This window comes from Acinetobacter sp. RW6 (genome assembly GCF_041956835.1).
Lineage (GTDB): Bacteria > Pseudomonadota > Gammaproteobacteria > Pseudomonadales > Moraxellaceae > Acinetobacter > Acinetobacter calcoaceticus.
In genome coordinates, this window is sequence record NZ_CP167121.1 from 1 (window position 1) to 115,343 (window position 115,343).

Consider the following 115,343-nt stretch of genomic DNA (forward strand, 5'->3'; position numbering starts at 1 on the left):
CTATAATGCACATCCATCGGCGGTGATGCAGATAGAAACTTGTTGAAAAACAGTTACTTGGAATTGAGTGAGTTGCTTTAGGTAATGAATTTGATGAGAAGTTAGTTTTGAGAATAAGTTTTAAAAATATCGAAATTACCTGTTGACTTTTAAGAGATTAAGAGTAATATAGCCGACCTAGCTTGCTGGTGACGAACCAGTAAGAAGATCATTAAGAGATTATGAAGAACAACTTGTGTGGATTTTTACTGATTGATCGATCGAAATATTATCATTGATTGATTGGTTTAAATTACTCGAAGTTTATTTGAGCGAAATTTAAGTCAGAAAATTGATGAGCCAGAATTGGCACCTTGTCTTTAATAAGGTGCAAAATGATTTTTAACTGAAGAGTTTGATCATGGCTCAGATTGAACGCTGGCGGCAGGCTTAACACATGCAAGTCGAGCGGAGTGATGGTGCTTGCACTATCACTTAGCGGCGGACGGGTGAGTAATGCTTAGGAATCTGCCTATTAGTGGGGGACAACATTTCGAAAGGAATGCTAATACCGCATACGTCCTACGGGAGAAAGCAGGGGATCTTCGGACCTTGCGCTAATAGATGAGCCTAAGTCGGATTAGCTAGTTGGTGGGGTAAAGGCCTACCAAGGCGACGATCTGTAGCGGGTCTGAGAGGATGATCCGCCACACTGGGACTGAGACACGGCCCAGACTCCTACGGGAGGCAGCAGTGGGGAATATTGGACAATGGGCGCAAGCCTGATCCAGCCATGCCGCGTGTGTGAAGAAGGCCTTATGGTTGTAAAGCACTTTAAGCGAGGAGGAGGCTACTGAAGTTAATACCTTCAGATAGTGGACGTTACTCGCAGAATAAGCACCGGCTAACTCTGTGCCAGCAGCCGCGGTAATACAGAGGGTGCAAGCGTTAATCGGATTTACTGGGCGTAAAGCGCGCGTAGGCGGCTAATTAAGTCAAATGTGAAATCCCCGAGCTTAACTTGGGAATTGCATTCGATACTGGTTAGCTAGAGTGTGGGAGAGGATGGTAGAATTCCAGGTGTAGCGGTGAAATGCGTAGAGATCTGGAGGAATACCGATGGCGAAGGCAGCCATCTGGCCTAACACTGACGCTGAGGTGCGAAAGCATGGGGAGCAAACAGGATTAGATACCCTGGTAGTCCATGCCGTAAACGATGTCTACTAGCCGTTGGGGCCTTTGAGGCTTTAGTGGCGCAGCTAACGCGATAAGTAGACCGCCTGGGGAGTACGGTCGCAAGACTAAAACTCAAATGAATTGACGGGGGCCCGCACAAGCGGTGGAGCATGTGGTTTAATTCGATGCAACGCGAAGAACCTTACCTGGCCTTGACATAGTAAGAACTTTCCAGAGATGGATTGGTGCCTTCGGGAACTTACATACAGGTGCTGCATGGCTGTCGTCAGCTCGTGTCGTGAGATGTTGGGTTAAGTCCCGCAACGAGCGCAACCCTTTTCCTTATTTGCCAGCGAGTAATGTCGGGAACTTTAAGGATACTGCCAGTGACAAACTGGAGGAAGGCGGGGACGACGTCAAGTCATCATGGCCCTTACGGCCAGGGCTACACACGTGCTACAATGGTCGGTACAAAGGGTTGCTACCTAGCGATAGGATGCTAATCTCAAAAAGCCGATCGTAGTCCGGATTGGAGTCTGCAACTCGACTCCATGAAGTCGGAATCGCTAGTAATCGCGGATCAGAATGCCGCGGTGAATACGTTCCCGGGCCTTGTACACACCGCCCGTCACACCATGGGAGTTTGTTGCACCAGAAGTAGGTAGTCTAACCGCAAGGAGGACGCTTACCACGGTGTGGCCGATGACTGGGGTGAAGTCGTAACAAGGTAGCCGTAGGGGAACCTGCGGCTGGATCACCTCCTTAACGAAAGATTGACGATTGGTAAGAATCCACAACAAGTTGTTCTTCATAGATGTATCTGAGGGTCTGTAGCTCAGTTGGTTAGAGCACACGCTTGATAAGCGTGGGGTCACAAGTTCAAGTCTTGTCAGACCCACCATGACTTTGACTGGTTGAAGTTATAGAAAAGAAGATACATAACTGATGATGTAAGCTGGGGACTTAGCTTAGTTGGTAGAGCGCCTGCTTTGCACGCAGGAGGTCAGGAGTTCGACTCTCCTAGTCTCCACCAGAACTTAAGAGAAGTTCGGATTACAGAAATTAGTAAATAGAGGTTGTAAGATCTTAGTTTATTAACTTCTGTGATTTAAGTATCACGGTATTAAGCATGACCTGACGAAGGCATGTTTATTCATTAACAGATTGGCAAAATTGAGTCTGAAATAAATTGTTCACTCAATAATGAAAAGAGAAGAAGTAATTCTGATCTTGGAATTAATTGAGAACTAGCAAATTAACTGAATCAAGCGTTTTGGTATATGAATTAGATTGAAGCTGTACAGTGTTTAAATACACAGTACTTCAAACTGTAAGAGATTGATGAGAAATCATTGATCATGTCTTATTACTCCTTGTAGGTAATAACGACTGTTTGGGGTTGTATAGTCAAGTAATTAAGTGCATGTGGTGGATGCCTTGGCAGTCAGAGGCGATGAAAGACGTAATAGCCTGCGATAAGCTCCGGGGAGGCGGCAAATATCCTTTGATCCGGAGATTTCTGAATGGGGGAACCCACCTACTTTAAGGTAGGTATTGCAACATGAATACATAGTGTTGCAAGGCGAACGAGGGGAAGTGAAACATCTCAGTACCCTTAGGAAAAGAAATCAATTGAGATTCCCTTAGTAGCGGCGAGCGAACGGGGATCAGCCCATTAAGTTATGTGTGTTTTAGTGGAACGCTCTGGGAAGTGCGAACGTAGAGGGTGATATTCCCGTACACGAAAGGGCACACATAATGATGACGAGTAGGGCGAGGCACGTGAAACCTTGTCTGAATATGGGGGGACCATCCTCCAAGGCTAAATACTCCTGACTGACCGATAGTGAACCAGTACCGTGAGGGAAAGGCGAAAAGAACCCCTGTGAGGGGAGTGAAATAGATCCTGAAACCGCATGCATACAAGCAGTGGGAGCCGACTTGTTCGGTGACTGCGTACCTTTTGTATAATGGGTCAGCGACTTATATTCAGTAGCGAGGTTAACCGTATAGGGGAGCCGTAGAGAAATCGAGTCTTAATAGGGCGTTTAGTTGCTGGGTATAGACCCGAAACCAGGCGATCTATCCATGAGCAGGTTGAAGGTTGGGTAACACTAACTGGAGGACCGAACCCACTGTCGTTGAAAAGCCAGGGGATGACTTGTGGATAGGGGTGAAAGGCTAATCAAGCCTGGTGATAGCTGGTTCTCCCCGAAAGCTATTTAGGTAGCGCCTCGGACGAATACCATAGGGGGTAGAGCACTGTTTCGGCTAGGGGGTCATCCCGACTTACCAAACCGATGCAAACTCCGAATACCTATGAGTACTATCCGGGAGACAGACTGCGGGTGCTAACGTCCGTAGTCAAGAGGAAAACAATCCAGACCGCCAGCTAAGGCCCCAAAATCATAGTTAAGTGGGAAACGATGTGGGAAGGCATAGACAGCTAGGAGGTTGGCTTAGAAGCAGCCACCCTTTAAAGAAAGCGTAATAGCTCACTAGTCGAGTCGGCCTGCGCGGAAGATGTAACGGGGCTAAAACTATGTGCCGAAGCTGCGGATTTGACTTTTAAGTCAAGTGGTAGGGGAGCGTTCTGTAAGCCGATGAAGGTGTATTGAGAAGTATGCTGGAGGTATCAGAAGTGCGAATGCTGACGTGAGTAACGACAAAACGGGTGAAAAACCCGTTCGCCGAAAGACCAAGGGTTCCAGTCCAACGTTAATCGGGGCTGGGTGAGTCGACCCCTAAGGCGAGGCCGAAAGGCGTAGTCGATGGGAAATTGGTTAATATTCCAATACTTCTGTGTAATGCGATGAGAGGACGGAGAAGGTTAAGTCAGCCTGGCGTTGGTTGTCCAGGTGAAAGGAAGTAGGCATGCATCTTAGGCAAATCCGGGGTGCTCTATGCTGAGATCTGATAGCAAGCTGTACTTGTACAGCGAAGTGGCTGATACCATGCTTCCAGGAAAAGTCTCTAAGCTTCAGTTACACAGGAATCGTACCCTAAACCGACACAGGTGGTCAGGTCGAGTAGACCAAGGCGCTTGAGAGAACTCTGCTGAAGGAACTAGGCAAAATGGTACCGTAACTTCGGGAGAAGGTACGCTGTTGTTGGTGATGGAACTTGCTTCCTGAGCTGATGACAGCCACAGAAACCAGGCCGCTGCAACTGTTTATTAAAAACATAGCACTCTGCAAACACGAAAGTGGACGTATAGGGTGTGATGCCTGCCCGGTGCTGGAAGGTTAATTGATGGGGTTAGCGTAAGCGAAGCTCTTGATCGAAGCCCCAGTAAACGGCGGCCGTAACTATAACGGTCCTAAGGTAGCGAAATTCCTTGTCGGGTAAGTTCCGACCTGCACGAATGGCATAATGATGGCGGCGCTGTCTCCAGCAGAGGCTCAGTGAAATCGAAATCGCTGTGAAGATGCAGTGTACCCGCGGCTAGACGGAAAGACCCCGTGAACCTTTACTGCAGCTTGACATTGAACTTTGACCTTACTTGTGTAGGATAGGTGGGAGGCTTTGAAGTTGGAACGCTAGTTCCAATGGAGCCGTCCTTGAAATACCACCCTGGTAATGTTGAGGTTCTAACTCTGCCCCGTAATCCGGGGCGAGGACCATGTCTGGTGGGTAGTTTGACTGGGGCGGTCTCCTCCTAAAGAGTAACGGAGGAGTACGAAGGTGCGCTCAGCGTGGTCGGAAATCACGCGTAGAGTATAAAGGCAAAAGCGCGCTTAACTGCGAGACCCACAAGTCGAGCAGGTACGAAAGTAGGTCTTAGTGATCCGGTGGTTCTGTATGGAAGGGCCATCGCTCAACGGATAAAAGGTACTCTGGGGATAACAGGCTGATACCGCCCAAGAGTTCATATCGACGGCGGTGTTTGGCACCTCGATGTCGGCTCATCTCATCCTGGGGCTGAAGCAGGTCCCAAGGGTATGGCTGTTCGCCATTTAAAGAGGTACGCGAGCTGGGTTTAGAACGTCGTGAGACAGTTCGGTCCCTATCTACCGTGGGCGCTGGAAATTTGAGAGGATCTGCTCCTAGTACGAGAGGACCAGAGTGGACGAACCTCTGGTGTACCGGTTGTGACGCCAGTCGCATCGCCGGGTAGCTATGTTCGGAAGGGATAACCGCTGAAAGCATCTAAGCGGGAAGCCTACCTCAAGATAAGATTTCCCTAGGACTTTATGTCCTCTAAAGAGCCGTTCGAGACTAGGACGTTGATAGGTTGGATGTGGAAGCATAGTGATATGTGAAGCTGACCAATACTAATTGCTCGTGAGGCTTGACTATACAACACCCAAGCAGTTGTATATAAAGCATCAATCGATTCATTAATATGCAAAGCAACTTGATTTAGTTATACGCTTAGCTAAAATGAACAAAATAAAGTAAGACTCAATCAGCCCATCTGTAAAGATTTGGAAAACGCATCGGCAACTAATAAGACCAATGCAAGTATCCATACCAGTTGTGCTGGCGACCATAGCAAGAGTGAACCACCTGATCCCTTCCCGAACTCAGAAGTGAAACCTCTTAGCGCTGATGGTAGTGTGGGGTTTCCCATGTGAGAGTAAGTCATCGCCAGCTCATTATTCAAACACCCTCAACTTAACAGTTGGGGGTGTTTTTTTATGTCTGAAATAAATGACGAAAATAAAGAATTTAATGAAATTAAAGGCAATAAAAAGAACTCTTATAGAGTTCTTTTTTATATATGAAGGAAATTTTGAGCTCATTCTGATTTAGAAATGGGCTTCTAAACCAAAATATAGGCTTTTAAATTCAAACTTAAGTAGAATTAGATTACATTTTTATATGGAAAGTTATTTTTTAAACTGGAAAAGTAAGTAGCATGAGAATTATAAAGAGTAAGAAAAATGAAATATCAAGGAAGTTGTCATTGTGGTTCGATTAAATTTGTAGCGGAAGGAGAGTTATCAGAGGTTTTATCTTGCAATTGTTCAATATGCCAGAAGAAAGGTTCTTTGCTTTTGTTCTTACCGAGTAAGCAAGTTAAGATTTCTTTAGAAACCCCTGAAAATTTGGCGAATTACACTTTTAACAAACATGTGATTAACCATCCTTTATGTAAAATTTGTGGTATTCATCCTTATGCTTAAGGTACAAATGAAAAGGGTAATGCTATTTTTGCTATTAATGTTCGATGCATAGATGACATGGATTTAGAAAAAATAAAAATAAATTATTTTGATGGACGTTCAGCTTAATAAATACAAGGATTTACCCAATGGTAATTAAAAAGCAATTAGCTCCAAAGCAAATAGAAACGCTGATTGAGCTACTAAAAGATAGATTTGAAAAGAATTCACATCGGCATAAAGGAATAGAGTGGTTGAGTGTACAGACTAAACTAATTAAATCTCCTGACAAACTGTGGTCATTGCAAGAAATGGAAAATACTGGAGGAGAGCCGGATGTGGTGGCTTATAACAAACATAGTGATGAATATTTGTTTATGGATTGCTCTCCTGAGACACCAAAAGGCCGTAGAAGTCTTTGTTATGATCGTGAAGCTTTAGAGTCTAGAAAAGATCACCCACCTAAAAATAGTGCAATCGATATTGCTATAGAAATGGGAGTCGAACTTCTAACAGAAGAGCAATATCATCAATTACAAAAGTTAGGTGAGTTTGATCTTAAAACATCAAGTTGGCTTGCAACTCCAGATGAGATTCGAAAATTAGGAGGAGCGCTTTTCGCTGACCGTCGTTATGGTCGTGTTTTTGTTTATCATAATGGTGCGCAATCATATTACGCGGTTCGTGGATTTCGTTGCTGTTTAAGAGTATAGACTTTGCATTTTAATAAGAATAATTGGGTTTGATGTTTTATGCCAAGAAATTGGAGATTCTTGCAACTTTTGATTGATGCCAAACATGCCAAGATATACCTTGGAATTAAATAAAAACATCAGGATATCTCTAAAAATGCAATCCAACCCAATTTACTATAATGAACAACACATTGCTTTTGCAGATAATGTTCGTCGATTTGTACAAAAAGAAATGGCACCCTTTGTCAATGAATGGGATGAGGCAGAGACATTTCCAAGAGAACTTTATAAGAAGGCTGCTGAGATTGGTTTATTGGGACTAGGGTTTGCTGAAGAATATGGTGGTATTCCAGATGCTGATCCATTCTATTCATTGTTGGCTGGTATTGAAATGGCGAAGGCTGGTTCGGGTGGGGTTCATATTTCGCTGATGGTGCATACCATTGGTGCACCACCGATTCAGCATTTTGGTAGTGAAGAATTAAAAGCTAGAGTTCTCCCGAGTATTATTTCTGGTGAAAAAATTTCGGCCTTAGCCATTACTGAACCAAGTGGTGGGTCAGATGTTGCTGCACTTCAGACTAAGGCCGTTCGAGAGGGTGATTATTATATTGTTTCTGGTGAGAAAACCTTTATCACTTCAGGAATTCGCGCTGATTACTATACAGTTGCGGTGCGTACAGACCCGACTAAATCGGGTGCTGAAGGTATTTCGATGTTACTCATTGATGCCCAGAGTGAAGGAATCACTAAAACACCCTTAAAGAAAATGGGATGGTGGGCTTCCGATACAGCTCATTTGCATTTTGACCAAGTGAGAGTGCCTGTATCAAATCTTTTAGGAAAAGAGAATGCTGGTTTTAAAGTCATTATGAATAACTTTAATATGGAGCGTTTTTTCTTAGGTGTAGTGGCTTATGGCTATGCTCTAGTGTGTTATGAAGAGGCTTTAGATTGGGCCCAGCAACGTAAAACTTTTGGTAAGCGATTAATTGATCATCAAGTAGTCCGTCATAAGTTAGTGGATATGGCAACACAATTGACTTCAACGCGAGCATTACTTGAAGAAACTGCTTGGAAAATGACTCAGCCGAAGTTACAAGGGCCAGAGCTTGTAGCTCAAATTTCAATGCTTAAAAATGTTGCTACACGTACTATGCAATTTTGTGCTGATGCAGCTGTGCAAACTTTGGGTGGTATGGGGTTCATGCGTGGAACTAAGTCTGAACGTATTTACCGTGAAGTTAAGGTGAATATGATTGGCGGTGGGGCTGAAGAAATTATGAAAGATTTGATTAGCAAGCAGTTGGGTTATTAACTCTATTTATAAGGTGGCTTTTAAGCTGCCTTATCTCATTCTTGATCTATTTACCCTGCGGTTTCACTCCAGATTTCATTTAAAATTGCCCAACGTTCATGATCTTTCCACTCTTTTCCACCTACTCGAAGATATTGTCGAGAAAAACCTTCTTTGATAAAACCAGCATTTGCAACCAGATGAATTGAAGCAATATTTTCAGGTTGTATGTTTGCTTCAAGTCTATGCAAGTTTAAATTTTCAAATGCCTCTTTGAGTAATAATTTCAGACCTGCTTTCATATATCCTTGGCCTTGATAGGGGTGAAATACTTCATAACCTAAGTAAGCCGAGTGAAAATAACCTTTGATAATGTTAGAGATATTAAAAGTTCCGACAATTGTATGGTCTTTCTCTAGACAAACGAAATAGCGATGTTCTTGTACTAGGTAGTGTTGAAAGTCAGAGGGTGGATATGTCCAAGGTTGATGCAATTGAACACTGCGTTCATAAGCTTCTTTAATTTCAGCCAAGTCATTTATTTGAGGTTTACGTAAATAGACTGAACTCATTTCAAAGCCATCTCCCAAACCATTTCGGTCACTTCATCAATTTTGACCTTTCCTTCAGGTTTATACCAAGTGACGGTCCATGAAATCGCCCCACCAACTAAACGTCGCCAAATAAAGGCATCATGCTTTATCTTGCCCTTTGTGCGTAACTTTTCAATAACATCTAACCAGATTTGCTCATATTCATTACGCATTTTCAATAGATAATCTTGTTTTTCTTTTGAAAGAGCAAACCATTCATAAACCAACACAGCCATGGCAGCCCCAGTATCTCCAGTAATCGAGATGAGTTCTGCTTTAATTAGGGCACGTAATTGTTGCTCTGGATCTGTAGATTGAGTTGCTGCATCTTCTAAACGGGCGAGGTTATAAATGATGGTTTGCTCCATCACATGGGCAAGGATGTCATCTTTACTTTTGAAGTGATGGAATAAACTTCCCGATTGAATTCCAATAAATTGAGCTAGTTCACGCACAGTAGTTTTGTCATAGCCTTGCTTGTGAAATAGGTATGCGGCACCTTGTAATAAACGACCACGTGGGCTGTCATCAAAGCAAGAGATATTTGGAATCTGTTCAATTGAAGTAGCAATCATGCGTGCGGTTTGGTCCTTTAAATAAAAAATGAATACTAAAATTTTTTGCTAAATCTCACCATATTTCAGAATGATTATCGATTTTGGAAGATTTGGTCAACATCACAATAACATTTTGCTCTTTACAAACCAAGCGCTTGCTTGGTAATGTTGAGAATAATTTTTAAACAAAATAATGAGAAATAAGATGGCAAGTAATCAACAGGATGATGAGCGTGTCGTAAAGATAGGTTGCGCCTCCGGATTTTGGGGAGATACCAATACTGCTGCTTTTCAATTAGTGCATTTAACCGATATTGATTATTTGGTTTTTGATTATTTGTCAGAAATTACGATGTCGATTATGGCAAAAGCGAAAATGGTAGAGCCGAAATATGGTTATGCCTTAGATTTTGTCAGCCGAGTGATGGCACCTCTACTTAAAAAAATTGCAGAAAAAAAGATTAAGGTGATTAGTAATGCAGGTGGGGTAAATCCGCTTGCTTGTCGGGATGCTTTGCAAAAAATAATTAGTGAATATGGGTTAAATCTTAAAGTTGCTGTGGTCTTAGGTGATGATCTTTTAGCAAAGCAAGAACAGTTTAAACAACAAAATATTCAAGAAATGTTTAGCAGCGAACCCTTACCAGATCAGGTAGCGAGTAGTAATGCTTATTTAGGTGCTGTGGCCATTCGTGATGCCCTAAACTTAGGCGCAGATATTGTGATTACGGGCCGTGTTGTAGATTCGGCTGTGGTTCTTGCTCCTTTGCTTCATGAATATCAGTGGTCGCTCGATGACTATGACAAGTTGGCTCAAGGATCATTGGCAGGACACGTGATTGAATGTGGTGCTCAATGTACAGGCGGTAATTTTACTGATTGGCGCCTAGTGCAAGGCTTCGACAATATGGGATTTCCAGTGGTTGAAGTCAGTGAGGACGGCTCATTTGTAGTCACCAAGCCACACGGGACAGGTGGTCTCGTATCTACAGCAACAGTTGCAGAGCAAATCGTGTATGAAATTGGCAATCCACAAGCGTATTTATTACCAGATGTGATTGCTGATTTTAGTCAGGTGCAGCTAGAACAAGTCGGTGAGCATCGAGTACGTGTGACTGGTGCAACCGGGCAAGCGCCTACAGCACAATATAAAGTGAGTGCGACTTATCCTGATGGCTATCGGGTTTTAGTCAGTTTTCTAATTGCAGGACGTGAAGCACCACATAAAGCGCAAGTCATTGCCGATGCCATTTTAACTAAATGTGAGCGTGTGCTAGCAATGCGTTCAGTACCTCCTTTTAGTGAAAAGTCTGTTGAAATTTTAGGCATCGAAAGTACTTATGGCGCACATGCCCAAGCATTAAATAGCCGCGAAGTAGTCGTCAAAATTGCTGTGAAGCATATGTTTAAAGAAGCTTGTATGTTCTTTGCATCTGAAATTGCACAGGCTTCAACAGGAATGGCTCCAGCTTTGGCTGGTATTGTTGGTGGTCGGCCTAAAGCATCTCCAGTAATTAAGTTATTTTCTTTTTTAATTAATAAAAATCAGGTCAATATCGAAGTTGATTTTGATGGACAGCGCTATCCAGTTGAGGTGTCTCAAGATTTTTCTAGAGAGGAAATTAATACGTTACAAGCTGGTGAAAGTGCGGTTTATCAAGGAGATGAAATTGAAGTTCCTTTGATTGAAATTGCGCATGCTCGTAGTGGAGATAAAGGCAATCATAGCAATATTGGGGTCATTGCGCGTAAAGCAGAATATTTACCTTGGATTCGTGCAACACTCACAGAGCAAGCTGTTGCAAGCTATATGCAACATGTTTTGGATGCTGAAAAAGGACGAGTAATTCGTTATGAATTGCCGGGTTTAAATGCGTTGAATTTTATGTTGGAAAATGCCTTGGGTGGTGGTGGTGTTGCAAGCCTGCGTATTGACCCACAAGGCAAAGCATTTGCTCAACAATTATTGGATATGCCTGTAAAAGTTCCGGCAAATCTTTTAGAAAAATAAAATGAATGGATGAAACAAAGATGAGTTATCAATCAATTTTTAGACCAGATGCCTTTGCCAATAAAGTCATTATTGTGACCGGTGGAGGCTCAGGAATTGGTCGTTGTACTGCACATGAGCTTGCCGCGTTAGGAGCCCAAGTCGTAATTACAGGACGCAAAATTGAAAAACTGGAAAAAGTAAGCCAGGAAATTACAGAAGATGGCGGACTCGTTCATTTTGTTGTGTGTGATAACCGAGAAGAAGAACAAGTTAAGAATATGATTGCTGAAGTGATTGAGAAGTTCGGCAAGCTTGATGGTTTAGTTAATAATGCGGGCGGTCAGTTTCCTTCGGCGTTAGAAAATATCTCGGCAAATGGTTTTGATGCAGTCGTGCGTAATAATCTGCATTCAACTTTCTATTTAATGCGTGAGGCTTATAACCAATGGATGGCAAAACATGGTGGCAGTATTGTCAACATGACTGCCGATATGTGGGGCGGCATGCCAGGAATGGGACATTCAGGTGCTGCACGTTCAGGGGTTGATAACTTAACCAAAACAGCATCGGTCGAGTGGGGGAAATCTGGCGTTCGAGTGAATGCTGTAGCGCCGGGTTGGATTGTTTCATCTGGCATGGATAATTATAGCGGTGATTTTGCCAAGGTGATTATTCCAAGTCTTGCTGGCAATGTGCCTTTAAAGCGCATGGGAACCGAGTCAGAAGTTTCATCAGCAATTTGCTATTTGTTATCTGATGCTGCGGCTTTTGTCTCTGGTGTGACCTTACGTATTGATGGGGCAGCATCGCAGGGAACACGAATGTATCCGCTAGGCGATGCGACAAATAGCGAATCTTATAACGGTTTCCATCGTGCGTTTATCCCTGAAATTTTTAAAAAAGATAAGACTGAAAAAGCTGAGCAAAACAATAATTCAGGCTTGGAGTGAGGGATAAAGAATGACCATTCTCCAATCTGAAATTGCTATTGGTAGTGAACAGTATCAAAAGAATAAAGATGTACTCCTTGCTCAGTTGAGTGAGGTTCGTGCAATTCAGCAAAAAAGCATTGATAAATCATACGCTGCTAAACCAAAGTTCGATAAAAAAGGCAAAATTTTGCCCCATGAACGCGTGCGGTTATTGCTAGATGCCGACTCTCCTTTCATCGAACTTTGTGGTTTAGTTGGCTACAACATGCATGATGATAAAGATGGCTCTGAAGCTGGTGGTGGCGTGATTGCTGGTATGGGTTTTGTTAGTGGCGTGCGTTGCCTAGTCTCTGCAAGTAATAGTGCAATTAAGGGTGGAACCATGTCGCCCATGGGCGTACAGAAAACCTTACGCTTGCAAAAAATTGCCTTAGAACAAAAACTTCCGCTGATTACGCTAACCGAAAGTGGTGGCGCTAACTTGAATTATGCAGCAGAAGTATTTACCTACGGTGGTATGACCTTTGCCAATCAGGCCCGCCTTTCAGCAGCAGGTATTCCGCAACTAGCTGTTGTACATGGTAATGCGACAGCAGGTGGAGCTTATCAACCTGGGCTTTCTGATTATGTGATTGCGGTACGTAAACAGACCGAAATGTTGCTTGCAGGCCCTCCATTACTCTTGGCTGCAACTGGTGAAGTGGCAACGGCTGAAGAATTGGGCGGAGCAGAAATGCACTCTCAAATTGCCGGAACCGCTGAATATTTGGCAGAAAATGATGCCGATGGTATTCGACTTGCACGTGAAATTTTTGAGCATCTAAACTGGAAAGAACAGATCAAACCAGTTGATGCAGTCTATAAAGAACCTTGTTACGATGCCGATGAATTATTGGGTGTGATTCCAAGTGATCCTAAACAACCATTCGATATGAAAGAGGTGGTAGCCCGAATTGTTGATGATTCAGATTTTCTTGAATTTAAGCAGGAATATGACGATTTAACTGTTTGTGGCTGGGCAAAAATTGGTGGCTTGCATATCGGTATTATCACCAATAATGGTCCGATTACCCCTCAAGGTGCGGCGAAAACAGCTCAGTTTATTCACCTGTGTGAACAGACACAGCGTCCCCTATTGTTCTTGCATAACACTACTGGTTTTATGGTGGGTACCGATGCAGAGCAAAACGGTATTATCAAACATGGTTCAAAATTAATTCAGGCTGTGGCCAATTGTACCGTACCTAAAATCTCGGTTGTGGTAGCCGGGTCGTATGGAGCTGGCAACTATGCGATGTGTGGACGTAGTTTATCGCCAGACTTCATTTTTGCTTGGCCGAACTCACATGTTGCTGTAATGGGCGCCGCTCAGGCTGGAAAAGTCTTACGTATTGTGGCCGAAGGCAAGCAAAAAGCTTCAGGTCAGGAGCCTAATCCACAAATGCTCGATTTTCTGGAGCAAAGTACAGCCATGAAATTGGAGCAACAGTCTACAGCACTTTTCAACACTGCCATGTTGCATGACGACGGCATTATTGACCCTCGCGATACCCGAAAATTACTAATTTTCCTTTTACAAACCATTTATGAAGCACAGCAGCGGACATTGAATCCAAGCCGTTTTGGGGTGTCTCGCTTTTAAGCAACTTTTACCGCAATTAAAAAAATTATCAGGAAGAATCTAATGAAGTTTACTGCCGAACATGAAGCATTACGCCGTACAGCTCGTCAATTTGTTGAAAATGAGCTAAATCCGAATATTCCGGAATGGGAAGATGCGGGGTGTTTCCCGATTCATGATGTATTTAAAAAGATGGGTGACCTTGGTTTATTAGGAATCTGTAAGCCTGAAGAAAATGGTGGTTTAGCTTTAGATTATTCTTATAACCTTGTGGTTGCCGAGGAAATTGGACGTGCGACTTGTGGCGGGGTACCCTTAGCAATTGGTGTACAAACCGATATGGCAACACCAGCTCTCGCACGTTTTGGTCGTAAAGAATTACGTGATGAGTTTTTAACACCAGCCATTGCTGGGGAATATGTGGCATCGATTGCTGTATCTGAAGTTCATGCTGGTTCTGATGTGGCTGCAATTAAAACTACGGCCAAAAAAGATGGTGATGATTATGTGATTAACGGCAGCAAAATGTGGATTACCAACTCATTACAAGCCGACTTTTTCTGCCTTTTAGCCAACACTTCTGACGATAAACCACACGTCAATAAATCGATGATTATTGTACCCGCAAAAACTAAAGGCATTAGTTTTTCTGAACCGCTCAATAAATTAGGAATGCGCTCAACTACAACAGCACAAGTTTATTTAGATAACGTGCGTGTACCGCAGCGTAATTTAGTCGGTGCAGAAGGCATGGGTTTTATGATGCAGATGATGCAATTTCAGGAAGAGCGCCTGTGGGCATGTGCCAATTCGATTGGAGGATTGGAAACATTAATTCAAAAAACCATTGCCTATACCAAAGAGCGTACGACTTTCGGTCAGCCACTCATCAATAACCAATATATCCATTTCCGCTTTGCTGAACTCATGACTGAAGTGGAAGCTCTCAAAGCTTTAACTTATCAAGCTTGCGAGCAGCATATTGCAGGTGAGGATGTCAGCATGCTGGCTTCAATGGCAAAACTAAAGGCAGGACGTTTAACTCGTGAAGTTGCAGATAGCTGTCTGCAATATTGGGGGGGTAATGGTTTTATGTGGGATAACCCTGCATCTCAGCTTTACCGTGACGGTCGCTTGGGGTCTATTGGCGGTGGAGCCGATGAGATTATGTTGGGGATTATTTGTAAGTTGATGGACATCCTGCCTAAAAAACAGAAATAAAATAAGGAATAAGCCATGACACTTTCCAAATCTCTACAAGCTTTAGATATTGATGACAGCATTCAATTAGAACAAGACGGCAGTATTTTATACCTCTGGTTAAATCGACCAGAGAGCCGTAATGCCATGAATTTGAATATGGTTAATGCGATTCAACAGGTCTTTGCTGCTATTCAAGATGATCTTTCAATTCGTGCGGTCATCATCCGTGGTGAAGGAGGAACTTTCTGCGCAGGTGGTGACATTAAAGACATGGCAGCTTTGCGAGTTGAAGCGAGCAATGTCGGTAGCCTACAACCTTATGCTGATTTTAACCGCCGTTTTGGTGTCATGCTTGAGCAAGTTGAAACCGCCCCGCAGACGGTTGTGGTGATTTTAGAAGGGGCTGTTCTAGGTGGTGGTTTTGGTCTGGCATGTGTTTCCGATGTTGCGATTAGCCGTGACAATGCCCAGTTTGGATTGCCTGAAACTGGGCTAGGAATAATTCCTGCACAAATTGCTCCTTTTGTAGTGAAGCGTATTGGTTTAACTCAGGCTAGACGACTTGCTTTGTTGGGGATGCGTTTTGAAGGACCTACGGCGCTCAGTGTCGGAGTAGTCCATCAGATTGCTCATAATGAATTAGAGCTAGAACAGGAATTACAGGAAACTATTCAGCAAATTAAGCGCGCTGCACCACAAGCTTCACGTATGACGAAAGCACTATTACATCGAACACTCAATGAACCATTAAATCATTTACTTGATGACGCAGCACAGCAGTTTGCTCAAACGGTTGGTGGTGCTGAAGGGCAAGAGGGAACGATGGCTTTTATTCAAAAACGGTTGCCGAATTGGGCCGATGAGCAATAAAAGATAAGGATAAAAATAATGAAATTTTCAAAAGTACTAGTTGCCAATCGTGGTGAAATAGCAGTTCGGGTGATGCAGACAGCAAAGGCAATGGGTTATCAAACTGTGGCGGTCTATTCCGATGCAGACCGTAATGCTCGCCATGTGCAAGAAGCTGATGAAGCAGTTTATATTGGAGCTTCTAAAGTATCTGAATCTTATCTTTCAATTACCAAAATTATAGAAGCTTGCAAAAAAACAGGCGCGGATGCTGTACACCCAGGTTATGGCTTTTTGTCAGAAAATACCGATTTTGCTCAGGCCTGTATCGATAACCAAATTACTTTTATCGGTCCGACAGCCTCTGCAATTGAGTTAATGGGGAGTAAACGACTTTCAAAAATTGCCATGATTGAAGCGGGTGTACCTTGCGTGCCTGGTTACGAGGGAGATCGGCAAGACCTTGAATATTTAGCAATACAGGCAGAACAGATTGGTTTTCCAATTATGGTGAAAGCTTCTGCTGGTGGCGGTGGTCGTGGTATGCGTTTGGTTCAGCAGTCCTCCGAGCTTGTAGAGGCTTTACAAACTGCACGTTCAGAAGCTGAAAATGCATTTGGTTCAGGTGAGCTTATTTTAGAAAAAGCAGTGATTGCGCCGCGCCATGTTGAAATTCAAGTTTTTGGTGATACGCATGGCAATTATGTGTATTTGTTTGAGCGTGATTGTTCGATTCAACGCCGTCACCAAAAGGTGGTAGAAGAAGCACCCTGTCCAGTCATGACAACCGAACTGCGTCAGCAAATGGGAGAGGCCGCTGTTGCTGCTGCCAAAGCATGTACTTACGTAGGCGCGGGAACTGTTGAGTTTTTGCTTGATGCATCGGGTGAATTCTATTTTCTAGAAATGAATACGCGCTTGCAGGTTGAGCATCCAGTCACTGAACTTATTACAGGGCTAGATTTGGTTGAATGGCAATTGCGTGTCGCCAATGGTGAGTATTTACCATTGCAACAACATGAATTGTCCATCAAGGGCCATGCAATTGAAGTCCGTTTGTATGCTGAAGATCCACGTCAAGATTTCTTGCCGCAAACAGGTCAAGTTTTACGTTGGAAGCCCATAATTTTGCCAAATGTACGAATTGATCATGGCATGTTAGCAACAGATGAAGTTAGCCCTTTCTACGACCCGATGGTGGCTAAAGTGATTGCATACGGTAAAACTCGAGAGGATGCGATTCGTCTGCTGGCTCGTGCTGTAGATGATTGTGTTTTGCTGGGCGTGAACAGCAATAAACAGTTCTTGGTTAATTTATTACGTCATCCGATCGTTGTCGCTGGTGATACGAATACCGCATTCATTCAACAGCATTTTCAAGATGACGACAGCTTACACTCTCAGGTTTTATCTTTAGAAACCTTGGCTATTGCCGCGGCATTATTTAGCCAAAGTAAAGGTACTGCGGTGTGGCAAACTGGACTTGGTGTTCCATTACCCTTAAAACTAAAATATGACGATCAGCAAATCCAGTTACAGGTTTCATCTGTAAATAACACATTTACAGTACAGCTCTGTGATCAAACTTTTTGTATTGAAGTCATTGAAAAGACAGATGAGCAGCTAACGTATTTTGTTGATGGTATACGCCGCCGTGTTCAATATGTTTCAGACGGCGATCAGCTTTATTTAGATCGAGACAATGGCAATGTTGCGATTCGCAATGTGACTTACGCTGCTCCAGAAACGGCCAATGTTGCGGGAGATGGTAAAATTCGTGCACCTATGGATGGTGCTGTGATCAATATCTTGGTCAATAAGGGCGATCAAGTCGTGAAAGGGCAAACCTTACTGGTACTTGAAGCTATGAAGATCCAGCAACAGATTAGATCTGATGTCGATGGAGTAGTCGAAGATATTTTAGGACAGCAAGGGCAACAAGTAAAAAAACGGCAAATGCTATTTAGTATTCAAATTTAATAAAAATACCGCTCTATATGAGCGGTATTTTTTTAGTGGAGAATTATGATCTATTCTCCATCTGCCTCAGCAATGATCTGGCTTGCTTTTTTCAAGCTATACAGTAGTTGTCCCAAAAGAACCTCTTTATTACTTAAGGTGACCATGACCATTGGGTGATGAACAGCAGGAATAGCTGTCAAAATGGCTTTGCCATTATCTGCGTCTAGCGTAATGTTATTACAACCTGTGAGTTTAATCTCTTTTAAAAATGCAGTGACCATTGCCAAAATTGAGCTACTCACCGCTGCTAACTTTGTGGTGTTATGGTAGTTTTTATGGCTCACTGTTGCTAATTCAAAACCATCTGAAGAGCAAATCATCACGAAATCTACGCCACGTGTATTCATCAAAATATTGTGAGCTTCACTTTTTGCGAGTTGTAGCAATTGCGTTGGTGCTGTTCGTTTTTGAGTTGGAATACTAAGCATGATTATTCCCCTGTGATGTTGCCCCGACCTTAACTTCAAGTGATGCAATTAATGACTCAACCATCATTAAAATGTGTTCTTGCTCTCGTGCATCAATGAAGAATAAGGGATAAGGTAGTTCATTTGCTTTTATCCAATTACGATATTGCTGAAGAGAGGATTCTTTATTTTCATCAATATGAGTAATACCAATCACAATATTATCATTATAATTTTTAAAGGTTTTTAAGTAGTCATTTAGTTCGTCAATTGAATTCGGACTATTATGATCTAATAATAAAATAATACCGATTGCACCTTCACAAATGACCGACCAGATAAAATCAAAACGGCTTTGCCCAGGTGTTCCATATAATCCAATTTTGATTCCATCATCTAGAGTAATTTCACCATAATCAATACCTACAGTGGTCTGGGTTTTCTGGTGACTTTGTACATCAGTATTGAATGCTTCTGTTTCCAGAATTGGAATCTCAGACAACGATTTAATCGCTTCTGTTTTTCCAGCCCCCATGCTGCCTGCAAAGACAATTTTATATTGCTGTATAATCATAATGTTCCCTAAAGACCAAAGCGGCGTCTAATCTTCCCTATAAAATTTTTTAAAAAATGATTGTCTATATTTGAATTTTCTAAATGAGAGCTTGGTGCGTAAGAGCATTTATTCGCAGAAACAAATCTTCCGTTATTTGCCATTATACAAGCCGTAACGAAGCGTAAGACATCGTCGATTGATAAGTTGAGTTGTTTAGCAACATCAATAATTTTTGCACCCTGTATAAAACATGCGGAGAGTTGTAGACTCACTTTTCTATATTCTTTTTGGTAGGGCTGTGGCCAATAATCGATTTTGAAGTAACCATCAACTGAAGCTAAATTTTCAAAGTCTTTTGAACACCAAATTAGGTTCCATAACCAGTCTTGTAAGTAATAACTTTTTTTACGAGAAACCTTAGTAAAATCCGATGTTTTAGCAAAAGCAAAGTTAAAGCTCATATTAGTATGTGCTTTTTGACGAGAGGGTTCTATCCAAGCAATTTGAGCTCTATTATCAATAATAGCTAGAGTGCCTTTATCATCAAATAAATGTAATTTAGTATTTTCTGGACTATGTAAATTTCTTATAAATTGCTCATCAATAATGAGGAGCTCAGTAGATAAATCTGGAACTATCGCAACATTATTTTGATTTAAAAATGATAATAGATTTTTTTGTAGCCACTCTAATAAAGGTTCTACTTTTTCTAGTGGCAGATATAGAGTATGTTCATAAACTTGATATCCATTTTTTGAAGGAGTTTTACTAATTTTTAAATAAGGAAACTTTTTCTTTTGAAGAACATTTTGAATATTGTCAGAGTCAAAAAAATTTTCGTTAATTAATAATAGATCAATATGATTGCTTGAAATATTAACCCAATTAATACCGTATTGATTAGATATAAAATTTCTGATTAGTATTTTTAATTCATCTGAAACTTTTGAACTTAAACCAGAAGTTGCAATATTTATGCAATGCCTATCCATAGTATCACATTAAATTTTATTGAATAAGATAGAGGTTTTAATGTGCTTTTTATAATAAATATAAAAAGCACATCTTAGATTAATTAGCTAAAGTCTAGCTCTTTTTCAAATGACTTTAACTCATGACGAGCCATAGCTAAATTCGATTTAGCACGATCAAGCACTAAGTAAAGGAACAAATTATTATTACTTTCTAGAGGTCGAATTAAGTGGTAAGCCTTACCTAAGGTAATTAAAATATCTTCAATATTATCATTTAATTTCAATGCATTGGCGATATTCCGCTTTGCGCGAACTACTTCCGTGTTTCCAGCAGCAGCCAATTCTAAATCAATTTCCCCACCACCTTGTGTTGCAAGTGATAAACCGCTTTCTGAATCAACAAGTGCAGAAGCAATAAAACCATCAATTTCAGTTAAGCTATCTAAAGAAAGTTTAGCCATGTTTTTATCTCTCAGGATTCTAAAATTATATTTACTACTTTTTCCTAAAAGTAGTTGAAATTCATTATATTTCTGAACGATTTTAAGTCAATCAATCAAATAAAGTGTGATGTTTTAGTTTTAGGCAATAAGTGACGGAAAATGTCAGATTATAAAAAATATTATAAGATTGCTTTTACATTATACTTTTAATACTGTGCTGCGGTTTACATTATATATTTTAAAATTTAGATAAAACAATTGTAATAGAATATTAATACAATATTGATTAATAAAATATGTTGGTTTTAATCAAAAAAAAGGGGAATAACAAATTCCCCTTTTTATAACAATGATCAAACTAAACGAGCTGTGTATAAATACAATAGAGGTAGCCCAAAATTGCTAAAGCAACGACAGGGGCAATAATCTTTGACCATGTCGGTACAGAAATTTCGACAGCTTGTTCTTCAATATGCAAGTCATCATGATGAGGTTGGGCTTGGTGAACCATTTGGTTGAACTCCTTCATTGTTGTATCCAATGATAGCTCTTCTTGTTCCACAGGTTTAGAACCAATTAATTCATTTAGGTGGTTTGTTGACCAAACCCAATCTTCTGCCTGACCTGATAAGTGTTCGACTTGACCTAAAATTAATTCTTTTAAGCCATTATGTCCAAAACCACCTGTTTCATCGAGCTGGTTAAGTTCTGCCAATTGCAAAGTTAAAATTTCAGAAATACTCTGTTCTAGTTCTGCATTTTTTAAAGTTGACTGGTTATGCTTAGAAGTTGTTAAATGTCGAGCAACTTCTTGAATATAAAGTGGATCTGCCGATTTTATTTCATGATAAATCTTATTGTCATCTTGGCGCCATAAACTAATCAGTTTTCCAAGCGTAAGAATATTCACCTCATCAATCAGTTTATTTTTTTCATTAACTGGATATTGATTTAAAAGCTGAGGCTTTTGAATTTTTATCTGCTCAGCAAAGTATTGGACTAAATCAAATGCCATGCTTTCTTCCTCTAAATTTAATCTAAAATTCTTAACGTCGGTTTTTTCTTGATCGATGTTGTTTCAGCTTCTTGTACTTCTGGCTCTGCTATATTTTCTACAGGCGCTACATTGGCATATTCTTCAGGATCAAAGAATAAACCTTGCCCATTCTCACGTGCATAAATACCTAAAACTGCTTGAATAGGTACATAAATGTCTTTCGATGCCCCCCCGAAACGGGCAGAAAAAGTAATGGCTTCATTGGCAATAAGAAATTGATGAACAGCATGAGGCACGATATTTAAAACGATTTGCCCATCTTTAACAAATTGCTGTGGAACATCGGTATGTGGCTGTGTCGCATCCACTAATAGATAAGGAGTAAGCTGGTTGTCGCAAATCCATTCATAGATTGCACGAGCAAGATAAGGACGTGTAGGGGTTAAATCAATAGGTTGCTCAGACATATCACACTATTCCATATTTAATAGTTCATTGTAACGGTTTTTCTCTTGAGCCGTCATTGATTTAGCAAAAGAAGGCCTCTCAAAGATACGTTTACAATACAAAAGTATCGGTCGGCAGTGCTGTTTCGGTAAATCGATTCCCATGCTATTTAGCCTTAAGAAAATAGGGGCAAGCATACAGTCCAAGATGGTGAAATTTTCAGACATAAAATAAGGAAAATGCTGAAATAGGGGAGTAAGTGAAATTAAAGTTTCACGTAATTCTTTTTGAGCTTTTTGCTTTTGTTCGACATTTAAAGAATCAGCATGCTTTAACATCTGATCTGCTAATTTGAACCAGTCGTTTTCAAGTCTCCATATATATTGACGCTGCTCTGCACGCATCATTGGCGCATCTGCGTAAAGCTTACCTTGGCGATAACGATCATCTAAATATTCAGCAATAATAGGCGCTGCAAATAATTTAAGATTTTGCTCGACCAACATCGGCAATTGGTTATAAGGATTTAAACTTGCTAAATCTTCGTCTTCATGGTCAGTTACGATCAATTGATATTTGATTTGCTTTTCTGCTAATAAGAAACGAATCCAGTGAGAACGGAAATCATCAGCATGACTGTAAAGGGTAATCCCCTGAATAGAGGTGTTTTCGACCGACATATCACAAGACGACGTGGTTGAGTGAATCGATTAGGATACTAAAAATGCTCTAGGAAATCACGGTTCTAACGAGATAGTTTGTTTATATTTATAAGTTTGCATTTTATTGTTCTATTTTTATAATAAAAAAGCCTTGGAAAAATCCAAGGCTTTTTGTCCAACTCGATAAACGAATTAACGTTTAGAGAATTGAGGACGCTTACGAGCTTTACGTAAACCAAGTTTCTTACGTTCAACTTCACGAGCATCACGAGTAACGAAACCAGCTTGACGAAGAACAGGTTTTAAAGTTTCGTCAGCAGCGATAAGCGCACGAGTAATACCGTGACGGATCGCGCCAGCTTGACCGCCAATACCACCACCTTTAACAGTGATGTAAAGGTCAAACTTTTCAGTAACTTCTAAAAGTTCTAAAGGTTGACGAACAACCATACGAGCAGTTTCACGACCGAAATATTGCTCTAAAGTACGGTTGTTAATAACGAGTTTGCCTGTACCAGCTGACAAGAAAACACGTGCAGTTGCGGTCTTACGGCGACCTGTACCATAATTAGTAGCCATGTGCTGTATCCCTTAGATGTCCAAAACTTGTGGCTGTTGAGCAGCATGCGGATGCTCAGTACCAGCGTACACTTTCATTTTTTTGATCATTGCATAACCAAGAGGACCTTTTGGTAACATGCCTTTAACTGCTTTTTCAAGAACAGCTTCAGGCTTGTGAGCAATTAACTTCTCGAAGTTAGTCTCACGGATACCACCAGGGAAACCAGTATGGCGATAATATTTCTTATCAAGTGCTTTTTTACCAGTCACTTGAACTTGTTCAGCATTAATCACAACGATGTAATCGCCAGTGTCAACGTGAGGAGTATAAGAAGTTTTGTGCTTACCGCGTAAACGACGAGCGATTTCAGTCGCAAGGCGACCTAAAGTTTTGCCAGAAGCATCAACAACATACCAGTCATGTTGAACTTCAGCTGGCTTAGCGCTGAGAGTTTTCATTAAACCACTACCTATTATAGTTGGTTTGGACTATGGAATCTGTCCAAACAAAAGGAGCCGAAATTCTAAACGAGATTACCTAAAATCACAAGAATAATTTGATGTAAGTTTCCTTGATCAATAAGTGGTTTATATTTTTAATTGAGGGATTTAATTTAAAATGAAAAACTACATTTTGTGATGTGCTATGTTGATACTGACCTGAATAAAAGGGGGAGGACGTGTCCAAAATCATACAATTTTTTATGGGGTGGATGGCAATATTAGTTTGCTTGCATCTTATTCTTCTTAATGGATTTTGTCTTTATTATGGTTTTAGTGGTTTGGTTGGTGTGGCTTTGATCAGTCTTTATATGCATGCCACGCCGTTACCTTACATATTATATCTATTGGGTGGAATAGGATTTTGCTTTATTGCGCAAGAAAATTTTGTGCGAATCAATTGGCTTTTGGGCAAATGGTTAATGATCGTGGGATTATTGAGTTTGATAGCCATAATCGTATCTGAAATTGCTCATAGTTTTGGTTGGTTAGAGGCTAGATTTAGTCTTAATCATCGAATCCATAATATATAAATTGAGTTGAATATGAGTCTTCCTTTATATGTCACTTCCGGTGAGCCGGCTGGTATTGGTCCAGATATTTGCTTGAGCTTGGCTAAGCGAGTTGATGAACGACCACTTGTTATTTTGGGTGACCGAAATTTATTAGAACAACGTGCCCAGAAACTCGGGATAGATATTCAATTTCTAGAATATACGGGACAAGCTGAATCGTCGTCTTCAGGTGAACTTTATATAGAGCATGTACCTTTAGAAACGGCGGTTGTTGATGGGCAATTAAACTCAGCTAATGCAGCTTATGTATTAGAACAATTACGCCGTTCAGCTGATTATGCGATGTCTGGTAAAAGTGTTGGGGTCGCCACTGCTCCTGTGCAAAAGTCGGTCATTAACGAAGCAGGTATTTTGTTTAGTGGACACACTGAATACTATCAAGAATTTGCAGGTGTAGAGCGTGTCGTTATGATGCTTGCGACCAAGACTTTACGTGTTGCCTTGGCTACTACACATTTGCCCTTAAGAGATGTTGCCGATGCAATTACCAAAGAGCGTCTCCATCAAGTCATTGATATTTTATTACATGATTTAAAAACTAAATTTAAGATTATGGATCCGCGTGTACTTGTTTGCGGATTAAATCCTCACGCGGGTGAGGATGGGTATTTGGGACGTGAAGAGATTGATACCATTAATCCAGTACTCGAAAGTTATCGGGAGCAAGGGATTAAAATGAGTCTAAGCTTGCCTGCGGACACCTTATTTACCCCTGAGCACCTTAAAAATGCTGACGCTGTACTTGCCATGTACCATGATCAAGGTCTACCTGTGTTAAAATCACAAGGGTTTGGTGAGGCCATCAATATTACATTGGGTTTGCCATTCATCCGAACTTCGGTCGATCATGGCACGGCATTGTCTTTGGCCGGGACCGGTTTGGCAAAAAGCTCAAGTTTAAATGTCGCTGTCGATTTAGCTTTATCTTTGGCAGCGAGCTAAATTTTTCATGTTGGAAATGTTCTATGTATCAAATTAATGCCCTAAACCCGAAAGATGAAGGGCATAAAGCTCGTAAACGTTTTGGTCAAAACTTCTTACATGATCAGCGAGTCATTGCCAAAATCGTGCGCTCGGTAAATCCGCGTCCAGGTGAAAATGTTGTCGAAATTGGACCTGGTTTGGCCGCATTAACATCTCCTTTAATTGGGGAATGTGATGCATTAACAGTTGTTGAACTAGATCGTGATTTAGCAGCAGGCTTACCAGAACGCGTTCCACATCCTGAACGTTTAACGATTATAGAAGCTGATGCATTAAAATATGATTTTAGTGAACTGGTAAAAGATGGTCGACCACTACGTGTGGTTGGTAATTTACCTTATAACATTTCAACCCCATTACTTTTTCATCTCTTGGAATTTGGCAGTAAAGTGAAAGACATGCACTTTATGCTCCAAAAAGAGGTGGTTGACCGTATTACTGCCGAACCAAACACAAAAGAATATGGTCGCTTGTCGGTAATGATTCAGTATTATTGCCAACCAACGTTTTTATTTGAAGTGCCAGCTGGCGCATTTAATCCACCACCTAAAGTAACGAGTGCTGTTTTCCGCCTTGTTCCCTATGAACAAAAGCCAATTATTGCAAAAGATGAAAAAGCTTTAGCTCGCTTGGTTGGTCATGTATTTACCCAACGTCGTAAAACCCTAAGAAATAGTCTTAAAGGTATGATCGCTGAAGATGGCTTTGAAAAAGCAGGCGTCGATCCGATGGCTCGTCCGGAAACTTTAACACTGACTCAATTTGTTGCTTTAGCCGATCAAATGGTGGGATAAATGACTAAACGTTTTAATTATGTGATTGGCGATGTACAAGGGTGTTTTGAAGCTCTGAAAGCCTTACTTAAAGAAATACGTTTTGATCCAGACCAAGATTTTTTATGGTTTGCTGGTGATTTGGTCGCTCGTGGCGAAAACTCAGTGGGTGCCTTACGTTTTGTTAAAAAACTTGCTGACCGTGGCGCTGCCGCAACTGTACTCGGGAATCATGACCTGACTTTAATTGCGGGTGCACGTGGTTTAAAAGAGATTAAAGAAAAAGATCGCACGCAGGATGTTATTGATGCAATTGATGGCGATGAATTAATCGACTGGTTGCGTAAACAACCTTTATGTTTATTCCCAAACGAGCACACAATTCTTACGCATGCGGGCATACCTTGCATTTGGGATGTACAAAAAACTGCAACGCTAGCAAAAGAGGTTGAAGCAGTACTCTCACATCAAGATTTATCTGTATTGGATGCTTTTTTAGCAGAAATGTATGGTTCAAAACCCGATTTGTGGGAAGATGATCTAACAGGTTCAGCACGTTTACGTTGTATTACCAATTATCTGACACGCATGCGTTTAACCAACGCAGAAGGAGCTTTAGAGTTTAGTTTTAAAGATGCTCTAGATGCGCCAATGCCAGAAGGCTATTTACCTTGGTTCGAATTTCCAAGTAAAGCTGCTCAGACTCATCAGATTATTTTTGGTCATTGGGCTGCACTTGAAGGTAGAAGCATCAATGAGCAAATCCAGAATATTGATGGCGGTTGTGTCTGGGGCCGAAAATTAATGGCTTATCGCCTTGAAGACAAAGAAATCTTTGCTGTCGATAATCCTGAGCGAATATAGGAAAAGCAATGCTTTTCATGAGCGCAAGATGAGGGTTGTACCCGAGTAAAAATAAAAAAGCCGCATAAGCGGCTTTTTTATTTTTAACTTTTATTCTACGCGTAACCAAATTTGATTACGCCCTAAAGCAGAAACCCCAAGATATCCGCGCATATGGAGACGTTTACCAGTTGCGCTAAGCTTTGCTTTAAGTCCGTAAACTTTGCCGGTATTCGGATCTAAAATTTTACCGCCAGTATAATTAAATCCATCTGTTTGTTTTAAGCCCGTTGCAATATCTAGACCTAAAATTGGTTTATTGGTATATGGCGCAGGGCAATTATCACAAATCTCTTTAGGGGTATAACCCGGGCGCGGTGTGAGTTTAGTAATTTTTCCAGCATAAGTCCCATTTGCTTCTTTTCGTATTTCTACGTGTGCTTTGGGCGCACCAGTCTTATCATCAATTGTTTGCCAAAGACCTGTAATGTCTGCTGCAAATGTAGCAGTATTGATCCCCAATAAGAGCAAAGCTCCAATAAAAATTTTCCCCATCATTAAAAATCCTTTTAACATTGAAAGGTCATCTTATTGCGAATTTATATACCGTTCAATGTTTATTTAATAGGCTTATTGATTATGGTGTTCCGAGTGACAACATTAATGTAGGTAGCCAAATCGCAGTAAATACGCCATTCAAAGCCATACCAAATGCAGCGTAGCGACCCGCAACTGGTCCGCGCTGCCAAGCTTGAGCTGTTCCTATGGCATGAGCAGCTAACCCTAAGGCTAAACCGGAAGCACGCTCATCATGAATATGCTTGAGTAAAAATGGTGAAAAAGCCGCTCCAATAACCCCAGATAAAATAACAATAAGGGTCACCAGCGTTTCAGGAGCATGCAATAACGTTGCGATATTTAGGGCAATTGGGGTAGTTACTGCACGGGTTGCAAATGCAAGAATAGTAGGTTCCGACATATGTAACAAATAAGCGAGGCCCATAGGGAGGGCAACGGCGCTAATACTTGCAAAAAGTAAAATACCAATGACCGATTTAATTGGAAGGTCATCGTAACGCATTGCAGCTAAGGGAATTGCTAAGGCTACAGTCACATATCCCAATAAATGGCTAAATAACTCATTCACATAAAGACGATATTGTTCATAAGGGACTTGTAAAACTGAAAGTAAGGCAATGACAATGAACATGCCGAAAACTAAAAGTGGAACTTGCGGAAAACGTCGGTTTAAAGGTTTTGCACACAGATAACCAATGAGTGTGATTAAAAAACCATAGAAAATCGTAAACATTTTATTCTCCTTATAACCAACGTTTTGCCATTTTTGCATAGACCCACAAAGGTATAAGGGTGCTGACTACTAAAACAAAAAGGAATAGTGGAATTTCTTTACCCATATGCACCAACATAATTAAGGAGCCTGCACAAACGGGTAAAAAAGCAAATCCACTTTCTTTCATAATTTTATTATTTGTATCAACTATCCGGAGAGGGATTTTTTTGAACTTTCTCCAGATAATCAAAATAGTGAGTAAGCTGATTAAGCCAACGAGATTCCCCAATTCTGGATGACCAAAAGCACGCATGACGATGACAGAGCCTTCACGAAAACCAATAATGAGTAGTAAAGTTGCTACCCATGCTGTCCAGTCTATACTTTTGATCTTATCCATATTTTTTATCTCTAAAAGTTTACTTATCAAGTTTTAACTGATCTGACCCTTGATTTCAAACTCCTCCAAGGGACGGCTAAATTGACTAGCACGTTCTCCTAAGATTTCTTCTAAGGGTAGTTTTGCTTGGCGAATAAGCTTTTCTAACTTATGTGGGGCAATGTGTACATCAATATGCAATAAGCCCGCATCATCATAGTGTTCAGACTGAATCACATTTAAAGCATAAAGTTGGGTGCGCAATTTGCCATAAGCAGGTTTAAGAATCAGTGAAAAATGTTGAATTTGACCCATTAAACATTCTTGCACTGCTTGTTGAAGTAAGTCTAGCCCAAGGCCAGCATGAGCCGAAACATAAACTCGATCTGGTACATGCGGTTCGGCATAAATGATTTTGGCTTCTTCACCACTTAAGTCAATTTTGTTGTATACCCGAAGTACAGGAGCATCTGCGCCAATCTCTTTTAATACACCTTCAACTGCTTCAATTTGATCAAGCATGTCATGGCTATTACTGTCAATAACATGCAGTAATAGGGTGGCTTCAAGTGTTTCTTCAAGTGTTGCTTTGAATGATTCAACTAAATCATGTTGTAAGTTTCGTACAAAGCCTACCGTATCTGCTAACACGACTGTGCCGATACCATCCCATTCTAAACGACGTAATGTCGGATCGAGTGTTGCAAATAGTTGGTCGGCTGCGTAGACATCACTTTTCGCTAAAATATTAAATAGAGTTGATTTGCCCGCATTGGTATAACCAACTAGCGACACAGTGGGAATGGCTGCCTTTTGTCTTGCAGCACGCCCTTGTATACGGGTTTGATGTACTTTTTCTAATTTATCTTTTAATTGGGCAATACGAACGCGAATGAGGCGACGGTCTGTTTCTAGTTGTGTTTCACCAGGGCCACGTAAGCCAATACCACCTTTTTGTTGTTCAAAGTCTGCTGACCAACCGCGAATAAGACGCGTAGATAAATGTTTAAGCTGAGCAAGTTCGACTTGTAATTTACCTTCATGCGTACGAGCACGTAGCGCAAAAATATCTAAAATTAATCCTGTACGATCAATGACTCGGCATTTTAATATTCTTTCTAAATTTCGTTCTTGAGCGGGTGATAAAGCATGGTCAAAAATCACCAGACTTGCTTCTAATTCCTGAACTCGCTCTGCAATTTCTTCGACTTTTCCTGAACCAATAAAAAATTTAGGATTGGGTTTATTTCGCTGAACCTTAATATGTTCAAGGATATCTGCACCAGCAGACTGTGCAAGTAGAGCAAACTCTTCGGCATCCAGATCATCTAATAATTGTACAGAAACACTCACTAAAATTGTGCGTTCACCGCCTTGATGCCGATCAACATATTCCACGTGGCTATAAATCCTGAAAATGGGAAAACTTTATTCTAGATGAAACTTAAGCAAAAGGGGAAAGCGTTTGTTCTTATCCTTTAGATTAGTTAAATGTAGTTAGAGATGTCTGAATTTATTTTATTTCCAGTTCTCTATCATCAATGCAAGTTTATTCTGAAACGTATAGAATGCTCGAGATGGGTATAACAATGATTGATCGTTAGTGAAATTTTATGGCTCAAACGCAAAGTATAGTTAATTCAACGTTAAAGAAATTATCAAAAATAGGTTTATACGGAAAAAAAGTCACTTCTGCCACGGCTGCAATTAGTGAAGGTTTTTATTTAGTTTATCGACATGGCCTTTATAAAGATCCTAATAATCCGGTCAATACACGCTATGTCCAATATTTTTGCCGCCGTTTATGTCAGGTTTTTAACTTAGATGTAGAAGTACACGGAACAATTCCTCGAGAACCTGCTCTTTGGGTAAGTAATCATATTTCCTGGCTAGATGTTGCTGTTTTAGGTTCAGGTGCTCGAGTTTTCTTCCTTGCTAAAGCTGAAATTGAAAATTGGCCCATTTTCGGGAATTTAGCTAAAGGTGGTGGAACTTTATTTATTAAGCGTGGGTCTGGGGATTCCGTTAGAATCCGTGAGCAAATTACTGAATTTTTAAAACAAAATATTCCTGTACTATTTTTCCCTGAAGCGACTACCACCGATGGGCATTCTGTTAAGAAAGTACATGGTCGTTTACTTGGGGCTGCTATTGAGGCTCAACGTCCAGTACAGGTATGTTTAATTTGTTATGTAAACCGTTATGGACAATTAGATACAGTTGCTCCATTCATTGGTGAGATGTCTTTTGCAGAACATATTCAACGCGTACTTGAAATGCCGAAAGTAACAGCTCATTTGTTAACTTTGCCACCAATTTCTGTGGAAGGGCATGATGTGAAAAGTTTAACAAATGAAGTTCAAGAAAAAATGGTAGAAGGTTTGGCTCAACTACATCAAAAAGTACTTAAGCCAAAAAATTAATTACATGAATCCTTCAAGTGGCAGCCATGAAAGAAACCTCATGCCTGCTTTTTGCCACCATTTCATTTCTGGTTCCTGTTTATAAATTAAGGGACCATGTGAAGTCTCTTGCTGCCAATAAATATGATTATTAGCGTCAAGCTTTAGCTTATAAGCATATTTATTTAAGTTTTCGTCCATCGTATGGTGAATTGTCTTAGCCAATGATGGACTATCCAAAATTACGCCAATTTCAGTATTCAAATAAGCTGAGCGTGGATCAAAATTAAAAGAGCCAATAAAAACCTGCTCATCTAAAGCCATCAGTTTAGTATGCAAGCTTGAGCGGCTTAATCCCTTCATATTCACTTTTGCTTTAGTTGCTAGCTCATCTGTATTTTTATTTAAATCTCTTTTATCTGGTGTCGGTAAAAATTCATAAAGTTGTACGCCGTTTTTAAGCAGTTCTTTACGGTACTTTCCATAAAAGGCATGAACGACAGCAACGTCATTCGCTTTAAACGAGTTAGTTAAAACTCGGACCTCAACGCCTTCTTTAGCAAGAGTACTTAAAATCTTGGCGCCTTGCTTTTCTGGAATAAAATAAGCTGAAATCAAATCCACATTACTTTCCGGTTTTTCCAGATGGTTAATTAACTGGAAATTCAGGTGCTCTTCTTTTTTAGCCTTTGATTTAATTTTATCCGGTGAGTCTTTTACGACTTCGGCTTTGACCCAGTCGAATTGAATATTGCGATTTAACCATTCATCAAATGCATGTGATTTTGCAGTTAAGTTTAGAAAGTTTTGAACTGTTGCTTGTTGGTAGTGAGCTTCGAGTTGCTCTTTTAATCCTTCATAACGTAGACGATGTTGCTCTGGGCTTACGATACTTTGAACTGAATATGCATATTCATGATTCCAGTAGTCATCAAACGAATTCACAATGTCATCAACAGCAGCACCAACTAACATTACATCGACATCAGAGAATTGATAACTATCACTTACATTGTAATATTGATTTGTCATGTTTCGTCCGCCAATAAGAGCAACTTCATTGTCGGCAATAAAACTTTTATTATGCATACGACGATTGATACGTTTTAAATCAAGAACCATATCCATCGCGCGATATTTACGAAAACGGTAGGGGTTAAAAAGCTTAACTTCAATATTTTTATGCTGAGAAAGGGCAAGCAAAATCCCTTCTATTTTTTTTGCATTATTATCATCAATAAGAAGTCGGACTTTTACCCCACGATCAGCTGCCCGAATAATCGCGTGTAACGCTAAAGCACCAACTTTGTCATTGTCCCAAATGTAATATTGTAAATCTAATGTCTTTTCGGCTTTATCAATTAATCTTAGGCGGGCTGCTAGAGCCTCCAACGGATCATTTAATACGTGAAAACCCGTTAGTTTTGGGTTTTGCTGACGTAAGGGAGTAATCAGTTTGGCAAGTGAGGTCTCAGAGGTATCAATATCTTTTGCATATTGTACTGACTCAACACCATGTTTTGGCAGAGTATTACATCCTGTCAAACCCACAGCAAAACTAGAACATAGGACTATAGAGGCTTTTATCAAAAAGCCTTTAGCTTGTTGATTCGTTTGAAGCTGTTTGGAATGAATGGATTGTGCCATAATCAGTACATACGATAACGTGAGCTAGAGTATAATTCGTGCATATTGAAAGATAAATATTGAATTTGATTACTAGCAATCAATATAAGATAAGTCGAGAGTCGTAATGTGGAATCCAAATTCAATTATTTTTTGTTTTTACTTTATATTTTCAATACTTGCTTTATGGGGGATTTCTGAAGCTTGGATTCATCAATCTCGAACCGAGACTATTCATCCATTTAAAGCTTTTGTCCATTTACTCGCATTTTATCTCTCTTATCTACTTATTCCTCTCTGGTTCTTTAATTTATATGCTGCTTGGATTGGTTACTATTCAATTCATCAAGGTATTTTCATCTTTTTCTTAAGTGGCATTTTAATTTATGCCCGATTTATTGAACCTCATCTAGTGCGTGTCGATACACATCAATATCGGTTAAATCCAGATCGAAGTTTTAATAAACCAGTAAAAGTAGCGTTAATTGCTGATTTACATATTGGTTTATTTTCAGGGCATGAGCGCCAGCTAAAAACAATAGTTAAAAAATTAAATGAACAGCAACCTGATTTAGTGGTTGTGGCGGGTGACTGGACGTATGAGCCGGAAAATAGACTAATTCAAGAATTGAGTGTTTTAAAAGAAATTCAGGCACCTGTTTACTCCGTTCCTGGAAACCATGATGAGCAATATCCAGGACCACCTATCCAACAATTATTAAAAGATGCCTTGTTTTATAATGAAGTTGTCGATATTGAAGGCAAAATAGTTGATTTTGAAGAATTTCGTTTGATTGGTATTGGTGATCTCTGGGCTGGAAAAACCGACATGCGTTCGATGCCAGATTTACCACAAGACAAGCCTTGGTTAATTCTTTCCCATAATCCCGATACGGTAGACATGGTGCCTAAATTGCCGAATCGACCATTAATGTTATCTGGGCATACACATGGAGGGCAGGTTGAGCTTCCATGGCTTACCACCTATATTATGAAAAAAGTGTCAATTTTAGGTCATAAACGTGGATTTTACTCTCACGAACATGCCGATGTTTTTGTGACAGTTGGCACAGGAATGGTCGGCATCCCTTTACGTTTTAGAGTGCCGCCAACAATTGATATTATTGAGTTAGTTTAAAATAAAAAAGCCAATCACAGAGGATTGGCTTTTTTATAAATTGAAAATTATGGAATAACAACAATGGCAACACGTCGGTTAATCGCACGATTTTCATTGGTTGTATTTGGAACATAGGGCTGCGTTGAACCACGACCAATCACATAGATATTTTCTTGCTTAAACCCGCGAGCTAAGAAAAGGTTTGCCACACTTTGTGCGCGCTCTTCAGACAGCTTTTGATTATAAGCAGCATCGCCAACATCATCAGTATGACCAACAATTTTCAATTTATTAAGATCATATTTATTCAATTGAGATGCTAGACGCACTAACTCAGCTTCATGGCTCTGTTTTAACTCTGCATTATTAAAGTCAAACAACAAACGTTCTGGTAAACCTAAAGTCCATCCTTCATTTGTAAGCACAAAACCTTCTTTTTTGAGCAATTTGACCTGACGATATTTTAATGGCCCAAAACTCAGGCACCCTGCAAGAGTAATGCATAGCAATGCAATAAAGGAGAGTTTTAAAGATCTTGTATTCATAGATTAGCCTAAATTTAATTTTCAGGTTTATAGATAAACCAGCGTTCATCCGAATTTTTAGCCTTATACATTGCCTGATCTGCTTGCATAATGAAATCTTCGGGGCTAGATGCAAATTGTGATAAAGCAATACCTACACTAAAACTGAAGTAAATGGTTTGACCATTCAGATGCAAAGGTTCTTTACAGCTTTCGAGTAAATTTTCAGCAATAGATATTAAATGATCAGCATGACTAATGGAATGCAAAATAACAGCAAATTCGTCGCCGCCTAAACGCGCGATAAAATCTTGATGACGTAAACGGGTTTGCAAACGATTTGCCATTTCTTTTAGAACTTCATCTCCAGCCAAATGTCCAAACTGGTCATTAATCGCTTTGAAGTTATTGTTATCTATAAATAATAAAGCAGACTTATTATCAAATCCCTTATCTTCAAACATATCTAAAAGAATTTGATAAAAATAATGTCTATTAGGTAATAAGGTGAGCTGATCGTGATGAGCCTGAAATGACAATTTACGATTTTCTTTTTGTAATTGATTGTCCCATATCTGAATTTCTTCAAGTAACTCATTAAAAACAGTATTTAAATCTTGAAATTCTTTAATACGATTATAAGGGAACCGAAGATTATAAGCTTTTTGCTCACTTACAATTTGAGCAATATTGGTGAGTGGATAAATAGCCTGCATAATTTGGCGATAAGTTAGATTTACTGACCACCACAAAGCGCAAACAATAAACAACATCGCAATTGCGAGCCCTACCATAATCATTTTTAGGAACTGCAATATTTTTTCTGAACTACCAAAAAGGGTTAATTCACCTACATTTTGTTCGTGATGATAAATTGTAAGATGAACGGGTTCATTTAAAAACCAATGATCAAACCAGCCCTCTAAAATTGAAGTCTGACTTGATAATTTAAAACTTTGCGCAATAAGGTGATGTTCTGAATCATAAATATGAATAGTACGGATTGAATGATCATTCGTATATTCATTCAAAATTTGCTCTATCGTAATTTTGTCATTAAATACAACTGCTGGTTGAATACGTTCGAGCAGGGTATGGCTGAGCAATTGTAAATTTTGTTTGGCATAGGTTTCCATTGTAAAAACAGAAATTGATACAAAAGTAAAAGAACAAATAAAGAACGTAATTGCAAAAATCGTAAATTGAGACTTTCTAAATAAAGCATGCAATGAAGTGGACTGATACAACTTAGATATCATAATCCTTACTCCGCATTCTTAGCCAAGAGCAATACTCTTGGATCAATATGAACTTTGGAGTGACTTAAAGCATCTAAGTTAACTTTAAAGGTAGTGTAATTATTTTGATTATATAAACAAAAGATACTTCCTATTTCACAGTCTGAATTATTGATGCTTAAAGAAAGTAAAGAACGATAAGGATAATTCTGAATAAGGCTTTGTTGCTGCTGTGGAGAAGTAGTAGAAAAATAAACAGCCTGACAATGTGACCGTGCAAAATCTTTCGCGTTTACAGTTTGAACACGATAATTATAAGACATTTGCTGGATATAAGATTGAAAGGTAGATGTAATGGAGGGATTATCAATAATACAAAGAGTAGGAGTATTTACATTCTCCCACTTACTGTAGCTTAGAATAGATAATGTAAGCACATAGAAGTTATGTTTTGAATTGGCATAACAAGGCCCACTCGTAGCAAACACTACAAGTATGCAAACAAATACTTTCTTAGCGAACTGCCACATGGTGAGTTAATGCCAAACTATTGCACGAATAATCTATTCTACATGAAGTTGATAAAGTAAAAAAAGTTTAATATCTCATCTAATGTTGACTGAGGTGCCTAAAAAAAAGGCATATACATCACTTTTTTCTCAAAATAGTAGAAAAAAGCGGCACTCAATAGAAAAAGACTGAAATACCCCTTGCCAAGAGAATTTAATCATCTATAATGCACATCCATCGGCGGTGATGCAGATAGAAACTTGTTGAAAAACAGTTACTTGGAATTGAGTGAGTTGCTTTAGGTAATGAATTTGATGAGAAGTTAGTTTTGAGAATAAGTTTTAAAAATATCGAAATTACCTGTTGACTTTTAAGAGATTAAGAGTAATATAGCCGACCTAGCTTGCTGGTGACGAACCAGTAAGAAGATCATTAAGAGATTATGAAGAACAACTTGTGTGGATTTTTACTGATTGATCGATCGAAATATTATCATTGATTGATTGGTTTAAATTACTCGAAGTTTATTTGAGCGAAATTTAAGTCAGAAAATTGATGAGCCAGAATTGGCACCTTGTCTTTAATAAGGTGCAAAATGATTTTTAACTGAAGAGTTTGATCATGGCTCAGATTGAACGCTGGCGGCAGGCTTAACACATGCAAGTCGAGCGGAGTGATGGTGCTTGCACTATCACTTAGCGGCGGACGGGTGAGTAATGCTTAGGAATCTGCCTATTAGTGGGGGACAACATTTCGAAAGGAATGCTAATACCGCATACGTCCTACGGGAGAAAGCAGGGGATCTTCGGACCTTGCGCTAATAGATGAGCCTAAGTCGGATTAGCTAGTTGGTGGGGTAAAGGCCTACCAAGGCGACGATCTGTAGCGGGTCTGAGAGGATGATCCGCCACACTGGGACTGAGACACGGCCCAGACTCCTACGGGAGGCAGCAGTGGGGAATATTGGACAATGGGCGCAAGCCTGATCCAGCCATGCCGCGTGTGTGAAGAAGGCCTTATGGTTGTAAAGCACTTTAAGCGAGGAGGAGGCTACTGAAGTTAATACCTTCAGATAGTGGACGTTACTCGCAGAATAAGCACCGGCTAACTCTGTGCCAGCAGCCGCGGTAATACAGAGGGTGCAAGCGTTAATCGGATTTACTGGGCGTAAAGCGCGCGTAGGCGGCTAATTAAGTCAAATGTGAAATCCCCGAGCTTAACTTGGGAATTGCATTCGATACTGGTTAGCTAGAGTGTGGGAGAGGATGGTAGAATTCCAGGTGTAGCGGTGAAATGCGTAGAGATCTGGAGGAATACCGATGGCGAAGGCAGCCATCTGGCCTAACACTGACGCTGAGGTGCGAAAGCATGGGGAGCAAACAGGATTAGATACCCTGGTAGTCCATGCCGTAAACGATGTCTACTAGCCGTTGGGGCCTTTGAGGCTTTAGTGGCGCAGCTAACGCGATAAGTAGACCGCCTGGGGAGTACGGTCGCAAGACTAAAACTCAAATGAATTGACGGGGGCCCGCACAAGCGGTGGAGCATGTGGTTTAATTCGATGCAACGCGAAGAACCTTACCTGGCCTTGACATAGTAAGAACTTTCCAGAGATGGATTGGTGCCTTCGGGAACTTACATACAGGTGCTGCATGGCTGTCGTCAGCTCGTGTCGTGAGATGTTGGGTTAAGTCCCGCAACGAGCGCAACCCTTTTCCTTATTTGCCAGCGAGTAATGTCGGGAACTTTAAGGATACTGCCAGTGACAAACTGGAGGAAGGCGGGGACGACGTCAAGTCATCATGGCCCTTACGGCCAGGGCTACACACGTGCTACAATGGTCGGTACAAAGGGTTGCTACCTAGCGATAGGATGCTAATCTCAAAAAGCCGATCGTAGTCCGGATTGGAGTCTGCAACTCGACTCCATGAAGTCGGAATCGCTAGTAATCGCGGATCAGAATGCCGCGGTGAATACGTTCCCGGGCCTTGTACACACCGCCCGTCACACCATGGGAGTTTGTTGCACCAGAAGTAGGTAGTCTAACCGCAAGGAGGACGCTTACCACGGTGTGGCCGATGACTGGGGTGAAGTCGTAACAAGGTAGCCGTAGGGGAACCTGCGGCTGGATCACCTCCTTAACGAAAGATTGACGATTGGTAAGAATCCACAACAAGTTGTTCTTCATAGATGTATCTGAGGGTCTGTAGCTCAGTTGGTTAGAGCACACGCTTGATAAGCGTGGGGTCACAAGTTCAAGTCTTGTCAGACCCACCATGACTTTGACTGGTTGAAGTTATAGAAAAGAAGATACATAACTGATGATGTAAGCTGGGGACTTAGCTTAGTTGGTAGAGCGCCTGCTTTGCACGCAGGAGGTCAGGAGTTCGACTCTCCTAGTCTCCACCAGAACTTAAGAGAAGTTCGGATTACAGAAATTAGTAAATAGAGGTTGTAAGATCTTAGTTTATTAACTTCTGTGATTTAAGTATCACGGTATTAAGCATGACCTGACGAAGGCATGTTTATTCATTAACAGATTGGCAAAATTGAGTCTGAAATAAATTGTTCACTCAATAATGAAAAGAGAAGAAGTAATTCTGATCTTGGAATTAATTGAGAACTAGCAAATTAACTGAATCAAGCGTTTTGGTATATGAATTAGATTGAAGCTGTACAGTGTTTAAATACACAGTACTTCAAACTGTAAGAGATTGATGAGAAATCATTGATCATGTCTTATTACTCCTTGTAGGTAATAACGACTGTTTGGGGTTGTATAGTCAAGTAATTAAGTGCATGTGGTGGATGCCTTGGCAGTCAGAGGCGATGAAAGACGTAATAGCCTGCGATAAGCTCCGGGGAGGCGGCAAATATCCTTTGATCCGGAGATTTCTGAATGGGGGAACCCACCTACTTTAAGGTAGGTATTGCAACATGAATACATAGTGTTGCAAGGCGAACGAGGGGAAGTGAAACATCTCAGTACCCTTAGGAAAAGAAATCAATTGAGATTCCCTTAGTAGCGGCGAGCGAACGGGGATCAGCCCATTAAGTTATGTGTGTTTTAGTGGAACGCTCTGGGAAGTGCGAACGTAGAGGGTGATATTCCCGTACACGAAAGGGCACACATAATGATGACGAGTAGGGCGAGGCACGTGAAACCTTGTCTGAATATGGGGGGACCATCCTCCAAGGCTAAATACTCCTGACTGACCGATAGTGAACCAGTACCGTGAGGGAAAGGCGAAAAGAACCCCTGTGAGGGGAGTGAAATAGATCCTGAAACCGCATGCATACAAGCAGTGGGAGCCGACTTGTTCGGTGACTGCGTACCTTTTGTATAATGGGTCAGCGACTTATATTCAGTAGCGAGGTTAACCGTATAGGGGAGCCGTAGAGAAATCGAGTCTTAATAGGGCGTTTAGTTGCTGGGTATAGACCCGAAACCAGGCGATCTATCCATGAGCAGGTTGAAGGTTGGGTAACACTAACTGGAGGACCGAACCCACTGTCGTTGAAAAGCCAGGGGATGACTTGTGGATAGGGGTGAAAGGCTAATCAAGCCTGGTGATAGCTGGTTCTCCCCGAAAGCTATTTAGGTAGCGCCTCGGACGAATACCATAGGGGGTAGAGCACTGTTTCGGCTAGGGGGTCATCCCGACTTACCAAACCGATGCAAACTCCGAATACCTATGAGTACTATCCGGGAGACAGACTGCGGGTGCTAACGTCCGTAGTCAAGAGGAAAACAATCCAGACCGCCAGCTAAGGCCCCAAAATCATAGTTAAGTGGGAAACGATGTGGGAAGGCATAGACAGCTAGGAGGTTGGCTTAGAAGCAGCCACCCTTTAAAGAAAGCGTAATAGCTCACTAGTCGAGTCGGCCTGCGCGGAAGATGTAACGGGGCTAAAACTATGTGCCGAAGCTGCGGATTTGACTTTTAAGTCAAGTGGTAGGGGAGCGTTCTGTAAGCCGATGAAGGTGTATTGAGAAGTATGCTGGAGGTATCAGAAGTGCGAATGCTGACGTGAGTAACGACAAAACGGGTGAAAAACCCGTTCGCCGAAAGACCAAGGGTTCCAGTCCAACGTTAATCGGGGCTGGGTGAGTCGACCCCTAAGGCGAGGCCGAAAGGCGTAGTCGATGGGAAATTGGTTAATATTCCAATACTTCTGTGTAATGCGATGAGAGGACGGAGAAGGTTAAGTCAGCCTGGCGTTGGTTGTCCAGGTGAAAGGAAGTAGGCATGCATCTTAGGCAAATCCGGGGTGCTCTATGCTGAGATCTGATAGCAAGCTGTACTTGTACAGCGAAGTGGCTGATACCATGCTTCCAGGAAAAGTCTCTAAGCTTCAGTTACACAGGAATCGTACCCTAAACCGACACAGGTGGTCAGGTCGAGTAGACCAAGGCGCTTGAGAGAACTCTGCTGAAGGAACTAGGCAAAATGGTACCGTAACTTCGGGAGAAGGTACGCTGTTGTTGGTGATGGAACTTGCTTCCTGAGCTGATGACAGCCACAGAAACCAGGCCGCTGCAACTGTTTATTAAAAACATAGCACTCTGCAAACACGAAAGTGGACGTATAGGGTGTGATGCCTGCCCGGTGCTGGAAGGTTAATTGATGGGGTTAGCGTAAGCGAAGCTCTTGATCGAAGCCCCAGTAAACGGCGGCCGTAACTATAACGGTCCTAAGGTAGCGAAATTCCTTGTCGGGTAAGTTCCGACCTGCACGAATGGCATAATGATGGCGGCGCTGTCTCCAGCAGAGGCTCAGTGAAATCGAAATCGCTGTGAAGATGCAGTGTACCCGCGGCTAGACGGAAAGACCCCGTGAACCTTTACTGCAGCTTGACATTGAACTTTGACCTTACTTGTGTAGGATAGGTGGGAGGCTTTGAAGTTGGAACGCTAGTTCCAATGGAGCCGTCCTTGAAATACCACCCTGGTAATGTTGAGGTTCTAACTCTGCCCCGTAATCCGGGGCGAGGACCATGTCTGGTGGGTAGTTTGACTGGGGCGGTCTCCTCCTAAAGAGTAACGGAGGAGTACGAAGGTGCGCTCAGCGTGGTCGGAAATCACGCGTAGAGTATAAAGGCAAAAGCGCGCTTAACTGCGAGACCCACAAGTCGAGCAGGTACGAAAGTAGGTCTTAGTGATCCGGTGGTTCTGTATGGAAGGGCCATCGCTCAACGGATAAAAGGTACTCTGGGGATAACAGGCTGATACCGCCCAAGAGTTCATATCGACGGCGGTGTTTGGCACCTCGATGTCGGCTCATCTCATCCTGGGGCTGAAGCAGGTCCCAAGGGTATGGCTGTTCGCCATTTAAAGAGGTACGCGAGCTGGGTTTAGAACGTCGTGAGACAGTTCGGTCCCTATCTACCGTGGGCGCTGGAAATTTGAGAGGATCTGCTCCTAGTACGAGAGGACCAGAGTGGACGAACCTCTGGTGTACCGGTTGTGACGCCAGTCGCATCGCCGGGTAGCTATGTTCGGAAGGGATAACCGCTGAAAGCATCTAAGCGGGAAGCCTACCTCAAGATAAGATTTCCCTAGGACTTTATGTCCTCTAAAGAGCCGTTCGAGACTAGGACGTTGATAGGTTGGATGTGGAAGCATAGTGATATGTGAAGCTGACCAATACTAATTGCTCGTGAGGCTTGACTATACAACACCCAAGCAGTTGTATATAAAGCATCAATCGATTCATTAATATGCAAAGCAACTTGATTTAGTTATACGCTTAGCTAAAATGAACAAAATAAAGTAAGACTCAATCAGCCCATCTGTAAAGATTTGGAAAACGCATCGGCAACTAATAAGACCAATGCAAGTATCCATACCAGTTGTGCTGGCGACCATAGCAAGAGTGAACCACCTGATCCCTTCCCGAACTCAGAAGTGAAACCTCTTAGCGCTGATGGTAGTGTGGGGTTTCCCATGTGAGAGTAAGTCATCGCCAGCTCATTATTCAAACACCCCTGTCCAATAGGCCAGGGGTGTTTTTTTATGCCTGGAAAATTGAAAATGTTAGAATATCTTGGAATGAATTATGATATAAACCAAATACCTTAAAATGATAACAAGAGTATGAATAATGAAATTTGTAGGATTAAAAATATTTGTCTTTATGTTAGCTATAACACTGGGTAGTAAATCTATCTATGCTAATGAAGCTGTAGAAAGTTTATTTAGCACAAAAGCTTTTTTAAATATTTGTGTTAGTTCTAGAGGAAATCCAGAAATAATAAATAAACAAGCAAAAAATATGGGTTTTATTCAAATGCCTAATGAGTATGCTGCACATTTTTTAAAAGATTATAATGGGAACGCTTGGATGATAAGCTCTTCAGAAGGAAAGTTTGTTATTACTCAACTCGATAGCGGCGTATGTTCATTATTTATAAATAAAGGAAACTCAACTGAAATTCAGAAGAGTTTAGAAAGCTGGTTGCCCCCTAAATCTACTGGTTTAACTTATAAAAAGGAAATATCTAAAGATAAAAATTTGACTACAACAAATTATATTATTTCTAAAGATGGAAAGGCTTTAGAGACATGGATATATACTAGTTCATCTGAAAAGAATGCTTCATTAGTTGCAGTTATTTCCCATCAAATGAATTAATTAAAACAATCTTAATGTATAGAAGAGCCAACTTTTATTAAAAGAGCTCTTCTAAAATTGATTATTTCAACTGTCTACGAGCATGTTTTAAAGCAGTGCGAAGACCTTCTTCTAGAGTTGGGTGGTAAAAGGGTTTCTCTAAAATATCATTTAAAGTTAAATCTTCACCTATTATCCAGCTTAATAAGTGAGCCATATGTTCTGTTGCTTCTGTAAATAACTCAGCACCGAGAAGCTTCTGACTTTCTTTATCTATATAAACCTCAATGCCTCCTTTGTTTTTTCCAAGGACGATAGCTCTACCTTGTCGTTCGTAAGAGGCTTCACCAGTAATAAAGTCTATACCAGTCTCTTTTAGTTGTTTAGAACTTTGCCCAACGATCGCCATTTCTGGATCACTAAATACAATTCCTAAGGGGGTAAGAGTCTTAACTGGATTGACTTGTGGATAGTTCAAACAGTTATGAACAACTTTTTTCCCCTCATGTGCTGCTTCATGTTGTAATGGTGTTGAGGTATAAGCATCACCGACAATAAAAATTGGATAGGTCTCTAATTGCTTGGTTTTTGCATTTATAGGTAATGACTTAATATCTTTAAAAGAACTATCAATATTTTCTAGTTTTAAAGTATCAAGCAAACTTGAACGGCCTGTTGTAACTAGAACATATTCAACTTTGAGAGTTTTCTCTTTTTCTTCAAGTTTGTAATTTAATATGACACCCTCAGAATTACATTTAACTTCACTTGGTAAAATCTCGAATAGAATTTTTAACTCTTTCCCTAGCTCTTTTTGCGCAAGTTGTTGAAGTTTTGAGCTAGTCAGTATCCCAATTCGTTTACTGCGAGCAAATATAGTGGTTTCTACGCCCAAACGATGCAAGGCTTGCGCGATCTCAAGGGCAATCACACCACTACCAATGACTGCAATAGATTTAGGTAGTGTTTTTAATTCGAATATTTGATCTGTTGTTATAAGCCGATTACCGAGTTCTTGCTTCCAGGCTTGATCATAATTAGGAGTTGAACCAACCGCCAGAATGAAACTTTTTGATTGGTACTGTTTCCCGTTAACTTCTACAGTCTGTGCATCAATAAAATGTGCTTTACCAGAAACTTTATGTTCAGCTGGCCATTGTTCTACATCTTTTAAAGTTGCCTGAGTAAAACGATCACGTAAAGTTTGTACGTGCTGCATAACTTGATCAGTATTAATTTTTACAGATACATCCAAAGCAACCTCTTGAGCATTTTGAATGTCAAACATACGGTTTGCTGTAGAGATGAGGATTTTACTCGGCATACAGCCTACACGAGCACATGTCGTATCCCATGGCCCATCATTTATAATTAAAAGATTCTTGGTATATTTAACCGCTTCTTTGTAGGCGCTGATGCCTGCTGTACCTGCGCCAATGATAATAATATCGAACATTTTTCATTAAGCTATTTTAATAGATATTTAGAATATATAGAAAAACCCTCTTGAACAGAGGGTTTGGTTCTAATTATTTAGCTTTAAAATGTAAATTTTTGCATAAAAGGTGTTTTTAAAGTAATGGAAACAGTTCCATTCTGATTAATAGACTGGCCTTCAATGCTTATGCCATTAATTAAATGTTTAAAGTTCAAAGTGGTTCCGTTCATGCTTTGTTTAAAGGTAAATATATCTTTTCCTTCTAGATAAATACTGCCATTAAATTTTTGTGTATTAGTCGTTGGAGCTTCATTCTCAACGCGACTTCCTTCAAGGCTGCTAATATTAGGTAAGCTCAGGATTTGATTACCAGATTGACTCACCTTATATGTCGCATTATTTATGTTTCCTGCTATTGAGTTCACGACAAATGAGATTGGTTCTGCAAAAGGAACATTAGAGTTATCATTGATAAGTACGTTGAAACCAGAACCACCCTGAACTACGTAGAGATCACCATCAGTTGATGTATTATCTTTATATACACTCATTGCACCAGTAGTAACTTCTTTTTCAGTGGGTTGACCTGTTTCTGGATCTTGAACAATAGTCGTTGTAGTAATTTTATAATCGCTTGTTGTTGAATTAATTAATACAAATCTTTTTTGTTTAGTTTGTTCAAGTCCCCATGATTGTTGGAATGGATATGCAAAGGCTCCAGTAATTGTTACATCTTGGAAGTTCTTATCATTATTTTCATTTTGAAAAATATAAATTCTGGTATTTGATTGATAATCCTCTAAATTTGGAGATGTATTATCGCTTGCCAGTTTAATATTTTTTAAATCGTCTGCTGTAATATCAAAGTCCCAATCATTATAACCAGAGAGCAAAGTTTTAATTTCTTCACCTTTAAATACGTAGCAGGCACGGTAGTCTGTAGTACTCTTTAGAAAGCATTTTTCACGATAGTGGTCGGAGTACTTGGTAAGATCTACTTTTCGAATATCTAAGGTTAACTTGAGTGGGCCTTGAGCGAAGGTGTCTAGTGCGTGATCAATGTAACCTTTTGATAACTTTTCATCGTTAAGATCATAGGCGCCAAACAAATATTTTCCTTCTTGCTTTACGCTATTTAAAACAGAAGTAGCCAACTCTTGATCTGTTGATGGTGTGGTTGGTGTTGGTGTAGAGCCAGAATTTGAATTTTGGTTATAGTAGCCATCACCGCCACCTCCACCACAAGCTGTCAAAAAAGCAGCCAAAGTAATCCCACATACCCCATGAGTAAGTTTCATCATTATCCCCAATTAAAATGATAAGTTATTTAAAATAATTTTTTAGATTTATAAAATAACATATATTTCATGAGGTTGCTCATTATATTTATGAGCAGTTAGCTAATTAAATTCTTGTACCCATAGTTACTCCAACTGTAGGCTTTACTTGCATTGATGAGCATGCTGTAAGAATTAAACAGGTTAAGAGAGCAAATATAAATTTATTCATGAAAATTAATAAATGATTCAAAAGATTTAAATACTTTAGATCAATATTATTTTTAGTTCTGTTGAGTTCGTGCAGAGATATGCAAACTAAGTTATCAAAAAACCCTACTTTAAAGAAGAAATAGGGTTTTATAAAATATTAATTTTTTAAAATTAATCGTCTAGCAAATCCATTTGTTTTGCTAACTGATATAGGTTGTTTGAACGGTTTCCTGTACGGCAGAACATAAGTACAGGTTTTGGCAACTCATTGTAATGATTTGCGAAAGTACGTACATCCAGTTCTGTAATCTGTCCAGCTACAACAGGTTGATAAACGTAGTCTAGACCTACTTGACGTGCTGCTTCTTCAATTTGAGCACTTGTAGGTTGTTCTGGGCCGCCTTCCATATCTGGTCGATTATTAATAATCGATTTAAATCCTTTTTCTACAACTTGGCCAACATGCTCTGGACCAATTTGACCTGCGAAACCAACATTCTCTGACATTTCGTCACTCCAAAATTTAACAAAACCTCTTATGCTGTATCATAGCATTAAGCTTAACCTGAGATACAAGACACTCGTGTGTTGTTCTGACTGAGAAAGTTATGTCTTATAGCTAAGTTATAAATTTTAAAAATGATCATCAAGCTATTTTAAAATTGGTTATTCATATTCTATTTCAACGGAGCACATATGCACGCTTATACGGTTGAGCCTTTATATGTTCCATGTGGTCAGGAAACGATCGCAGCTGATTTTTATATTCCAAAAACAAATAAAAAATCTGCCGTAATTATTATGGCCCATGGTTTTGCTGCGTTGCGTCAATTTAAATTAATCCAATATGCTCAGCGGTTCGCTCAAGCAGGTTATGCTGTTATTCTGTTTGATTATCGCTATTGGGGTGGGAGCACTGGCAAGCCAAGAGAAATGGTCTCCATCAACTCACAGTTAGAAGATTGGAAGACAGTAATTCAATATGCTTCTACCTGTAAGCTTGTGGATAATCGAAGGATCGTGTTGTGGGGGACTTCATTAAGTGGGGGATATGCGCTAAGTCTGGCTTCTGAATTAAAAAATATTCAGGCAATTTTAGTACAAATTCCTTATGTCGATGGTGCTGAAACTGCCAAGCTTTATCCTTTGCAACGCTATCCTCAAGCATTGAAGTTATCGAGTCAGGATTATATGGGATCAAAAATGGGGCTTAATCCCAAAAGATTGCCTGTCGTCGATCAACATAATTTATGCTTTATGCCTACAGCAGATAGTTATTATGGTTATTTATCGATTGTAAATCCTGACTATTATTGGAGTGGGGAAGTTCCTGCACGTGTCTTTTTTAATTTGATGCGATACCGTCCAATTCAAGTTGTACGCCAGATTAATATTCCAGTTTTATTTATTGCGGCCCAAAAAGATTCACTTATTCCTATTGAGTCCAGTCGCGAAGCTGCCACAAATATTGCGCCTTTTGTGAGTTATCATGAGTGGGATATGAAACATTTTGATATTTATCACGGTTCATGGTTTGAAAAAGCAGTGATAACCCAATTAGAATTTTTACATCAGCATATAGGAGTGGTGTAAATGATTATTGTATGTGCATCGTGCGGTGCAAAAAACCGAGTTCCTGAAGAAAAACTTCCTGAGCAACCAAGCTGTGGGCAATGTCATCAGCCATTACTACCGCTTGCACCTATTGAGTTAAATGAGCAAAATTTTAGTAACTATATCACGAATAGTGATCTACCTATTCTCATCGACTTATGGGCAGAATGGTGCGGACCTTGTAAAATGATGGCACCACATTTTGCGCAGGTCGCAAAACAGAATCCAGGCGTTATTTTTGCCAAGATTAATACCGAAGAATCTCCTCGCTTGAGCCAAGCTTTTCATGTGCGAAGTATTCCGACACTTGTCTTAATGAACAAAACGACAGAGGTCGCGCGTATTAGCGGTGCATTACGTGCGCCTGAATTGCAGCAGTGGCTCGATCAACAACTTCAAACGAATTTCGGGAGCTAAGGTGTCAGAAGCTTATACCAAACCAGAAGGAATTTTATCCTTACAAACGATTGCCATGCCAGCCGATACAAACTGGAGTGGTGATGTATTTGGTGGATGGATTGTGTCACAAATGGACTTGGCTGGAGCAATTCACGCAGAACGTTTCAGTCGTGGCCGTTGTGCTACGATTTCCATTAATCAAATGACCTTTTTGGTTCCAGTAAAAGTTGGCTTTGTCATTAGCTGCTATACCAAAATCTTAAAAGTTGGAAATACTTCTATTCAGATGCAAATTGAAGTTTGGGATAGTCATGATGACTCTCGTGAACCAATACGCATTACCGAAGGAGTCTTTACCTTTGTGGCAGTTGATGTAAAAGGTAATAAGCGTCAGATTCCTGAAGAAGCGAGACAAAAGTTTTTAGATACTCAATAAAACGTATAAAGCCTGAATATCAGTATTCAGGCTTTAATCTTTATTCAAAAGAAAAACTAGTTTTTAGAAATTAAAACATCGTATTTGTATTCTTACTTTGCTCTGGAATATTTTGTATCACATCCCAATGCTCTACGATTTTTCCATTTTCGACACGAAATATATCAATAATCGCTCTTCCTCGATCTTTTTCATTTTCGGTCGAATGGACATGTAAAACGACAAGATTACCTTCAGCAATCGCACGTTTAATCTCATTTTTAGCTTGTGGATTTTTTTGGAATTTTTCAGTGAAGAAATTAACGAAAGGTGCTTTCCCATCTGGCACATTAGGATTGTGCTGAATGTATTGTTGACCAATATAACGGTCTGCATATTCTTTGACTTTGTGTTTTAAAAAGACACCTTCATAAAAGTCGATCACTATTTTTTTATTTTGAGCACTTACTTTATCTAGAGCTTCAGATTTGGTCGAAGTTATTTTACTGGTTTTAAGATTAGGTTCAGTCGCATGAGTCGTTATTGTTGTAAATATTAAGCTGGTAAATAAGGAGGAAATAATAAGAGTTTTTTTCATTTTTGACCTCAAGATACAAAAAATAATTTTTATATCTTGAGGTAAATAAAAATCTAACAGTATTTTAGATTCGTTATTATTTCTTACGTTTAGGTAACCATGCCCACAGCATTTGGCAATGGATTGGTTCATTGCCTGCATCATCAATCACAGTAACTGGAATTACAAGTTCACCTTTCTCATTATCCGCAATAAACTTTTGCTGTTCAGCAGATAACGTTGCTGTGGCAGTCAAACCGCCTTCAACCACTTTTAAATAATCAACATGCAATGATTTGATTAATAAAATGCGGTTATCAGGAATGTGTAAACCTGTTAGGAAACCAGTCGCAGTTTCTGCTAAAAGAGCCATAGCAGCCGCATGGACTCCTTTAATATGATTCTGCATATTTTTTTGGTTTTCTAAACGGACAGTAACGTGGTTTGAGTCTACTTCCAGATAGCGAATATTTGCTGTACCCACCATTGGCACGATACGACCAAACGCCTTGCTCCAAAGTGTACTCCGAATACCTTTAGGGAATTTTGAAGTCGCTTTTACCAGTTTTGATAGACGATTGGATTGAGACATGGAATTACCTTAGCTTTAAATGTCACGACAAGAGATTAATCTTTAAAGTTATTAAACTGTAATGGCACACCAAATTGTTGTTCACGTAAAAAATTCATCACTTGTTGTAAAGTGTCGCGCTTTTTATCCGTTACACGAATTTTGTCGCCTTGGATAGAAGATTGCACTTTAACGCCACTTTCTTTAATGGCTTTATTAATTTTTTTTGCAGTATCTGAGTCAAGACCGTCTTTAAGTTTAATGACCTGTACAAAATTTTTACCTGAAGCAGCAGCTTTTTGCGGGTCTAGAGCTTGTATATCAATTTTACGTTTGTAAAAATGATTTTCTAACATGTTGTAAACTTGTTCACACTGGAAATCACTTTCAGTACTGATTTTAATTTCTTTATTTTTTTCGTTTATTTCGACTGAAACATCATGACCACGAAAGTCAAAACGTGTTGCAATCTCTTTTTGTGTGTTCTGTACAGCATGATTAACTTCAAAAATCTCTAATTCAGAGACAATATCGAAAGAAGGCATAGTTTAGACCTTTACAAAGGGAAAGAATATTTGAGATGCTAAGAGGGTTTTCTTCATTTGCCAAGTGTTGTTTACATCAAAGGAGTGCACAATGATCCGTAAACAAGAAATTACAACATTTGAATTCCCAGAAAATGCTGTTATCTGGGATGTCCGTGATACAAATGCTTATGCAGAAGGGCATGTTAAAGGTGCGGTAAATCGCCCGATTAATGATTTGAATGCTGATATTTTGAACCAGGTCTCTGCGGGTCAGCCGATTTATATTTTATGTGGTGGTGGTAGCAAAGCTCCTCGTGCAGCTGAGACACTAGAAGGATTCGATGCCTCGCGTGAATATGTCGTGCTGATGGGGGGGACACGTGCAGCTCGTGATGCCGGCTTGCCTCTAGAGCAGGGCGCATAAAAAAAAAGCACCTTCGGGTGCTTTTTTATGGAGTTGAACTATTGTGGTTTGAAATAAGGCTTTTTAGGTTTTACTTTTTTTTGGAATCGTTGCGGATTCAATTTTTGTAATAAGCGGTCTGGTACTGGACAAGCTTCTCCTAACATTTGGGCAACTAAGATTTCACTGCATAGCGGAGCAAATAAGAAGCCCTTAGAACCAAGACCAGCAAAAGTAGCAATTCGGCTATTCTCCTGCATTTTTCCAACGAGAGGAAAATAATCTAAGCTTTGTGCGCGGATAGATGCTCGACCTTGCCAAGTAGTCGGAGAAGGCAATTGTTGTGCATATTCAGGGAATACGCTGTGGATTAATTCAAAGTTATGCACATGGTCTTCTGGCACTACTTCTTGATCCTCACGATTTGGGTAGAAAGACGCACCTAAAATCATCTGTGAAGCATTAAGTTGCATACAGTAGCCGCCATAGCTATAAGCTTCCTGTAAAGGCAGGGGAGCAAAAGTATTGTCAACCAAGCTTACTTGCCCACGTATTGGTTTTAACTGCGGATAGCTTTCAAAAAAAGTCGCGCTTTGACGTGCACAGCATACGATCACATGGTCGCTTTCATCGATAGTTTTATTCTCGCTTATGATTTGTACTTTATTTTCACAAGATACAAGCTCTGTAATATTGAGAATTTTTAAATCGATCAAAGGATGTTGCAAAATTTCATCACGTAGTTGATGTGGTGAAACAGAACCCGCTTCGGTAAGTAAAACACTTGAATATGCAGTTTCAAGTGAGTTTGTTGAGTGGGTAATAACCTGAGCTGGATATTGATTTACAAGATCGAGAAGTTCATCAGCATTTTTTAAGGCGATTTGTTGTATTTGAAGTGGACGAAATGCTTGAAAATTTTTATAAAAATTCAAGGCATGTTGCCAACTTAAGGTCATGAGATGTTCATGACTTTGTTCAATTGGACATAGTTTTGGATTAAGTAGGGCTAAAGGGTTTCCAGAAGCGCCAGATAATGCCTCTGTTCGCTCATAGAGGGTGACTTGATGCCCACGTGCTGCAAATGCCCACGCTGTAGTTAAACCTGCTATACCGGCCCCAATAATCGCAATATGCTGTTGTCCCTTACCCAGTGAGTGAACTAGGTCTAATGGGGAGGACTCATCATCAGATTGAGGTGGGTTCCAGATTGCTTTGAGCATTTCCCTCTTATGCCGAAAACCACGTGGACGAGAAATATTAATTCCATGCGCTTTTAGCCCACATTTTAAAACACCAGCGACACTAAAAGAGGAAAATGTACTGCCATAGTCAGAAAGACGGACAATATGGTTTAAAACGTTTTGTTCCCACATGTCTGGATTGCAAGAGGGTGCAAAGCCATCTAAAAACCAAGCATTTACTGCTTTAGTTTTAGCCATGCTTGGGAAAATATCTTGTGCATCTCCTAGCCATAAGTCGATGCTAAAACGCTCTTCAGGGAAGCTTAAACGATGGCATCCAGCAATAGGTAGCGGATATTGTTCAATTAACTGGTCTGCAAGTGGTTTAAGCTCATCCCAGACATTCAAAGCACGAATAAGGTCGGCTTTACTCAATGGAAATTTTTCAACACTAATGGCGTGTAAATGGCTTTGATTATCAGGACGGACTTGTTGCCAAAGTTGCCAGAGTGCAAGAATGTTTAAACCCGTACCAAAACCGGTTTCTCCTACACTGAAATATTCAAAATCTTTTAGATTGGCTAAGCGTTCTGATAAGTCGTTACCATTTAGAAAAACATGCCGTGTTTCAAGTAGGCCATTATCTTTAGAGAAATAGACATCACCAAATTGTTTGGAAATGGGAACCTCGATACCATCGATTAATTCCCAGTCCAGTTCTGCTGTTTGTATACGGTTTGATACGTTCATTTAGTTTAATAGATCGCTTGGATTTACCACTGGCGTCGACGTTTTGTATGGATATAACTAGAGATAAAGAAACCCAGCAATACGCCACCCGCTAAGGTAACCGCGCCATATAAAAACATTTGCGCACTACGTTCGCTTTGTAAGACTTGAACCTGAACAGAGAGGCTATCATTTTTTAACTGTAACTCTTGGTTCTGGGCGAGTGCTTCAAGATTGGCATGTTCTAACTGTTTTAAACGAGATGCCTGATCTTGAACTAAAGCTTTGATTTTCGCATCTTGCTGTTGTTTATTCTTTGCAAGTTGCTCAGCCGTGAGTGGTTTTGTTGCGGTCGACGCCGTTGTAGCAGCTGTTGGAACTGGCTGATTCGCAGCCTGAGTTGAAGGCGCACTTGGAGGAGTCGTTGCTGGTGTGGCAGCAGGTTCAACTGCATTAGCAGTTGAACAGATCAAACACAAGCCGAGAAAGCTTTTGATTGCAGGGTGCATATGATTACCCTTTTGGAAATGCTTTATTAAACGGTTTTACATCAATATGAGCGTAAATGCCTTCTTTGAGAAATGGTTCTTCTTTTAACCATTCGTCTAATGCTTCGCGACTGTCGAATTCAACAATCATGGTGCTGCCATAAAAACCTGCTTGAGGATCATTCGGGTCTTTTGGCATAGCTCCCGCTGTAACAAGGCGGCCTTCATCATCAAGTTTTTGCAAACGTTCGATATGCTGAGGGCGTACTGCCAAGCGTTTTTCTAAAGTTCCTTCGTTATCGGTACAGCTTAGAACAAAAAAAGGCATGTAATCGTATCTCTGTAATCAATCAGGAATCATTTTAAGCTTCAGGTGACTTAAAATGTTTACGTAAAATAATGAACTGAATAATGATAAATGAAAACATGACAATCATGTCACCAAATGCAGTGAATTCACCCCAATATTTTCCGCCGTGAAATAAAAACGCGAAGAAGATATGTAAACAAGACATCACCACAAACATGACTGCCCAAGCAAAATTTAGATTTTTCCAACCTTTTTCACTTAACTCTAAAATAGGGTCAAATAGACGTCGTATGAGTGGCTTACGATCTTTACCAAACCAAGGTGAAACTAAGAATGCACCTGCAAAAACCAAATTCAAAATTGCAGCTTTCAGACGAATATAGAAATCATCACTTAACATGAGGGTGATGCCACCAAAAATGACAGTCATAAACAATACAAACCACTGTTGTTTATCTAGACGGAATTTTTGGAAAACAAATAGGGCACCATATACCACAAGCATTGAAATAATTAAGCCAGTAGTCGCTACAAGAATATTATTATTATCGGCACCACCAGCAGACCCGATCAGTTTAAGTAAAGGATGCTGTGTGTCGGTTGGATCAACTGTTTTATATAAATAGAAGAAAATAATTAATGGAACAAAGTCCAGAAGTGCTTTCATGTTAGAGTATCTGATCAGGTTTGGTGAATGGCATAGTATAAAAGATGCAAGGCATAGATTTACATACACATAGCAATATTTCTGATGGAACTTTGTCTCCGGAATTACTGGTGCAAGCTGCTATAGATGTGAATTTGCATACTTTGGCTTTAACTGACCACGATACAATGGATGGGTTGCAGCGAGCTAGAATTGCTGCACAAGGTCATGATTTAAAAATCATTTCTGGTACAGAGATTTCAAGTCAGTGGTCACGTCCAACAACGAAGAAGAGTTATGGCGTACATATTGTTGCTTTAAACATGCAAAATGAAGCGCCAATTTTAGAAGCATTAGAACAACAAAAAAGAGTACGAGCGCAAAGAGCTAAAGTAATTTGCGATTTATTAGAAAAATGTATTGGTTTTCAGATTTATGAAGATGTTCTTGCCAAAGTAGAAGATCAGGCAGATCGCATCACCAGAACACACATTGCTAAAACACTGGTCGAGAAAAAAGTTGTAACCCGTCCTCAACAAGCATTTGATCGTTTCTTAAAAGAAGGGAGACGTGCTTTTGTAAAGTTTGAAGGATTAGGGATAAAAGAAACAATTGACATGATTCACGAAAGTAAAGGGTTGGCAGTTTTAGCACATCCGACTCGTTATGATTTATCTGCAACTAACGTTCGATATTTAATTGAATTGTTCGCAACTTCAGGTGGAGATGCAATTGAGTTACCTCCACCGATGGAAACTTTATCTACTCGCCAGATGATTGATCGGATGATTGAGCAATATCAATTAGCTGTATCGATTGGCAGTGATTTTCATGGTGAAAATATGCCATGGATTAAGCTGGGAAATACACCTAAGCCAACGGCTAATCAGCAAGGTGTTTGGGAACGTTTTCTCTAAGCCATTACAACAAGTTATTATCTTGAGCTTGAATTGGTGGTGGGGTAGGTTTCCCCAAAGTTCCTAAAAGTTCAATTTCGATACTACGCACCATGGCATCTAAAGGTAAATCATTACTTTGAGTACCGAAAGGCTCTTCAATTTCCGAGCTGAGTGCATCAAGTCCTAAGAATGTATATGCCAAAATTCCCACCAGTAAAGGTGTTGCTAATCCAAGCAATGAACCAAGACTGAATGGCAACATAAAACAGAAAAAATAAACAGTGCGATTGAGCAAAACTGAATAGGCAAATGGAATAGGCGTATTGGCGATTCGGTCACAGCCTGTTTGCACAACGCTTAAATCTGCAACATTTTTATTCATCTGTGCATAGATGATGTCTGAGATTTCACCTTCTTTAAGCGCTTGCAATAATTCCCAGTGAATGAGGCTAAGTGTGTACTGAGGGGCATTATTTTGCTGATAGAGCTGGGTGAGTGCTTGCTGGCTCATACCGCTGGTTTGTATGAGCTCAGTTGGGTTAGCCGTCTGACGACGTAAACGATCACGTAACACGTTAGCAAAAACAATCACATGTTGAATCACACGTTCACGGCGGGCTTGAGTCAAAATTCGGCAGTCGCGGTCAAAATGGCGTGAAGTTGCAATTAAAACGCCCCATAATTTTCGGGCTTCCCACCAACGGTCATAACATGCAGTATTTTTAAATCCTAAGAAAATAGAAAGTACGACGCCAATAAGAGTAAAGCCAACCAAAGGAATCTCGGGAAAGCGATAAAGATTGATATATTCAACGCCCCCAATGATCGCCGAAATCAGCATAACGACCCCGAGAGAGGGTAAAATTTTGGGTAAAATTGTCCCTCGCCAAGAGAATAATACTTTGAAAATACTAGGCTGCTCACGAACAATCATTTTATTTTTAACGTCACTATTTTTGCTTTGATCTTCTAGGCTTAGTGCCCCTTTGTCAATATCATTGAACTGATATTATTGTTGGGTTGAGCAGTTGTTGTTCAGCAAATGAAAAGCTTCCTTCTGGTGAGATAATAAAATGATCCAAGAGGCGTATTTCGACAAGCTGACAGGCATGTTCCAGTTGCTGAGTTAAGGCAATATCTTCGGCAGAAGGCTGTGCTGAACCAAATGGATGATTGTGTGCAATGACCAGTTGGCAAGCATGTTGCTGTAGAGCGTAGCGTAAGGTTTGATTGACTGAAACCGCACAATGTTGAACTGACCCAAAAAATAGCTTTTTAAAATGGAGCTTTCTTAATTCTGGATCTAGACACAGCACTGCAAAGACTTCTTGTTTCTCGCCTTTTAATTCGTAGCGCAAATAATCCAAAACTAAATCAGAAGTGTGAAGGCTGAGATTATTTTTCTGAAAGTGATGATCGAGATAACGCCGTCCGAGTTCTTTGACTGCTAGTAATTGTGAATATTTCGTTGCTCCAATTCCATTAAATTGAGTTAATTCACTTAACGATGAATCAAATACTGCATTTAGGCTACCAAAGTGCTGAATGAGTAAACGTGATAGTTCGACTGCTGAATGTTGTCGTGAACCTGATCGAAGAAAAATCGCCAGTAGCTCTGCATCAGAGAGACTTTGAGGACCTTGTTGTAATAACCGTTCTCTTGGCCGTTCTTGTTCGGGCCAATTTTTAATAGAAGTATTCATATTCCCCAGCATAATTCGCTTAAAATTTTATTTTGTTTGCCCAATCAATCTTGGGTCTGCGCGTATTTAATGCTATTGTGAGCGCCACTGCAACAGTAAGGTATCCTGTTCGTGAGCTTTGATCTAAGTGTTATTCCTCATAAAAACATTGTTTTAGCTGTTACTGGCGGAATTGCTGCCTATAAAAGTGCCATTTTAGTCCGTCGGCTTAAAGATTATGGCTTTGACGTGCGTGTAGTCATGACACATGGTGCTCAGGCATTTATTACCCCACTAACGTTTCAGGCTCTTTCCGGTAATCCTGTCCATACTGAACTTTTAGACCCTGCGGCTGAAGCTGGGATGGGACATATTGAATTAGCGCGTTGGGCTGATTTATTACTGGTTGCGCCTGCAAGTTGCGATACTTTGGCAAAATTTGCGCATGGTTTGGCAGATGACTTGCTCAGTACAGTGTTTTTGGCAACAAAATCTCCTGTCTGGGTTGCACCTGCCATGAACCAGCAAATGTGGGCGGCCAAAGCTACACAACGAAATTTACAAACCTTGGTCGAAGATGGCGTGCATGTGATCATGCCGGATGCGGGTGAGCAAGCGTGTGGTGATGTCGGTTTAGGCCGTATGCCAGAGCCAGAAGAAATCGCAAGACAAGTCGCTGGCTATTTCCATCAGGCTCAACGTGCAATCGCTGAAAAATTTGGGTTGTTGGCTGGAAAGCGAGTGGTTATTACCGCTGGGCCAACGCGTGAAGCGATTGACCCTGTTCGTTATATCTCGAACCACAGTACTGGTAAAATGGGCTTTGCTTTAGCTGCTACCTGTTACGCTGCTGGTGCACAAGTGACGCTAATTGCTGGACCTGTAAGTTTAGATACACCAAATGGTGTAAAAAGAGTAAATGTTGCCTCAGCACGACAAATGCTAGATATCAGTATGGACTCGTTAGAGACAGGCTGTGATATCTTCATTGCAACTGCCGCAGTCGCAGACTATCGCGTAGCAGAAGTTGCCGAGCATAAAATTAAGAAGGCAGGGGATGAGTTGAATGTTTCCCTTGTGAAAAATCCAGATATTGTGGCAACCATTGCGGGTCAGGAAAAACGTCCATTTATGGTGGGCTTTGCTGCTGAAACACAAAATGTAGAAGAATATGCGGCAGGAAAACTAGTCGCTAAAAAACTAGATATGATTGCATGCAACGATGTATCACGTGCAGATATTGGTTTTGCTTCTGATGAAAATGCCATGACGGTTTTCTTTGCTGAAAACTATCACATGAAAAAGCGTGAGTTAGAGAAAGCATCTAAACAAGAAATTTCGCAACAGTTGGTTGAAGCAATTTCGGATGCATTACGCCGTAAATAATATTTTTTATATAAAAAAACCGCGAATTAATCGCGGTTTTTTTATATGTCTTAATTAGACAACTTAAGGAATTTCATCCTCAAATTCAGGTTTAACCTGAACGATGAAGTCCTGACGGTTAAGACCACGCCATAAGGCAAAAGCTGTACCGATATAAATTGAAGAGTAAGTACCTACAAAGACACCAACAAACATTGCAACAGCGAACCAGTGTAGACCATCACCACCTAAGAACATCATTGCTAGAACGACAAGCAATAAGGTCATTGATGTATGAATGGTACGACGTAAAGTTTCGGTTAAAGCAATATCGATGATTTCACGAGGAGTCGCTCCGCGAATTTTACGGAAATTTTCACGGATACGGTCTGATACTACAATGTTATCGTTAAGCGAGAAGCCAATAACAGCAAGTACCGCAGCTAAAACTGTAAGGTCAAATGGCCACTGGAATAATGCAAAAGCACCAATAATAATGATGATGTCGTGGAATAAAGACATCACGGCACCCATCGCGAGTTTGAATTCGAAACGGATGGTCACGTAAATCAACATTAAGATAAGTGCAAGTGCAACCGCACCAGCAGAGCGAACATAAAGCTCGTTACCAACTTGACCACCTACAGAGTCCACCTTATGAACTTCTGCGGCATTGTTTGGCAACTGTACAGCCTTAGTAATCGCGTTATTAAGGTCTTCAACCTTAACTTCTTGTACAGGCATGCGCACAAGTAAGTCTTTATTACTACCAAGTGTTTGTACTACAGCATCTTTAAAGCCAGCTTTGTCGAGTGCCTGAATAACTTCAGACTGATTTGCTGGTTGAGCATAGTTAAGCTCAGCTGAAACACCACCTGTAAAGTCCAAACCGAGGTTAAGACCTTTAGTTACAATAAAGAAAATACTCGCTAACGTAATAAGGATCGAGAAGATTGCCGCAGGTTTGGCAATCTTCATGAACGGGATGATTTTTGCATCATCCGGACGTCCATATTGTTTTGAATCTTGTTGAGTCACTTTAGTCATCATCGATCTCCTTAAATGCTCAACTTTTTCAAATTACGGCGTTTACCATAAATGAGTTGTACAATTGCGCGAGTTACTGTGATTGCAGTAAACATCGAACATACGATACCAATCATTAATGTTACGGCGAAACCTTTGATCGGGCCTGTACCAATTGCAAACAGAATGAATGCAACGAGGAACGTCGTTAAGTTCGAGTCAAAAATGGTGTTGTAGGCTCGATCATAACCGGCCACAATGGCCTGTTTGGGCGATGCACCCCAGAGCATTTCTTCTCGAATACGCTCACATATCAATACGTTCGCATCGACGGCCATACCAATGGTAATAACGATACCCGCAATACCTGGTAAGGTGAGGGAAGCCCCAATCCATGACATAACCGTTAAAATCATTGCCAAGTTAACAACGAGTGCAAAGTTAGCGATTAAACCGAATAGACGGAAGAAAACTACCATCCAGATTGCAACAAGCAAGAAGCCGATTTGAGTTGATAATACGCCCTTATCAATGTTTTCTTGACCAAGGCTGGGACCAACTACACGTTCTTCAACAAAATACATTGGCGCAGCCAAAGCACCTGCACGTAGCATTAATGCAAGTTCTGATGCTTCTTGAGGAGAACTTAAACCGGTAATACGGAAAGTTGAACCTAAAACGGCCTGAACTGTTGCAGCATTGATGACTACAGATTCAGTGTATGGAGTACGAACTTCTGTTTGTGCACCAGTTTTAGGATCTGTGACATAAGTAATTTTTTGCTTATTTTCGATGAACAATACCGCCATGCGTTTACCAACAGCATTACGAGTTGCATCGGACATAAGCTTACCGCCAGCACTGTCGAGAGTAATATTTACTTCGGCACCGCCAGAGTCTTGGCTAAAGCCAGAACTTGCATTTTGAACACGCTCACCCGTCAAAATACGGTTACGTTGCAACAAAAGTTGACGACCGCTATCTAAAGACTCATAAGCAAAAACTTCTGTGCCCGGAGGTAAAGGTTGACCATTATATTTACCTGTATATGGGTCAATATATTGATCATTTGCGTCAGAAACCAAACGGAATTCGAGGTTTGCAGTACGGCCTAAAACACGTTTCGCTTCAGCTGTATCTTGAACGCCCGGTAATTCAACGACAATACGGTTGCTACCCTGACTTTGTACCAATGCTTCTGCAACACCAAGTTCGTTAATACGATTACGTAATGTTGTTAAGTTTTGATTCACCGCATATGACTGAATTTCTTGGCGACGTACATCAGTATAAGAAAGCTTTAAAGTAGAACCTGTAGAGCTTGCTAATGCCTGTTGGGTATATTCATTCCCATTACGACGTAAAAAATCCATTGCTGCATCACGGTCAGCATTGTCAGCAAATTGAACAGTGATCACATTATTGGTTAATGCAAGACTATTGAATTTGATCTTGTTTTCACGGAACTGACGACGCAAATCGGTGGCAGAGGTTTCCATACGTTGGGCAACGGCTTTGTCCATATCTACTTCAAGCAAGAAGTGGACACCACCACGTAAGTCCAAACCAAGTTTCATTGGTTTTGCCCCAATCTTTTGCAACCATTCCGGTGTGGTTGGTGCAAGGTTTAGGGCGACAACATATTGATCACCTAAGTCACGGCGTAATACTTCTTTTGCTTTCAACTGCGCTTCAGAAGAGCTGACACGCAATAGGGCAGCATTATTTGTAAAAGTATTATCGTGACTTGCAATGTTTGCTGTTTTTAAAATTTGCTCTGCTTTTTGCACCACACTTTGATCAATTTGGGTGCCAGCTTTGGCACCGGAAATTTGAACGGCGGGCTCATCCGGATATAGACTAGGCAGTGCGTATAATGTACTGATTACCAGAACAACCAGAATCAGTAAATATTTCCATGCAGGGTAACGCATTCGCTTTCTTCTTAAATGAAAAAGTCGTGCTAAAGCACGACTGTTTTATGATTAAAGGTTATTTAGAGTGCCTTCAGGTAATACTGAAATTACGCTGGCACGCTGAATTTTTACTTCTACACCACGGCTAAGTTCAACAACTGCATAGTCACCTTCAATTTTGGTCACTTTGCCCATTAAACCACCAGCGAACACAACTTCACTACCTACACCTAAGCTCTCGATTAAAGAACGGTGCTCTTTAGCACGTTTTGCTTGAGGGCGCCAAATTAAGAAATAAAAGATTGCAACGAATACGACAATCATCAAGATGTTTGGCAAAATACCTGTAGTTGGGCCAGCTGCCGGTGCTGCATGTGCAGCAGAAATTAAAAAGCTCATTTTGATTTCCTAAAGTTAAAAATATGAGTCAGATACCTGACATAATCCTAATTCGTTTTGCAATTTACCTTGTCTTGAGGTTGAGCGCAAATCGGGCTTATTCATCAACCGGACATGGTGGAACTTCTAAACCACGACGGGCATAAAAGTCCTGAACAAATTCATCAAATGTGCCATTCTCTAATGCATCACGCATACCTTCAGTTAAACGTTGGTAATAACGTAAGTTATGAATGGTACCGAGCATAGACGCTAACATCTCTCCACATTTTTCAAGATGGAATAGATAAGCACGGGTAAAGTTCTTACAAGTGTAGCAATCGCAATGTGGATCGAGCGGGCTCTGGTCATGGCGATATTTACTATTACGAATACGTACCAGACCATCAGTGACAAAATAATGACCGTTTCGCGCATTACGGGTTGGCATTACACAGTCGAACATATCGACACCGCGGCGCACCGCTTCAACGATATCTTCCGGTTTACCAACGCCCATCAAGTAACGCGGTTTATCTTGTGGCATTTTGCTTGGTAGATAATCTAAAACTTTGATCATCTCATCTTTAGGTTCACCTACAGATAAGCCGCCAATCGCATAACCGTCAAAGCCAATTTCAAGAAGGCCATTTAAAGACTCATCACGTAAGTCTTCATACATACCGCCTTGAATAATGCCAAATAACGCATTCTTATTTTTGAGCTCATCATGATGATGGGTTTTACAACGTTTTGCCCAGCGTAAAGAAAGCTGCAATGATTTTTGTGCTTCTTCATGAGTTGCAGGATAAGGTGTACATTCATCAAAAATCATGACGATGTCAGAGTTCAAAACTTGCTGAATTTCCATAGAAATTTCAGGAGATAAAAATACTTTTGAACCATCAATCGGTGAGCGGAAAGTAACACCTTCCTCTTTGATTTTGCGCATTGCGCCAAGACTAAAAACCTGGAAACCGCCAGAGTCAGTCAAAATTGGCTTATCCCATTTAATAAAGTTATGTAGACCGCCGTGTTCTTTAATCACTTCGAGACCCGGACGCAAATATAAATGGAATGTATTTCCTAAAATAATTTGTGCCTGAATATCTTCGATATCACGCGGTAGCATACCTTTGACTGTGCCGTAAGTCCCCACTGGCATAAAAACAGGTGTTTCAACAACACCATGCTCTAAAGTTAAACGACCACGACGGGCGCGCCCCGACTGACCTAATTTTTCAAACTTCATCTAAAAATCCTGAACACGAGCAGAGGCGAAGAAACAGTTCGCTGCTAAAAAGAGAGCTATTTTCCTTGATTCTGCGATGTAGTTCTACTACTAAATGTAGCTGGCTATAAAATAGATAAAATTTCCGCTAGGTTACAGACTGTTTTTTTCCTATTAAAAATTAGGTTTATAGTCAAAATTTTCATTAACAAGATTATCCTTAAAAGGACGAATAGCTTTCTTGGATAAAGTTAATGTATTGATGAGATTGTTAGGGAATACTTCAATTTGGTTATTAAATAATTCGACATTACGGTTAAAAATGGTAATAGCCGCACCCACATTTTCGTTTTGTTCCTGAATGTCATCCATCATCTTGCTATAGAGTGAATCGGCTTTAAGCTCAGGGTAGTTTTCAACAACAACATTTAAGCTTCGAATCAGCTCTTGGCTCATTTTTTCAATTTGCTGTAGCTGGGAAATATCAGTGTTATTTACATTTAAATTAAGAATTTGCTGACGTAGTTCGGTGACTTTTTCTAATGTCGATTTTTCAAACTGAGTATATTGATTCAGTGTTGTCTCAAGCGCTTCTAAAGTTTTGACTTTTTGACGTTCGAAATTGGCAACCTCTGCCCAAGCACGTTTGGTCGCATTAAAATAACGTACGATGGTATTACGGATGTGAACGCCCCAGACGATCAGTACAACAAAAATCCCCAAGAAAATAAATAAACCAGTCATGGTCGGTCCTCTTATTGTTATTCCCTCAGTACACTTTTGGATATCTCATTTTTTTAATGAGTCGACAATGAAGTAATACGAGAGATTTATTTAATTAAGTTCAACATGAATTGCTGAAATTTTTCATATTGCGGCATGGTCATGGTACGCAAGTGCCCACGCAATGCTGAAACATCATGAATTTCATTTTGCTTACTGGTGGTCTGAAAAAGGTTTTGCTCACCCAGATAACACAAAATTTGTTCTTCGTGATGATAAATTAAATCACCTGTAAAGTGCTGAAAAAATTCATGTAATTTTAAAGTTAGACTTGGGCTGACTTCTTTGGCTAACTGATGTTGATTAACCCCAAAAATATTAAGTTCTTGGTTAATCAAAATATCACTACTTTGCCATTTACTGCTGTAGGGAGTAAAAAACCGAGAACGCTTATTGCTGACAGCAATACCTAGGGCAGGCATTTCAAATATAAAAGCGCCCCATAGGTCTTTATGAATTTTTTTTATAATTTTTTTATCGCTACTTTGATCTTGAATAATTGGTATTTCATTAACGTAATGATATTGAAACAGCAAGACTTGATGATCTGTTACGCCATCGTTCCATGTGACAGAAGCATATTGGGTAATTTCGTTAGATTCAGTCCCTCGGTTAAACAGTGGGAAATACTGTTTTAATTTGCTCAGAACTAAAACTGGCTGCGCATGAATGGGAAGATAGGCTGGCAATTGCTGAAATTGTAAACCATAACGCAATATCACCATGCGCTGTTCTAGATAACGAATGACTTGTGTTAAGGGTTCTTGAGATTGATAGAGTAAATAAGCCAGAAACCCTGTTAAAAAGGCACCTAAAAAGCTCCAAATATATTGAATATGTGGATGAAGAAAATAACCGAAGCCTAATATTGTGATGCTGCAAATGGCGAGTAAGTAGGGGAGCACATTAAAAAAGCGAAGGTTGTGATCTTCACGCCACGGATGTAAAGCATCTAAAAGATCTTGGGCTGAATGAGATTTTTGTCCAGCATCCCAAAGTCGAGCGATATTGCGAAAAACCTGTGTATTTTTTTTACGCCTTATATGAAGAGCTTCTTGTACAGTATCGATTGGCATGGAAGTAATGAGTTCATTATCATAAAGAGCTATTTCTAGATTATCTTTTAAATTGAAAGAGATAAATACTTAATGTTTTTAAATTTGGAATTTATCATTTAAAAAATGATGCCTGAGTTTCATCGATAAATTTCTGCAACTCATCGAGCTAAATTCATGATTTTTTTATTGTAGATATCTGGGCTGGGTTAAACCTTTTAATTCACCAGTATGGTTTAACCCAACCTTAATTTTTTAAACTTCTAATTTATCAATCAACATCGCATCGCCATAACTAAAGAAACGATAGCGGCTTTTAACTGCATGTTCATAGGCAGCTAAAATGTTGTCGCGATTTGAAAGAGCTGACACCAACATGAGCAGGGTAGATTCTGGTAAATGGAAGTTGGTAATTAAACGGTCTACGATGCAGAACTGGTAGCCCGGATAGATAAAGATTTGCGTGTCGCCAGTCCAAGCCGCAATTTTACCGCTATGGGCTTGAGCTGCACTTTCCAAAGCACGTGTTGCAGTTGTACCTATGGCAATCACTTTATTTCCGCGTGCTTTAGTCGCCAAAATCAGATCAATTGTTTCTTGAGGTACATCACACCACTCACTGTGCATGATATGGTTGGTAATGTCATCAGTACGAACGGGCATAAATGTGCCAGCACCAACGTGAAGAGTCACAAAGGTTTTTTGAACATTTTTTTGTTCTAACTTTGCTAATAATTCTTCATCAAAATGTAAGCTTGCAGTAGGTGCGGCAACACTGGCAATTTTTTCAGGATTATGAAAAACCGTTTGATAACGTTCGGTGTCGATTTCTTCTGCTTCACGGTTAAAGTAAGGAGGAATAGGTAACTGACCATATTGCTCAAGTACAGGTAAGATTGGCTGTGAAAACTCAACCACAAATAAATTTTCGTGACGACCACGGACAATCACGGGAATATTATCTGCACCAACAAAAAGCTCAGCACCCGCTTTAGGCGAGTTGCTCGATTTGATGTGACAATATGCTGTGGTGTGGTTCAGCATACGCTCAACCAAAATCTCAATAGCACCGCCTGTAGAGCGTTTTCCTTTTAGTCGTGCTTTCATGACTTTGGTGTCATTGAGCACTAGCAGATCACCTTCTTCGAACAGATCGATAATGTCTGTGAACATGTGATCGTGATATTGACCCTTTGAGTCTAAGTGCAACAACCGTGATGCACTACGTGATTCAAGAGGATAACGGGCAATAAGTTCATCAGGTAATTCAAAGGAAAAGTCAGACAGTTGCATATTTGAGAAAACACCGCAAAAATTGGGCCTAGTATAAACTTTTTCGCTTTTTTATGGCTGTGCTTCTGGCTTAAATCATGAAAAATGTTTAAGTGATCTAAAAGTGAACGATAATATTCACTTAGGGTTTGACAAGTTTTACAAACGCGCTAATATACGCAACACAAACATACTTCCTCTCCCGAGGTGGTGAAATTGGTAGACGCGGCGGACTCAAAATCCGCTGTCAGAGATGACGTGTCGGTTCGAGTCCGACCCTCGGGACCATATTCAGAATCGTAAGATTCTACGAAAACCCCTAAGCTAACGGCTTAGGGGTTTTTTGTTGGGTAATTTTTTACGAAATTTTGATAATATATGATGAAGCAAAGCTGATTCAGTTGTACCGTCAAACACGTGAAGAAATGCGTTCAGGGTTAGTCTCTATTGCAGAGACTTATGCAAATCAATTTAAATAAAATACTTCAAAATGACCTTAAATAATTTAAAGAAAATCTTCTTATGGGGTTTAGTACTCCTATTTGTTCTTATTGTATGGATAAAGTTTCCTCTGATTTTTAAAGAGTGGGTATTTAAACTATTAGTTAAGCCTCCTTTTACTCCAGAGGCATTTACTTCATTAGGCCCAATAGGTGACATTTTTGGAGCATTAACTGCGCTTTTAACATCTCTCACGTTAATAATTGTTATTTATACAGCCTATTTGCAGAGACAAGCGAATATACATGCAAGAGAGGCTATGGCTGAACAACTTAGGCAAGCAGGGAAGGCAGCAGAAAATCAACTTGAACAGGCAAAAGAAGCTACAAAAGAACAGCTTGAACAGGCAAAAGAAGCTACAAAAGAACAGCTTGAACAGGCTAGAGAATCAACGACTCAACAATTAAATTTAGCGGAATCAACTCATAAAGCACAAATTAAGGAAACAATATATTCAAATTTCCTAAATACTTATAACTCTTTGATGAATTATAAATTAGCCAAATATAATACAATCCAGGTGTTCATTGACGGTCGTGTTTGGCATTCTGAGGAAATATTTAAAGAAATTGCACTTTCTTTTCTAGGAGAACAACAGATATTTGAACTTCAATTAACAAGAAGAGAAATCGGTGATTTATATAATCAAACTTTAGATAAAGTTGCAGGAATTGATAAAGGATTAAATGAAATAAATAGTTACTTTCTTTTGTATGAAAGTATTTATGAATTGATTAAGAATTCAGATATTTCTGAAGAAGAAAAAACTTTTTTTAGGAAAACTACATCAAATACAATGTCTAATCATGAACAGCTGACTTTATTATGGGCTTCTGTAGATATACTAGATTGTCATGAATTAGTAAAAGATACTGGTATATTTTCCCATTTTTACCGCGATGACCTAATGCCATTTTTCGTTACATTTTTTGAAAAATCTTGTTTTAGTCAACCTGAAATTATCAGTAACTGGGATAAATATTTAAATAATCAAAACCCGACCTAAGTCGGGTTTTTTTTTATTCATTTGGTGAACCGCGCAGTTAATGTTGACCACTTGGTGATGTAGCGTGTTGATGATGGCGCTAAATTCTTGTTCTTTTAAACCATCATCGACTTTCATTTTTGAAAAGGCAAAAAGTAAGTTTTGAAGGTTCTCAAGTGGATATTCAATTTCTTCCAGTATTTCTTCAGCCGTCATTTTCTTTTGGCTCTTAACGTCTAGTGTTGAGTGAATTTCTCCCCCTGTCTATTGATCATAGGGGCTATTTTATAAACTCGCATTTCTACAATCTTACAATTCTCTACCTTCAAAAATTTGTTGTATTTTCCTCAAATATACCCACTTTATGTATCTAAAAACCTTTAATTGAAACTTCACATTTCTATTTTGAAAAGAAAGTTGCTCTTTTAATGTACTGTGTTAAAGTTTGTAGTAGATCATAATGATTATAAGTACATTTTTTTTAAGAGCGGTTCCGACCAAAAACGACAAAATCTGTGAGGCGGGCAATGACATTCCAACATTTAGAACTAAACCAGATTGAGCAGTTAAGTGCTTGTAGAATATCGCTTTTGCTTGGATTAAATGCCGAGCAGAACTATATCGAGCAATTTTTCCGGTTTAGTCTTCGTCTTTTGAAGTGTAAAAAAGCCTTATTGACTTTTAATCAAGAACCTTACTTTTGGCATCGTTGCCCAGATGGTATGACCGCTATTTCGTTTAAACCTTCAAAACATTTAAAACAGTGCTTTGCTAAACAACAGATCATTAATCACTTACATCCTTCCTATCAAAATTTAACCAACTATTTAAAAGAATTAAATATTGAGTGTAGTAGGGCATTGGCCGTACATCTTCTACACCCTGATAAAACCTCTATGGGCTTCGCCGTTTTTTTTGATGACGATGCAGCAACATTTGAAGATGAAGACATCCAGTTATTGCTCGATTACTGTTCTACTTTTATGCAACAGGTCGAGTTGAAGTTTAACTATGAAGAGTTAAACGAACTGTATGAGCAACAAGTCGCGATTAACTCCAGTAAAACAAAATTCTTTTCAATCATTTCACATGATCTCCGAGCGCCATTTCATGGTCTGCTAGGTTTTTCAGAAGTACTCGCCAAAGAGCGTGAAACTTTAGATGAGTCGAGCATTCAAAACATTGCAGACTATCTATACGACACTTCGCAATCGACCTATAACTTGCTCGAAAGCTTACTGACATGGGCAATGGCTGAGGGTGGGCGTTTTGTTTATCACCCGATTAACTTTAACCTTAGACAAGTCAGTAATATCGTTTTTGATGTTTTGTATACCTTAGCTTTAAAGAAAAATATTGAATTGGTGAATGCTGTACCAGAAGATTTAAAAATCTATGCTGATATCAATATGATGACCTCAGTACTTCAAAACTTGGTGTCAAATGCGCTGAAATTTACAGATGTTGATGGTTCGGGCAAAGTCTTTATTGAAGCCAAACAAACTGGTGAAAATATTGAAATAACAGTGCGAGACACCGGTCTAGGCATGACCAAGCAACAAATGGCGAATTTGTTCCATCCACGTATTACTGCGAGCTTTAAAGGTACCGCAGGTGAAAAAGGTGCGGGTTTAGGTTTGAGTTTGTGTAAACGTTTTGTCGAGATTAATCAGGGGAAAATTAATGTCAGTTCCAAAGAGGGTGTTGGAACCACATTTAAAGTTTTATTACCTTCGGCTCAAGACAGTCATGATCCTCATATCGAATATCAATCATCATCGGAAGCAAAATTAGTCTAATCCCTTTTCCTACCACTACTCGAACTGCTATAACTAAAAAGAGAGTACGAGGAAAAGAGCTTTTTATATGAATGCGGAGCAGTTACAAAAAACATTGCGTGCTAGTCAGTACGCAGAACAAGTTTTAGGCCTGCATCAGGCTGTTTTAGAACAAGATTACCAAATAGATCAATTTACTGCACCGCTCTCAACTGATCAAATTTACCAATTTGTACAAACCACACTAGATGGAATTGGTGACGAAATATCTTGGATGCGCGCACTTCGTATTTTGCGTGGTCGTTTAATGTTCCGTTGGATTTGGCAAGATGCCAATCAACTAACCGATGTTGTCACACTTACTCGTGAACTTTCTGATTTTGCCGATGCCAGCATTTGTGCGGCAAAGGCTTTTGCACGTGTAGCACTCGTAGCGAAACACGGTGAACCTGTGGGTTACTCTGGCAAAGTTCAAGATTTGATTGTAGTTGCCATGGGTAAGCTCGGTGCACAAGAGCTTAATCTCTCGAGTGATATTGATCTAATTTTTGCCTTTGATGAACAAGGCGAAACCAATGGTCGTAAATGCATTGATGTACAGCAGTTCTGTATTTTATGGGGACAAAAACTCATTTATTTACTTGAACACATTACCGCAGATGGTTTTGTATTTCGAGTAGACATGCGCTTGCGTCCTTGGGGTGATGGCTCGGCATTGGCGATTAGTCATGCAGCTTTAGAAAAATATTTAAGTCAGCATGGTCGTGAATGGGAGCGATATGCATGGATTAAGGCACGTGTTGTAACTGGAGATAAAGAAGGGCAAGACTTGTTAGAAATGACACGTCCTTTTGTGTTCCGCCGCTATGTTGATTACACCGCTTTTGCCGCGATGCGCGATATGAAAGCGATGATTGAACGTGAAGTTCTGCGTCGTCATATTGAGGATGATATTAAACTTGGGGCAGGCGGTATTCGCGAAATTGAGTTTATTGTTCAAGTCTTCCAGCTTATTTACGGTGGCTCTAAACGTGAGCTTCAAGACCGCCAATGTTTAGTTAGTCTTGAGCATATTGGCGAATCAGGGTTATTAGAAAGACAAGCCGTTTTAGAACTTGAAGATTCCTATCTGTTTTTGCGCCGTGTTGAACATGCGATTCAAGCTCTCAACGATCAGCAAACTCAGCTATTGCCAGAAGAAATTGACCTAAGACAACGCATTATAGATACCTTGGGCTTTGCGAGCTGGAATGAATTTATTGATGTTCTCAATGAGAAACGCCAGAAAGTAAAAGTTCAATTTAAGCAGCTCATTGAAGATACAAGTTCAAATGCCGCAACTGAAAACTTTGGACAGTTAGAGCAGCAGTTAGATGAAGTGTTGGATGACAATGCGAAAAATTTGATTCATGAATTCTGGCACGGTCATGCACTCAAAAAACTACCTTCAAATGCAGTCCAGCGTTTAAAAACATTCTGGCCTCATTTAATTGAAGTGATTTTACAGTCCGAACAACCTCAAACTGCACTTTTACGTTTAATGCCACTGATTGAATCGGTCATGCGCCGGACAGTGTACTTAGTCATGCTGATTGAAAGTAAAGGGGCATTACAACGCTTAGTTAAAATGGCGACCGTAAGTCCTTGGATTTGTGAAGAACTAACGCAATATCCAGTACTGCTTGATGAGTTTTTATCGATGGACTTTGAGTTGCCAAAACGCAAGGACTTAGAAGATTCTTTACGTCAGCAGTTGCTTCGCATTGAGATTGATCAGGTTGAAGACCAAATGCGAGCGCTTCGCCTGTTTAAAAAGAGCAATGTACTCACTGTCGCTGCAAGCGATGTGTTAGCTGAAAGCCCTCTAATGAAAGTATCTGATGCGCTAACCGATATTGCTGAAGTGAGTGTAAACGCAACCCTCCATTTAGCTTATCAGACCGTAGCAAAGCGTCATGGTTATCCATGTGATGTCGATGGGAAACGTTGCTCTCTTGACTACAAAGCCTTTGCTGTCATTGGGTATGGCAAAGTAGGTGGAATTGAGCTGGGTTATGGCTCCGATTTAGATCTTGTCTTTATTCATTATCTGGATGAACAAGCCGATACGGATGGAACTAAGTCTATTACTGGCTTTGAGTTTGCGATGCGTGTTGCTCAAAAATTTATGTCACTCATGACTACTCAAACGCTTGATGGCCGTGTCTATGAAATTGATACACGATTAAGACCGTCAGGTGAAGCAGGTTTGTTGGTGACAAGTCTTAAGGCATACGAACACTATCAGTTGAAAAGTGCATGGCTTTGGGAGCATCAGGCATTAGTTCGAGCACGTTCTATTGCTGGCGATGAGGTGCTTTGCCAGAAATTTGAAATATTTCGCCGTGAGATATTGACTCAATCTAGAGATGAGGCTTATGTTCGTGAAGAAGTGTTGAAAATGCGTCAGAAAATGAAAGACCACCTAGGTTCATCTTCTGAACAAAAAAAACATGGTATTTTTCATTTAAAACAGGATGCAGGTGGTATCGTCGATATCGAATTTATGGCACAGTATGCTGTACTTGCATGGAGCGGGACGAACCCTGATCTCGCCCATTATTCTGATAATGTAAGAATTTTAGAAGATGCTGCTAAAGCAGACTGCTTATCCAGTGAAGATGCCACAGCATTAATTCGAGCCTATCTTAGTGAACGTGCCGAAAGCCACCGTTTAGCCCTTGCAAATCAATCCATGCAAGTAAGCGCAGCGGACTGGCGTAGTACCCGTGCGGTCGTTTGCAATTTATGGCAAAGATTAATAGACCCAACCGCCTCGGTTGAGTTGGATAGTGAATGATTTTATAACAATTTGGAGTGTTCCATGAATTTGGCTGATCGTGATGGTTTTATTTGGCAAGATGGACAATTAATTGATTGGCGTGATGCAAAGATTCACGTTTTAACACATACTTTACACTACAGTATGGGCGTATTTGAGGGTGTTCGTGCTTATGAAACGCCTAAAGGTACTGCCATTTTCCGTCTGCAAGACCACACAAAACGTTTGTTAAATTCAGCAAAAATTTATCAAATGAAAGTACCGTATGACCAAGCAACGCTTGAACAAGCACAAATTGATGTTGTACGTGAAAATAAATTAGCTTCTTGCTATTTACGTCCCCTCATCTGGATCGGTTCAGAAAAACTTGGTATTGCAGCAACAAATAACACCATTCATGCCGCAGTTGCAGCATGGGCGTGGGGCGCATACCTTGGTGATGAAGCAATGGCGAATGGTATTCGCGTTAAAACTTCATCGTTTACTCACCATCATCCAAACGTGACCATGTGTAAAGCAAAAGCATCTGGTAACTATACGTTGTCAATTCTTGCTCACCAAGAAGTTGCACATTCTGGTTACGATGAAGCTATGTTAATGGACCCACAAGGTTATGTATGCCAAGGTTCTGGTGAAAACGTATTCTTGATTAAAGATGGTGTTTTACATACTCCAGATATCGCTGGTGGTGCGCTTGATGGTATTACACGCCAAACTGTCATGACAATTGCGAGAGATCTTGGTTATCAAGTTGTTGAGCGTCGTATTACACGTGACGAATTCTACATTGCAGATGAAGCATTCTTCACTGGTACTGCTGCGGAAGTAACACCAATTCGTGAATACGATGACCGTCAAATCGGTGCAGGTGGCCGTGGCCCAATTACTACTGAAATTCAAAAGACTTACTTTGATGCAGTTCAAGGTAGAAATCCGAAATATGAACACTGGTTAACTTACGTAAAATAAGTTAATCCGTTAACATAAAAAGGCGAACTTTGGTTTCGCCTTTTTATTTTTGGCTTATGGAGCTTTTATGCATATTGTCTATGTCTCTGATGGTAAGGCAGGACATCGCTCACAAGCATTAGGCTTGTTTCAGGCGATGCAAAGACAACAGGCAGATACAACTTTTGAAGAGATCCTCATTTCTGATTTACCTATTATTTCTTTAATTCAGGTACTTTTCTCTTCAAAAAACTCCTTATTTCAACAAGCTCCCGATTTTATATTTGGAGTGGGAAGTCACACTCATTTTCGGGTCTGGTTACTCGGTAAGATTTTTAGAAAAGCTAAAACTATTATTTTGATGAAGCCTAACTTACCTGTGGTTTGCTTTGATTATGCAGTTATTCCAGAGCATGACGGCATTCATGCCGATAGCCATGTGATTGTCACGCGTGGTGCACTCAATCCAATTCGTAATGAAAATCGCCATCAAGCAGCCAGAATTTTAATAGCTTTAGGTGGCTCATCTAAACGACATCAATGGAACCAAGATAAAGTATTAAGCAGTGTTCAAAAAATTGTTGAGAATAATCCAGACGCTGAAATTATTCTGACGACTTCACGCCGCACGCCAGCAGGATTTGTCGATATTTTAAGACAGCAAAGCTTTGCCACACATTTGCAAATATTTCCGGTTGAGCAAACACCTCAAGGCTGGATTTTTGAAGAAATGCAAAAAGCAGAAGCTGTTTGGGTGACAGAAGATAGCGTATCTATGATTTTTGAGGCGCTTACTGCGGGTTGTCGAGTCGGGGTAATGGCAATGGACCGTTTGAAAGACGACCGCATTACGCACTCAGTTGATCAAATGTTAGAATCACAATTAATTTCACAGCAGACTTGTGTTGTACAGTTACCACAACCTTATGCTTTTAAAGAAGCAGACCGTGTGGCAACATATCTTTTAGCGAAATAATGAGTTTGGTACTGTGATTTATATTCTAATTTTACTGGTTTTACTTATTGTAATGTTTAGTTATAAATATGCGTGGTGGAAACCTGCAGTAGATTGGAATAAGCCACGTATATTGATGTATCATATGGTTAGAGACCATATAGATGGTGCTAAATTTAATAAGCTGCGTGTAAAACCTACTGAGTTTGAAAAGCAGATTGCATGGATGAAATCAGAAGGTTTTCATTTTGTGACAATGCATGAATTACAAGAGAATTGGGGACAACATCCTGCAAAGACTGTAGCTATTACATTTGATGATGGATATTTAGATAATTTAGAAAATGCCTATCCAGTTTTAGAGAAATATCAAGCTAAAGCGACCATTTATGTAGTAGTTGATCGACATGATCGAGATTGGTCAACTTATAAAAAAGCACACCATAATAGTGGTGAACTCATGCGTGAACCAAAATTGAATGATGCACAGGTTAAGCAATTAGCAGATAGTGGGCTGATTGAAATCGGTTCGCATACGCTCACACACGCTAATTTAAATGAACTGGATGATGCAGATTGTTTACGTGAACTGGTTGATGCAAAACAGCAACTTGAACAACTGATAGCTCAACCAGTCACCAGTTTTGCTTACCCATTTGGGATTTATTCAGATAGAGATGTGAAACTGGCTCGGCAGGCTGGGTATAGTAATGCAGTCACGACTGTAGAGGGTATTGATGGTTTACAACCAGACTTTATGCAACTGCAACGCATCAAAATTAGTGGTAAGGATTCTTTATTTGCAGTCAAACTTCGTTTTAAAATAGGTCAAAGAAGCTAAAAATTGATGATGAACCTCTTATTCGAAGTTAATATTAATGCTGCTCAGGAATGGATTAATCATGAATTTATCGCCTAAAAAAGTCGCTATATTATATATAGCAACAGGACGTTATACCGTATTTTGGGATTATTTTTATCAATCTGCGGAAAGTAATCTTCTACGGGAATGTAAAAAGCATTATTTTGTTTTTACCGATAATGAAGAGTTATTAAAGAAAAAGACAGATCAGAATGTATCTTATATTTCACAAGATAAACTTGGTTGGCCTTATGATACTTTAATGAGGTTTGATATCTTCCTAAGTATTGAAGATAGGTTGAAAACTTTCGATTATATTTATTTTTTTAATGCTAATACTGAAATATTAAAACCGATCGATGCACAAGATATTTTGCCAATACATCAACAAAATCTAGCATTCGCTATTCAACCGCATGCATTTCACAGAAATAAAAAGAAATATACCTATGATCGTAACCCTAATTCGACAGCTTATATTGCAATGAATGAGGGGAAATACTATTTTACAGGTGCTTTAAATGGTGGTCGGGCACAGGCTTACCTTGAAATGTGTCGGCAGTTGAGCAGTAATACCCATGTAGATTTAAGCAATGAGCAAATTGCTTTATGGCATGATGAAAGTCATTTGAATAAATATGCATTAAATCGAAAGGATATTAAGGTTTTACCTCCATTTTTCACTCGAGGTGAAAATGAAATATGGAAGAAAAAAGCTAAAGTTATGTTTTCAGATAAATCACATTTTAGATTTGGTGGACATGCTTATTTAAGAGGTGAAACTGACGAAAAAATTAGTGAAAAGCAATGGGACGTTTCTAAGAATGCAAAGCACAAAGGCTGGGGATTCCGAATTAAACAGCGCATCTCATCTTGGTTTTTGTAAAAAAATTATTCATCTGCAACTTAAATGGCGTTGTTCTTGAATTCCAAAAGAACAACGCAAATTAAAATAAGCCTATTGAGTTTTTCTTTTAAAAACTTTGCGTGGATGTAAAATATATAACCATAACTTATAAAGTATCTGGTTAAATGTGTTGAGTTTAACCACAGGGTTGATTTGTAGACGATAGTGATTTTTATTGACCACAGTTGTATCTGCATTGATATAAATCAGCCCAAACTGACTGGCAAAACGCTCATAACGATATGGATGTTGTTGGCTTTGAATAATTTTTTCAATAGCAATGGAATATGGAACAGGACCTGTAGTATTCAGTACACCTTTGCGCCCTACATGATATTTCATAGGGGTATAGTCATGAATACGAAAACTGACTTCATCTATGACTGCTTTTAAAAATGGTGAATGTGGCTTTGCAATAATATTCCACTGTTGATATTCACCATATTTTAAAAATTTTAGATGTTTGTTAATGCCATAACCTTGATATTGTTGTCCTACTTCATTCTCCCAACCGCAAATAATAAATTCATCATCTTCACGTAAAATGTCATCAAAAGGCACAGCACACGAGCTTTTTAAATCAAGATAAACTCCACCTTCTTGATACATGAGTAAGTAACGGAAAAAATCAGAACGAGCAGCAGCATAATTCTCTTGGATCAATAAATAGGTATCTAATGTTTTTTGATCATAATATTGTTGAATATAGTCCAAAATCTGTGCCTCATCATATAAACGATAGTCCCAATTAGGATTACGTTGACGCAATTCAGCCACTGATTTTTTAATATTTTCAGGAATATTGGCTTCACCTTGTAAATAAATTTGGTGAATGATTTTAGGAATTGGCATACCGAATGCTCAGATCAAGATTGAGGAAAATAAAGCAATCATTTATTACGGGTGTCGGACATGATCCAATTGGGTAAAATAAGTTTTAAGTGCCTCTGCACGATTTGCCCACCATTTGTCAGGATGACGCTTGGCAAGAACATAATAAAAACACTCTTTTAAGCTTTTTTGATCACGGGATTTTAAGCTTTTCCAATAGGTGGAAAGTGCTTTTTTCTTAAGTAAGTTTTGCTGCGTTTGATTTAAATCATGTGTATTTAAAAAGTCATAAAGAGTCATAAACATATCATGATGTTGCTGATTTAGATTTTGTGATAAACGGTTATCACCACGTTTGGTTTTGGTTTCTTCAGCATCTAAAATCACAAAAACGGTGGCGGTTTCGGTAAATAATAATTTCTGTGCAACCACACCTAATTCTAAAGCCAAGGATTCATCTTGAATAAATAAACTTGAATTACAACCTTGAGATTTTTGCCAAAGTTCTTTTGAACACATCACACACATTTCCATAATGTTGTGCTGAATCATGTAGGTCAGTGGCTGTTCAATTGTAGAGGTATCCATGTGTGGATAATTGTTGATTTCAGCTAAATCACGAATTTTAACTTTATTGCCATAAAATAAATCGCAGTTTTCTGTTTGCATCAATTCGACAATTTGTTTTAGACGATTGGGTGCGAGTACATCATCGGCATCCATAAAAAATAGATAATCACCTTGTGCTGCGTTACCCCCTTGATTTAGACGGTTCGCAGGACCTTTATTATCTATATTGTGAATAATTTTAACTTTTGAATATTGTTGTTCTAATTGATGAGAAAAATTTTTCCAATTTGGAACAGTCGAAGCATCATCCACCACAATAATTTCTAAAAGTTCTGGCAAGTCAGGTTGTAAAGACTCAATTGTCCGTTGTAATAGAGGGCCTTTATTAAAATGGGTTAAGACAACTGAGATGGAAATTGTCGCCATATCTAGTTCACTTGCTTGTATTTAAGGGTTTTATTTAACCATAAAAAAAATGTTTTTAAAGGCCCCGAAAAACTGTTGGTTGCTAAAAATTGTACTTGTATATAAGGAATATTGTATTTTCGGCAAAAAAACATCCGATGGTGTCCCTGATGTAATTTATCTTTCACACCTAAACCACGACATAACATAATTGCCATGGGGTGATTTTTATCGTAACCATGTTCTTTAAATGACATATCAATATCATGGAAACGGCTTTGGCGTTGATCTTTAGGCACCCCCCATTTATTACGATCACTATAATTATAAGCAGTTTCTTCGGTTTTTAAATTACGTTCGAGATGATTATCAATAATATCGCTAAGGGGAATTTCATAACTTTGCGTTGAAAAATCAAGATATTTTTTACGAATCGGTTTGAGTAATGCCAATATGCCTAATTGTGGCGCACGTTGTTCAAACATGATCAATGTTGGAAAATGGGTTAAACCTTGCTGTTGGGCTTGGAGTAAGATGTCACGCCCTTGAAATAGATTGTCTGCAATATTTTTAGAATCTTTACCGATAAATAAAATCACATCATCTGCTTGGATATGTGGATATTCATTTTTTAGTTGCAGATCAAGCTTTGAATCACTGAGTTGAAGCAGTTCTTCAATCTTTACATGGTAATACTCAGAAGAAAAACCAAGTGCAGTCATCTCAAGCGATCATCCCAGTAAAAACGACCATCATAATCATGTTACTACAAAAAATCTATTCATCAATCACACGGGAAAAATACTATTTGAATGCCGAATAAAATATAATGGTTTTTTCCAAGTAGGCGTTTCAGGTTCGTGCAGTGAAAAAATATTTAATCAGTATTGAAAAGGAAGGCAGCGCAAGATTGACAAGCTTCTTCTCACAACCGACATTTGGAAAATATCATAGTGAATTTACCAAAATGGGCGTGATCGGAGCGCTACTGCCGACGGCTGAATATTTTAAACTTGCAGTCGCAGGACGTAAAAAAGCACTCAGCCCTGCTGAGCTTGGCTGTACCTTGTCACATGTTAATGCATTTAAAGATTTTTTAGCATCAGATGAACAGTATGCCTGTATTTTTGAAGATGATGCCATTTGTTTAAATGATATTGATTTAAATGACTTAGAAGCACAAGTTAGTGGTTTAAATTTACATGAGTGCTTTTTTCTGAGTATGGGTGGCATTCAACTGAGAAGTAGCAAGACTGTACGTGGTACATTTTTAGAAAATAAGATCAATCAAACACCTGTACTTAAGCTTCATCCTGTGTATTTTGGACGCTTATTTTATACTTATGCTTATATTATTGACCGAAAAATGGCTGAATTATTAATCCGTTATCATGAGATTCCAAAAGGCTGTGATCATTGGTCGCAGATGCGTGATTATGATCCAAACTGTCAGTTTTATGCGACTTTCTTATTTGATCATCCTGAACTTGATGAAATGGGTACAGGACAAAGTTATATTGAGCAAGAGCGCAAATTGTTAAATAAAGAAGAAAAATTTAAAAAATCAATTTTTGATAAATGGAAAATTTCTCTTTTAAAAAGAATTTTTAAAATCATGTTAAGTCAATATCCAAAATAGGTTCGTAAAATGTCGATTACAATTATTACAGCATGCTTTGATATTGGACGAGGTAGTTGGAGTATGGAAAATGGGCACCCCAATTATTTAGAATGCTCTACTGATAAGTACTTTAAATACTTTCCAAATTTAGCATTTTTAGCAAATGAACTGGTCGTTTTTACAAGTACTAATTTCGTATCTAAAATAAAAGAAATACGAGGTAGTAAGCCTACAACTATGATTAAAATATGTGTAGATGAAAAATTTCATGAATGTATTGAGACTATTTTAAAAATTCAGAATAATGTTCAATTTCAACAAAAAAAGGGAATAGAACAGCTTAAAAATCCTGAATACTGGTCTGCAGAATATGTTTTAGTGAATAATTTGAAATATTTAAACGTTATGATGAAAAAAACAATAATAATTTTTCAAACTGTTTTAAAAAGTTGATGGGGTATTTTTAATGTCAATGCAGGTACAAGATCAACCAGAAAATATTGAAGTAATGTCACAAATGATAGATTTATTTTCTCACGATGAAGCACAAACTGTCCGATTAAAACGTTTGAAAAAACAGCCTTGGCGTACTTTTTATTCGTTATTTGTACCCAAAGCTCAGCGTAAACGAGAAGCACAACAAGCCAATGTTTTACAAAAAAAGCATGTTGCAAAATTATGGAATATTTTTTTAGATCAATATTTTGCTGGTAAGCTAGAACATTTCCAACTTAAAGCGAAAAAACAATTTTCAGATCAAAAAATTATTTGGCAGTATTGGGGACAAGGTTTTGCTGCCGCACAGCAAAATGACACGGTGAAATTATGTTTTGCCTCTGTCGATCGTTTTAAAGGTGACTATAAAGTCATACGGCTTGATGAAGAAAGTGTAAAAGAATATCTAGATCTGCCAGATTTTGTTTGGGAAACTAAGAAAAATAAAAACTTTAAACCAGCCTTTTTTGCTGATCTTATCCGACTTGCTTTACTTGATATATATGGGGGAATTTGGATTGATGCCACAATTTTATTAACTGAAGAAATCAACCCTTTAATTCTTGAACAAGATTTTTTTATGTTCCAGCGCGATTCTGAAGCTGAAAATAAAAATAAATGGATTGATTTTAATGATGATTATTTTGGTTGGCATGATGAACATTTTGTTAATGTTTTAAATAGTTTTATTGTGTCGCAAAAGCATAATGAAATTACACATTTTTGTTTAGATATTATGCTTAATTATTGGAAAACGCAAAATAATATCCCGCATTATTTTATTTTTCAGATTATGTTTAATGAATTAATAAAAACACATTTACTGCATAGTTCAATGTTATTATTAGATGATACCTTGGTACATCTATTACAAGTAAAACAAGCTGAAGTATTTGATGTGAAAGATTATAGTGAAATTTTATCAAAAATAGAAATTCATAAACTGAATTATATTAAGGAAGTACAAACAGGTTCTTATAATGAATATTTGTTAAAAGAATATGGTTTACTATAGTTCTTCTAGATAGTTTGATCAAATCTAATGAAAAATGAATATCCTCTTTGAAAGATATTCATTTGGATTATTGATGTTGCTGAAGTCATAAAGATGAGTGCGGCATTAATTTCTGTAATAATTATAAAGTTGATTATATTAAATAAAACTGAGAGATATTTATATTATAGTTGAGAGTTAAGCTTAATGAGTTAAAATTAATTGATTGAAAAAAATCTATAAAATAGCTTGAAGTATTGGTGATCATTTAATTAAGGGCGATATCTATTAATATTTCCATAGCAATTTCTGAAACGCTTATACGACCAGATATACTGTTCAGGTGCGACATTAATCATATTTTCTAAATCTTTATTTAAGTGATCAACCGATATTTGTAAATCTTTCGATAAGATATACTCAGATAATGGAGTACATTGAATATCAAATTGAGTATCTGGATTGCGAATACAACTGATTCCAATCACATTAGATTGGGTTTTATTGGCAAGTTTTGAAACCAGTGTGGTTGATAATGTGTTTTGACCAAAAAATTCTGAATAAATCCCCCCTGATTCTTTGGGTAAATGATCAGGCAATATCACTGTTAATCCACCTTTTTTTAGATGTTTAAAAATAGTGCGTACACCATTTTCATCAGTTGGAACAAGCATTGCATTTAGATTTTTTCTGGCTTCTAATATAAAACGATTTAATGCTTTATTCTTATTCGGTTTGTACATAATCATAGGGGCTGTATGCAGGTTAAGCCATGCATTTAAAAGTTCCCAACACCCAAAATGAGCAATAACCACAATAACCCCTTTTTTATTGGTTAATGCTTCAGTTAAAAATTGCTCACCATTAATATTTTTTAATAAACTTAAACTATATTCAGGGGGCATACTCCAAATTTTGATGGATTCAATATAAGTCATACATTGATTTTTTAAGCTATTTTTGATGAATATCTGTTGCTGTTGCGTATTTAAATCTGGATAGACCAATTGTATATTAATGCGCGTGATTTGCTTCATGGATGAATTATAGCTATTGAGTATAATAGCGACCCACGAGGCGATGAGCTGCAAAAAAGACAATGGAAGCAAAGCAATTATTTTGAATAAAAAATACATAATAACATCACTTCTCAATCGAAAATATACTAAAAATAATTTTGGAAAGAGTTTTATCGCATTAATGATGCTGTGTCCAAATCACAAAAAATGAGGTTAAAAGTCTTGATAACAAAATAAATAAAAAATTAAGCCACCAGTCAAATCATATCAGTTAAAACCAGTGGCGAGCAGTGTCGTTAAGCTTGGTCGGCATTACCTTTTAATACCATATAAATCAAACTCACAAAAATGAGTAGAGCACCACCTAAGCTACTTACGCAAAAATATAAAATACGTTGATTGGTATCTATATTAAATAAACCATTGGCTAAAATGTAACGCATAAATAACCACTGTGCGATAGCGAAGATTATTAATACAAGTGCACGACGACGGACAGCAGGGCGCATAGCCATAAGTTTTGCTCACACCAAAGGGAGAAATAAGGCGCTATTATGCCATTCTCACAGTGCGATCTCAACGCAATAAAAAAAAGCCTTACATAAAGTAAGGCTTTTTTGTGAATCGTATAGAAAATTATGCTTGTTTTTCTTCAGCTTTTGGCTTTTCACGTAAGCGGATGCCCAAGTCACGAAGCTGATTTGCTTCAACAGGAGCAGGTGCTTGAGTAAGTGGACATTCAGCAGTCTTAGTTTTAGGGAATGCAATAACGTCACGAATAGAAGTCGCACCCGTCATTAACATCACTAAACGGTCAAGACCAAATGCCAAACCACCGTGAGGAGGAGCACCGTAACGAAGCGCATTTAATAAGAAGCTGAATTTCTCTTCTGCTTCTTCATCAGAAATACCAAGCGCTTCAAAAATCGCTTTTTGCATTTCTAATGTATAAATACGAAGTGAACCACCACCAACTTCAGTACCGTTCAATACCATGTCGTAAGCAACAGAAAGTGCTTCACCTGGATTGCTCTTCACTTCTTCTACGCTTGATTTTGGTAGCGTGAATGGATGGTGAACAGAAGTCCATTTGCCATCGTCAGTTTCTTCAAACATTGGGAAGTCAACAACCCAAAGAGGAGCCCACTCACAAGTTGAAAGATTCAAATCATGGCCAATCTTCACACGAAGAGCACCCATTGCATCATTTACAACTTTAGCTTTATCTGCACCGAAGAATACGATATCGCCATCTTGCGCACCAACACGTGCCAACAGTTCAAGTACGATCGGTTCAATGAATTTCACGATTGGAGATTGAAGACCTTCAATTCCTTTAGCGAGTTCATTAACTTTGATGTAAGCCAAACCTTTTGCACCATAGATGCCAACGAATTTGGTGTATTCATCAATTGCACTACGTGGCAAAGATGCTGCACCCGGAACGCGTAAAGCAACAATGCGACCTTTAGGATCTTTTGCAGGACCCGCAAATACTTTGAACTCTACTTCTTGCATTAAGTCTGCAACGTCAACGAGTTTCAACGGAATACGCATATCAGGTTTGTCTGATGCATAGTCACGCATTGCATCTGCATACGTCATACGTTGGAATTTATCGAATTTAACGCCAAGAAGTTCATCGAACATCTTCACAGTTAGGACTTCCATTAAGTCCATAATGTCATCGTCACTCATGAACGATGTTTCAACGTCGATTTGAGTAAATTCTGGTTGACGATCAGCACGTAAGTCTTCATCACGGAAACATTTCGCGATTTGGTAGTAACGATCAATACCACCCACCATCAACAATTGTTTGAATAATTGTGGTGATTGTGGAAGTGCATAGAAACTGCCATTTTGTACACGACTTGGCACTAAGTAGTCACGCGCACCTTCAGGTGTTGCACGTGTCAAAATAGGTGTTTCAACGTCTAAGAAACCATTGTCTTCGAAATAATTACGAATAAGATTAGTCAATTTAGAACGGAAGCGTAAACGATCCAACATTTCAGGACGACGAATATCTAAGAAACGATATTTCAAACGAATTTCTTCAGAAATATTGGTATTTTCATCATTTAACGGGAATGGAGGTGTTTCTGAAGCAGCAAGAACTTCGATGTCTTTACCTAAAACTTCAATTTGACCACTCACCATGTTGGCATTTTCAGTACCTTCATAACGGCGACGAACACGACCTGTAATTTTTAATACATATTCAGAACGTGCTTTATCTGCAGTTGCAAATGCTTCTGGAGTATCTGGGTCAATAACCACTTGAACGAGACCATCACGGTCACGCATATCAAGGAAAATAACACCACCATGGTCACGGCGACGATGTACCCAACCGCATAGTGTAACGGTTTGGTCGATTTGGGCTTCAGTTAAAGAGCCACAGTAATGAGTTCGCATCATAATGAAGATTATCCAAACTATATTGGCTGAAAAGACGGATGCGTAAACCGCGCACCGTCAAAAAAAATAAGTTTTCGATTATGCCTTGTTGCATGGTTTGTCACAAGAAGTAGATCAAAAAACCGCAGAAATTAACCTGAAAATGAGCAATTTGGCAGCAAGTTTCCTGATTCATCCCATTCTTTGTTGCCGATCTAAAAACAAGAATAATAAGCATCCTAAGCTAAAGGTGCTTAACCAGCCCTGCATAAACTCATTAATCGAACGGCCTGTAAAATAGTAGGTGTCGGCGTGCCAAACCTCATGAGGAATGTAGCGAGCATAATCCCAAAAAGAAAATAAACCCAAGAGCGTAGATAGAATAAATAAAGACCATGCAAAAAATTTAATTTTTCTACTTACTTTCCAATGCTGTTTATAGCGCTGGTAATAGTGAAGGCACATCCAAGCGAGAAAAGGCAAAGCAAGAGCAGAGGAGCCAAGTTGTAAAAGACGATGTAATGGATATGGACGCCCAAAAAGATGAACTGTTGTCGCTAATACATCTTTAAATACAAAGGTTCGAAAGTCAGCATGCGTTAAACCATCCCAAATCAGATGAGTCGCTATGCCGATGATGAGTGCAAATATGATTCCAATAAAAAATATAGAAATACGTTTTAAAGAGCTGAGAACAAGATCATGTTGCACACCAAAAAAACGGTACACCACTGGACGATAAAGAAAATACCAAACTACACAAAAGACGAGGCCTAATGCAAGATTGGGATAAATCAGACCTTTCCATTGGTGCGTCAGCATGCTGGACTGAACTGTAAATAAGCGGTAAAGATCGGGTGTCATACTCCCAATGGCTAACGCAGCAATCGGTAAAGTGTTTTGGCTAAGCTTGGATAGAGGAGGAGCTATAACGGCATGAGAGATGGTAAAGGGCATTAGAAATCAAAAATTACTCACATCATTTAGTTGACCAGTCTAACGAATCGTCGAATCAGAAATGTTTTTTATTGCAAAACAAACGAAATGTTATAATATAACAAAAATAAAACATATCGTGATTCGGGACACATCCAATGCAGTTTTATAAAAATATTTTGACCATATCCATTTTAGCTGTCATAGCCGTTCCTTCGTTTGCAGCAGAAAGTGAAAATGTTGAAAAGTTAGAAACCATTCGAATTAAGGCTCATCCACTTGAGCAAACCTCACAAGATTTTGCTGTTGCAGATACTGTCGTTGACCAAAAGCATTTATCACAAGGTGCTGCGACCATTGGGGATGCACTCAGTAGTGAAGTGGGAATTTACGCTAATCAGTTTGGGGCTGGTTCGAGTCGTCCAGTCATCCGTGGACAAGATGGTCCACGCGTTAAAGTGCTTCAAAATTCATCAGAAAATATTGATGTCTCGACGTTGTCTCCTGACCATGCGGTAACTGTAGATCCTGTGCTTGCAAAACAAGTTGAAGTGATTCGAGGCCCTTCTACTTTACTGTTTGGTGCGGGAACTGTCGGTGGTTTAGTCAACGTTATTGATAACAAGATCCCTACGCAAATGCCTGAAAACGGTTATGAAGGACAAGTTGGCTTACGTTACAACACTGGAAGTGATGAAAAACTGGCGAGTGCTGGTGTAACTGTAGGTTTGGGTAGTCAAGTGGCTTTACGTGTTGAGGGGTTAACACGTGATGCGAATAACTACATTGCACCAAATTATATTCATGAAGGTGAAAAAGAGCGCCGTGTAGACAATACTTTTGCTCAGGGTGATTCAGTTAACGTCGGATTGTCTTGGATTTATGACCGTGGCTATACAGGCATTTCTTATAGCAACCGTCGAGACCAGTATGGTTTGCCTGGGCATAGTCATGAATATGAAAGTTGTAGTGCTCATCTAACGGGAATACCGCATTTACATTGTGGCGATCATGAGCATGAAGATGGTGAAGAAGCTCACGATCATGAGCATGAAGAACATGATCACGAACATGGTGGCCCATGGATTGATTTAAAATCTGAGCGTTATGACTTTAAAACTGAGTTAAATGATCCATTTGCAGGCTTCCAAAAGTTACGTGCTCAGGCCAGTTATACCGACTATCAGCATGATGAAATTGAAGAAGGGGCAATTGCCACCCGATTCCAAAACAAAGGCTATGATGGGCGTATTGAATTAGTACATAACCCTATTGCTGATTGGGAAGGGGTCATTGGCGCGCAGTTAGGCCAGCAAAAATTAGATTTGACTGGTGAAGAAGCCTTTATGGCACCGACCACTACGAAAAAGTGGAGCGTATTTGCTTTAGAACATAAACAATGGAAAGACGTACATTTTGAGCTTTCTGCACGTGCAGATCAGCAAGAAATTGATGTAGATGATAACTCTAAACAAGATTTTGATGGTTCTGCCTTTTCTTATGCAGGTGCTGCGAACTGGGAGTTTGCACCAAACTATAAACTTTCGTTTGTAGCCTCTCATCAAGAACGTTTACCTTTAGCTCAAGAGTTATATGCAAATGGTGGGCACTTTGCGACAAATACTTATGAGTTAGGGAACGATCAGCTCAGTAAGGAAAAATCCAATAACGTTGAGTTAGGTTTGCATTTTGATAATGACAAACTCGATTATCATCTTCATGTTTACCATAACTGGTTTGATGATTATATCTATGCGCAAACCCTTGACCGCTATAAAGACTTCCGTTTAGTTCAATACACTCAAGATAAAGCACGTTTCTATGGTGCAGAGGGTGAAATTGGTTATCAAATTACCCCAATGTACAAGATCAGTGCTTTTGGTGACTATGTGCGCGGTAAAATTGATGCTGAAGGAAATGCACCACGTATTCCAGCAGGACGCTTAGGGACTAAAGTCGATGCAGACTTCGGTAATGGTTTTAGTGGTTCTGCCGAGTATTATCATGTCTTTAACCAAGACAAAATCGCGGCATACGAGACCGAAACTGAAGGCTATAATATGCTAAATCTTGGTGTGGCATATTCAGGGCAATATGCTGCAAAAACGGATTATCGTGTGTACTTAAAAGCGAACAATTTGTTAGATGACACGGTTTATCAACATGCATCATTCTTATCAAATATTCCACAAGTTGGACGCAATTTTACAGTAGGTGTTGATTTTAAATTTTAAGGGTTTAACACGAAACTAAACTTGAAAAATCAAACCAAAAGACCTAACTTGAAACTATCAAGTTAGGTCTTTTTTATGCGTATTTTTCAACGAATTCATCAAAAAATAAATTGGTCAGGGCGTCGTTATATGGCGATATTACTTTGCGTTGTTGCTATTGCATATCTTGCATCGGCAATTTACCACACAGTAAAACCATTGCCACAAGGGATTAACTTTAGTGGCAAGCTTAGACATGCCGATGTCAAATTTTTAGCAGATAAAACCTACCTTGATGCAAAAGGGCAACAACAGGTTGATCAGCACATCTTTGATGAAATCTTGAAAATGATTGATGAGGCGAAAACCACGATTGTGGTGGATATGTTCTTGTTTAATTCAGAAGTTGGCGATTCAAAAATAAAGCAAAGACCACTCATGCAAGAGCTAACTGATGCATTGGTAAGTAAAAAAAGACAAAATCGCCAAATTCAGATTGTAATGATTACTGACCCGATTAATTCGGTCTATGGGGGCTTAAAACCTGAAAATTACCGTCAGTTACGTCAAGCGGGTGTTGATGTGATTGAAACCAATTTAGGCCCATTACGTGCGTCTAACCCATTCTGGTCCGGCTTATGGTACATCTGCTGTCAGAATATTGGGAATAACCCAGACAAAGGCTGGTTACCAAATCCGTTCGGTGATGAAAAAATTACACTGCGTAGCTATTTAAACTTATTTAACTTTAAGGCAAATCATCGTAAAACCGTGGTAGTTGATACCGATACTGGCTGGAAATCACTCGTAACTTCTGCAAACCCACATGATGGTAGTTCTAGACACTCAAATGTTGCATTGGTTGTAACGGGAGCCACAGCAGCAGATGTCTTACAATCTGAAGCAGCAGTTGCGCGAATGTCGGGAAGTAGTGCACCCTCGCTCATTTTAGGTGATTTTGAAAAAGACGTAACTAAACCTCAAGTCCAAGTCTTAACTGAAGGAGCGATTTATCAATCTGTATTAAAATTGATTAACTCAGCTAAGCCTAAAGAGCACCTTGATTTAAGTATGTTCTATTTATCTGAGCGTAAGATTATTCAGGCTTTAAAAAATGCTCAAGAAAGAGGGGTGATTGTTCGCGTTTTGCTTGATCCAAATAAAGATGCTTTTGGCCGACAAAAAAATGGTATTCCAAACCGTCAGGTTGCCTCCGAACTTCATGCTGTAGGTATTCCAATCCGTTGGTGTGATACGCATGGCGAGCAGAACCATAGCAAAATGATATTAAAATATAACGCTCAGCAAGCTGAGTTGATTGTAGGATCGGCTAATTTTACAGCCCGTAATTTAAAAAATTATAACCTTGAAACTGACATGCTGGTTATGGGCAAAGTTCAAGATCAAGTCTTTAAAGATGCTCAAGATTACTTCAACACTTCTTGGTCAAACCTGCAAGGCAGACAGATGAGTGTGGAATATGCGAAGTATGCCGATGAGTCTAAAGTGAAATATTGGATTTATCGTTTTATGGAATGGTCAGGTTTATCGACTTTCTAATTCTATTTTTTATATAAACATTCAGGCTATATGTTCACGACGGAGTCTTACCTAGTCTCACCCTAAACCTACAGCTCATTCGTTACTTTGGTTTTGCCCAAAGTAACCAAAGGCATTTGTCATCCACAAAACCTGTTCAATATCTCCATTTAACCGATTTTATTGCAAAAACAATATATTCATAAATTTCGGGCAGGTTGTGGATGACATTTAGCACCAGCGAATATTGGGAAATATTTAATTTCTATATCACTTAGCCTATCCCATCATTGAAATAATTTAAGGTGCTGGCGGAATCAACTGATCCAAAGTCTTATCATCTAACTTTTCCAATTCACTCAAATCAGTCTTAATTTTCCACTGTGACTCATCATCTACTGGATTTGGTAAACGTGCCTCAAGCCAGTCACAGACTACATCTGGAGAAAACTCAGGATGATTACACTGAATAATCCATGATAAAAAATCTTTTGCTTCACCGTTCATGTAAGGAGGTGGAGAAACAGGAAAGAATAATGTCGGTAGACGTTCATTTGTTGATAGGTAGTTTAAAACATGTCCTAACTCTTGAACTGTTTGCCATGCAAGTGGGTGTTCTACATCAATACTGAACTTAAACCACCAAGCGTGTTCGCCATCTGCTCCATTCGCCATAATACGTGCTTCTTGCACACTTGGAACTTTGCAGAAAAACTGATGAAGACGTTCAAAACTGATTTCAGACACAGCAATTGACCTAGCTAGAAAAAAGCTAATGTTAGCATAGATACAGATTCTTCATATTTTCTTTATAGTCATTACAAACCTTAGCAATGTTATCTGTTTTATTCATGGTTTCTCCTTGACTGTCTTCTAATCTAGCTTCATATCAAGATTAAAAGGAAATAGGGCATGAAAAAGCCAATCGTTCTTGTACTTTCGACGTTAATGTTAGGTATATCAGCTACCGCGATGGCCGATACAAATCATCGTTGGGATAATAACCATGGTAAAGACCATGACCGATATGAACATCGTGATCGTGATGACCGTCGCCACGATTATCGTAATGATCATCGGGCTCCAAGTTGGTCAAATGCCGATCGTGGAAAACACTATGGTCGATATGTAGCATTTAAACGCGGTGATCGTATTCCTGCGGAATATCGTAATAGTCGCTATTATGTTTCGGACTGGAGATCGCATCGTTTGTATGAGCCGCCACGTGGATACCGTTGGGTTAAAACGCCTAACCAATATTTACTTGTAGACTCAAAACATCAAATTTATCGTGTTCGTTAATTTTGAAATATAGAATATATAAATGGCCTCAATCTTGAGGCCATTTTTCTATGCTAATTCATCATCTTGAGGCTGAGGAGGCTTTAAAGTTATGGGTGTTTTTGCATGCTTTTCTTTCATCACTGAAGGATAATTCCAAGATGCAAAACGAACGACTAAGATTGAAAGGGCTAAAATAAGAATTGAGCCTGTAATAATGACTTGGTCCATATCCGCTTTATGGTCATGTTGGATATCTGAAATAAGTAGACGGGTTAATGCCGTAATCGCAACATAAATAAGAAAGCGTACAGGCATATGATTGGTTTTAAAGTAAATCCCAACCATTGCTCCAAGCTCTAAGTATATAAATAATAATAAAATATCATCAATTGAAGCATACTTTTTGATGGTTAAAATTTCAAAGACAGTATTGGCTGCGGACCACGCCACCATACAGCCAATAATAAACAGGGCTAAATAATGAAAAGCTTCAACGGCATAATGACCAAATCGGTCCAGAATACGCTCATACTTTTTGGGATCAGGCATAGTAAGATCTTTTGTTTGCTTCGTAATGTTTAGAAATTAAACAAATTTCATGCCAATTGAAATAGTAGATACAAAATAAAAAAACGCCTGATTTTTCAGGCGTTTTTTATAAAGAACTTAATTAAGCTTGGTTCGTAAAGTAGTCTTCACTAAAGCCCATAATTAAGTCAGAACCTGCTTTGATTTTAGCAATACGCGCATCAATTTCTGGCAAGATACGTTCAGCAAAGTATTGAGCTAAAGCGAGTTTGTTTTGGTAGAAATCACCAGACTTATCTTTTGCCGCTGCCACAATTTTCGCAAACATATAAGCGAAGCTGAGTAAACCAACTGCATGTAAGTAATCAACAGCAGCAGAGTTAGGGAAGTCTACATTTTCAGCAGCTTGTTCGATAATAAACTGAGTGATTGCTTCAATTTCAGTTGCAGCATCTAAAGTTGCATCTTTAATGAAGTTCAAATCTGTGTCTAAGTCATTTGCAAAGTCACGGATTTCAGTGATGTATTCAGCAATGAACGCGCCGCCACATTTAATGGTTTTACGACCAATTAAATCTTGAGATTGAACGCCGTTTGTTCCTTCATAAATTTGAGCAATACGAAGATCACGGATACATTGTTCCATACCCCATTCACGGATATAACCGTGCCCACCGAATACCATTTGAGCATCTAAAGTTGCTTGGAATGCTGTATCTGTAAGGTAAGCTTTAGCAATCGGCGTTAAAAGGGCAACGCGGTTATTGGCTTTTTTCACAGCTTCGGCATCAGTTGAGAATTTAGTGATATCGAGCTGTTGACCTACATAGACTGCAAAAGCACGTGATGCTTCATTGTTTGCACGTACGTTTAACAACATACGACGCACGTCACCATGTACCAAAATGCTATCTGCTGGTTTGTTTGGTGATTGAACACCTAATGCACTACGGCCTTGTAAGCGGTCAGTCGCATATTGTGCTGCATTTTGATATGCAAACTCAGATGCACCTAAACCTTGAATACCCATAGATAAACGTTCGTAGTTCATCATGACAAACATGGCAGCAAGACCTTCGTTTTCTTTACCAACAAGGTAACCTTTTGCTCCATCAAAGTTCATCACACAAGTTGCAGATGCTTTAATCCCCATTTTATGTTCGATAGAACCTGGACCAACTAGGTTGCGTTCACCTAATGAACCATCTTCATTCACAAAGTACTTAGGTACGATGAACAAAGAAATACCACGTGAACCAGCAGGGGCATCTGGAGTTTTAGCAAGTACCAAGTGAATGATGTTTTCCGCTAAATCGTTGTCACCACCAGTGATGAAAATTTTAGTACCTGTAATGTTATAAGTACCATCTTCATTAGGTTCAGCTTTAGTTTTGATAATACCTAAGTCAGTACCTGCATGCGGTTCTGTCAAACACATAGTGCCTGACCATTCGCCTGAGTAAATCTTAGGTAAGTAAGTTTCTTTTTGTTCTTGAGATGCATAGCTGCTTAAAGCCATGCCTGCACCCACAGAAAGAAGCGGGTAGAGCATAAATGATGGGTTAGTAGCAAATAACATTTCATCAGAAAGAACGGTGAGCATTTTTGGCATGCCTTGACCGCCCCATTCTTCGTCGGCACCTAAGCCAATCCAACCGCCTTCTGCATATTGACGGAATGCATCTTTAAAACCTGCTGGAGTGAACACCTCGCCGTTTTCATAGCGAGCGCCTTCTTCATCACCGGTACGGTTTAATGGATGAGTCACGTTCTGAGCAAATTTAGCCATTTCTTCTAAAATTGCTTCAGCAGTTGCAGCATCTACATGAGCGAGTTTCTCATTAGACTGCCAAAATTGTTCTGCTTTGAATACATCATTTAAGATGAATTTCATATCAGCTAAAGGAGCATTGTAAATTGGCATAATCGTTCACCTTTTTTGTGCACATTGGCCTGTGCTAGATATCCTGTAAAACGAAATGGATATGGAATTTAAAGTGTAAATTTATCATTGATTTTATAAAAAAAGGACCGTCAAAACTGAGCAGTCCTTTTTTGTTTTTTAACATTGCATATCGCAACTAACTATGGTTAGAAAGCGAAATGTTCAGCATCTAATGACATTAATGGATCTAAGCCACCAGCAATAACATCTACATGTGAGCGAACACGTGGCAAGATTTTTTTGAAGTAGAATCGAGCAGTTGTTACTTTTGCATTGTAGAAGTCAACTTCACTAGTACCTTCTGCTAATTTCTCTTGTGCAACAAGTGCCATACGAGCCCATAGATACGCTAAAGTGATATAACCTGAGAAGTAGAGGTAGTCTACAGCAGCAGCGCCTACTTCATCTGGGTTTTGCATTGCGCGCATACCGATTTGCATGGTGAGATCGCCCCATTCTTTGTTAAGCGCTGCAAGCGGCTCAACAAATTCTTTCATGGCAGCATTGTCTTTGTTTGCTTCAACAAATTTGTGAACCATTTTGGTAAAGTCTTTCAGCATTGCACCTTGAGTTTGCAATACTTTACGACCTAACAAATCAAGTGCTTGAATTTCAGTTGTACCTTCATACAAGCAAGAAATACGTGTATCACGTACGATTTGCTCCATGCCATGCTCAGAAATGAAACCATGACCACCGAAAACTTGAACACCGTGCTTAGCAGACTCAGAACCAGTTTCAGTTAAGAATGCTTTTGCAATTGGAGTCAATAAAGACAAGATATTGTCAGCAAACTTACGCTCTTCTTCTGTTTCGCCTTTTTCAACGATGTCAGCGTATTGAGCAAGTAAGTAAACAAGTGCACGGCCGCCTTCAGCAAACGCTTTTTGAGTTAAAAGCATATTACGTACAGCAGGGTGAACGATAATCGGATCTGCATCTTTTTCTGGAGCTTTCGGACCAGAAAGTGAACGCATTGCTAAACGTTCTTTCGCGTAAGTTAACGCACCTTGGAAAGATGATTCAGATGCTGCTAAACCTTGAACAGCAGTACCAATACGTGCTGTGTTCATGAAGGTGAACATACAGTTCAAACCACGGTTTTCAGGTCCGATCAAGTAACCTTTAGCTTGGTCAAAGTTAATGACACAAGTCGCATTACCATGAATACCCATTTTGTGTTCGATAGAACCACAACGTACCGCATTACGCTCGCCAATAGTTCCATCTGCATTTACATGGAATTTAGGAACGATGAATAATGAGATACCTTTAGTACCTTTCGGTGCACCTGGTAAACGTGCAAGAACGATATGGATGATGTTTTCAGCCATGTCGTGTTCACCAGCAGAGATAAAGATTTTCTCGCCAGAGATTGCATAGCTACCATCAGCATTTGGTTCTGCTTTAGAGCGGATAATACCTAAGTCCGAACCTGCATGAGATTCAGTTAAGCACATCGTACCTGTCCAAACACCTGAAACAAGATTTGGTAAATAAGTATCTTTCTGTTCATCAGAACCATGATGTTCTAATGTACGTACAGCTCCGTGAGACAAGCCTGGGTACATACCCCAAGACCAGTTTGCTGTACCAACCATTTCAGAAATTGCAATACCTAAAGAGTTAGGTAAAGCCTGACCACCGTATTGTTCTTCTGCTGATAAAGACGGGAAGCCAAGTTCAATATATTTTTGATAAGCTTCTTTAAAGCCTGTTGGAGTGGTAACTACGCCATCATTCCAAGTACAACCTTCGCGGTCGCCAACTTGGTTTAAAGGAGAAAGTTCATTTTCACAAAAGTCTGCCGCAGCTTCTAAATATTGATCAACCAATTCACGGCTTACGTTACCTTGGAAATCAGGTAATTTTGCATAGTGTTCTTCAGCATTTAATAATTCATGCAAAACGAATTGCATATCACGTAAGGGCGCTTTGTATTGTGGCATATCGGGTTCCTCAATACTGGTGAAACCAGAGTTATAATCTTAATCTATGATAATGTGCCATGAGGCACCTTGGACTATTACATCGTGCAACAACTTGCATAACTGTACAAGCACCTCAGGACCTTTACTTTGTGACTGCAAAGTCAAGAAAAAAATGCCTAAACTAGCTAAGTGCTTTGAGTGTAAACACTTTTGGTTATGTTTATATGATACAAATAGTCAAAATCGTAAATAGTTATGTATAAACAAAAGGCGCCTATAGGCGCCTTTTGTTTCATGATTTTTAGAGTTATTTTGCTTGAGTTGGTGCAGGAGCAAGGGCGTTAACTGGTGGTTGAGGGCGTTTTGGTTCAAAACGAAGGTTACAAGTACCTTCAATTGTTTTATCGCCAACTTGCACATTCACTGCTTGTCCATTTGCTTTACCATCACATGCTTTTTGGATTTGTTCAAAGCGAGCTTGACGTTCGGCACGGTGCTGTTCCCATGCTGCTTTTTGTTCTGGTGTGAATTCACGGTGCTTCATACGATGGTGACCCTCACGTGGGCCATCTTGCATCATGCGATGTTCTGGTTTTTGTGGCTGAGTCGTTGATTGACAAGCCGCTAAACTTCCCATAGTTACAATTGCCGCACTGAATAATGCAATTTTTGCCGTCATTTTCATATTTAAAGCCTTTTAATGTTGTGTTTACCATTGGCTTAAAGATTAGATAATAAAGATGTAGAAACAATGGAGAGTTTTTCTTTTCGTTGTTGGTTACAATGCCAAATATAGGGTAAAAATGAGAGAGTGCTTTTGAACGTTCTACGTGTTCCCATTGCATTACGGTTGTTTTTGACAGTCTTGCTCACCACATTGCTTATTGCGACTGCAAGCTTGAGTGTTTTGCACTGGACAATGCAAAAGAACTTTGCCAAATATGTGGCTGACGTTGAAATGCAAAAGCTCGACCGCCTTATTACCAATCTTGGCAATGTCTATACGGTGTACCATGATTGGGGAAATGCGATTCAGGCACAAATTTTACAAATTGAAGGAACCGCGGCTCCCGATGATTATGATCGTCTCTCGCAGTGGTGGCTTCGTCGCCAATATGATATTGCCATACAACAGCACTCTTTCGATGAACATGCCCTCATCAATATTTCACCTCAAGTTGCGCCGACAAATAAAAATACTATTTTTAGCGATGAAGAGTTAAAAACGCTTGAGCAAAATTTACCTTCTCAATATCAACCGTTTGAAGGGTTACGTTTCCCTTTAAGTGCAAACCAGTTTCGCCCAAGTGATGATAAAAATAAGTCAAAGAAGGGGAGCTTAAAAGATATTGAAACTCAAAATGGTAAGAAGCGTTTTATTGCTTTGCCTGACCGTTTGGGTTTAAGTTCTCGTTTATCTTTATATGATGCAAATCACCAGTTTGTGGTTGGTGAACCGCCTTCTTCAGATCAGATGTCATTTCGCCCGATTATCTTAAACAATCAAGTCGTGGGATATTTGGGCTTAAAACCCGTTTTAGATAAAGAAGATGCTTTAAGTATTAATTTCTTTAGTAATCAAAAGCGTTATTTACTCTTAATTTATGCTTTAACCTTGCTCTCAAGTTTAGTTGCAGCGCTATTGATGGCAACTTATTTTAAGAAACCGATTCAGCGTTTATTAAATGCGACAAATGAATTAACAAAAGGAAATTATCAGCATCAAGTTGTTATTAAGCGAAATGATGAATTAGGTGATTTATCCACCCAATTAAACCATTTGGCAGAGATTTTACATCGGCATGAAGAATCACGTCGTCAATGGGTAGCGGATACTTCCCATGAATTAAAAACGCCATTGGCTGTATTGCAAGCACAAATTGAAGCGATGCAAGACGGTATTCGAAAGGCAACCCCTGAACATCTAGATGCGATGATGCGTCAGGTTTCAAGCCTGAAAAAATTAACACAAGACCTTGCAGACTTGGCGCAGGCAGATGCACAACAACTCAAGTGTTATTTGAGTTCTGTAAATCCATGGGAAGTTGTATTACAAGAGGTTGAAAACTTTAAACCGAAACTTGAGCAAGCTGGTCTCGAAATTCAAGTTGAAGGAACAAGCTCTCCGCTATTATTAGATCGTGATCGGTTTAAACAGATTATTGTTAATTTAATTAGTAATAGTATTCGTTACACAGAAACAGGTGGCAAAATTCATATTCATACAGCTCAAACTCCGCAGGAGTGGACTTTGTATGTTGATGACAGCCCATTTGGTTTAAACGATGAGCAGTTATCTCGTTTAGGTGAACGTTTCTATCGCGTAGATGATTCGCGTACGCGTAGTACAGGTGGAACAGGGCTAGGCTTGGCTTTGTCTTGTAAAATTGCGCAGGCGCTCGGTGGTACACTCAGTTTTGAACATTCACCATTAGGTGGTTTACGTTGTGTACTCACTTTTAAAAAGCAGAGTTAAATATAAAAGGAAAAATATCTCATGAAACATGTGATGTTGGTTGAAGATGAAGTCGAATTAGCGCATTTGGTGCGTGATTATCTTGAAGCTGCCGGTTTTGAAGTAAGTATGTTTCATGATGGTCAAGACGCCTATGCGAGTTTCCAGCAACGTAAACCTAATTTAATGGTTCTGGACTTAATGGTTCCACGAATGGATGGTTTGACCATTTGCCGTAAGGTTCGTGAACAGTCAGATTTGCCGATTATTATGGTGACTGCTCGTACCGAAGAAATCGACCGCGTCTTGGGTCTGAATATGGGCGCTGATGATTATGTATGTAAACCATTTAGCCCAAAAGAGTTGGTTGCCCGCGTACAGGCAGTTTTACGCCGTTTAGAACGTAAGGCAGAGCCTGAACAAAATGATTCTTTCCGAATTGATAAAGCACAGCAAAGAATTTGGTATCAACAAAAATCGTTGAGCTTAACGCCAACCGAATTTCGTTTACTTGAGCTATTTTTAGAGCATGTTGGACAAGTCTATTCACGAGCACAATTATTGGATCATATTAATCCAGATAGTTTTGACGTTGCCGATCGTGTGATTGACAGTCATATCAAAAACTTGCGTCGAAAAATTAGTGAAGCGGCTGAAACTGGTAACCGCCATGAGTGGATTCAAGCAGTTTACGGTGTAGGTTACCGCTTCGAATATCCTGAAGAATAAGTACTAAAGAAAGTTATTCTGTGGATAACCACAATGTTATCCACAGAAAATGTGGATAATTTTAAAGATTTTATGGATAAATTATAATCTTTGTATGATTTGGCACGAATTGCCAAATCTCGTCTATATCTGCATTTCTAACTGCGATGCATCCTAAAGTCCAATCTTTATGGGGCATATAAGTCGAGCTAAAAGGTATAGATAAAAAGGATTTTGGGACTGATCCATGAATCATGATATCTCCACCCGTTGGTTGATTATGTTGCTTGGCATAAGCAATATCTTTAGTATCGGGATAGGAAATATGCAAGGATTTATAATAGGCACTTTGTGAGTTTCGCCAATCTATAGAATAAACCCCTTCAGGTGTTTTTCCATCATTTTCAAAGTGTTTATGCCCTTCAGGGTTAAAGCCTAGACGAATAGGATAACGACGAATCACCTCATTATTATTTTTGAGTAGAAGTACGCGTTGATTTTTAAATACTTCAATTGAGGTGATGGGCTTAGTCTTGATTAGTTCTAAGATCTCTTCGGTTGAAAGAGCTTTATGGGATGAGGTAAAAGTCGGTAAATATTTTTCATAATTATAAAAAGCGATTCCCAATGGAATCATGAGAAGTGTACAAATAATGATAGGTCTAATTTTCATATATTATTCTTTAATGTTTAAGAAACTCTCTAAGCTACCACTAAAGCGGCTTAAGAGAGTTTTAGTCTTTTAAAATATTAAGAAGAACAGCTTACCGCTACATCTGGTACGTCACTTGGTAAAGGACCTAAATCTTGTGGCTGTTCAAATTCTGGTTGTCTTGTATATGGCTGATCAAGCAGCTTAAATAAACGATCTACTTCGCTAAAATCATCTCGCTCAGCTGCCTCAATAGCACGTTGAGCCATGTGATTCCGTAAAATATAAATCGGATTTGCTTCCTGCATGTTTGCATCAAGTTCATCAGTATCTTGATGTTCACGAATGCTTTGATATTGACTAAGAAACTCATCAAACTGTCGAATATCAAGGCAATCATCTCGTAAAGTTTTATATTCTTTATTTTGAAGTCGGATAAAGCTCTGAGTGTAGTCGAGTTGTTCAGTTTGTAAGATTTTTAAAAAACTAAAACTACAATCAAGACTGTCTTTATGAAAATGGGGAAGTCCCATTTTTTGACATAAACCAGTTGTGTAATGTTCCATGAAGGTTGGTTCAAATTGTTCTAAGCAACGCGCTAACTCTTCTTTGAACTGATCCTTTTGTTCAGGCTCAGCGAGAGGGATTAAGTTATTTAACCACGTCCATAAATTCCAATGACCTATACTTGGTTGATTTTGGTAAGTATAACGGCCTTGATAATCCGAGTGGTTATTAATCCAGTTCGGACGGAAGCGTTCCACGAAGCCATATGGACCAAAATCGAGTGTAGAACCAGTAATGTTGAGATTGTCTGTATTCATCACACCATGAGCAAATCCAACCAACTGCCATTTAGCAATCATGATTGCAGTACGCTCAACCACCTTTTTGGCAAAGGATAAAATAGGGTTCTCAGTTTCTAGACATTCAGGATAATGCCACTCAATACATTTTTGAGTGAATTCTGGCAGTAACTCTGGAGCATATTGATTAATCCATTCAAAATGCCCTAAACGGATATGGCATTCAGATGTTCTGAGTAACATCGCGCCTAACTCTAGTTTTTCGCGCTGTACCCCTTGAGTGGAGGTTGTAAAACCTACCGCGTGACTAGAAGCGACTCCTAAAGCATTTAAAGCATGCCCAGCTAAATATTCACGAACCACAGAACGCAACACTGCGCGTCCGTCTCCCATTCTTGAATAGGGTGTCGGGCCTGCACCTTTTAGATGTAGATCTATGGTTTGACCCTTTGTATTAAGTATTTGCGCAATCAGTAAGCCACGACCATCTCCGAGTTGACCCGCCCATTGTCCGAATTGGTGACCAGCATAGACCATAGCAAGAGAAGGAAATTCAGAGAAAGTACGCTGTCCGCTACAGATTTCAACCCATGCATTTTTTTCGTCTTCTGACCATTGCAGCTCATCAGCCAAAGCAGTATTGAAATGGCCTGCTTTTGCACCACGTAATGGGGATGGTTGCTGAACATGGAATAATTTAGACGAGAGTGAAGGGTAAAGCGGATTAAATTGCATGGGCTTGGCAAAATAGAGAAAGCAGATTTCACTATACCATAGTTAAAAAGCGGGCATAAAAATAGCTCCCGAAAGAGCTATTTTAGAGCAGAATTTATTTTAGTCTGATACTACATTAGTGTTCTTTTTAATGTTACGCATTAACGTTTCTAAACACTCACGATGATGACTTAAACGGTGTTCAAGCAATTGAAAATCAACTTTAAGCTTGTGATCCATTCTATGAATCTTTTCAGCCATTGCTGCTTTTTTCGCTTGTAGTTCTTGCTCTTTTAGCTTTGCCCAGTCATTTAATGTATGAGTAAAAGCTTCGTATTCCTGAGCAATACGTTGTTTCATCTGAGTCATATCTGCATTTACATTGTGACCATAAATAGCAAGGTCTTGTTCAGCGTATTTAAATTTCATCGCCAATTCTGCTTTTTTAATATTAAAGCTTGGAATACGACGTAAATTTTTAGCTAAACCAAGTTTAGAACATGACCAGATCAGCCATTTTGTTGGATCATATTGCCACCATTTCACACCATTACGATAATCGTATTGGAAGATGTGATGATAGTTATGGTAACCCTCGCCCCAGGTAGCAATGGCTAACCAGAAATTATCACGTGCAGTGTTTTCGTCTGTATAAGGACGTTTACCCCACATGTGGCAAAGCGAGTTAATAAAGAAAGTCACTTGATGGCTAATGATTAAACGCAATAGACCACCTATGAGGACTACACCCCACAAATCGCCAGTTGCCCAACCAATTAAGCCTAAAATTCCAACATGAACTGCAACTACGAGTAAACCATAGTATTTATGCTGGAACATGACCAGTTTATCGTTCAATAAGTCTGGTGCGTTTTTAAAATCTGGCTCAGATGGTGAATGATCGCGGATCATCCAACCCATATGGGCATACCAAAAACCACGCTTAATTGAATATGGATCTTCATCAACATGATCAACATGTCGATGGTGTGTACGGTGACCAGATGCCCAGAACAAAATACTATTTTGCACGGCAAATGTACCACCAATCATTAAAAGAATTTTAAGTGGTAACGACGCTTCATAAGCTCGGTGAGCCCACAGGCGGTGATAACCAGCAGTAATCCCCATACTACTTAGAGCTAAAAGAAAAATTAAGCTTACCCATGCGCTTACACTAAAATCATAATAATACGCATAAATCGGGATTATGATTGCAGCAAGAATTGGTAAACCAATTAAGGTAATGCTAGCGGTCCAGTTAATTGGGGCTTTGAGTGGGGCGGAAGTCATATCCGGCAGCGCTCCTAGAAACCTTGTCAGACAAGGTACAAAGACAAAACGACATAGCAAAACCAATCATCAAGATATATTGCTATTCTATCCTTCATATTAGCACGTGCTTAGTGAGAATCACTAACATTATTGTACAGATGTATTGAAAGAACGGTAACAGATTTAAACTATGTCACAGAGTTTTTCAAGTAGGAGAAGTTGTTTAATGAACGTACAACGATTGAAAAAAAAGAACAACATTGATATTGCAAGAAAATTATCATTGCAGTCTATCTTGATCACGATCAGTCTTGTATTAGCTGCATGTCAAAGTACCCCACAACAAAATATTCAGAAAGGCCAGAAAGCTCAAGTAAAACCAGTCCATCGCGTACAACCTCCTGTAGTAAAAAAGAGAGTGAGTCCTGATGGCATTCAAGATATTGATTGGCAGATTACCCAAATTAATGGTCACAAGGCTAAGTTTTTTAACCAATGGCCAGTTCTTTCTTTAAATTCTGCTGTCAAAACAGTATCAGGCCATACGGGCTGTAATGGCGTTTTTGGTCGATATACTTTTGATTTCAGTCAACAGAAACTTGATATGCAGGTCAATGCAGGACATTCAAGTTGTGATGGTGCGTTGGCTCAAGAGGCAGAGTTGATTGATTCTTTACAGCGTATTCAAAAATTTCAGTTAGTAGGTAATACGTTATATTTACTTGATCAGAGTGGGCAACGTCTCATTCAGGCACAAAAGAAATAATAAAAGGTGGTTTTTACCACCTTTTTTATATCTAAAGCGCTTGTAACATCGCAGTTGGAATATCTGTAATTAGCCCTTGTACATCTAAATCCCGTAAAGATTTAGCTCGTTCAATGTCATTTACTGTCCAAACACTAATATTTAGGTTTGCTTGTTGTGAAAGCCTAATCATTTCATCTGTTGCGAGTTGATCATGCCAGCCAATATGACAGCAACCATATTGATGAGCGAGTTCAATTGCGATTGCACCCACTGGAAGTTCAACTAATAAGCCTCGTTTAAATTGAGAATTCATCTCACGTAAAGCTGTTAGGATCTGAAGGTCAAAACTTGTGATTGTTACGACTTTCTCAAAACCCTGCAATTCAGTCTCAAGCTTTTGAACGAGTCTTTCTGCTAAAGCCATGTCTCTTACAGCTTTCACTTCAACTTCAATATGATCGAAGTTATCAAGTAAGTTTAAAACGCCTGTAAGTGTAGGTGTTGGTTCAGAGTTTGGCCAATTGGGCCAGTTTTGACGATGATCAAATGATAATGCTTGAGACAAATTAGATTGCTCAACAATTTGATCTATTCCTGCGGTACGTAAAAAGTTGTCATCATGGATAACAACTAATTCTTGATCTTGAAGCTGACGAATATCAAATTCGACACAACGAATACCTAGATTTTTTAAGTGCTGAAAACCACCTAGTGTGTTTTCAGGAGCTTCTTTGCGTGCACCACGATGACCAATAATGCGCATAATTTTCTTCTATCAACTATTTTTAATGATGGTCTCTTCAAAGGAGCAGAGACCATGTTTAATCTAATCTATTTTTAAATAATCTCATTAATATTTTTTTGCCAAAGCACTTCTTGTCCACCTTCAGCACGTTGTAAAGCACGAGATGCGACAAACAACCAGTCAGACAGACGGTTTAAAAGTTGGAGTGCCGTGGTTTGAATATTCTGGTCGCGTGTTTGTACTGACATTAGAGATCGTTCTGCACGGCGGCAAACGGCACGTGCCTGATGGGCATAACTGCAAGTTAAAGAGCCTGATGGTAGAATAAACTCTTTCAGCATCGGTAAGTCTTCATTCATACGGTCAATTTCTTTTTCAAGAAATTCAATGCAAACAGGCTGAAGTAAATTGTAGTTTGGAATACAAACCTCGCCGCCTAAGTCAAAAAGCCAATGCTGAACAAGGCTTAGACTTTTATCCCAATCAGCTTTGTTGCTCACTTGACTTGCAGTGATTTGAGCACGAAGAACGCCAATAATGGCATTGAGTTCATCGACATCACCAAGTGCTGTAACCCTTAAATCATCTTTGGCAACACGAGAGCCATCGCCTAAACCTGTTGTACCTGAGTCGCCTGTGCGTGTATAGATTTTGCTTAAACGGTGTCCCATGATGGATATCCTGAACATAAAAAAGGGGATAATGTCGGTCAGAACATTACCCCGAAACTGGAGTTAAGAAAATATTTTTATCGTTGGAGTGAAAAATTAATAACGGAAAGTTACGCCAACAGAAGCTTGACGACCACCATTCACATACCAGTTACCAAAGTTGTAAACTGTTTTATATTCAGTATCACCTACATTTTCGATATTAGTAAATACTTTAACGTTTGGATTGATATTCCAGTAAGCATTTAAATCGACAGTAGCATAGCCTGGGACTTTTTGTGGATTAGAGCTATTCTGAGCATTAGAGTTAGAGCGGGCAATAAGTGAAGCGCTAACACCGTAAACAGTATTCTCTAAACCTGTAGTTAAGGTGAGTGTTTGCTTAGGACGATAAGCAATTTCTAAACCAGTTTCTTTATTCTCAGTTTTTACATAGGCATATTCAGTCGATAAAAATAGATCATCTTGTTTCCATTTAAAACCAACCTCTCCACCAGAAAATTGTGCTTTGTTTAGATTTTCATAAGTACTTGTCGTTGTATTGGTTGCAGCATCAAAACTTGAAGTTGATGCAATTAAATTTTTGACCTCTGTTTTGTATGCAGATAAATATGCTGTTAATGCAGGAGTAAACTGATGATCTAAGCCAATTTCATATGAAGTACTTTCTTCTGGTTTTAGATTAGTATTCCCATAAGTATGATAAATTCCAAAAGAACCATAATCAGCTTCGTTGTGATAATACAATTCAGTAAGTGAAGGGGCTCTAAATGCTGTTCCGATATTTGCATAGATACTGGTTGACGGTAATACAAAGTAACGAACAGCCCCTTGTCCTACATTATGTGTTCCAAATTTTTCATTATCTTCGAGGCGTACGCCTAATTGCGTGCTGATTTTATCAGTTTTATATTGGTGTTGTAGATAATAGCCAGCAGAATCAATATCTTGCTTTCCATTTAAAATAGAGGCATCTTGATACTCTGTATTATCAATGCTTGCGCCAACCAAAATATTTTGTGCTTGTGTAAATTGCCACTTAACATTTAAATCACCTTCATTGCGTTTAGTGTCGGCATGATAAGGTGATGATTCACGATACTCTTGTGTATCTTTAAAATTAGAATATCTTGTATTTATAGTGATATTAGATGTCGGTTTATATTCGACTCTGGTACTGACTAATTGATTGTCAAACTCACGTTTAGCTGTATTGCTTATGCCACCATTGTCTGAATAATTATTAGCGCCCTTGTTTTGAGAAATTTCCACATTTGCATTTAGGTTGTTCTTATTGTCATAACCTATTTTTGCGCTATAACCTTTTTGATCATAAGCAGCTTTTAAATTGTCTGGTTGAGTGTTGAAAATATGCGTTCCATCACTTTCCATACTTTGCCCACGAATTTGAGCAAAGAACCCTTCATTGCTGACTAAATCTGTCCCAATAATTGCCTTATAAGTATTATCTTCACCATAAATACCTGTAACGAATGCAGAGTTTCTTTCAGGTGTAGATGTAATCATTTGGATCACACCACCAATCGCATCAGTACCATATTGAACTGATGCAGGGCCTTTTAAGATTTCAACGCGGTCAAGATTAGTTGTATCTAAAAGTTCAGGGTAGATGGGAGAAAGGGTATTTGGAGTATTTAGACGTGCTCCATCTTTTAATAACAGTACATGATTTGGATTTGTACCACGAATCAAAAGATTAGTACCTTGTCCAAGACCGCCATTCTGTTTGATATAAATAGATGCATCTTTTTGTAAGATATTAGATAAATTTGAAGTAGGATTTTTTTCAATTTCTTCTTTTGAAATCACTGAAATACGCGCTGGAACTTCACTCGCTTTTTCAGCACTTTTTGAAGCAGTCACTACAATTGGATCAAGCTGAGTTGCGTTGGTTGTATCTTCAGCAAAAATAACAGGTGAAAACCCCATCGCAATAGCGATAGCCCCTACCAGACGAGTAGGTTGAAAAGACTTAGACATAACATGCTCCATACATTCACCCCACGTGAATGATCGGGTAGATAGATGAAACAAGTAGGTCTCCGGACTTCAGCGCCATATTTAATTTATGGACATATTCACCTTCCCACATCATTGCAGTGGTGTAAGTCGAGAACGACTTAAAAAATATGCTTTACATTGTTACCGTTGCGGGGGCAGTGCCGGACTTTCACCAGCTTCCCTAAAGCATTAATTGCTTACACTTGCTTCCAATTTTACGCAGTATAAAGTGGCGATTTATTTCATACAATGTCATTTAGCCCAATTCCCAGAGAACTTTTACGCAAGGGACAAAAATTGCATTACAATGGCGCTTATTTTAAGAAATGGTTGTAGTTTAGGCAGATCATGAGCCCATCAAACCAAAAACGTACACGAGCGAAAATCTGTGGAATTACTCGCCCTCAAGATGTTCAGTCAGTAGTTGCGGCTGGAGCTGATGCAATTGGTTTTGTATTTTTTCCACCAAGTCCAAGACATGTCACACTCGAGCAGGCACAAGAATTAGTTAAACTTATTCCTCCTTATGTACAACTTGTTGGTTTGTTTGTTAATGCAAGTGCTAATGAAATTCAGGATGTACTTGATTGTGTTCCCCTAGATGTATTACAACTACATGGCGATGAAACTCCAGAACAATGTCAGGAGATAGCTCGTCATTGCAAACGTCGCTGGTATAAAGCGATTCAGGTTAAACCTGATTTAGATGTAATTGCTGAAATTCAAAAATATCAGATGGCTGGTGCCAGTGCTGTATTGCTCGATGCGTGGCATCCTGAGCTTAAAGGGGGCACAGGACATCAGTTTGACTGGTCTAAATTCCCAAAACTTGATATTCCTTTAATCTTGGCAGGCGGTTTAACCCCTGACAATGTCATTGACGCTATTCATACTACCGGTGCTTTTGCAGTAGATGTGAGCGGAGGCGTAGAGTCCGCAAAAGGTATAAAAGACCAACAACTCATTGAACGATTTATGCAAGGAGTCCAACGTGGATCAGCAAAACAATGTGATTGACTATACACAGTACCCAGATGCCGCAGGGCATTTCGGTATCCATGGCGGACGTTTTGTGTCAGAAACTCTAATGGCGGCATTAGAAGATTTAGAAAATCTATATTCCCGCATGAAAAATGATGAACAGTTTCTGGCAGAATTCGACCGCGATCTCGCCTACTATGTAGGTCGTCCTAGTCCACTTTATTATGCTGAGCGATGGTCAAAAGAGTTAGGTGGTGCACAAATTTACCTGAAACGTGAAGACTTGAACCATACAGGCTCACATAAGGTAAACAACACGATTGGTCAGGCGCTATTGGCAAAGCTTTCTGGTAAAAAACGTATTATTGCCGAGACTGGTGCAGGGCAGCACGGTGTAGCAACTGCAACAATTGCAGCACGTTTGGGCCTTGAATGTGTTGTTTACATGGGTGCTGAAGACGTTAAGCGTCAAGCGATGAACGTTTATCGTATGCGTTTATTGGGTGCAACAGTTGTGCCTGTGCAAAGTGGCTCAAAAACGCTTAAAGATGCCATGAACGAAGCGATGCGTGACTGGGTAACCAATGTTGATAGTACTTACTATGTGATTGGTACTGTGGCAGGTCCTCACCCATACCCACAACTTGTACGTGATTTCCAGTCAATTATTGGGCGTGAAGCACGTAAACAGATTTTGGAACAAGCGGGTCGCTTACCAGATGCATTGGTTGCTTGTGTGGGCGGTGGTTCAAATGCAATGGGCTTGTTCTACCCATTCTTAAACGATGCCAATGTGAAAATGTATGGTGTTGAAGCTGCTGGTTTTGGTATTGAAACTGGTAAACACTCTGCGCCGTTAAATGCGGGTCACGTTGGTGTGTTACATGGTAACCGTACTTACTTGATGAGTGATGAGCAAGGCCAGATTATCGAAACACACAGTATCTCTGCTGGGTTGGATTATCCGGGTGTTGGTCCTGAACATAGCTTCTTGAAAGATATGAAGCGCGTTGAGTATGTGCCGATTAATGATACAGAGGCTCTACAAGGCTTCCGTGATTTAACCAAAATCGAAGGGATTATTCCTGCTCTTGAAAGCTCACATGCCATGGCGTATGTCTCTAAGCTTGCACCGACCATGTCTAAAGATCAGATTATTATTGCGACTGTTTCAGGCCGTGGTGATAAAGATTTAATGACTGTTGCACGCATTGATGGCGTAGAAATGGTTGAGATGTAAGTGGGAATAAAAATGCCAAGTCTGTTTATGGTAATGTTGGGTGGGCGTCATGCACGCGCAAATACAGAAGTTCATGATGTTGTCATGGCTGTAGGAGATACTTTGGAAGAAGTTTATCCTCAACTTAAACAGGCTTGGTTTGGTGAGGCTCAAGGATTACATATTGATGCTTGGGCTAAGCTTTCGGGACTAAAATCTCAAGAGCAAAATTATCAAATTCATTTTACTGACGCAGCACCAAAACCAGATGACTTAAAGTTATATTTAATTAATCTGGGTGGATATAATGCTCATGAGTTCGGTGAGCTCCATCGGTATGAGTTTGTTGTTGCACCCAATGCTGTTATTGCAAAACAATTGGGTAAACAATTTTTAGATCAACAGTGGCAAAAAGCGCATACAGATCGAGTCATTGATATTGATGACTGCTTAGCGGTAGATTGTGTAGCAGGGCGCTATATTCATTTAATAAAAGGCGATTTTGCTGCAACGATTTGGGAAAATACGTATTTGACCGTGGTATAGGTCATTTGAAATCTAATATTCATATGGAAGTGGGTAAATGGATTTAATTCAAGAAAATGGACAGCCTCGTTATGGGCGTTTTGAATCTGTACCGTCAACCATTCATGTACAACATTATATTTATAAAACCCCTTATGGTAAGGTCTTAAAAGGCTGGCGTAAGCAATTAAAATACAAGAAATTTAAATTCTGTGGCATTCAACATAAACACTACAGTATTGGTCTGGCCATTGCGGATATTGGCTGGGTAGGACACGGTTTTTTCTATATTTATGATCATGAAACCCAGCAGGTCATTGAATGGAATGCGATTCAGCCTTTAGGGCATAAAACCTATCTTGATGAACAGCCGTTGTTTAATCAAAGCTATTTTTCTAAATCGCCTTATCAATTTGATATTCAGCATGCGAATGGTGTGCGGTACATTCGAGTCACTAAATATGGTGAGATTAAACTCAGTGCACGGATTTTTTGTGCTGGCACCGATATATTAAGTTTATGTACACCGACAGGAATTAATGGTTGGACCTATACTCAAAAGCAGACGACGCTGGGGGTAGAAGGGATGTTTATTAATAAACAAAACCAAGTTGTACAATTTGATGAAAAGACTTTTGCATCTTTAGACGATACTTGTGGTTTTTTGCGACCTGAAACGGCTTGGTTCTGGCTTTCATGTAATTTCTGGGATGAGCAAGGGCGGCGTATTGGTTTAAATTTAGCTTCTGGTGTTAATGAAAGCTTTGGTAATGAAAACTGTTTATGGATTAATGGGGTTTTATTTCCACTGACTGATGTTTTATTTGAAAAAGTAAATGATGAACTTTGGAAAATTAGTTCTCTAGATCAAAAGCTTAATCTGCAAATCCATATTGGTTGGTGTAGATACGAAAATATTAATTTAAGAATGATTGGAAGCCAGTTCAATCAGTGGCAAGCTAAAATTAGTGGCACGATTGAGCATGAGACGAATGATGTCATCACTTGCAATGAGCAATATGGTTTATTAGAACAACATTACGCAAAATGGTAACAAGCAGGTTATAAACCTGCTTGCCAGAATGCTTCGCCAGCTGCAATTGGGTCATTTGTCTTTTCGAGTGTTTCAATCCAAACAGGATATTGACGAATTACCGGATGCTGACTTGGATGAAAATCTTTTTTAAACCAGTCTAGATATTGGCTTTTCATGGCTGTTAATGTGCCATTTTTGCCAAAGAACCAAGGTAAACCCTTAAGGCTCATCAAGAGTCTTTCTCTCGAACTAAAACCATCACATTTCAACATGACATTGGTACGATAAAGCGTAAAACCAAACATTAATACTGTTGTAGCCACTAATACAAAGCGACGTGTTGACTCAGGCACTTCACCGACTTGTTTCATGACGTCAAAAGCAACATCCCGATGCTCCATCTCTTCAATGGCATGCCACGCAAACAGTGCTCGAACATACGGATGTGCATTTTCCAATGTTTTTTTGTTGCTATAAAACGTCTCTGCCATTAAGGCTGTTAAATGTTCGGCAGCAGCAGTCATGGCAATGTTGTATTGCGGTGAGCGTTTTGTCAGTTCAAAACGGAAAATCCTCTTCAGCGTGGTTGTGAACTGGTCAACGGGCATGCCTTGCTCTTTCATGATCTGATTCATTTTGTCATGAGCAATACCATGTTGAGCTTCTTGTTTAATAAAGTCCACAACTCGTCTTTGTAGTTCTGGATCATCAATTTTGTCACGGAACATACGAACACATTCAATAAAATAACGCTCTCCATCTGGAAAGGTTAAGCTGAGTGCATCGAACATACGAGTCAAAAAAGGATCATTATTAAACCAAAAGCGAGGTGCTTCGTTTAAATGAAAATCTAGATCTTTACGAACCACTGGATTGACCTGATAAGAAACATGTGCGTTCATATTTTTATTTCTCGCATCTAACTTGTTCACTAGTATGTCGCGACTGGTCGGCTTTGTTTTGACAGTTATTGCCAATTTTTATACAGTTTACGACAAGATGGCAGTAAAAAAAGGATGCGCCATGCAGGAATTTACGATTTCAAATGGTTATTTTTACCTTTGGAATACTTACTTAAAAGAAAAGGGGATGGACTGGCAGGCATTAAATCTAACAGATGTTCAAGTTCGCCAAGTTCAAAATATTTTATCTGCATCTATCGATGCTCAATCACCTTTAACTTTTTTTCTTGAGCTTTTAGAGCTGACCGAATCTCGACTACAAGTTTCCAATTTAGCTTTGGAAATGGCAACTTGTATTACACCTGCCAATTTTGGTGTATTGGGATATATGGCATCCCGAAGTGGTAGCTTTGCAGAGGTTCTTGAATATATCATGAAGTTTCACCGTCTGGTGATTGACGGTGAGCAAGTCGTGCCTATGCAAATCGAGCAAGATGCTTCTAAAATTCGTTTGTATTGGCCGTTGGTTGATGACAGTAATATTATACTTTGTGAATTGACCTTGGCAGCTATGGTACAACTTGCTAAACAAATAGCCCCATTGCATGATTTTCTCTTGCAACAAGTTGAGTTTGTGCACAGCGCACGTGGTCCTTTAGTGCACTATCAGCGTTTCTTTCAATGCAAATTATCATTTGGAAAACCTTACTATGCATTAACTTTTGCAAGTGAGGGGCTAAGTATTCGCCCTCAACATGCAGACCCGACCTTAATGCAACTTTTGGTGAAACAGGCAGAAGAGGCGTTAGCTCAGCGTAAAATACAAACAGATTTAGCTCAGCAAATACATTGGATCGTGCATGAATATTTTAAGCAAAGACAGCAAGCGCCTAAAATAGAAGATATTGCCATCGAGTTAAATATTTCAGTACGAAGCTTACAGCGCCAACTACAGTCATTAAACACTTCATTTAAATTAATTTTAGATGCAGAGCGCATGAGACGTTGTGAGATATTACTCAACCAAAATGCAAGCCTCACTTTAATTGCTGAACAGTTGGGATATTCGGACCAGTCAGCACTTGCACGGGCCCATAAAAATTTGACAGGACAAACCTTGCTGACAAGAAAAAGACAATTACAGCTAACCAATAAAAATGCAGTGAAATAATCTTTTTTTGGCGATTTTCTATTCAGATGACGATCTAATAATGGCTCGAAAATAGGAAGCTTTGATCATTGAGAAAAGTTTCAAAATATTGATAAATGTACGCCATGGGTTGTATGAATCATACAATCGAATATCGCCATAACGTTAGACCTGTTCAATGGACAAAAAATAGCGTTAAAATGCGATGTTCTTGTATTTCTACAAACAACTCCTCAATTTTAAATAATTCAAGGAAAGCACAACCCTATGTCACGTCTTGCCACCCGTTTTGAAAAGCTTAAGTCCCAACAACGTAAAGCGCTTGTATCTTATGTTATGGCGGGTGATCCACAACCGCAAGTAACAGTTCCGTTACTGCATAAAATGGTTGCGGCAGGAGTAGATGTCATTGAGCTTGGTTTACCATTTTCAGATCCAATGGCTGATGGTCCGGTAATTGCGCTTGCAGCTGAACGTGCGCTTGCAGCAGGGACTAACACATTAGATGCTCTTAATATGGTAAAGGAGTTCCGTGAACAGGATCAGGATACACCTGTTGTTTTAATGGGTTATCTAAATCCGGTTGAAGTGATCGGTTACGAGAAGTTTATTTCTCATGCGAAACAGTGTGGCGTAGATGGCTTATTGCTGGTGGATTTACCGCCGGAAGAGTCAAAAGAGTTTGGTGCTGTGTTGAAGCAACATGACATGGATCAAATCTTCTTGCTCGCGCCAACTTCTACAGACCAACGCATTCAACATGTGGCAAATCAGGCAAGTGGATTTATCTACTATGTTTCACTTAAAGGTGTAACAGGAGCAGCAACACTAGATACGGCAGAAGCTGCTGCACGTATTCAGAAAATCAAAAATGCCACTGATATTCCAGTTGGTGTTGGTTTTGGTATTAGTGATGCCGCTTCAGCAAAAGCAATGGGTAGTGTTGCTGATGCTGTGATTGTAGGTAGTGCTTTCGTTAAAAATTTTGCAACGTTGGCAGCGGATGACGCTGTTGAACAGACGGTGAATAAAGTCAAGGAGCTTCGAGCAGCGCTCGATGAGTTAGTATGAATCAAGAAGTGAAATCAGGGAAAGTTCTTAGCCCTTCGACACCATGGACAAAACGTCCGGTTCCAGGTATTGAAGTCGCAAATGAGCAACAAATTCTCAAAGCAACATTTACTGAGCCAACGATTGAATGCCCTGAATGTCATGCTCTAGTGACACGTACAGCAATCTCTTTCAATGCGTATGTTTGTCCGCAGTGTGATGAACACTTACGAATGAAAGCTCGTGATCGTTTAAATTGGTTCTTCGATAATGTCGTGACTGAATTGGGTCAAGAGTTTAGCGCGAAAGATCCATTAAAGTTTGTCGACACTAAACCATATCCAGACCGTATGCGTGAAGCGCAAAGCAAAACTGGTGAAACAGAAGCTTTAATTGCAATGCAAGGCAATTTAAATGGCGTGGATATGATTGCATGTGCTTTTGAGTTCGACTTTATGGGCGGCTCTATGGGTACTGTAGTGGGTGACCGTTTTGTTCAGGCTGCTGAACTTGCTATTGCAAAACGTCAACCATTAATCTGTTTCGCAGCTTCTGGTGGCGCACGTATGCAAGAAGGCATGTTGTCACTTATGCAAATGGCACGTACTTCAGCGGCGATCCAAAAATTAAAAGATGCAGGCTTACCTTACATCGTGGTGTTAACACATCCTGTGTATGGCGGTGTAACAGCTTCTTTAGCAATGTTAGGTGATATTCATATTGCTGAACCGAAAGCGATGATTGGCTTTGCTGGTAAACGTGTAATTGAACAAACTGTACGTGAAACATTGGAAGAGCCATTCCAACGTGCTGAATATTTGCTTGATCATGGCGTAATCGATCAGATTGTTCATCGTCATGCTTTACGTGATACTGTATCTCGACTTGTATCGAAATTGATGAACTTACCTTGAATCAACAAGCTCCACTTTCAATAGACTCTTTAGATACATGGCTCAATTATTGGAGCCATGTTCACGTTACAGGGATAGATCTTGGTCTGGAACGTGTAATTCCTGTGGCAGAAAAGCTGGGCGTAACTCAGCCTACTGCTAAAGTTTTTACAGTAGCCGGAACGAATGGTAAAGGCTCAACGACAACTACATTAGCTGCTATATTAAATGAGCAGGGTTATAAAGTTGGGTTATACCAGTCACCCCATATCTATCGCTTTAATGAACGAGTCAAATTAGGTGGAGTCGAAGTCGATGATCAAAGTTTGATTGATGCTTTTGTTCAAGTCGATCAGGCTCGTCGCGATTGTGATTTAAGCTTATCTTTTTTTGAAGCAACCACTTTGGCTGCTTTTGTCATTTTTAAACAACAGCAATGTGATGTATGGGTGCTCGAAGTCGGTTTGGGCGGGCGCTTAGATGTTGTTAATGTAATTGATCCCAACGTTGCGATTATTACTAATATTGGCCTAGATCATACCGATTGGTTAGGCGATACCATTGAAAAAATTGCTTTTGAAAAAGCAGGTATTATTCGTCCACAAATTCCGGTTGTCTTTGCTGGCGAACAACTTCTACCTCAAGCAATTCAAGATAAAGCAGAAAGCACGCAAGCAATTTTATATACCGTTAATCGTGATTATTTTTATAAACTCGCCGATGATGAGCAAAACTGGTACTTTGCTTCAGAAGGAACCACTTTAAAGCTTCCTTTAGGCCATTTAGCCATCGAAAATATTGCGGGGGCGGTTGCAGCCATTTTAAATAGCGGACTTGAAATTTCTCAGTCTGCTTTAGAAAAAGGTATTCAAACTGCACGCTTAGCAGGGCGTTTTGAACAGCGTCAAGTGGAAGGGAAAACGGTAATTTTTGATGCCGGACACAATCCACATGGTGTTGAATTTTTGTTAAAGCAATTGCGAAATTTCTTAGAATACAATAAACAGTACACAGAAGTTGTCGCAGTATTTTCAATGCTGGCAGATAAAGATATAAAATCAGTAGTCGACTTATTGAAACCTACTGTTTTACATTGGAAAATTGCTGAGTTGAATGTGCCGCGTGCTGCATCGATTCAGCAACTCACTGATGCCTTGCAAGGTCAGACAGTACAACAATATGGCAATATCAAAGAGGCATTTAAATCAGCGCTTGAGCAAACAAATAACAATCAGCTGATTTTGGCCTGTGGTTCGTTTCATACTTTAGAAGCGATTTGGGAGTATTTGGAAGAATGTCAATGAATAACAAACAACGCTGGATGGGTGGTGTTGTTTTACTGGGTGGTGGTGTTTTATTGGCAGCATTACTTCTAAAAGGAAATGAAGAAATAAAGCAGGTTGAAGTTCAACCATCCACATCACCAAAAACTCAAACTAAGCCAAAGCAAGCAACCGAAGGACAAATGGTACAACTACAACCTCTAGCGGTTGATGTTGCAACAGAAAAGCGTTTGCTAGAAGAACAACGCCGTTCGCGTGAAAAGGCTGTTGCAGAACAGGAAGCACGTGCAGCTGAGTTTTTAGCAATGCAGCAGCAAGCTGAAGCCGATGCTGCTCGTAAAGCGGCTGCCGAATATGCTGCGATTAATGCACGTCGTACCGCTGCTCAAGAAAGTTCAGACAATATTCCGCCGGAAGTTGTCGGCAGCGATGGTAAAGTAAAAAGTCCACAAACTGATGTGAATAAAAAATCTGTAGATAGTGCAAAAGCAGAAGCCGATAAAAAAGCGGCTGATGCCAAGCGACAAGCAGAAGCTGACAAGAAAGCAGCTGAAGCAAAACGCCAAGCAGAAGCAGATAAGAAAGCATCAGATGCTAAACGCCAAGCAGAAGCTGATAAAAAAGCAGCTGAAGCAAAACGTCAGGCAGAAGCAGATAAGAAAGCAACTGAGGCAAAACGTCAGGCAGAAGCTGACAAGAAAGCAGCTGAAGCGAAACACAAAGCAGAAGCAGATAAGAAAGCATCAGATGCTAAACGTAAAGCAGAAGCCGATAAAAAAGCTGATGCTGAAAAAGCGCGTGAGCTACTTGAAAATGGTGATAAAAAGTGGATGGTGCAAGTTGCATTGGCTGCTAACCAAGCAAATGCAGATTCAGTTGTTTCTAAATTACGAGCTAAAGGCTACAAGGTAACTACGAGCCAAACCAGCAAGGGAATCCGTATTATGGTTGGACCAGCGAAAGACCGTGATACAGCAGATGCGGCTCGTAAGAAAATTACTTCTGATTCAAGTTTAAATATGAAATCGGCTTGGGTAATTGACTGGGTGCCGCTTGATCAGCGATAACGGCTGATCATCCCCTAAATCAAATCAGGAACACTTCAAAGGCTTTATTCTTGTGAGGAGTGTTCCATTCAATAGGGGATCTTGAAGATGAATACAACGATCAAAATATTAGAACGATTTGTTTTTGCACAAGATTCAGTGATTAGCGCGCTGTCTGGAGTTGCTTGTGTGGGGGATGATGTTTATTTTGTTGGTGATAATCTCCCTTATTTATTAAGAATCAATCGAACCCAGAACATGGCCGATGCAACGGTCTTTGAAAAAATTCCGTTATTTGATCCTTCAGAGCAAATACCGCTAAGTGCATTAAGCAAAGAACAGAAGCCTGATTTTGAAGCTTTAACCTCCATAAGTTGGAACGGACAATCACAGCTTTTGGTGATGGGCTCGGGTTCTACAGAAAATCGAAAACGAGCATTACTCTATAACCCTGCCAATGATCAGGTCAGAGCTTTCTTGGATGCGGTTGATTATGATTTTTTGCAGCATCAGGTTGAATTAACAGGCGGGGCTGATCTCAATATAGAAGCCATATGTTCAGACCATCGTTATCTCTATATCTTTCAACGTGGTAACATAAATCTCCATCATGGGGTTTTAGTCTTTGATTTAATCAAAATTCAAGCAGGAAAATCCTTAGCAAATGCACTTATACATTCGCTCAAACTGAGCTTAACTGAGCTTGATGGTTCAGCAAGTGGCATTTCAGATGCTTGTTTTTTAGCGGATAAAAATTTGATTGTTGCTACAGCTGCGGTCGAACAAACACTCAATACCTATGATGACGGTGCTGTCTTGGGAAGTTTTATTTTGGTGTTTTCGCCTGATGGTAAAGCTTTAGCGGCTCATTTGATTCGAGATGCGAAAGGACAGACGCTGCTAATCAAGGTTGAAGGGATTACTTGGTTTGAGTCGAGATCCGATGGCGAAGTATTTTTATTAGTGACAGACAGTGATGGTGGTGATTCTGAAATTTTGAAGGTATTACTTAGCAACGCCGCTTTTGGAAAATCATAAAGTTAAATCATATTTTTGATGGTCATCTATCTTTAAATGTATGTTTTTCGATGTAATTGATAAGAATGAAAACAATAAATAAGTTGGTGATTGAGCCAAC

105 protein-coding genes, 5 tRNA genes, 6 rRNA genes, 2 pseudogenes and 1 riboswitch are annotated in these 115,343 nt (G+C 39.5%); of the genes and pseudogenes, 60 read left to right on the plus strand and 58 right to left on the minus strand.

Going from position 1 to position 115,343, the window contains the following annotated elements; genetic code table 11:
- Nucleotides 1-382: 382 nt before the first annotated feature.
- The 8 genes and pseudogenes from ACB088_RS00005 to ACB088_RS00040 all read left to right on the plus strand — a co-directional run bounded on the left by ACB088_RS00005 (nt 383) and on the right by ACB088_RS00040 (nt 8,276).
- Nucleotides 383-1,920: ribosomal RNA gene (locus ACB088_RS00005) — 16S ribosomal RNA — on the plus strand.
- A 59-nt stretch (nt 1,921-1,979) separates the two neighbouring features.
- Nucleotides 1,980-2,056, plus strand: a tRNA-Ile gene (locus ACB088_RS00010).
- A 56-nt stretch (nt 2,057-2,112) separates the two neighbouring features.
- Nucleotides 2,113-2,188, plus strand: a tRNA-Ala gene (locus ACB088_RS00015).
- 372 nt (nt 2,189-2,560) lie between these two features.
- Nucleotides 2,561-5,454, plus strand: a 23S ribosomal RNA gene (locus ACB088_RS00020).
- 182 nt (nt 5,455-5,636) lie between these two features.
- Nucleotides 5,637-5,751, plus strand: a 5S ribosomal RNA gene (gene rrf, locus ACB088_RS00025).
- Together the 16S, 23S and 5S rRNA genes with 2 tRNA genes alongside form the textbook arrangement of a ribosomal RNA operon.
- 290 nt (nt 5,752-6,041) lie before the next feature.
- Nucleotides 6,042-6,392, plus strand: a pseudogene (locus ACB088_RS00030) (GFA family protein).
- Between the two features lie 20 nt (nt 6,393-6,412).
- Nucleotides 6,413-6,976: a DUF4256 domain-containing protein gene (locus tag ACB088_RS00035; RefSeq protein WP_375037673.1), complete on the plus strand. Its 564-nt coding sequence runs from the start codon at nt 6,413-6,415 to the stop codon at nt 6,974-6,976.
- A 136-nt stretch (nt 6,977-7,112) separates the two neighbouring features.
- Nucleotides 7,113-8,276, plus strand: coding sequence for an acyl-CoA dehydrogenase family protein (locus tag ACB088_RS00040; protein ID WP_375037674.1), 1,164 nt, complete (start codon nt 7,113-7,115; stop codon nt 8,274-8,276).
- A 50-nt stretch (nt 8,277-8,326) separates the two neighbouring features.
- Here ACB088_RS00040 and ACB088_RS00045 read toward each other — a convergent pair whose 3' ends face one another.
- Together ACB088_RS00045 and ACB088_RS00050 are read right to left on the minus strand one after the other, a co-directional pair.
- Nucleotides 8,327-8,827, minus strand: a complete 501-nt coding sequence (locus ACB088_RS00045; RefSeq protein WP_375037675.1) for a GNAT family N-acetyltransferase — start codon at nt 8,825-8,827, stop codon at nt 8,327-8,329.
- Nucleotides 8,824-9,423 carry a TetR/AcrR family transcriptional regulator gene (locus tag ACB088_RS00050; protein ID WP_056481861.1) on the minus strand — a complete coding sequence of 200 codons (600 nt, stop codon included), beginning with the start codon at nt 9,421-9,423 and terminating at the stop codon, nt 8,824-8,826. The genes ACB088_RS00045 and ACB088_RS00050 overlap by 4 nt, the downstream gene beginning before the upstream one ends.
- A gap of 187 nt (nt 9,424-9,610) precedes the next feature.
- On the opposite strand from ACB088_RS00050, the gene ACB088_RS00055 reads away from it, so the two are divergent.
- The 6 genes from ACB088_RS00055 to ACB088_RS00080 are packed head-to-tail and all read left to right on the plus strand — an operon-like array spanning nt 9,611 to nt 17,983.
- On the plus strand, nt 9,611-11,416 hold the full coding sequence (locus ACB088_RS00055) for an acyclic terpene utilization AtuA family protein (protein ID WP_375037676.1): 1,806 nt from the start codon (nt 9,611-9,613) through the stop codon (nt 11,414-11,416).
- A 20-nt stretch (nt 11,417-11,436) separates the two neighbouring features.
- On the plus strand, nt 11,437-12,348 hold the full coding sequence (locus tag ACB088_RS00060; protein WP_026057069.1) for an SDR family oxidoreductase: 912 nt from the start codon (nt 11,437-11,439) through the stop codon (nt 12,346-12,348).
- Between the two features lie 10 nt (nt 12,349-12,358).
- Nucleotides 12,359-13,972 (plus strand): acyl-CoA carboxylase subunit beta, encoded by a 1,614-nt coding sequence (locus tag ACB088_RS00065; RefSeq protein WP_375037677.1) that lies wholly within the window; start codon nt 12,359-12,361, stop codon nt 13,970-13,972.
- Nucleotides 13,973-14,014: 42 nt separating this feature from the next.
- Nucleotides 14,015-15,172, plus strand: coding sequence for an acyl-CoA dehydrogenase family protein (locus tag ACB088_RS00070; RefSeq protein WP_375037678.1), 1,158 nt, complete (start codon nt 14,015-14,017; stop codon nt 15,170-15,172).
- A 15-nt stretch (nt 15,173-15,187) separates the two neighbouring features.
- Nucleotides 15,188-16,024, plus strand: a complete 837-nt coding sequence (locus tag ACB088_RS00075) for an enoyl-CoA hydratase/isomerase family protein (protein ID WP_375037679.1) — start codon at nt 15,188-15,190, stop codon at nt 16,022-16,024.
- Between the two features lie 18 nt (nt 16,025-16,042).
- Nucleotides 16,043-17,983, plus strand: a complete 1,941-nt coding sequence (locus ACB088_RS00080) for an acetyl-CoA carboxylase biotin carboxylase subunit (protein WP_375037680.1) — start codon at nt 16,043-16,045, stop codon at nt 17,981-17,983.
- A gap of 50 nt (nt 17,984-18,033) precedes the next feature.
- Here ACB088_RS00080 and ACB088_RS00085 read toward each other — a convergent pair whose 3' ends face one another.
- From ACB088_RS00085 to rplM, 9 genes are all read right to left on the minus strand, one after another.
- A complete protein-coding gene (locus ACB088_RS00085) occupies nt 18,034-18,453 on the minus strand; it encodes a roadblock/LC7 domain-containing protein (protein ID WP_375037681.1) in 420 nt (139 codons plus the stop codon).
- The gene (locus tag ACB088_RS00090; protein ID WP_375037682.1) at nt 18,446-19,006 is read right to left on the minus strand and encodes an ATP/GTP-binding protein; all 561 of its coding nucleotides are present in this window, start codon (nt 19,004-19,006) and stop codon (nt 18,446-18,448) included. The genes ACB088_RS00085 and ACB088_RS00090 overlap by 8 nt, the downstream gene beginning before the upstream one ends.
- A gap of 8 nt (nt 19,007-19,014) precedes the next feature.
- Nucleotides 19,015-19,980 (minus strand): hypothetical protein, encoded by a 966-nt coding sequence (locus ACB088_RS00095; protein ID WP_375037683.1) that lies wholly within the window; start codon nt 19,978-19,980, stop codon nt 19,015-19,017.
- Between the two features lie 83 nt (nt 19,981-20,063).
- A complete protein-coding gene (locus tag ACB088_RS00100; RefSeq protein WP_005299893.1) occupies nt 20,064-20,423 on the minus strand; it encodes a hypothetical protein in 360 nt (119 codons plus the stop codon).
- 340 nt (nt 20,424-20,763) lie between these two features.
- Nucleotides 20,764-21,420, minus strand: coding sequence for a hypothetical protein (locus ACB088_RS00105; RefSeq protein WP_092710858.1), 657 nt, complete (start codon nt 21,418-21,420; stop codon nt 20,764-20,766).
- Nucleotides 21,421-21,437: 17 nt separating this feature from the next.
- Nucleotides 21,438-21,869 carry a ClpXP protease specificity-enhancing factor gene (locus tag ACB088_RS00110; RefSeq protein WP_375037684.1) on the minus strand — a complete coding sequence of 144 codons (432 nt, stop codon included), beginning with the start codon at nt 21,867-21,869 and terminating at the stop codon, nt 21,438-21,440.
- A 6-nt stretch (nt 21,870-21,875) separates the two neighbouring features.
- Nucleotides 21,876-22,529, minus strand: coding sequence for a glutathione S-transferase N-terminal domain-containing protein (locus ACB088_RS00115; protein WP_375037685.1), 654 nt, complete (start codon nt 22,527-22,529; stop codon nt 21,876-21,878).
- A gap of 174 nt (nt 22,530-22,703) precedes the next feature.
- Entirely contained in the window at nt 22,704-23,090 is a 387-nt protein-coding gene (rpsI, locus tag ACB088_RS00120) for a 30S ribosomal protein S9 (RefSeq protein WP_002048725.1), read from the minus strand.
- 12 nt (nt 23,091-23,102) lie between these two features.
- Nucleotides 23,103-23,531 (minus strand): 50S ribosomal protein L13, encoded by a 429-nt coding sequence (gene rplM, locus ACB088_RS00125; RefSeq protein ID WP_003656097.1) that lies wholly within the window; start codon nt 23,529-23,531, stop codon nt 23,103-23,105.
- A 221-nt stretch (nt 23,532-23,752) separates the two neighbouring features.
- Here rplM and ACB088_RS00130 point away from each other — a divergent pair, with 221 nt between their 5' ends.
- From ACB088_RS00130 to ACB088_RS00145, 4 genes are read left to right on the plus strand one after another with little or no spacing between them, the layout of a single operon-like run.
- The gene (locus ACB088_RS00130) at nt 23,753-24,106 is read left to right on the plus strand and encodes a hypothetical protein (protein ID WP_375037686.1); all 354 of its coding nucleotides are present in this window, start codon (nt 23,753-23,755) and stop codon (nt 24,104-24,106) included.
- A 12-nt stretch (nt 24,107-24,118) separates the two neighbouring features.
- On the plus strand, nt 24,119-25,090 hold the full coding sequence (pdxA, locus tag ACB088_RS00135) for a 4-hydroxythreonine-4-phosphate dehydrogenase PdxA (RefSeq protein ID WP_375037687.1): 972 nt from the start codon (nt 24,119-24,121) through the stop codon (nt 25,088-25,090).
- 23 nt (nt 25,091-25,113) lie between these two features.
- Nucleotides 25,114-25,926 (plus strand): 16S rRNA (adenine(1518)-N(6)/adenine(1519)-N(6))-dimethyltransferase RsmA, encoded by an 813-nt coding sequence (gene rsmA / locus ACB088_RS00140; protein ID WP_005044667.1) that lies wholly within the window; start codon nt 25,114-25,116, stop codon nt 25,924-25,926.
- A complete protein-coding gene (locus ACB088_RS00145; RefSeq protein WP_375037688.1) occupies nt 25,927-26,769 on the plus strand; it encodes a symmetrical bis(5'-nucleosyl)-tetraphosphatase in 843 nt (280 codons plus the stop codon).
- A 90-nt stretch (nt 26,770-26,859) separates the two neighbouring features.
- Here ACB088_RS00145 and ACB088_RS00150 read toward each other — a convergent pair whose 3' ends face one another.
- The 4 genes from ACB088_RS00150 to hflX form a co-directional block, all read right to left on the minus strand.
- Nucleotides 26,860-27,303 (minus strand): DUF2147 domain-containing protein, encoded by a 444-nt coding sequence (locus ACB088_RS00150; RefSeq protein ID WP_375038744.1) that lies wholly within the window; start codon nt 27,301-27,303, stop codon nt 26,860-26,862.
- Nucleotides 27,304-27,385: 82 nt separating this feature from the next.
- Nucleotides 27,386-28,060, minus strand: a complete 675-nt coding sequence (locus ACB088_RS00155) for an LrgB family protein (protein WP_198497220.1) — start codon at nt 28,058-28,060, stop codon at nt 27,386-27,388.
- 10 nt (nt 28,061-28,070) lie between these two features.
- On the minus strand, nt 28,071-28,442 hold the full coding sequence (locus ACB088_RS00160) for a hypothetical protein (RefSeq protein ID WP_004638713.1): 372 nt from the start codon (nt 28,440-28,442) through the stop codon (nt 28,071-28,073).
- A gap of 33 nt (nt 28,443-28,475) precedes the next feature.
- Nucleotides 28,476-29,819 carry a ribosome rescue GTPase HflX gene (gene hflX / locus ACB088_RS00165; RefSeq protein ID WP_375037689.1) on the minus strand — a complete coding sequence of 448 codons (1,344 nt, stop codon included), beginning with the start codon at nt 29,817-29,819 and terminating at the stop codon, nt 28,476-28,478.
- 215 nt (nt 29,820-30,034) lie between these two features.
- Between hflX and ACB088_RS00170 the strand changes: the two genes are divergently transcribed.
- On the plus strand, nt 30,035-30,844 hold the full coding sequence (locus tag ACB088_RS00170) for a 1-acyl-sn-glycerol-3-phosphate acyltransferase (protein ID WP_005043363.1): 810 nt from the start codon (nt 30,035-30,037) through the stop codon (nt 30,842-30,844).
- Here ACB088_RS00170 and ACB088_RS00175 read toward each other — a convergent pair whose 3' ends face one another.
- Nucleotides 30,845-32,470, minus strand: coding sequence for a phosphatidylserine/phosphatidylglycerophosphate/cardiolipin synthase family protein (locus tag ACB088_RS00175; protein WP_375037690.1), 1,626 nt, complete (start codon nt 32,468-32,470; stop codon nt 30,845-30,847).
- 106 nt (nt 32,471-32,576) lie between these two features.
- Here ACB088_RS00175 and ACB088_RS00180 point away from each other — a divergent pair, with 106 nt between their 5' ends.
- Complete coding sequence (locus ACB088_RS00180) at nt 32,577-33,587, plus strand: metallophosphoesterase (protein WP_004638721.1); 1,011 nt, start codon at nt 32,577-32,579, stop codon at nt 33,585-33,587.
- A gap of 47 nt (nt 33,588-33,634) precedes the next feature.
- On the opposite strand, the gene ACB088_RS00185 is transcribed toward ACB088_RS00180, so the two are convergent.
- From ACB088_RS00185 to ACB088_RS00195, 3 genes are read right to left on the minus strand one after another with little or no spacing between them, the layout of a single operon-like run.
- Complete coding sequence (locus tag ACB088_RS00185) at nt 33,635-34,114, minus strand: OmpA family protein (protein ID WP_004638723.1); 480 nt, start codon at nt 34,112-34,114, stop codon at nt 33,635-33,637.
- A 14-nt stretch (nt 34,115-34,128) separates the two neighbouring features.
- Entirely contained in the window at nt 34,129-35,352 is a 1,224-nt protein-coding gene (locus tag ACB088_RS00190) for a diguanylate cyclase domain-containing protein (protein WP_005043367.1), read from the minus strand.
- A gap of 5 nt (nt 35,353-35,357) precedes the next feature.
- A complete protein-coding gene (locus ACB088_RS00195; RefSeq protein ID WP_092710839.1) occupies nt 35,358-35,861 on the minus strand; it encodes a YfiR family protein in 504 nt (167 codons plus the stop codon).
- 583 nt (nt 35,862-36,444) lie between these two features.
- On the opposite strand from ACB088_RS00195, the gene ACB088_RS00200 reads away from it, so the two are divergent.
- The 6 genes from ACB088_RS00200 to ACB088_RS00225 all read left to right on the plus strand — a co-directional run bounded on the left by ACB088_RS00200 (nt 36,445) and on the right by ACB088_RS00225 (nt 42,476).
- A 16S ribosomal RNA gene (locus ACB088_RS00200) occupies nt 36,445-37,982 on the plus strand.
- A 59-nt stretch (nt 37,983-38,041) separates the two neighbouring features.
- Nucleotides 38,042-38,118, plus strand: a tRNA-Ile gene (locus ACB088_RS00205).
- A gap of 56 nt (nt 38,119-38,174) precedes the next feature.
- Nucleotides 38,175-38,250 (plus strand) — tRNA-Ala (locus ACB088_RS00210).
- 372 nt (nt 38,251-38,622) lie between these two features.
- A 23S ribosomal RNA gene (locus ACB088_RS00215) occupies nt 38,623-41,516 on the plus strand.
- 182 nt (nt 41,517-41,698) lie between these two features.
- Nucleotides 41,699-41,813, plus strand: a 5S ribosomal RNA gene (gene rrf, locus ACB088_RS00220).
- Nucleotides 41,814-41,945: 132 nt separating this feature from the next.
- Nucleotides 41,946-42,476, plus strand: coding sequence for a hypothetical protein (locus ACB088_RS00225; protein ID WP_375037691.1), 531 nt, complete (start codon nt 41,946-41,948; stop codon nt 42,474-42,476).
- Nucleotides 42,477-42,537: 61 nt separating this feature from the next.
- Here the strand turns inward: ACB088_RS00225 and ACB088_RS00230 are convergent, their stop codons facing one another.
- From ACB088_RS00230 to ACB088_RS00240, 3 genes are all read right to left on the minus strand, one after another.
- Entirely contained in the window at nt 42,538-43,911 is a 1,374-nt protein-coding gene (locus ACB088_RS00230; RefSeq protein WP_375037692.1) for a dihydrolipoyl dehydrogenase, read from the minus strand.
- An 83-nt stretch (nt 43,912-43,994) separates the two neighbouring features.
- Nucleotides 43,995-45,191, minus strand: a complete 1,197-nt coding sequence (locus ACB088_RS00235; RefSeq protein WP_375037693.1) for a hypothetical protein — start codon at nt 45,189-45,191, stop codon at nt 43,995-43,997.
- A gap of 363 nt (nt 45,192-45,554) precedes the next feature.
- Complete coding sequence (locus tag ACB088_RS00240) at nt 45,555-45,890, minus strand: TIGR01244 family sulfur transferase (protein ID WP_005036085.1); 336 nt, start codon at nt 45,888-45,890, stop codon at nt 45,555-45,557.
- A gap of 189 nt (nt 45,891-46,079) precedes the next feature.
- Between ACB088_RS00240 and ACB088_RS00245 the strand changes: the two genes are divergently transcribed.
- The 3 genes from ACB088_RS00245 to ACB088_RS00255 are packed head-to-tail and all read left to right on the plus strand — an operon-like array spanning nt 46,080 to nt 47,832.
- The gene (locus ACB088_RS00245) at nt 46,080-46,976 is read left to right on the plus strand and encodes an alpha/beta hydrolase (protein WP_003655110.1); all 897 of its coding nucleotides are present in this window, start codon (nt 46,080-46,082) and stop codon (nt 46,974-46,976) included.
- Nucleotides 46,977-47,414, plus strand: a complete 438-nt coding sequence (gene trxC / locus ACB088_RS00250; RefSeq protein WP_005050212.1) for a thioredoxin TrxC — start codon at nt 46,977-46,979, stop codon at nt 47,412-47,414.
- 1 nt (nt 47,415) lies between these two features.
- Nucleotides 47,416-47,832 (plus strand): acyl-CoA thioesterase, encoded by a 417-nt coding sequence (locus ACB088_RS00255; protein WP_004789061.1) that lies wholly within the window; start codon nt 47,416-47,418, stop codon nt 47,830-47,832.
- Between the two features lie 70 nt (nt 47,833-47,902).
- On the opposite strand, the gene ACB088_RS00260 is transcribed toward ACB088_RS00255, so the two are convergent.
- From ACB088_RS00260 to ACB088_RS00270, 3 genes are all read right to left on the minus strand, one after another.
- A complete protein-coding gene (locus tag ACB088_RS00260) occupies nt 47,903-48,409 on the minus strand; it encodes an ester cyclase (RefSeq protein WP_375038746.1) in 507 nt (168 codons plus the stop codon).
- A gap of 76 nt (nt 48,410-48,485) precedes the next feature.
- The gene (locus ACB088_RS00265; RefSeq protein ID WP_127493948.1) at nt 48,486-48,980 is read right to left on the minus strand and encodes a DUF4442 domain-containing protein; all 495 of its coding nucleotides are present in this window, start codon (nt 48,978-48,980) and stop codon (nt 48,486-48,488) included.
- Between the two features lie 35 nt (nt 48,981-49,015).
- Nucleotides 49,016-49,504, minus strand: coding sequence for a YajQ family cyclic di-GMP-binding protein (locus ACB088_RS00270; RefSeq protein WP_005036089.1), 489 nt, complete (start codon nt 49,502-49,504; stop codon nt 49,016-49,018).
- A gap of 91 nt (nt 49,505-49,595) precedes the next feature.
- On the opposite strand from ACB088_RS00270, the gene ACB088_RS00275 reads away from it, so the two are divergent.
- The gene (locus ACB088_RS00275) at nt 49,596-49,910 is read left to right on the plus strand and encodes a rhodanese-like domain-containing protein (RefSeq protein WP_004638747.1); all 315 of its coding nucleotides are present in this window, start codon (nt 49,596-49,598) and stop codon (nt 49,908-49,910) included.
- A gap of 38 nt (nt 49,911-49,948) precedes the next feature.
- Here the strand turns inward: ACB088_RS00275 and mnmC are convergent, their stop codons facing one another.
- Genes mnmC through ACB088_RS00295 form a run of 4 tightly spaced genes read right to left on the minus strand, consistent with a single transcriptional unit; the run spans nt 49,949 to nt 53,267 of the window.
- On the minus strand, nt 49,949-51,823 hold the full coding sequence (mnmC, locus tag ACB088_RS00280; RefSeq protein ID WP_375037694.1) for an FAD-dependent 5-carboxymethylaminomethyl-2-thiouridine(34) oxidoreductase MnmC: 1,875 nt from the start codon (nt 51,821-51,823) through the stop codon (nt 49,949-49,951).
- A gap of 23 nt (nt 51,824-51,846) precedes the next feature.
- Nucleotides 51,847-52,311: a hypothetical protein gene (locus ACB088_RS00285; protein WP_045435604.1), complete on the minus strand. Its 465-nt coding sequence runs from the start codon at nt 52,309-52,311 to the stop codon at nt 51,847-51,849.
- Between the two features lie 4 nt (nt 52,312-52,315).
- Nucleotides 52,316-52,618, minus strand: a complete 303-nt coding sequence (locus tag ACB088_RS00290) for a YciI family protein (RefSeq protein ID WP_005309522.1) — start codon at nt 52,616-52,618, stop codon at nt 52,316-52,318.
- 34 nt (nt 52,619-52,652) lie between these two features.
- Nucleotides 52,653-53,267, minus strand: coding sequence for a septation protein IspZ (locus tag ACB088_RS00295; protein WP_045435602.1), 615 nt, complete (start codon nt 53,265-53,267; stop codon nt 52,653-52,655).
- A 44-nt stretch (nt 53,268-53,311) separates the two neighbouring features.
- Between ACB088_RS00295 and ACB088_RS00300 the strand changes: the two genes are divergently transcribed.
- A complete protein-coding gene (locus tag ACB088_RS00300; RefSeq protein WP_375037695.1) occupies nt 53,312-54,163 on the plus strand; it encodes a PHP domain-containing protein in 852 nt (283 codons plus the stop codon).
- 4 nt (nt 54,164-54,167) lie between these two features.
- On the opposite strand, the gene ACB088_RS00305 is transcribed toward ACB088_RS00300, so the two are convergent.
- Together ACB088_RS00305 and radC are read right to left on the minus strand one after the other, a co-directional pair.
- Nucleotides 54,168-55,079, minus strand: coding sequence for a bestrophin family protein (locus ACB088_RS00305; protein ID WP_005064169.1), 912 nt, complete (start codon nt 55,077-55,079; stop codon nt 54,168-54,170).
- A 61-nt stretch (nt 55,080-55,140) separates the two neighbouring features.
- Nucleotides 55,141-55,860 carry a DNA repair protein RadC gene (gene radC, locus ACB088_RS00310; protein ID WP_198496866.1) on the minus strand — a complete coding sequence of 240 codons (720 nt, stop codon included), beginning with the start codon at nt 55,858-55,860 and terminating at the stop codon, nt 55,141-55,143.
- Between the two features lie 99 nt (nt 55,861-55,959).
- Here radC and coaBC point away from each other — a divergent pair, with 99 nt between their 5' ends.
- A complete protein-coding gene (gene coaBC, locus ACB088_RS00315; RefSeq protein ID WP_375037696.1) occupies nt 55,960-57,213 on the plus strand; it encodes a bifunctional phosphopantothenoylcysteine decarboxylase/phosphopantothenate--cysteine ligase CoaBC in 1,254 nt (417 codons plus the stop codon).
- Nucleotides 57,214-57,276: 63 nt separating this feature from the next.
- On the opposite strand, the gene secF is transcribed toward coaBC, so the two are convergent.
- The 7 genes from secF to queA all read right to left on the minus strand — a co-directional run bounded on the left by secF (nt 57,277) and on the right by queA (nt 64,874).
- A complete protein-coding gene (secF, locus tag ACB088_RS00320; protein WP_017392409.1) occupies nt 57,277-58,242 on the minus strand; it encodes a protein translocase subunit SecF in 966 nt (321 codons plus the stop codon).
- Nucleotides 58,243-58,250: 8 nt separating this feature from the next.
- The gene (secD, locus tag ACB088_RS00325; protein WP_133747699.1) at nt 58,251-60,152 is read right to left on the minus strand and encodes a protein translocase subunit SecD; all 1,902 of its coding nucleotides are present in this window, start codon (nt 60,150-60,152) and stop codon (nt 58,251-58,253) included.
- 51 nt (nt 60,153-60,203) lie between these two features.
- Nucleotides 60,204-60,533 carry a preprotein translocase subunit YajC gene (gene yajC, locus ACB088_RS00330; protein ID WP_003655131.1) on the minus strand — a complete coding sequence of 110 codons (330 nt, stop codon included), beginning with the start codon at nt 60,531-60,533 and terminating at the stop codon, nt 60,204-60,206.
- Between the two features lie 97 nt (nt 60,534-60,630).
- Nucleotides 60,631-61,764 carry a tRNA guanosine(34) transglycosylase Tgt gene (tgt, locus tag ACB088_RS00335; RefSeq protein ID WP_004638765.1) on the minus strand — a complete coding sequence of 378 codons (1,134 nt, stop codon included), beginning with the start codon at nt 61,762-61,764 and terminating at the stop codon, nt 60,631-60,633.
- A 153-nt stretch (nt 61,765-61,917) separates the two neighbouring features.
- Nucleotides 61,918-62,487 (minus strand): LemA family protein, encoded by a 570-nt coding sequence (locus ACB088_RS00340; protein WP_375037697.1) that lies wholly within the window; start codon nt 62,485-62,487, stop codon nt 61,918-61,920.
- Nucleotides 62,488-62,573: 86 nt separating this feature from the next.
- On the minus strand, nt 62,574-63,602 hold the full coding sequence (locus ACB088_RS00345) for a hypothetical protein (RefSeq protein ID WP_375037698.1): 1,029 nt from the start codon (nt 63,600-63,602) through the stop codon (nt 62,574-62,576).
- A gap of 234 nt (nt 63,603-63,836) precedes the next feature.
- Entirely contained in the window at nt 63,837-64,874 is a 1,038-nt protein-coding gene (gene queA, locus ACB088_RS00350) for a tRNA preQ1(34) S-adenosylmethionine ribosyltransferase-isomerase QueA (RefSeq protein WP_080027784.1), read from the minus strand.
- Between the two features lie 180 nt (nt 64,875-65,054).
- Here queA and ACB088_RS00355 point away from each other — a divergent pair.
- From ACB088_RS00355 to ACB088_RS00365, 3 genes and pseudogenes are all read left to right on the plus strand, one after another.
- Nucleotides 65,055-65,141 (plus strand) — tRNA-Leu (locus ACB088_RS00355).
- A 92-nt stretch (nt 65,142-65,233) separates the two neighbouring features.
- Nucleotides 65,234-65,332: pseudogene (locus ACB088_RS00360) on the plus strand (XRE family transcriptional regulator); the annotation flags it as partial.
- Between the two features lie 11 nt (nt 65,333-65,343).
- Nucleotides 65,344-66,360 carry a cell envelope integrity protein TolA gene (locus ACB088_RS00365; protein WP_348949863.1) on the plus strand — a complete coding sequence of 339 codons (1,017 nt, stop codon included), beginning with the start codon at nt 65,344-65,346 and terminating at the stop codon, nt 66,358-66,360.
- Here the strand turns inward: ACB088_RS00365 and ACB088_RS00370 are convergent.
- Nucleotides 66,337-66,591 carry a hypothetical protein gene (locus ACB088_RS00370; protein ID WP_375038747.1) on the minus strand — a complete coding sequence of 85 codons (255 nt, stop codon included), beginning with the start codon at nt 66,589-66,591 and terminating at the stop codon, nt 66,337-66,339. The genes ACB088_RS00365 and ACB088_RS00370 overlap by 24 nt on opposite strands.
- A gap of 275 nt (nt 66,592-66,866) precedes the next feature.
- Between ACB088_RS00370 and ACB088_RS00375 the strand changes: the two genes are divergently transcribed.
- From ACB088_RS00375 to ACB088_RS00400, 6 genes are all read left to right on the plus strand, one after another.
- A complete protein-coding gene (locus tag ACB088_RS00375) occupies nt 66,867-68,138 on the plus strand; it encodes a sensor histidine kinase (RefSeq protein WP_375037699.1) in 1,272 nt (423 codons plus the stop codon).
- A gap of 67 nt (nt 68,139-68,205) precedes the next feature.
- Nucleotides 68,206-70,956 (plus strand): bifunctional [glutamate--ammonia ligase]-adenylyl-L-tyrosine phosphorylase/[glutamate--ammonia-ligase] adenylyltransferase, encoded by a 2,751-nt coding sequence (glnE, locus tag ACB088_RS00380; protein ID WP_375037700.1) that lies wholly within the window; start codon nt 68,206-68,208, stop codon nt 70,954-70,956.
- Nucleotides 70,957-70,980: 24 nt separating this feature from the next.
- Nucleotides 70,981-71,907: a branched-chain amino acid transaminase gene (locus ACB088_RS00385; RefSeq protein ID WP_005050169.1), complete on the plus strand. Its 927-nt coding sequence runs from the start codon at nt 70,981-70,983 to the stop codon at nt 71,905-71,907.
- Nucleotides 71,908-71,974: 67 nt separating this feature from the next.
- Nucleotides 71,975-72,862 carry a mitochondrial fission ELM1 family protein gene (locus ACB088_RS00390; protein ID WP_375037701.1) on the plus strand — a complete coding sequence of 296 codons (888 nt, stop codon included), beginning with the start codon at nt 71,975-71,977 and terminating at the stop codon, nt 72,860-72,862.
- A 13-nt stretch (nt 72,863-72,875) separates the two neighbouring features.
- Nucleotides 72,876-73,682 carry a polysaccharide deacetylase family protein gene (locus ACB088_RS00395; protein ID WP_375037702.1) on the plus strand — a complete coding sequence of 269 codons (807 nt, stop codon included), beginning with the start codon at nt 72,876-72,878 and terminating at the stop codon, nt 73,680-73,682.
- A 61-nt stretch (nt 73,683-73,743) separates the two neighbouring features.
- The gene (locus ACB088_RS00400) at nt 73,744-74,589 is read left to right on the plus strand and encodes a family 6 glucosyltransferase (protein WP_375037703.1); all 846 of its coding nucleotides are present in this window, start codon (nt 73,744-73,746) and stop codon (nt 74,587-74,589) included.
- Nucleotides 74,590-74,661: 72 nt separating this feature from the next.
- Here the strand turns inward: ACB088_RS00400 and ACB088_RS00405 are convergent, their stop codons facing one another.
- From ACB088_RS00405 to ACB088_RS00415, 3 genes are read right to left on the minus strand one after another with little or no spacing between them, the layout of a single operon-like run.
- Nucleotides 74,662-75,462, minus strand: coding sequence for a glycosyltransferase family 32 protein (locus ACB088_RS00405; RefSeq protein ID WP_375037704.1), 801 nt, complete (start codon nt 75,460-75,462; stop codon nt 74,662-74,664).
- 45 nt (nt 75,463-75,507) lie between these two features.
- Nucleotides 75,508-76,437: a glycosyltransferase family 2 protein gene (locus ACB088_RS00410; protein WP_375037705.1), complete on the minus strand. Its 930-nt coding sequence runs from the start codon at nt 76,435-76,437 to the stop codon at nt 75,508-75,510.
- A gap of 2 nt (nt 76,438-76,439) precedes the next feature.
- On the minus strand, nt 76,440-77,138 hold the full coding sequence (locus tag ACB088_RS00415; RefSeq protein WP_375037706.1) for a hypothetical protein: 699 nt from the start codon (nt 77,136-77,138) through the stop codon (nt 76,440-76,442).
- Nucleotides 77,139-77,281: 143 nt separating this feature from the next.
- On the opposite strand from ACB088_RS00415, the gene ACB088_RS00420 reads away from it, so the two are divergent.
- Genes ACB088_RS00420 through ACB088_RS00430 form a run of 3 tightly spaced genes read left to right on the plus strand, consistent with a single transcriptional unit; the run spans nt 77,282 to nt 79,547 of the window.
- Nucleotides 77,282-78,055, plus strand: coding sequence for a glycosyltransferase family 25 protein (locus tag ACB088_RS00420; protein ID WP_375037707.1), 774 nt, complete (start codon nt 77,282-77,284; stop codon nt 78,053-78,055).
- 9 nt (nt 78,056-78,064) lie between these two features.
- Nucleotides 78,065-78,490, plus strand: a complete 426-nt coding sequence (locus tag ACB088_RS00425; protein ID WP_375037708.1) for a WlaTC/HtrL family glycosyltransferase — start codon at nt 78,065-78,067, stop codon at nt 78,488-78,490.
- A 13-nt stretch (nt 78,491-78,503) separates the two neighbouring features.
- On the plus strand, nt 78,504-79,547 hold the full coding sequence (locus ACB088_RS00430; RefSeq protein WP_375037709.1) for a capsular polysaccharide synthesis protein: 1,044 nt from the start codon (nt 78,504-78,506) through the stop codon (nt 79,545-79,547).
- A 251-nt stretch (nt 79,548-79,798) separates the two neighbouring features.
- Here ACB088_RS00430 and ACB088_RS00435 read toward each other — a convergent pair whose 3' ends face one another.
- The 4 genes from ACB088_RS00435 to ACB088_RS00450 form a co-directional block, all read right to left on the minus strand.
- Nucleotides 79,799-80,662, minus strand: a complete 864-nt coding sequence (locus tag ACB088_RS00435; RefSeq protein ID WP_375037710.1) for a lysophospholipid acyltransferase family protein — start codon at nt 80,660-80,662, stop codon at nt 79,799-79,801.
- Between the two features lie 179 nt (nt 80,663-80,841).
- Entirely contained in the window at nt 80,842-81,060 is a 219-nt protein-coding gene (locus tag ACB088_RS00440) for a hypothetical protein (RefSeq protein WP_003655160.1), read from the minus strand.
- Between the two features lie 121 nt (nt 81,061-81,181).
- Nucleotides 81,182-82,969 carry an aspartate--tRNA ligase gene (gene aspS / locus ACB088_RS00445; RefSeq protein ID WP_003655162.1) on the minus strand — a complete coding sequence of 596 codons (1,788 nt, stop codon included), beginning with the start codon at nt 82,967-82,969 and terminating at the stop codon, nt 81,182-81,184.
- 171 nt (nt 82,970-83,140) lie between these two features.
- Nucleotides 83,141-83,905: a DUF4184 family protein gene (locus ACB088_RS00450; protein WP_375037711.1), complete on the minus strand. Its 765-nt coding sequence runs from the start codon at nt 83,903-83,905 to the stop codon at nt 83,141-83,143.
- 137 nt (nt 83,906-84,042) lie between these two features.
- Between ACB088_RS00450 and znuD the strand changes: the two genes are divergently transcribed.
- A complete protein-coding gene (gene znuD / locus ACB088_RS00455; RefSeq protein WP_375037712.1) occupies nt 84,043-86,118 on the plus strand; it encodes a zinc piracy TonB-dependent receptor ZnuD in 2,076 nt (691 codons plus the stop codon).
- A 75-nt stretch (nt 86,119-86,193) separates the two neighbouring features.
- On the plus strand, nt 86,194-87,657 hold the full coding sequence (locus tag ACB088_RS00460; protein ID WP_375037713.1) for a phospholipase D family protein: 1,464 nt from the start codon (nt 86,194-86,196) through the stop codon (nt 87,655-87,657).
- A 279-nt stretch (nt 87,658-87,936) separates the two neighbouring features.
- Here ACB088_RS00460 and ACB088_RS00465 read toward each other — a convergent pair whose 3' ends face one another.
- Nucleotides 87,937-88,383, minus strand: a complete 447-nt coding sequence (locus ACB088_RS00465; protein WP_004638883.1) for a hypothetical protein — start codon at nt 88,381-88,383, stop codon at nt 87,937-87,939.
- A 165-nt stretch (nt 88,384-88,548) separates the two neighbouring features.
- Between ACB088_RS00465 and ACB088_RS00470 the strand changes: the two genes are divergently transcribed.
- Nucleotides 88,549-88,938, plus strand: a complete 390-nt coding sequence (locus tag ACB088_RS00470) for an RcnB family protein (protein WP_133747718.1) — start codon at nt 88,549-88,551, stop codon at nt 88,936-88,938.
- Between the two features lie 48 nt (nt 88,939-88,986).
- Here the strand turns inward: ACB088_RS00470 and ACB088_RS00475 are convergent, their stop codons facing one another.
- The 4 genes from ACB088_RS00475 to ACB088_RS00490 all read right to left on the minus strand — a co-directional run bounded on the left by ACB088_RS00475 (nt 88,987) and on the right by ACB088_RS00490 (nt 94,009).
- The gene (locus tag ACB088_RS00475; protein WP_375037714.1) at nt 88,987-89,469 is read right to left on the minus strand and encodes a phosphate-starvation-inducible protein PsiE; all 483 of its coding nucleotides are present in this window, start codon (nt 89,467-89,469) and stop codon (nt 88,987-88,989) included.
- Nucleotides 89,470-89,590: 121 nt separating this feature from the next.
- The gene (locus ACB088_RS00480; protein WP_375037715.1) at nt 89,591-91,372 is read right to left on the minus strand and encodes an acyl-CoA dehydrogenase C-terminal domain-containing protein; all 1,782 of its coding nucleotides are present in this window, start codon (nt 91,370-91,372) and stop codon (nt 89,591-89,593) included.
- Between the two features lie 167 nt (nt 91,373-91,539).
- Nucleotides 91,540-93,342 carry an acyl-CoA dehydrogenase C-terminal domain-containing protein gene (locus ACB088_RS00485; protein ID WP_004638893.1) on the minus strand — a complete coding sequence of 601 codons (1,803 nt, stop codon included), beginning with the start codon at nt 93,340-93,342 and terminating at the stop codon, nt 91,540-91,542.
- Between the two features lie 289 nt (nt 93,343-93,631).
- Nucleotides 93,632-94,009: a hypothetical protein gene (locus ACB088_RS00490; protein WP_375037716.1), complete on the minus strand. Its 378-nt coding sequence runs from the start codon at nt 94,007-94,009 to the stop codon at nt 93,632-93,634.
- Between the two features lie 132 nt (nt 94,010-94,141).
- Here ACB088_RS00490 and baeS point away from each other — a divergent pair, with 132 nt between their 5' ends.
- Nucleotides 94,142-95,800, plus strand: coding sequence for a sensor histidine kinase efflux regulator BaeS (baeS, locus tag ACB088_RS00495; RefSeq protein WP_045435620.1), 1,659 nt, complete (start codon nt 94,142-94,144; stop codon nt 95,798-95,800).
- Nucleotides 95,801-95,821: 21 nt separating this feature from the next.
- The gene (locus ACB088_RS00500) at nt 95,822-96,508 is read left to right on the plus strand and encodes a response regulator (RefSeq protein WP_003655179.1); all 687 of its coding nucleotides are present in this window, start codon (nt 95,822-95,824) and stop codon (nt 96,506-96,508) included.
- A gap of 70 nt (nt 96,509-96,578) precedes the next feature.
- Here ACB088_RS00500 and ACB088_RS00505 read toward each other — a convergent pair whose 3' ends face one another.
- The 3 genes from ACB088_RS00505 to ACB088_RS00515 form a co-directional block, all read right to left on the minus strand.
- The gene (locus tag ACB088_RS00505) at nt 96,579-97,160 is read right to left on the minus strand and encodes a murein L,D-transpeptidase family protein (RefSeq protein ID WP_375037717.1); all 582 of its coding nucleotides are present in this window, start codon (nt 97,158-97,160) and stop codon (nt 96,579-96,581) included.
- Nucleotides 97,161-97,237: 77 nt separating this feature from the next.
- Nucleotides 97,238-98,680 carry a YdiU family protein gene (locus ACB088_RS00510; protein ID WP_375037718.1) on the minus strand — a complete coding sequence of 481 codons (1,443 nt, stop codon included), beginning with the start codon at nt 98,678-98,680 and terminating at the stop codon, nt 97,238-97,240.
- Nucleotides 98,681-98,779: 99 nt separating this feature from the next.
- Nucleotides 98,780-99,952: an acyl-CoA desaturase gene (locus ACB088_RS00515; RefSeq protein WP_092708642.1), complete on the minus strand. Its 1,173-nt coding sequence runs from the start codon at nt 99,950-99,952 to the stop codon at nt 98,780-98,782.
- A gap of 208 nt (nt 99,953-100,160) precedes the next feature.
- Between ACB088_RS00515 and ACB088_RS00520 the strand changes: the two genes are divergently transcribed.
- Nucleotides 100,161-100,700, plus strand: a complete 540-nt coding sequence (locus ACB088_RS00520) for an META domain-containing protein (RefSeq protein WP_127493904.1) — start codon at nt 100,161-100,163, stop codon at nt 100,698-100,700.
- Between the two features lie 31 nt (nt 100,701-100,731).
- Here the strand turns inward: ACB088_RS00520 and ACB088_RS00525 are convergent, their stop codons facing one another.
- From ACB088_RS00525 to ACB088_RS00535, 3 genes are all read right to left on the minus strand, one after another.
- Complete coding sequence (locus ACB088_RS00525) at nt 100,732-101,445, minus strand: glycerophosphodiester phosphodiesterase (RefSeq protein WP_375037719.1); 714 nt, start codon at nt 101,443-101,445, stop codon at nt 100,732-100,734.
- A gap of 74 nt (nt 101,446-101,519) precedes the next feature.
- Nucleotides 101,520-102,098, minus strand: a complete 579-nt coding sequence (locus ACB088_RS00530; protein WP_375037720.1) for a cob(I)yrinic acid a,c-diamide adenosyltransferase — start codon at nt 102,096-102,098, stop codon at nt 101,520-101,522.
- A gap of 96 nt (nt 102,099-102,194) precedes the next feature.
- A complete protein-coding gene (locus ACB088_RS00535; RefSeq protein WP_375037721.1) occupies nt 102,195-104,111 on the minus strand; it encodes a TonB-dependent receptor plug domain-containing protein in 1,917 nt (638 codons plus the stop codon).
- Between the two features lie 23 nt (nt 104,112-104,134).
- A riboswitch (cobalamin riboswitch) is annotated at nt 104,135-104,342 on the minus strand.
- Between the two features lie 126 nt (nt 104,343-104,468).
- Here ACB088_RS00535 and ACB088_RS00540 point away from each other — a divergent pair.
- The 4 genes from ACB088_RS00540 to ACB088_RS00555 are packed head-to-tail and all read left to right on the plus strand — an operon-like array spanning nt 104,469 to nt 107,899.
- Nucleotides 104,469-105,137 carry a phosphoribosylanthranilate isomerase gene (locus ACB088_RS00540; protein ID WP_375037722.1) on the plus strand — a complete coding sequence of 223 codons (669 nt, stop codon included), beginning with the start codon at nt 104,469-104,471 and terminating at the stop codon, nt 105,135-105,137.
- The gene (gene trpB / locus ACB088_RS00545; protein ID WP_003655197.1) at nt 105,112-106,341 is read left to right on the plus strand and encodes a tryptophan synthase subunit beta; all 1,230 of its coding nucleotides are present in this window, start codon (nt 105,112-105,114) and stop codon (nt 106,339-106,341) included. Before ACB088_RS00540 ends, trpB begins: the two co-directional genes overlap by 26 nt.
- A gap of 12 nt (nt 106,342-106,353) precedes the next feature.
- On the plus strand, nt 106,354-106,866 hold the full coding sequence (locus tag ACB088_RS00550; RefSeq protein WP_375037723.1) for a DUF1543 domain-containing protein: 513 nt from the start codon (nt 106,354-106,356) through the stop codon (nt 106,864-106,866).
- 37 nt (nt 106,867-106,903) lie between these two features.
- Nucleotides 106,904-107,899 (plus strand): DUF2804 domain-containing protein, encoded by a 996-nt coding sequence (locus tag ACB088_RS00555; protein WP_004638915.1) that lies wholly within the window; start codon nt 106,904-106,906, stop codon nt 107,897-107,899.
- Nucleotides 107,900-107,907: 8 nt separating this feature from the next.
- Here the strand turns inward: ACB088_RS00555 and ACB088_RS00560 are convergent, their stop codons facing one another.
- Nucleotides 107,908-108,783 carry a metal-dependent hydrolase gene (locus ACB088_RS00560; RefSeq protein WP_375037724.1) on the minus strand — a complete coding sequence of 292 codons (876 nt, stop codon included), beginning with the start codon at nt 108,781-108,783 and terminating at the stop codon, nt 107,908-107,910.
- 121 nt (nt 108,784-108,904) lie between these two features.
- Here ACB088_RS00560 and ACB088_RS00565 point away from each other — a divergent pair, with 121 nt between their 5' ends.
- The 6 genes from ACB088_RS00565 (at nt 108,905) to ACB088_RS00590 (ending at nt 115,243) form a co-directional block, all read left to right on the plus strand.
- Entirely contained in the window at nt 108,905-109,954 is a 1,050-nt protein-coding gene (locus ACB088_RS00565) for an AraC family transcriptional regulator (protein ID WP_004638919.1), read from the plus strand.
- A gap of 246 nt (nt 109,955-110,200) precedes the next feature.
- Nucleotides 110,201-111,004 carry a tryptophan synthase subunit alpha gene (trpA, locus tag ACB088_RS00570; protein WP_017392444.1) on the plus strand — a complete coding sequence of 268 codons (804 nt, stop codon included), beginning with the start codon at nt 110,201-110,203 and terminating at the stop codon, nt 111,002-111,004.
- Complete coding sequence (accD, locus tag ACB088_RS00575; RefSeq protein WP_017392445.1) at nt 111,001-111,897, plus strand: acetyl-CoA carboxylase, carboxyltransferase subunit beta; 897 nt, start codon at nt 111,001-111,003, stop codon at nt 111,895-111,897. The genes trpA and accD overlap by 4 nt, the downstream gene beginning before the upstream one ends.
- Nucleotides 111,894-113,180, plus strand: coding sequence for a bifunctional tetrahydrofolate synthase/dihydrofolate synthase (gene folC, locus ACB088_RS00580; protein WP_375037725.1), 1,287 nt, complete (start codon nt 111,894-111,896; stop codon nt 113,178-113,180). The genes accD and folC overlap by 4 nt, the downstream gene beginning before the upstream one ends.
- Entirely contained in the window at nt 113,171-114,226 is a 1,056-nt protein-coding gene (locus tag ACB088_RS00585; RefSeq protein WP_375037726.1) for an SPOR domain-containing protein, read from the plus strand. Before folC ends, ACB088_RS00585 begins: the two co-directional genes overlap by 10 nt.
- Before the next feature lie 87 nt (nt 114,227-114,313).
- Nucleotides 114,314-115,243 carry a hypothetical protein gene (locus tag ACB088_RS00590; protein WP_375037727.1) on the plus strand — a complete coding sequence of 310 codons (930 nt, stop codon included), beginning with the start codon at nt 114,314-114,316 and terminating at the stop codon, nt 115,241-115,243.
- The last annotated feature ends 100 nt before the right edge of the window (nt 115,244-115,343 follow it).

What these genes read in the sequence shown, in the direction of transcription:
- ACB088_RS00035 (WP_375037673.1), top strand. Translation starts at nt 6,413, where the DNA reads ATGGTAATTAAAAAGCAATTAGCTCCAAAGCAAATAGAAACGCTGATT.
- ACB088_RS00040 (WP_375037674.1), top strand. Translation starts at nt 7,113, where the DNA reads ATGCAATCCAACCCAATTTACTATAATGAACAACACATTGCTTTTGCA.
- ACB088_RS00045 (WP_375037675.1), bottom strand. Translation starts at nt 8,827, where the DNA reads ATGAGTTCAGTCTATTTACGTAAACCTCAAATAAATGACTTGGCTGAA.
- ACB088_RS00050 (WP_056481861.1), bottom strand. Translation starts at nt 9,423, where the DNA reads ATGATTGCTACTTCAATTGAACAGATTCCAAATATCTCTTGCTTTGAT.
- ACB088_RS00055 (WP_375037676.1), top strand. Translation starts at nt 9,611, where the DNA reads ATGGCAAGTAATCAACAGGATGATGAGCGTGTCGTAAAGATAGGTTGC.
- ACB088_RS00060 (WP_026057069.1), top strand. Translation starts at nt 11,437, where the DNA reads ATGAGTTATCAATCAATTTTTAGACCAGATGCCTTTGCCAATAAAGTC.
- ACB088_RS00065 (WP_375037677.1), top strand. Translation starts at nt 12,359, where the DNA reads ATGACCATTCTCCAATCTGAAATTGCTATTGGTAGTGAACAGTATCAA.
- ACB088_RS00070 (WP_375037678.1), top strand. Translation starts at nt 14,015, where the DNA reads ATGAAGTTTACTGCCGAACATGAAGCATTACGCCGTACAGCTCGTCAA.
- ACB088_RS00075 (WP_375037679.1), top strand. Translation starts at nt 15,188, where the DNA reads ATGACACTTTCCAAATCTCTACAAGCTTTAGATATTGATGACAGCATT.
- ACB088_RS00080 (WP_375037680.1), top strand. Translation starts at nt 16,043, where the DNA reads ATGAAATTTTCAAAAGTACTAGTTGCCAATCGTGGTGAAATAGCAGTT.
- ACB088_RS00085 (WP_375037681.1), bottom strand. Translation starts at nt 18,453, where the DNA reads ATGCTTAGTATTCCAACTCAAAAACGAACAGCACCAACGCAATTGCTA.
- ACB088_RS00090 (WP_375037682.1), bottom strand. Translation starts at nt 19,006, where the DNA reads ATGATTATACAGCAATATAAAATTGTCTTTGCAGGCAGCATGGGGGCT.
- ACB088_RS00095 (WP_375037683.1), bottom strand. Translation starts at nt 19,980, where the DNA reads ATGGATAGGCATTGCATAAATATTGCAACTTCTGGTTTAAGTTCAAAA.
- ACB088_RS00100 (WP_005299893.1), bottom strand. Translation starts at nt 20,423, where the DNA reads ATGGCTAAACTTTCTTTAGATAGCTTAACTGAAATTGATGGTTTTATT.
- ACB088_RS00105 (WP_092710858.1), bottom strand. Translation starts at nt 21,420, where the DNA reads ATGGCATTTGATTTAGTCCAATACTTTGCTGAGCAGATAAAAATTCAA.
- ACB088_RS00110 (WP_375037684.1), bottom strand. Translation starts at nt 21,869, where the DNA reads ATGTCTGAGCAACCTATTGATTTAACCCCTACACGTCCTTATCTTGCT.
- ACB088_RS00115 (WP_375037685.1), bottom strand. Translation starts at nt 22,529, where the DNA reads ATGTCGGTCGAAAACACCTCTATTCAGGGGATTACCCTTTACAGTCAT.
- rpsI (WP_002048725.1), bottom strand. Translation starts at nt 23,090, where the DNA reads ATGGCTACTAATTATGGTACAGGTCGCCGTAAGACCGCAACTGCACGT.
- rplM (WP_003656097.1), bottom strand. Translation starts at nt 23,531, where the DNA reads ATGAAAACTCTCAGCGCTAAGCCAGCTGAAGTTCAACATGACTGGTAT.
- pdxA (WP_375037687.1), top strand. Translation starts at nt 24,119, where the DNA reads ATGAGTCTTCCTTTATATGTCACTTCCGGTGAGCCGGCTGGTATTGGT.
- rsmA (WP_005044667.1), top strand. Translation starts at nt 25,114, where the DNA reads ATGTATCAAATTAATGCCCTAAACCCGAAAGATGAAGGGCATAAAGCT.
- ACB088_RS00145 (WP_375037688.1), top strand. Translation starts at nt 25,927, where the DNA reads ATGACTAAACGTTTTAATTATGTGATTGGCGATGTACAAGGGTGTTTT.
- ACB088_RS00150 (WP_375038744.1), bottom strand. Translation starts at nt 27,303, where the DNA reads ATGGGGAAAATTTTTATTGGAGCTTTGCTCTTATTGGGGATCAATACT.
- ACB088_RS00155 (WP_198497220.1), bottom strand. Translation starts at nt 28,060, where the DNA reads ATGTTTACGATTTTCTATGGTTTTTTAATCACACTCATTGGTTATCTG.
- ACB088_RS00160 (WP_004638713.1), bottom strand. Translation starts at nt 28,442, where the DNA reads ATGGATAAGATCAAAAGTATAGACTGGACAGCATGGGTAGCAACTTTA.
- ACB088_RS00170 (WP_005043363.1), top strand. Translation starts at nt 30,035, where the DNA reads ATGGCTCAAACGCAAAGTATAGTTAATTCAACGTTAAAGAAATTATCA.
- ACB088_RS00175 (WP_375037690.1), bottom strand. Translation starts at nt 32,470, where the DNA reads ATGGCACAATCCATTCATTCCAAACAGCTTCAAACGAATCAACAAGCT.
- ACB088_RS00180 (WP_004638721.1), top strand. Translation starts at nt 32,577, where the DNA reads ATGTGGAATCCAAATTCAATTATTTTTTGTTTTTACTTTATATTTTCA.
- ACB088_RS00185 (WP_004638723.1), bottom strand. Translation starts at nt 34,114, where the DNA reads ATGAATACAAGATCTTTAAAACTCTCCTTTATTGCATTGCTATGCATT.
- ACB088_RS00190 (WP_005043367.1), bottom strand. Translation starts at nt 35,352, where the DNA reads ATGATATCTAAGTTGTATCAGTCCACTTCATTGCATGCTTTATTTAGA.
- ACB088_RS00195 (WP_092710839.1), bottom strand. Translation starts at nt 35,861, where the DNA reads ATGTGGCAGTTCGCTAAGAAAGTATTTGTTTGCATACTTGTAGTGTTT.
- ACB088_RS00225 (WP_375037691.1), top strand. Translation starts at nt 41,946, where the DNA reads ATGAAATTTGTAGGATTAAAAATATTTGTCTTTATGTTAGCTATAACA.
- ACB088_RS00230 (WP_375037692.1), bottom strand. Translation starts at nt 43,911, where the DNA reads ATGTTCGATATTATTATCATTGGCGCAGGTACAGCAGGCATCAGCGCC.
- ACB088_RS00235 (WP_375037693.1), bottom strand. Translation starts at nt 45,191, where the DNA reads ATGAAACTTACTCATGGGGTATGTGGGATTACTTTGGCTGCTTTTTTG.
- ACB088_RS00240 (WP_005036085.1), bottom strand. Translation starts at nt 45,890, where the DNA reads ATGTCAGAGAATGTTGGTTTCGCAGGTCAAATTGGTCCAGAGCATGTT.
- ACB088_RS00245 (WP_003655110.1), top strand. Translation starts at nt 46,080, where the DNA reads ATGCACGCTTATACGGTTGAGCCTTTATATGTTCCATGTGGTCAGGAA.
- trxC (WP_005050212.1), top strand. Translation starts at nt 46,977, where the DNA reads ATGATTATTGTATGTGCATCGTGCGGTGCAAAAAACCGAGTTCCTGAA.
- ACB088_RS00260 (WP_375038746.1), bottom strand. Translation starts at nt 48,409, where the DNA reads ATGAAAAAAACTCTTATTATTTCCTCCTTATTTACCAGCTTAATATTT.
- ACB088_RS00265 (WP_127493948.1), bottom strand. Translation starts at nt 48,980, where the DNA reads ATGTCTCAATCCAATCGTCTATCAAAACTGGTAAAAGCGACTTCAAAA.
- ACB088_RS00270 (WP_005036089.1), bottom strand. Translation starts at nt 49,504, where the DNA reads ATGCCTTCTTTCGATATTGTCTCTGAATTAGAGATTTTTGAAGTTAAT.
- ACB088_RS00275 (WP_004638747.1), top strand. Translation starts at nt 49,596, where the DNA reads ATGATCCGTAAACAAGAAATTACAACATTTGAATTCCCAGAAAATGCT.
- mnmC (WP_375037694.1), bottom strand. Translation starts at nt 51,823, where the DNA reads ATGAACGTATCAAACCGTATACAAACAGCAGAACTGGACTGGGAATTA.
- ACB088_RS00285 (WP_045435604.1), bottom strand. Translation starts at nt 52,311, where the DNA reads ATGCACCCTGCAATCAAAAGCTTTCTCGGCTTGTGTTTGATCTGTTCA.
- ACB088_RS00290 (WP_005309522.1), bottom strand. Translation starts at nt 52,618, where the DNA reads ATGCCTTTTTTTGTTCTAAGCTGTACCGATAACGAAGGAACTTTAGAA.
- ACB088_RS00295 (WP_045435602.1), bottom strand. Translation starts at nt 53,267, where the DNA reads ATGAAAGCACTTCTGGACTTTGTTCCATTAATTATTTTCTTCTATTTA.
- ACB088_RS00300 (WP_375037695.1), top strand. Translation starts at nt 53,312, where the DNA reads ATGCAAGGCATAGATTTACATACACATAGCAATATTTCTGATGGAACT.
- ACB088_RS00305 (WP_005064169.1), bottom strand. Translation starts at nt 55,079, where the DNA reads ATGATTGTTCGTGAGCAGCCTAGTATTTTCAAAGTATTATTCTCTTGG.
- radC (WP_198496866.1), bottom strand. Translation starts at nt 55,860, where the DNA reads ATGCTGGGGAATATGAATACTTCTATTAAAAATTGGCCCGAACAAGAA.
- secF (WP_017392409.1), bottom strand. Translation starts at nt 58,242, where the DNA reads ATGATGACTAAAGTGACTCAACAAGATTCAAAACAATATGGACGTCCG.
- secD (WP_133747699.1), bottom strand. Translation starts at nt 60,152, where the DNA reads ATGCGTTACCCTGCATGGAAATATTTACTGATTCTGGTTGTTCTGGTA.
- yajC (WP_003655131.1), bottom strand. Translation starts at nt 60,533, where the DNA reads ATGAGCTTTTTAATTTCTGCTGCACATGCAGCACCGGCAGCTGGCCCA.
- tgt (WP_004638765.1), bottom strand. Translation starts at nt 61,764, where the DNA reads ATGAAGTTTGAAAAATTAGGTCAGTCGGGGCGCGCCCGTCGTGGTCGT.
- ACB088_RS00340 (WP_375037697.1), bottom strand. Translation starts at nt 62,487, where the DNA reads ATGACTGGTTTATTTATTTTCTTGGGGATTTTTGTTGTACTGATCGTC.
- ACB088_RS00345 (WP_375037698.1), bottom strand. Translation starts at nt 63,602, where the DNA reads ATGCCAATCGATACTGTACAAGAAGCTCTTCATATAAGGCGTAAAAAA.
- queA (WP_080027784.1), bottom strand. Translation starts at nt 64,874, where the DNA reads ATGCAACTGTCTGACTTTTCCTTTGAATTACCTGATGAACTTATTGCC.
- ACB088_RS00365 (WP_348949863.1), top strand. Translation starts at nt 65,344, where the DNA reads ATGACCTTAAATAATTTAAAGAAAATCTTCTTATGGGGTTTAGTACTC.
- ACB088_RS00375 (WP_375037699.1), top strand. Translation starts at nt 66,867, where the DNA reads ATGACATTCCAACATTTAGAACTAAACCAGATTGAGCAGTTAAGTGCT.
- glnE (WP_375037700.1), top strand. Translation starts at nt 68,206, where the DNA reads ATGAATGCGGAGCAGTTACAAAAAACATTGCGTGCTAGTCAGTACGCA.
- ACB088_RS00385 (WP_005050169.1), top strand. Translation starts at nt 70,981, where the DNA reads ATGAATTTGGCTGATCGTGATGGTTTTATTTGGCAAGATGGACAATTA.
- ACB088_RS00390 (WP_375037701.1), top strand. Translation starts at nt 71,975, where the DNA reads ATGCATATTGTCTATGTCTCTGATGGTAAGGCAGGACATCGCTCACAA.
- ACB088_RS00400 (WP_375037703.1), top strand. Translation starts at nt 73,744, where the DNA reads ATGAATTTATCGCCTAAAAAAGTCGCTATATTATATATAGCAACAGGA.
- ACB088_RS00405 (WP_375037704.1), bottom strand. Translation starts at nt 75,462, where the DNA reads ATGCCAATTCCTAAAATCATTCACCAAATTTATTTACAAGGTGAAGCC.
- ACB088_RS00410 (WP_375037705.1), bottom strand. Translation starts at nt 76,437, where the DNA reads ATGGCGACAATTTCCATCTCAGTTGTCTTAACCCATTTTAATAAAGGC.
- ACB088_RS00415 (WP_375037706.1), bottom strand. Translation starts at nt 77,138, where the DNA reads ATGACTGCACTTGGTTTTTCTTCTGAGTATTACCATGTAAAGATTGAA.
- ACB088_RS00425 (WP_375037708.1), top strand. Translation starts at nt 78,065, where the DNA reads ATGTCGATTACAATTATTACAGCATGCTTTGATATTGGACGAGGTAGT.
- ACB088_RS00430 (WP_375037709.1), top strand. Translation starts at nt 78,504, where the DNA reads ATGTCAATGCAGGTACAAGATCAACCAGAAAATATTGAAGTAATGTCA.
- ACB088_RS00435 (WP_375037710.1), bottom strand. Translation starts at nt 80,662, where the DNA reads ATGTATTTTTTATTCAAAATAATTGCTTTGCTTCCATTGTCTTTTTTG.
- ACB088_RS00440 (WP_003655160.1), bottom strand. Translation starts at nt 81,060, where the DNA reads ATGGCTATGCGCCCTGCTGTCCGTCGTCGTGCACTTGTATTAATAATC.
- aspS (WP_003655162.1), bottom strand. Translation starts at nt 82,969, where the DNA reads ATGATGCGAACTCATTACTGTGGCTCTTTAACTGAAGCCCAAATCGAC.
- ACB088_RS00450 (WP_375037711.1), bottom strand. Translation starts at nt 83,905, where the DNA reads ATGCCCTTTACCATCTCTCATGCCGTTATAGCTCCTCCTCTATCCAAG.
- znuD (WP_375037712.1), top strand. Translation starts at nt 84,043, where the DNA reads ATGCAGTTTTATAAAAATATTTTGACCATATCCATTTTAGCTGTCATA.
- ACB088_RS00460 (WP_375037713.1), top strand. Translation starts at nt 86,194, where the DNA reads ATGCGTATTTTTCAACGAATTCATCAAAAAATAAATTGGTCAGGGCGT.
- ACB088_RS00470 (WP_133747718.1), top strand. Translation starts at nt 88,549, where the DNA reads ATGAAAAAGCCAATCGTTCTTGTACTTTCGACGTTAATGTTAGGTATA.
- ACB088_RS00475 (WP_375037714.1), bottom strand. Translation starts at nt 89,469, where the DNA reads ATGCCTGATCCCAAAAAGTATGAGCGTATTCTGGACCGATTTGGTCAT.
- ACB088_RS00480 (WP_375037715.1), bottom strand. Translation starts at nt 91,372, where the DNA reads ATGCCAATTTACAATGCTCCTTTAGCTGATATGAAATTCATCTTAAAT.
- ACB088_RS00485 (WP_004638893.1), bottom strand. Translation starts at nt 93,342, where the DNA reads ATGCCACAATACAAAGCGCCCTTACGTGATATGCAATTCGTTTTGCAT.
- ACB088_RS00490 (WP_375037716.1), bottom strand. Translation starts at nt 94,009, where the DNA reads ATGAAAATGACGGCAAAAATTGCATTATTCAGTGCGGCAATTGTAACT.
- ACB088_RS00500 (WP_003655179.1), top strand. Translation starts at nt 95,822, where the DNA reads ATGAAACATGTGATGTTGGTTGAAGATGAAGTCGAATTAGCGCATTTG.
- ACB088_RS00505 (WP_375037717.1), bottom strand. Translation starts at nt 97,160, where the DNA reads ATGAAAATTAGACCTATCATTATTTGTACACTTCTCATGATTCCATTG.
- ACB088_RS00510 (WP_375037718.1), bottom strand. Translation starts at nt 98,680, where the DNA reads ATGCAATTTAATCCGCTTTACCCTTCACTCTCGTCTAAATTATTCCAT.
- ACB088_RS00515 (WP_092708642.1), bottom strand. Translation starts at nt 99,952, where the DNA reads ATGACTTCCGCCCCACTCAAAGCCCCAATTAACTGGACCGCTAGCATT.
- ACB088_RS00520 (WP_127493904.1), top strand. Translation starts at nt 100,161, where the DNA reads ATGAACGTACAACGATTGAAAAAAAAGAACAACATTGATATTGCAAGA.
- ACB088_RS00525 (WP_375037719.1), bottom strand. Translation starts at nt 101,445, where the DNA reads ATGCGCATTATTGGTCATCGTGGTGCACGCAAAGAAGCTCCTGAAAAC.
- ACB088_RS00530 (WP_375037720.1), bottom strand. Translation starts at nt 102,098, where the DNA reads ATGGGACACCGTTTAAGCAAAATCTATACACGCACAGGCGACTCAGGT.
- ACB088_RS00535 (WP_375037721.1), bottom strand. Translation starts at nt 104,111, where the DNA reads ATGGAGCATGTTATGTCTAAGTCTTTTCAACCTACTCGTCTGGTAGGG.
- ACB088_RS00540 (WP_375037722.1), top strand. Translation starts at nt 104,469, where the DNA reads ATGAGCCCATCAAACCAAAAACGTACACGAGCGAAAATCTGTGGAATT.
- ACB088_RS00550 (WP_375037723.1), top strand. Translation starts at nt 106,354, where the DNA reads ATGCCAAGTCTGTTTATGGTAATGTTGGGTGGGCGTCATGCACGCGCA.
- ACB088_RS00555 (WP_004638915.1), top strand. Translation starts at nt 106,904, where the DNA reads ATGGATTTAATTCAAGAAAATGGACAGCCTCGTTATGGGCGTTTTGAA.
- ACB088_RS00560 (WP_375037724.1), bottom strand. Translation starts at nt 108,783, where the DNA reads ATGAACGCACATGTTTCTTATCAGGTCAATCCAGTGGTTCGTAAAGAT.
- ACB088_RS00565 (WP_004638919.1), top strand. Translation starts at nt 108,905, where the DNA reads ATGCAGGAATTTACGATTTCAAATGGTTATTTTTACCTTTGGAATACT.
- trpA (WP_017392444.1), top strand. Translation starts at nt 110,201, where the DNA reads ATGTCACGTCTTGCCACCCGTTTTGAAAAGCTTAAGTCCCAACAACGT.
- accD (WP_017392445.1), top strand. Translation starts at nt 111,001, where the DNA reads ATGAATCAAGAAGTGAAATCAGGGAAAGTTCTTAGCCCTTCGACACCA.
- ACB088_RS00585 (WP_375037726.1), top strand. Translation starts at nt 113,171, where the DNA reads ATGTCAATGAATAACAAACAACGCTGGATGGGTGGTGTTGTTTTACTG.
- ACB088_RS00590 (WP_375037727.1), top strand. Translation starts at nt 114,314, where the DNA reads ATGAATACAACGATCAAAATATTAGAACGATTTGTTTTTGCACAAGAT.